Here is a 105,091-nt window from a genome sequence, read left to right on the forward strand (position 1 = left end):
TCATCAACTTCACAAATTAGAGTGATGTTTGCTCTATCGAAAGGTATTGAGGTTACTTGCCTTGGCGAGAGTTTTTTAAAGTGCTCAATACTGTGTTGTATGCGACATTCAATACTCGGGCGGTCTCTCTAACACCAGAGCTATTCATTGCCATATCTACAATCTTTTCTTTTACATCTGGCTTGCGGGCTTCGTAAACGTAATCGAGTTGAAAGCTCTTTCGACAGTCGAGACACCTGAAACGAGGAAAGCCAGAATGCCCCTTTCCATGCTTACGGACGGGTTCAGTTTTATTGCAGAAGCGACATTGAACTTGAATGGTAGCCATGAGTTAAAAACAATCAAAAATCAGGTGGCTATATTAACACATATCCACCGATTTGAGTCTCGACCCCAATTTGAAGTTGCATTAATTGGTGGGTATCACTGAAAAGACAATGCCATCTTTTGGTAAGCCATGAAACAGGAACCTGTTTTTTGCTAATGCTTCCATTTTAGCACCGCATGCCAACGCCAGTTGCTGACTTGGGAGGTTGTCCGGGTCACACACAATTTCTAGACGAGTTAATTCAAGCTTGCTGAAACAGAACTCAATTAGTGCATCCAACGCTTCTTTAGCATAGCCTTTACGCTGCTTTGCATCACTCATCCAATACCCTAAACTTGCCATGTTAAAGGTATGATAAAACTCGTTGACGGCGACCATTCCAATCAGTTGATCACTTTCCTTTAAATAAATCCCAAAACCTAATGCTTGTACTTTTACCCAGTTCAATCTTGTTGCGATCAAAAAGCGCTGCGCTTCATCAAGAGTAAAATGTGGGTGGCACCAGTCAATCCACTGATGAAGAGTTGGAGAGTGAGATACACAATCAGCTAACGATTGTGCTTCATCAACGGTGATCAGTTTCAGTTCGAGACGCTGTGTGATGATCTGAAAATCGGGACTCATAGCCAAAGTTCCAAGATAAAAAAACGCCCGAGTTCGGGCGTTATGAAGGAGAATTATTGTTCGACTCGACGGACTTGGATGATTATCCCCATTAATGGGTGATCTAGATAATGGGTTTCATTACTGCGCATACGACGCTTTTGGTCCATCCGATAGCTTTTCAAAAACTCTTCGATTTCTAACGTTGGCGAAACAGACTCTAAGTTGCCCACTTGTACTGCTGCATTTTTATCTTCTGGCGCGACATCAAGCTCTAAAGGAGAATCCTGTAGCGTTACCTCTCTCACACTAGGTTCTTTTAAGTCAATAGTCGTTTCTGCATAAAGATAATGTTGCACGTAGATCTGTAGTTTACCATCGAGTTCATAAAGTGGTTTGGCAATACTTTGCTCGACAACGCCATTGACTGGTGAATCTTCCTGCACGGACACTTTTTCACTACCATCAACATTAAATTTGGTTGAGTAATCTTTACCAGCTTGGATATGGAAAACGGGTGCTGAATTTCTACCTTGGTCACCTTGTCGCCAAGCGGTATGCAGCAGTACTTCAAAACCTGCGTGATTTTTCAATTTTTGCACTTGGTCATTCAATTGGTAATCTGAGAAAGGCAGCATTTTCACGCCTTTTTCTTGGCGATAGCTTTGGTCACTAAAGCTACCCGCACGCTCAACATTGATCTCAGGCAGAGAGTTAGGCCATGACTCGCTCACTTTCTCTGCATCAACCGCGCGCTTAAAAATGATCACTTCTATATCAAATTGTCTCGCCGCCAAACTTGGCATGGAGACAAGCAAGAGTAATAGGGGGATCAGTTTTTTCATCATAGCTCCATCATTTAGGTGCAAAGTTCAGTATAAAAGATTGGCCTTTTATACTCTTGGCATTAGGTTTTGTTGGAATTCACTGAGCATACTTGCCACAAACTGAATTCGTTCGCGTCTATCGACTAATGGTACAGCAAACTTAAACTTAGTGGGTCCTTCCATTGCAAATTTTTTCGGCTGAGATTGCAGTAGTTTAACTAAAAACATCGGGTTTATGTCAGCATCTGGATAGAACTCGATATAACCGCCTTTGTCATGCGCTTCTATTTTTTTGACTTTTAACACGGCAGCATCAATTTTAAGTTCAGCCACTGAAAGCAAGTTATTGGCAGCATCTGGTAGTTTACCGAAGCGGTCAATCAATTCCACTTTCAACTCAGCTAGCTCATCTCGGCTACTGACACTGGCGATCTGTTTGTACATGGATAGGCGAGTATTGACATCGGGAATGTAGTCGTCAGGAAGTAGGGCTGGCAGACGCATTTCGACTTCGGTTTGCTCACGAAGTAAGTCCTCAAGCGCTGGTTCTTTACCTTCTTTCAGTGCTTCTACCGCTTGCTCTAACATTTCCATGTAGAGCGTAAAACCAATCGACTGGATCTGACCGCTTTGTTCGTCACCTAACAGTTCACCTGCGCCACGAATTTCCAAGTCATGAGTCGCAAGCGTAAAGCCAGCACCTAGGTCTTCGAGTGAGGCAATCGCTTCTAAACGTTTAATTGCATCTTTTGTCATTGCTTTCGGGTGTGGTGTAAGCAAATATGCATAAGCTTGATGATGAGAACGTCCAACACGACCACGAAGTTGGTGTAACTGAGCGAGACCGAGATTATCGGCTCTATCCATAATGATGGTATTAGCGGTTGGTACATCAATACCAGTTTCAATGATGGTGGTACACACTAATAAGTTAAAGCGTTGGTGATAAAAGTCATTCATCACTTTTTCGAGTTCTCGTTCGCGCATTTGTCCATGAGCAATGGTGATGCGAGCCTCGGGGACCAGTTTTTCTAAGTCTGCGGCTACTTTTTCAATGGTCTCAACTTGATTGTGTAGGAAGTAGACTTGACCGCCACGCATGATTTCACGCAGTACAGCTTCACGTATTGTGCTGTCATCGCTTTGTCGAACAAAGGTTTTAATCGCTAAACGTCGAGCGGGTGGTGTCGCAATGATGGAGAGATCTCGCATACCGCTCATCGCCATGTTTAACGTGCGAGGTATCGGTGTGGCGGTAAGCGTGAGGATATCAACATCGGCTCGCATTGCTTTGACTTTCTCTTTTTGTCTCACCCCAAAGCGGTGCTCTTCATCGACAACCAGTAAGCCGAGGTCTTTAAACTTCAGCTCACTCGATAACAATTTATGTGTACCGACTAAAATGTCTACTTTACCTTCTGCGACATCAAGTAGAATTTGCTTTTGCTCCTTGACGGATTTAAAGCGAGAGAGTACTTCGACTCGGATCGGTAAGTTAGCAAAACGGTCACGGAAGTTTTCAAAATGCTGTTGGGCCAGCAAGGTTGTCGGGACTAATACTGCGACCTGTTTACTGTTGTCGGTACATACGAACGCTGCGCGCATTGCTACTTCGGTTTTACCAAAACCAACATCCCCACAAACTAGACGGTCCATGGCTTTCTTCTGACACATATCGGAGAGAACCGCATTGATCGCCATGTTTTGGTCTTCGGTTTCTTCAAATGGGAAGCCCGCTTTAAATGTTGCGTATTGCCCGCGATCCAACGCGAATTTGTAACCCGGTTTGAGTTCTCGCTTGGCATAAACATCAAGCAACTCTGCCGCGACATCGCGCACTTTTTCCGCTGCTTTTCGCCTTGCCTTGGTCCATGCTTCACCGCCCAGTTTATGCAGTGGTGCACTATCTTCAGCGCCACCGGAGTAGCGGCTGATAAGATTTAAAGAGGCAACAGGTACGTACAGTTTGGCATCATTTTGGTATTCAAGAGTGACGAATTCAGTCACCATGCCGCCAGCTTCAAGGGTTTGTAGCCCCAAATAGCGACCGATGCCGTGATCAATATGCACAACGGGCTGGCCGGGTTTTAGCTCTGCTAGGTTACGAATAACTGCGTCACTGTTGGTGACTTTACGGTCTTTCTTACGGCGAAGAATGACTCGATCGCCCAATAAATCGCTTTCGCAAATTAAGGCAAGTTTGGCGTCATCATAGATGAAACCGTGTTCAGCTGCGCCGAGCACTAAACAAATTTTCTCTTTCGCAGTACATGCTTCTTGAAAGCTGGATTTTTCAACTGGGCGAAGTTTAATGCGTTGTAACAGTTCTAATAATGCTTCTCGGCGACCCTCGGATTCGACAGAAAAAACGATTTTTCCATTAAACGTTTCACTAAATTGGCGAATGGCCGCCAGTGGTTCTTTGTTTTTATGTTGAACCGCTACTTCAGGTAAGGTCGACACTGGTAGGTTGATGCGACCAGGCTTTTCTGCAATAGGGCCTGTACTCAGTTGTACTTGAGCAACTCCTTTAAATAAGCTGAATAATTCGTCTTTTTTGAGCCACAGTTCGTTGGGGGGCAGCAATGGACGTAATGGGTCAATTTTGCGTTGATCATAGCGATACTCAACGTCAGTCAAAAAATGATCGATGGCCTCTTCGATATTGCCTATGGTGATCAATTGGCTTTGTGGGTCAATATAATCAAATAAGGTTTCTGTGTGCTCAAAGAAAAGTGGTTGCCAATATTCAATGCCGGCAGGCCAAGTTCCCTTAGTGACTTGCATATATACCGATTCGGGCTCACGGCGGGCATCAAAGCGTTGACGCCAGCGGATGCGGAAATCCTCAATGGCACCTTCGGTGGTAGGAAATTCATGTGCGGGTAGTAGACGAATTTCCTCGATTTCTTCAATTGAGCGTTGGTTCTCTGGGTCGAAAGTTCGAATCGTATCGATTTCATCATCAAAAAAATCGATACGATAAGGATCATGACTGCCCATAGGGAATAGGTCGAGAATGGAACCACGACTGGCATACTCACCAGGGCCAAAGACTTGATCGACATGTCTATAGCCGGAATTCTCTAATTGAATACGTAATTTTTCTAACGAAAACTGGTCACCGGTTTTGACCATCAAGGTATGCTGGAGCAAAAACTCACGAGGCGTTTGACGCTGTAACAGAGTACTGACCGGAACGATGGTGATACCTGTTTTCAAGCTGGGCAGTTGATAAAGCCTTGCTATACGGTCAGAAATAATTTCTTGGTGTGGAGAAAAATTGTCATAGGGCAGTGTTTCCCAATCAGGAAATAAAGCGACTTCGGCTTGGCTAAATTGTTCAATTTCTTGCAACAGTTTTAGCGCCGTTTGCGGGTCGGGCACGGCCAATAAAGTATGGCTTGGGTGCTGGTTAGCAAGCTCGGCGATTGCTAGAGCTAAGCTAGCGCCTTGTAAGTTGCCAATGTGTTTTTTGTCTCCAGCACCTGTTGGTTTAACCAGAGAAAGTATCGATTGTGTAGTCATGATAACGCTTATGGTTTATTTCGCTCTAAGGAGCGTTGGCGTAGCAATTTCTGCTGTTGGTAAAGTGCCGCTTTAATTAACAAGTCTTGATCGGTATCTCGTAGCAGATCGTACTTCATCGTGATGAGATATTGTTCGTGTTCTAATCGACAATCTGTGACCGAACTATAGCAATAAATGGCGGCAGGTGGATGGTCCAAAAACAGTTTAACTCTTGCTTTGCTGCCGATATTTAATGGGGCCGTGGTCATAAATGAAAACTGACTGGCACCAAAGGTTGTCGTGGTGAAGCGAGTTGCTGGGTTGTCTTGCTGAGACAACATAAAGGTGAGCAACAAATTTAGCTTTGAATTCTGAGTTTCAAGTAATTGAATGACGTTCTTGAAATCGTTGTTTTTTAGCTCTAAGCGAGCGCTTTCATTGAGCTGGTCAAGATGGCTAAATTCGCTCGCCACAATAAATGGCGCAGGAATCTCGGCTTCAAAAATAGGCTGAGGAGGTAGCGAAAATGTGTCATCTAAAGGTTCAATATTGGTGGTTAATCCATAATGAACGGTAAAAAATTCTTGGTTGGTCATATAGGCTTCCTTCTCATCGCTCTGTTGATTATCGTCATACCGGCGAACTAATCAAGGTATGTCCTTGTTATCGGGTTGAATTAACACATTATTGGCAAATTAATGCTACAACCTTGAATCGTTTATCGTTACAGTATCGAGTATCACTTTTAGGCGGTTTTCCATATGTTTCATCCAATTTCGACGTTTATCGGCTTACGCTATTTACGTGGGCGTTCCGGCGATAGGTTCAGTCGATTTGTCTCTTATATGTCCACAGCTGGGATCACGATTGGAGTGATGTCATTAGTGACGGTGCTCTCAGTCATGAATGGTTTTGAATCTCAACTCAAAAGCCGGATTTTAGGCGTGCTGCCACAAGCAGTGGTTTCACAGCAAGGCGATAAAACGGCTTTAACCTCAGCGGCCCCCGATTTCATCAATAAACTATCAACTGCAAGACCAGTAGAACCGATTGTTCGCAGTGAGGCGGTGATTCAAAGTACTTCCCAGCTTGCGGCTGGTCTGTTGATTGGCATAGAACCAAACCAAGATGATCCGATAAAAGCGTATTTAATTGCCGGTAAAGTGGATAAGCTCAAGCAAGGTGATTATCAAGTTTTTCTTGGTCATACCCTCGCGCGCTCTTTGAACGTGTCGCTAGGCGATAAGGTACGCTTGATGGTGACCAGTGCCAGCCAGTTTACGCCATTGGGACGTATTCCTGCGCAGCGTAATTTTACCGTTGCAGGGATATTTAATACTGGCTCTGATGTTGATGGGCAGTTAATGCTAACCCACATTCAAGATGCGGCACGCTTGCTGCGTTTACCTGCCAATACGGTTTCTGGTTGGCGACTATTTTTTGATGATCCTTTCGTTGTGGCTGATTTATCAAATGCTCCATTACCTACAGGTTGGGAGTGGAGCGATTGGCGCGATCAGCGAGGCGAGTTGTTTCAAGCTGTACGCATGGAAAAAAACATGATGGGCTTAATGCTTGGGCTGATCATCGGTGTGGCTGCATTTAACATTATTTCAGCGTTGATCATGGTGGTGATGGAAAAACAAGCCGAAGTGGCAATACTCAAAACTCAAGGCATGAGTGATAAGCAGATACTCGCCATTTTTATGGTGCAAGGTGCCAGTAGTGGTGTAATTGGTGCTCTTGCTGGTGGACTACTGGGGGTGTTACTGGCCAAGAACCTCAATGCGTTACTTGAAACTCTGGGGGTTGCTCTGTTTTCAGTCGGTGGAACACTGCCTGTCGAAATTAATCCTATACAAATATTGGTGGTGGTCATTTTAGCCATCGGTTTAAGTCTATTGGCTACGCTTTTCCCTTCCTATCGCGCGTCATCCGTAAAACCCGCAGAGGCTTTAAGATATGAATAACCTTTTACAATGTCACAATGTCTGCAAAACCTACCAAGAAGGTGAGCTACAAACTCAAGTGTTAAAAGGGGTTAGCTTCAATATTCAAGCGGGAGAGTTAGTGTCAATTATTGGGACTTCTGGCTCAGGGAAAAGTACTTTATTACATATTCTTGGAGCGTTGGATGATGCTTCGCAAGGTTCGGTGTCATTTCTTGGGCAGGATTTATCGGCGCTAAGTTCGAACAAACAAGCCAAGATTCGTAACCAACATTTAGGTTTTGTGTATCAGTTTCATCACCTGCTTGCTGACTTTACTGCTCTAGAAAATGTAGCTATGCCTTTATTGATTGGTGGTCAGAAAACCTCTATAGCGAAACAAGCAGCCAAGGCGTTGCTCGAAAAAGTCGGTTTAGGGCATCGACTCTCTCATCGTCCTTCTGAATTATCTGGAGGAGAACGCCAACGTGTTGCAATTGCTCGTGCATTGGTTAATCAGCCTGATTTAGTATTGGCTGACGAACCGACAGGGAATCTTGATCATAAAACAGCATTATCGATTTATGATTTGATGCGCCAAATGAACCAAGAATTTGGTACGGCATTCTTAGTTGTCACGCATGATAGTGAGCTTGCTGAAAAAATGGACAGAAAGATGCACATGCAAGATGGCTTATTGATTGATGTGGAGGAGTCGTAAGTGCTGCCTTCTCTCTCTTTATTGATCGGCCGCCGTTTTAGCCGCGCTAAGCAACGCAACAAGATGGTGTCATTTATCTCACTTTCCTCAACTATTGGTATTGCGGTTGGGGTGGCGGTAATCATTATTGGTTTGTCAGCAATGAATGGCTTTGAGCGAGAGTTACAAAACCGCGTGTTATCGGTGATCTCGCATGGTGAATTTGAAGGTGTACAAAAACCAATAACTCAGTGGCAATTGTTGATCAAAAAAGCCGTTCAACACCCTCAAGTTGAAGCGGGGGCGCCTTATGTCAAATTTACCGCCTTGGCGGAAAAAGGGCAGCAGTTAAAGGCGATAGAAGTACGAGGCATTGATCCACAAATGGAGCGAGCGGTATCAAGTTTGTCACAATTTGTCTCTAATGGAGCATGGCAGCAGTTCAAGGCCGGACAGCAGCAAGTTATTCTAGGGAAAGGCGTAGCAGATAAGTTAGGGGCTAAAGTCGGTGACTATGTCACGTTAATGATTCCATCTCCTAATGCTTCAAGTAAAGTTCAGGCCCCTAAACGGGTTCGCGTCAAGGTATCAGGGTTGCTTGAACTTAATGGGCAAATTGACCATAGCCTTGCCCTTATTCCATTAGAAGATGCTCAGTCCTACGCGAAGTTGGGTAGTGGCGTGACCGGGGTGTCCATTAAGGTTTCACAAGTATTAAATGCCACGCAGATCGTCAGAGAAGTGGGCAGCACGTTAAATGAATATGTTTATTTACGTAGTTGGCAGCAAAAATTTGGCTTTCTATATCGAGATATTCAATTGGTCAGAACCATTATGTATTTGGTGATGGTGCTAGTGATTGGTGTTGCAAGCTTTAATATTGTGTCCACCTTAATGATGGCCGTTAAAGACAGAGCTGCAGAAATAGCGATTTTGCGAACTATGGGGGCAACGGATGGTTTGGTTAAACGTATTTTTGTTTGGCAGGGCGTTTTTTCTGGGGTGTTAGGTAGCGTGGTTGGTGGCATGGTCGGTGTGCTTGTTGCCTTAAATTTAACTTCACTAATCAAAGGATTGGAGTCATTGATCGGCCATCAATTTTTGTCTGGTGATATTTATTTTGTTGATTTTCTTCCATCTCAAGTCAGCATGATGGATGTTGCGCTTGTTTCGTCTACGGCCATTGTTTTGAGTTTGCTTGCGACTTGGTACCCTGCCTCGCGGGCAAGCAAATTAAACCCTGCATCGGTTCTTAGTGCCAAGTAAAAAGAAGTTAGGATGAGCTTATTTATTACGATAGTTCTATACCCTTCTGACTTGAAGTTGCAGCGGTGTTGGCTACGTTCGCTTACCCTAATCACATAGTTTATCTATGCTCATGGGGATGAACTCACTTGTCGCCTACCTGTAACTTCAAGTGGTTTGGGCATACCATCCAAACCAATAAAAAAGGACCGATAAGGTCCTTTTTCAGTTTTCAACGACATGTTTTTGCAACATGAGTGCTTGGTTGCTCAAAAGTAGCGAAGATAAACTAACGAGTTTGGCGCTTTTGCCAACTTCTTACGACAGAATATCGCCATAAACCACGGATACCAAAGTAGCCAATAATCGAAGACAGGACGCCACAAATTAGGCAGCCCAAAACGAACGGAGGCCCAATAGTGTGCATTTGCTGCACGATGAAGTGCCATGAAAGCTCAAAGTGGAAAGGTTGTGGCGGTACGTGCATAACCCATGCGCCCAGTTTATACGCGAAATAAAACAGCACGGGCATAGTGATAGGGTTACTTATCCAGACTAGTGCCACGGCCAATGGAAGGTTGACACCACATGCAATGGCAAGGCCTGCTGACATAATCATTTGACTAGGAAGTGGAACAAACGCCATGAATAAACCTACGGCAAAAGCCCCCGCCGCCGAACGACGGTTAAGGCACCATAAATTGGGGTTGTACAGTACATTGCCAAAAACTTTTAGTGCTTTCTGACGCTTGATTAATTCATGGTCAGGCATAAAACGTTTTATGAATTTTCTTGGCATTAAAAAATGACTCTCATATCGAATTATTGGACGCTGGCTTCGTTCTCGCTAACCATTATCTCCGCTTCCTATTGGCCATTAATGCCAGACTGGAAATGGGCAATTCCTTTCATTCTCACTTTTATACTCTCTACGGGGTCTAAAAAGCTACGATTATTATCGGGAATTTCTGTAGCACTGCTAGTCATTTTTACTAACGGAAACTTACTGCACGAGCAATCAAATACTATTTTTCAGGCAGGGCCGAATATTATCATAAATGCCGAAGTTGACAGTCTTTTTAGACAAATAAGTTACGGTTATGAGGGTACAGTTTCGATTAGATCAATGAGTGGCCAAGTTTTGAGCGCATTCCTACAGCCTAAAGTTCGTTTGGTTGCCCCCTTACCTTTAATGATAGGCGATAAAGTACAATTTTCCGTGATGGTTAAACCTGTCTTCGGGCGTTTAAATGAAGCCGGATTTGATCTTGAATCTTATTATCTTAGTCAAGGTATTGTGGCTCGAGCAAGTGTGATTGCTAATACATCGTACTATGTCGAATCCTTATCTGGTCTGCGTATGGAGTGGTATCAGCAAATTAGAGCATGGTTAGAAAATGCGCCTAACCAAGGCATTTTATTGGCTTTAACATTTGGTGAAAGAGGTGATATATCAGCGTCTCAGTGGCAAGCGTTGAGAGACAGTGGATTAATTCACCTAATTGCTATTTCCGGTTTGCATATCGGTATTGCGTTTGGTTTTGGCTACAGTCTTGGTCTATTTTTGATGCGATTGCACTGTCGCATGCTATGGGCTCCTTTCGTGATAGGGAGTTTGTGTGCTTTGTTTTATGCTTGGCTTGCAGGGTTTACTATACCGACACAGCGCGCATTGGTGATGTGCTTACTTAACGTAGCGATAGTCGCGTTCAATGTGCGAATCAATACACTGCAAAGATTGCTGATTACTTTGTCTGTTGTGCTATTTATTGATCCATTTGCCAGTTTATCTAGCAGCTTCTGGATGTCATTTGCGGCCATCAGTGTCGTTTTTTATCAATTATCTTTGCCCACTAAACCTCGGCCTTTATTGCTACGTTTGGTAGTGATGCAAGTCGGGCTAATTTTCTGTATGTCTCCGGTCACGGCTTATTTTTTTGGTGGCGTCAGTGTCAGTGCGGCGCTCTATAACTTGCTTTTTATCCCTTGGTTCAGTTTTGTGGTTGTGCCTGCCATATTTGTTGCATTGTTCTTTACTGCACTTGGCGCTGATTTTGCGGCGACATTGTGGCTTTGGTTAAGTAAGCTTCTTGTTCCGGTTGACTGGTTTACTTCTTTCGCTGGTGTAAGTTGGATAACGATTTCTTCAGATACGCTTACGTTGCTTTGTGCTTTATTGGTCATATTGATCTTTTCACCGCTGATGTCCGTTTTTACTCGAGGGATCAGTTGTCTAATAATGATCGCTTACTGGGTGAACATCCCACCCCCTTCAGCTTGGAAAGTTGATGTGCTAGACGTTGGTCATGGTTTAGCTGTGCTGATTGAAAAGGGTGGGCATTATGTACTTTATGATACGGGATCGAGTTGGCAAGGTGGGGATCATATTCAGTCTACGGTAAGTCCTATTCTCACAAAACGCGGTGTCGAGCAATTAGATGGTTTGATTTTAAGCCATATGGATAACGACCACGCAGGTGGCCGAACGGAAGTTGAACGTGTCTGGCAACCAAGTTGGAAACGAGCAAGTCAATCATTGCTTGATTATCAGCGTTGTGTTGCTGGTGAAACCTGGCAATGGCAGCAGCTCAATTTTGCTGTGGTTTGGCCGCCAAACCTCGCTAAGCGAGCCTATAATCCACATTCGTGCGTTGTTCGTGTTTTTGACCAAAACACGGGTTTTTCAGTACTGCTACCCGGTGATGTTGATGCTATTAGTGAATGGTTACTGGCGCGCACTAGCGAAGATTTACACAGTACGGTGATGCTCGTACCCCACCATGGCAGCCGAACATCATCTATTGACGCATTGATAAAAAAAGTACAACCCGAGCTCGTGATTGCTTCATTAGCAAAAGGCAACCGCTGGCAATTGCCTTCGCCAATGGTTGTCGAACGGTATCGAAAAAACGGAGCTCAATGGCTAGATACTGGTGATGCGGGACAAATCAGCATCACTATTATTGATGAGCAATACTATGTAAATAGTTTACGTTTATCTCACTCACAGCCATGGTATAGGCAGATGCTACGTAACAAGGTAGAATGAGCGTAATTTTTTCATAAGAACAAAGCACTTCTATGTCACAACATACTGACGAAACTACTTGGCAAACGTTTAAACGACTCTGGACTTATATCCGCCTCTATAAATCAGGTTTGGCTGTTGCTGTAGTGGCATTGATAATCAACGCAGTTTCAGATACTTACATGGTTTCTTTGTTAAAACCGTTGCTTGATGATGGTTTTGGTAATGCTGAATCAGACTTTCTGCGAATTTTGCCCTTTATTATTTTAGGGATGATGGCGATACGAGGTCTGAGTGGGTTTGTTTCGTCTTATTGCTTAAGCTGGGTGTCGGGCAATGTTGTAATGCAAATGCGCCGCAAGATTTTCAACCAGTTTATGCATATGCCTGTTAGCTTCTTTGATAAAGAGTCTACGGGAGGGTTGCTGTCTCGAATTACTTATGATTCAGAACAGGTAGCAGGAGCTACCAGCCGCGCTTTAGTTAGTATTGTACGAGAAGGTGCAAGTATTATTGGCCTGTTAACTTTAATGTTTTGGAATAGTTGGCAGTTATCATTGGTACTTATTGTTGTTGCTCCAGTAGTTGCAATGGGAATTAGCGTCGTTTCTAAACGTTTTCGCAAGATTTCTAAGGGTATGCAAACCACTATGGGACATGTCACGTCGTCTGCAGAACAGATGCTGAAAGGGCATAAAGTCGTGCTTAGTTACGGTGGTCAGAAAGTAGAGAGTAAACGCTTTGACAATGTTAGTAACAGCATGCGTCAGCAAACAATGAAGCTTGTAGCTGCGCAGTCTATTGCGGATCCTATCATTCAAATGATTGCCTCTTTAGCTTTAGTGACAGTGCTCTTTTTGGCCAGCGTTGATTCGATTCGTGCTGACTTAACACCTGGCACTTTTACGGTCGTATTCTCTGCGATGTTTGGTTTAATGCGCCCACTAAAAGCCTTAACCAGTGTGACTTCTGATTTCCAACGTGGTATGGCAGCAAGCCAAACGCTGTTTGCTCTTATTGATTTAGAAACTGAACGTGATAGCGGCACATTTGAAACCGATAAAGTGCGTGGTGATATCAAGGTTGAAGATGTAACGTTTACCTATCAAGGTAACGAAAAACCTGCATTATCGAATGTCAATTTCACTGTCCCTGCCGGTAAAACCATTGCTTTAGTTGGACGTTCAGGTTCAGGGAAAAGTACCATCGCGAGCTTGTTTACTCGCTTCTATGATGTGGATTCTGGTGCTATTTATCTTGATGAACATGATATTCGAGATTATAAACTGAAGAATTTACGTACCCACTTTGCGCTCGTTTCGCAAAATGTTCATCTATTCAATGACACAATTGCCAATAATATCGCTTATGCCGCGGAAGGTGAGTATAGCCGTGAACAAATTGAACATGCTGCGAAGTTAGCGCATGCCATGGAGTTTGTTCAGACTATGCCTAATGGTTTGGATACCATGATTGGTGAAAATGGTGCGAGTTTGTCAGGTGGTCAAAGACAGCGTATTGCCATTGCGCGCGCACTGCTACGTGATGCACCAGTACTGATTTTAGACGAGGCGACATCGGCGTTGGATACTGAATCAGAACGAGCAATTCAGGCAGCATTAGAAGAGTTACAAAAAAATAAAACCGTACTGGTGATTGCCCACCGCCTTTCTACTATTGAAGAAGCCGACGAAATTTTGGTGGTTGATGACGGTGAGATCATTGAGCGGGGTCATCATGCAGAATTGATTGCTAAAGATGGTGCTTATGCACAGTTACACCGAATTCAATTTGGTGACTAAGTGGTGATTGAGAAAATCTGGTTTGAAAATCATCCATTAAAATATCTATTGTGGCCATTGTTATGGCCGCTCAGTTTGCTTTTTGGTGTGATCAGTCAGTCACGCAAGCAGGCGTTTACACTTGGAAAGAAAGAGAGCTTTCGTGCTCCAGTCCCAGTGGTTGTAGTCGGCAATATTACTGCTGGTGGGAATGGAAAAACACCGGTGGTGATTTGGCTAGTAGAAGCTTTACAAAAACAAGGTTTTAAGCCGGGCGTTGTTTCTCGGGGGTATGGTGGGAAGTCGCCATTTTATCCTCTTGTCCTCAATGACAACACGCCTACAGCTCATAGTGGTGATGAACCAAAGCTGATTTATCGTCGAACTGGGGCTCCGGTTGCTGTAGCCCCAATTCGCTCCGATGCCGTAAAGGCCTTGCTGCCATTAGGTGTTGATGTGATTATCACTGACGATGGGCTTCAGCATTATGCTCTGCAACGTGATATTGAGTTTGTCGTTGTGGACGGAGTGCGCCGTTTTGGTAATCAGCAGCTTATCCCGCTTGGGCCATTAAGAGAACCTGTCACTCGTTTAACCGACGTTGATTTTATTGTAACAAATGGTGGTCAGGCACAACGTGGTGAGATTGCGATGCATTTATCCCCAAGCTTAGCTGTCAATCTTGTTAGTGGTGAGAAAGTTCCTGTAAGCCAACTTGAAGATCTCGTCGCTTTTGCGGGGATCGGTCATCCCCCTCGTTTTTTTGATACTTTAGATAAATTAGGAGCAAAACCTATCGTCGCTCAAGGTTTTGCGGATCACCAAGACTTTAAACCGTCAGAGTTAGCGGCGCTTGCAAAAAAAGGTGCAAACGTCATTATGACTGAAAAAGATGCTGTTAAATGCGCGGGATTTGCCAAAGAAAATTGGTGGTATCTTCCGGTTTCTGCTCAATTTGACGCACAAGATGAACAGCGTATTTTGGATAAAATAATAGAGGTAATGAAGCCATATGGATCACCGTCTGCTTGAAATCGTTGCTTGCCCTGTATGCAAAGGGAAGCTGATTTATGATAAAGAAAATCAAGAGCTTATTTGTAAGCTTGATCGCTTAGCTTACCCGATCAAAGAAGGCATTCCAGTGCTTCTTGAACCGGAAGCTCGCAGCATGACGATGGAAGAGGGACGATAATGTCGTTCACGGTTGTCATTCCTGCACGTTATCAATCGACTCGTTTACCGGGAAAACCACTGGCTGATATTGGTGGTAAACCGATGATTGAGTGGGTTTATGAACAAGCAAAACAAGCCGGAGCCGATCGTGTGGTTGTTGCAACCGACGATGTGCGTGTAGAACAAGCGGTACAAGCTTTTGGCGGCGAGGTGTGTATGACGTCACCGAACCATGAATCAGGCACGGAACGTTTGGCTGAAGTGGTTAAACTGATGGGCATCGCCGATGATCACATCATCGTCAATGTACAAGGTGACGAACCTCTTATCCCACCAAGTATCATTCAGCAGGTTGCGCATAATTTAGCGAATAGCACAGCACCGATGGCGACTCTGGCCGTCGAAATTGCCGATGAAGCTGAAGTGTTTAATCCCAATGCAGTCAAAGTCATCACTGATAAAGAGGGCTACGCACTCTATTTTAGCCGTGCAACGATTCCTTGGGATCGCGACAACTTTGCTTTTGCTCAAAAACAGATTATGCAGCCATTGCTTCGCCATATTGGCATTTATGCTTATCGAGCTGGTTTCATTAATACTTATATTAATTGGCAACCAAGCATGCTTGAGAAAATAGAATGTTTAGAGCAGCTACGTGTGCTTTGGTATGGTGAAAAGATTCATGTTGATGTGGCAAAAGAATCACCACCAGCAGGGGTTGATACACCGGAAGACTTAGAGTTGGTTCGCGTCATTGTGAGCCAGAGGTAGAAAAAGGAGCAAGTTGCTCCTTTTTTGTGTCTGCTATTAGCTATCGTCCCGATGGCTAGTTAAGTTTAATTCGTGACATAGTTTGATCTTTCATAATAAAGTGGTGGTAGAGTGCTGCTGCTATATGACCCCCAATAACCGTTAACACCAAAATTTGCATCACTTCGCCATGAGCCGCCTTCCCTATATCGTAAAGCCATTCGTTTTTATCAATGATTGATGGAATAGCGTCACCAGCTATTGTGAGTTCTCGTCCTTTACCGGCAAAGCGTAGATAACCACTAACTGGCACCAACAAAGTGATCAAATAAAGAATGACGTGCACAGCGCGGAGCAGCGTTTTCATAATACCATCGTCATAGACAGGGACAGGAGCCTGTGTAGCGAATTTTACCGCTAAGCGAGCAAGAGTGAGCGCAAATACACTTACCCCAAACCACGCATGTAAATTAAGCCAAAATACGCGCATTTCGCTACCTTTGTCGGCAACGGAACGTAGTGAGTCACTTAAAAATAGCGAAGCAAACAGTAAAGCAATCATCCAGTGGATTACGATGATGATTTTGTTGTATTTCATAAAAACATCCATATAAAAGTTAGTGTCTTTATTTAAGTAAAATCATGATGAACTAAATGTGAACGACATTGTAATAAATTATTACTTTTCTCTGGGTGAGTGACTTGGGAGATGGCTGAAAAGTAAAAGCGTACAGAGCATAAGGTTTCTGTACGCTTTTAATATAACGATTGGAGATGGCTAGATTCGGGTATCGTAATCTCCGCGTTGAGGGCAAGTGGTCAGAATTTCTCTGCGTCCTGTTTCTTTTACTTCTTCTAAAATGACATCAAATCCCCACAAACGGTAAAGATGTTTCATGACTTCTTCATAGCTTGGGTCTAGTGGAATACGCTCATGAGGGACATGTTGAAGAGTGAGCGAACGGTCACCTCGTACATCAACATTAAATACTTGGATGTTCGGTTCTAAATTACTCAGGTTGTACTGTGCAGCAAGCTTTTCTCGTATTGCGTGATATCCCGAGTCATTATGAATGGCGCTCACTTCAATAAAATTTTTTCTGTCATCATCTAACACAGCAAATAGTTTGAAATCGCGCATTAACTTCGGTGATAAATATTGGCTGATAAAGCTTTCGTCTTTAAAGTTTTGCATCGCAAAATGAACGGCATCTAGCCAATCTGTTCCTGCCAGTTCAGGAAACCACTCTTTATCTTCGTCTGTGGGTTCTTCACAAATACGTTTAATATCGCGAAACATAGCAAACCCGAGAGCATAAGGGTTTATACCACTGAAATATGGGCTGTTGTAGGAAGGTTGAGCGACAACGCTAGTGTGACTGTGAAGAAACTCGAGAATAAATTTCTCAGAGACCAAACCTTCGTCATAGAGATGATTTAAAATAGTGTAATGCCAGAACGTTGCCCAACCTTCGTTCATCACTTGAGTTTGTTTTTGCGGATAAAAGTACTGACTTATCTTACGCACAATTCGTACGATTTCACGCTGCCAAGGTTCGAGTAACGGTGCGTGTTTTTCAATGAAGTAAAGAATATTTTCTTGAGGCTCGCTAGGAAATCGAACTTTAAAGTCTTCTTCTTTGGTTTTCGCTTTAGGAACGGTTCGCCAGAGTTCATTAACTTGCGATTGCAAATAGGCTTCACGCTCTTCTTGTCGCACTTTTTCTTCAGCAATGGATATTTTTTCTGGACGTTTATAGCGGTCGACTCCGTAGTTCATTAATGCATGGCAAGAGTCTACGAGAGACTCGACTTCTGACACGCCGTATTTCTCTTCACATTGTGTGATGTAGTTTTTCGCAAATAGCAGATAGTCGATAATAGAGCTGGCATCCGTCCAGGTTTGAAACAGATAGTTACCTTTGAAGAAAGAGTTATGTCCATAACAAGCGTGCGCCATAACTAATGCTTGCATGGTGACAGTATTTTCTTCCATAAGGTAGGCGATACATGGGTCGGAGTTAATTACAATTTCATACGCTAGACCCATTTGACCATGCTTGTAGCCTTGCTCGGTTTGAATGAATTTTTTACCAAACGACCAGTGGTTGTAGTTGATCGGCATACCAATACTTGAGTAGGCATCCATCATCTGTTCTGAGGTGATCACCTCGATTTGGTTAGGGTAGGTATCTAGCCGATAGAACTCAGCGACACGGCGAATTTCTGTGTGGTACTGTTCTAAAATTTCAAATGTCCAGTCGGGCCCATCTAGTAGCATTTTGTTTTTATGCTTGGCCGCCCCTTTAGTTTTTGTCGTCATTAGCACGCCTCCCTAAGCTGTTTCCTTTTGGAATAGCTCCCTAAACACAGGAAATATGTCATCCACGGTGCGAATATTTTTAATGGCAAAATTGCCAAATGATGGCTGTAATTTTTCGTATTCGTGCCACAAGGTTTGATGTGAGCGACGAGTAATTTCGATATAGGCGTAATACTGGCAACAAGGCAGTAGTTGAGTTGTGAGTAATTCCTTACAACGTGGTGAATCGTCTGCCCAGTTGTCGCCGTCTGATGCTTGCGCTGCATAAATATTCCATTCCCCTAGTGGGTAACGCTGCTCAATAATTTCATTCATCAATTTGAGTGCACTAGAAACAATGGTACCGCCCGTTTCTTGCGAGTAGAAGAACTCATGTTCGTCGACTTCTTTTGCTTGAGTGTGATGGCGGATAAAGACTACTTCCACATTCTCATAGGTACGAGTGAGGAATAGGTATAACAGTACGTAAAAACGTTTTGCTATGTCTTTCGTAGCCTGATCCATTGACCCTGAAACATCCATCAAGCAAAACATTACCGCTTGGCTTGATGGAACCGGACGCTTTTCATAGTTTTTGAATCGTAAATCGAAGGTGTCAATAAACGGGACACTTTCGATTTTTTTCCGCAGTTCCTCTATTTCTTGTTTGAGTCTTTTTTCCTCTAACATTTGTGCGGGTTCGGTATGTTGAATACGTAATAACTCATCTTCGAGCTCTGTCATCAAACGGCGTTTGCCCGCTGTCATTGCGGTGCGCCGAGCTAGAGATTGTTGTAGTGAGCGGACAATGGCGATATTGGAAGCTGACCCTGCCGTTTTGTAACCAGACCGGTGCATTTTCCATTCAGTAATCTTGTTGATTTGATTCTTTTCTAAGTTGGGTAGTTCAAGGTCTTCAAACAAAATATCGAGATATTCGTCTTTTGATATTTGGAAAATAAATTCATCTTGACCTTCACCGCTGTCACTTGCATCTCCTTCGCCTGAACCTCCTCCTTGAGCACCACCTTTTGGACGTTCAATTTTATCTCCAGTGATAAATTGATCATTACCTGGGTGGACTCGTTCTCTTAAGCCGCCTTTGCCTTGATGAAAGACTGGCTCTTTAATATCGTGATTAGGTATTGATACGTCTTCGCCTGATTCCGTATTGGTAATGGAACGGCGATTGACAGCATCTGCAACAGATTCTTTGATCTGCTCTTTATGACGGCGTAAAAAGCGTTGTCGATTGACCGCACTTTTGTTTTTACCGTTCAATCTTCTGTCGATGAATTGCGCCATGAGTATCCCCTTGAAAACATCTCCCGTATGTTAACCATAGAACTTATGGTTAACATACAGTTACGGATTTGGGCCTGCTGAAGTTAAGAGGACTTACGTACGCGTAAATACCATTCAGACAACAGCCTTACTTGTTTCTCCGTGTAACCTTTTTCCATCATACGAGCGACAAAATCATCGTGTTTTTTCTGATCATCTGAAGACGTTTTGGTATTAAAGGAGATCACAGGAAGCAGTTCCTCTGTATTGGAGAACATTTTTTTCTCAATAACCGTGCGCAATTTTTCGTAGCTTGTCCAAACTGGGTTCTTACCATTGTTGTTGGCTTTCGCACGCAGTACAAAGTTTACGATTTCATTACGGAAATCTTTGGGGTTACTGATACCGGCTGTTTTTTCGATTTTCTCTAGTTCATTGTTGAGAGAGGAACGGTCAAATAACTGACCTGTTTCTGGATCTCGGTATTCTTGATCTTGAATCCAGAAGTCGGCATAGGTGACGTAACGGTCAAAGATATTTTGTCCATACTCAGAATAGGATTCTAAATAGGCGGTTTGAATTTCTTTGCCAATAAACTCGACATAACGTGGGACTAAGTAGCCTTTTAAAAACTCGAGGTAACGTTCAGCGGTTTCTTGTGGAAACTGTTCTCGTTCAATTTGCTGTTCAATGACGTAGAACAAATGCACAGGGTTAGCGGCCACTTCCGTTTGGTCAAAGTTAAATACGCGCGATAAAATTTTGAACGCAAAACGAGTTGATAGTCCTGACATGCCTTCGTCGACACCCGCATAGTCACGGTATTCTTGATAGCTTTTCGCTTTAGGATCAGTATCTTTGAGCGTTTCTCCATCATAAACTCGCATTTTAGAAAATAGAGAAGAATTCTCTGGTACTTTTAAGCGAGATAAAATACTGAACTGACTCAAGAGATCTAGTGTGCTTGGTGAACAAGGAGCCTTGGATAGTTCGCTGTGTTCGAGCAGTTTTTGGTAGATCTTAACTTCTTCTGAAACGCGCAAGCAATAAGGTACTTTCACAATATATACACGGTCGAGGAAGGCTTCATTGTTCTTGTTGTTTCTAAATGTTTGCCATTCAGATTCATTTGAGTGAGCGAGGATCATGCCATCGAATGGCAATGCAGATAGACCTTCCGTACCGTTATAGTTACCCTCTTGGGTTGCGGTTAATAGTGGGTGTAGCACCTTCAACGGTGCTTTGAACATTTCTACAAACTCCATGACACCCTGGTTGGCTTTACATAACGCGCCAGAGTAGCTGTAGGCGTCGGGGTCATCCTGCGAGAAATGTTCCAATTTTCGGATATCAACTTTACCGACGAGCGATGAAATATCTTGGTTGTTTTCATCTCCAGGTTCAGTTTTGGCAACGGCTATTTGGTCTAGAATCGATGGCTTTACTTTAACCACTTTGAATTTGGAAATATCGCCACCAAATTCATGCAGACGTTTCGCTGCCCACGGTGACATGATTGAACGCAGATAACGTTTTTCGATGCCATATTCCTGTTTGAGAAGTTCGCCATCTTCGTTGACATCAAACAAGCAGAATGGATGGTCGTTGACAGGGCTGCGTGCGCCATCAGCAGATAAAACATAGATAGGCATTTGTTGGATTAAAACTTTCAGCTTTTCTGCAAGTGAAGATTTACCACCGCCAACAGGGCCAAGTAAATAGAGAATCTGTTTACGTTCTTCTAAACCTTGAGCGGCATGTTTTAAGTAAGAGACAATCTGCTCGATGGCTTCTTCCATGCCGTAAAAATCTTCAAAAGTTTTGTAGCGTGAAATGACTCGGTTTGAAAAAATACGACTAAGACGTGGGTGCTTAGCTGTATCAATTAGTTCTGGTTCACCTATCGCCATTAAGAGACGTTCAGCAGCATTGGCATAAGCACTTTTATCTTCTTTACATAGTGCTAGAAACTCTTGCAGTGAAAGCTCTTCATCCTTGGCTGCCTCGTAGCGTGCCTGAAAGTGGTCAAAAATACTCATAATGAATTCCCCTCTGAAAACTGTCTAACTGACAACACCGCTTAAAAACACAATTCCTTTACCACATAAGGTTAGTTCTACTTTGGCAATTTTGCTTAACAATTATGTATTTATTTATAATTCGTGATGTAAATAGCGAGTCTGAGGCCAAGATATTTACTTCATGAATATCAAAGGCTCTATGCATAAGACGAACGTTAGATTTAATTGTTGGAAGGGGTAAATACGCAAAAAGGCGCATTTATGCGCCTTTAAAATAAAACTTTTGGTGAGCCTTAAGCGTTGAAGATCTGCTTAAACTCAGCGGCTGATAGATGATATTGACGTGGGCAGTTACGCCAAGTTGTTAACATACGACGATATTTATCGAGCATTGGCATCTGGCTATTGAAATGGTGATCAGCTTTATCGAACTGCGTATACAAACCTTCAGAATCAACTAGGAAGCGTACGTAATGAACTAGTTGAGCTTCTCTTGCGATATCGAAACCTAAGAACTGAAGGCGACGTTGATCGACCTCTTTTCCATCGCAATCTGCAAGCATCTTGTGTGACTCTTGCATGGCATGATACATCTCCAAGATATCAATAACTTCGCGACATTCAGCTTCGGTCAGACAACCAAATTCTTTGTTTAGCTCTCTCATTTGTAATTCGTAGCCGCGTTCAATAATGGTTTGCAGACGTTTGTATTTATTCGCGTTGTTGGGATCCATCTGCGACATCAAAAAATATTGGTTTGAAAGAATCAAGCGTTGAGCATTGGTCATTTCCATGGAGTTGGCCTCACTAAATTTAATGTTTTATTTTGATGGACTAAGGTTAACAGGAATTATCGATAATGAAACATGATCTCAACACGGATTCAATATGGTTAGTGTAAAAGATAACCATTTTTTACTCACTTTTATGTAAGTGATTATAGATATAAGCACGGTCTGAAAATACTCTTAACCACTCTGGTTTAAATACGGATAGGATGGCCAGTGACATGCCATTTAACAGCCCCTCTGGAAAGGCTAATAGTGGAACAAAGATGAGATAATTGTCCTTGATGACTTGCCAGTCATAGTGGCCCAACATCAATTGATAAGCGGTATTTATGGCAAGATGTAGGCTTCCTGTCATGGCTCCATTAAAAAAACCTGCGATAAAAATGAAGACAAAAATGTTGCGTGGAAAGTAGTGATAGCTCAAGGCAAATATGCTGTAACTGAGCAAAATTGGGATTAGGGATGATAGCAGCAGGTATTCGGGAATATCGAAGAAAGCTAATTTTCCAACAACCGCGAGAGCAAATGTCACCGGAATTGTCATGATAAAGGCGCATCGCCAACCATACATCATGGTTAATGTTGTTAGGCCTAGAAAGTGAATATGCAGCCCGTCTTTGATACCGGCTTGTGCAGACCACAAAAGAAATAGAGCAAAAATCACAAAATAAGTAAGGTGCTGAAAAGATTTGTCTGAAAGAAATTTCGGGCCAAATACATGCTGTACATCATAGATGGCTGTTAAACTTGCAGTCAGTACGATCAATAGCGTTGCTAATTCTTCTAGCTGCAAAATAAACTTCCTATAAAAATACCAGCATTAAGCTGGTATTTTTTACGAAATAACGGTGATTTTAAATCAATATTTTACGTTTGAGTGATACAGCTCAAGGATCGATACGATTTTATCCATGGTTTCTTTCGAAGGTGGATTCACTCCCTCAAGTGGGTATTCCAGACCCATGGCTTCCCACTTATGAGCGCCAAGTTTGTGATAAGGTAGCAGCTCAATTTTTTCAATGTTATCCATATCTTTAATGAAATCACCCAACATATGAGCGGCTTCATCATCATCGGTGTAGCCTGGAACAATGACGTAGCGAAGCCAGGTTTTTTTGCCAATAGTGTGCAAGTAGCGAGCAAAGTCAAGGGTCCGTCTATTGGATACACCAATGAAGTCGTGGTGTATCTCATCTTTCATGTGTTTGATATCCAACATCACTAGGTCGGTAGCATCAAGTACTTCGTCAATAACATCGGTATGTTTGCGAATATAGCCATTGGTATCAAGGCATGTATGAATGCTTTCCGCTTGCGCAGCTCTAAATAAATCTCTGACGAATTCCGGCTGAAGCATGGCTTCACCACCTGAACAGGTGATACCGCCACCAGAGGCATTCATAAAGTTGCGATAAGATTTTGCTTCGTTGATGATCTCTTCGACGGAGACTTCTTTGCCGCCATGCGTATCCCATGTATCACGGTTATGGCAATACATACAGCGCATTAAGCAACCCTGCATAAAAACAATGAAGCGGATTCCGGGGCCATCGACAGTGCCACAAGATTCGAAGGAATGAATACGACCAGTTGTTGACATGAGCTCATCTCGAATAGGTAATTTAACCACTATTTTATTACAAATAGTGGGGATTAAATAGAGCCAGCGAGAAATGTGGACTTGAAAATAGTTCTATAGTTGAAAAACATCGCTCCTAACTCTGCATTCTGTTATAGAATTGTTATGAATAATATTTTTATAACAATAACTTTAATAGACCTTATGGTTGAATTTAACGCCGCGCTGTTAGTAAGGAATGCCTTATGGGTACGCTTAATTTTTCTCAAAAACAAAAAATAACGTTATTTATCGTTATATTATGCATCGGATTTCTTTCGCTCGGATTTTATACTTCGCAAAGCTTGTCTGCTATGAATGAGCAGAATCAACGTAGTAGTGAGATAGCATCGGGTTCTCTAAAAATCTACAGCACTCAAGCTAGTTTGCTATCTCTTGCTTCTGAGCTTAACGATTTGAATGGTAATCAAGTCTCATCTGCGCTCGAAAAACTGAATCAACTACTGAAAGATGTGGAGAGTAATGCCCGTTTTCTAGAGTTATCAAAATTACGCCAAGAAGGCACCTTGTTAAAGGGAGCGGTAACTCAATTTGATGCCGCTTTACGTCCTTGGTTAGAGTTGAAGTCTGAGCTAGGATTTAATGTCGACGAGGGTAAGCTCGGTGAGTTGAAGCGTTTAGCAGCGACTATTGAGAAAAAAATCGAAGAAACCGGCATGGTGACTATTAACTCTGATTTTCAGGTGATGGTCAAAGCACAACAAAACTACCTACTACAGCCTAATGAGCAGAATTTAAAGTTATTCAATCGCTCCATGGCTGGGTTCAAAAATGTCTCGAACTCATATGCCATGCTTGATCTTTACGAACAAGAATTAGACCAGTTCAAAGATACTTTTTTACGTGTTAGTCAGCTTTCTCAACAGGTTGGGGTGATGGAAGGTAATCTTATCTTGAGCGAAAACCAAGCGAAAAAGGTCATCCAAGATATATCAACTAAATTAGCCTCATTAAGTCTTCAATATCAGCAATCGGCTCGTAAATCGGCAGCCCAAACCCAGTGGTCGGTGCTGGGGGCTTGCGCAGTTTTGGCTGTTTTGACTATCTCTATTTTTGTCACGTTGAATCTTTCATTGACTCGTTCATTAACTCAAACCATTCAAGTATTGAAAAGCATTTCTCAAGGTGATTTGTCGCAACGGATGCTGGTTACAACAAACTCTAAGGATGAATTTAATCAACTGGCGATAGCCATTAATCAAAGTTGCGAGAATCTTGGGCAATTAGTTAGCGGTGTTCAGCAAAACAGTGATGCGCTATCGGATAACGCTGCTGAGCTCAACATGGGCTTAGATAACTTAGCCAATAATCAATCAGATGTAATAGAGCAAACTCAGCTATTGGCGTCTGCCACAGAAGAAGTGAGTGTGACTACCCAGGAAGTCTCGAACTCATTAGAGTTTGTTGCTGATATTAGTAAATCGTCGATGCAAACGGCAGAAGAAGGGGGGCAGGTTATTTCTGCCGCTATTAATTCGTTAAAAGATGTAGGGCAAATTTTGAGTGCAGCCGCAGGACATATTCATCAATTAGAAGAAGCTTCTGCTAAAGTTGATTCGGTGACGGATATTATTAATGGAATTGCTGAGCAAACCAATTTGTTGGCACTTAACGCTGCTATCGAAGCAGCAAGAGCTGGTGAACAAGGCCGTGGTTTTGCCGTAGTGGCTGATGAAGTGAGAAGTTTAGCGGTAAGAACGGTTGACGCAGTTGCTGAAATTTCAGATACGATTGAAACAATGAAAAAAGAAAGTTCAGAAGTGATCAACTATATCAGCCAATCAGAGCAATCTATGTTGAGTGGTCAAGAGAAAGGCAATGCCGCGATACAGGCTATTTCACAAATCACCCAAAAAGCGGATGACGCGGCTCACCAAACAGAAGCAATCTTTGCTTCTATTCGCGAACTGGCCACGACGAGTCATTCCATGGCCGATAGTATGACTCAAATATCTAGCGCGATGAAATCACTTGAGGAAAATAATGAGCAGCTCAGAGCAACGAGTCAAATTGTTGATAAACGCTCTAGCAGCTTAAATGCAGACTGCCAGAGGTTTACAATCTAACCGATCAGAAGAAGGCAAAAAATGAAAGGCTGCCCACACCGTGGATGGAATTTTTGTCTTCTTCGTATTCAGAGGTATTTGCAGTAAAAGACAAACTGGCACCAAAGTGTTTTATGTACCATGCAGCGCCCGCGACTGCTGTTGCCTGGACATGCTCTACATTGACTTGGTAGTACTGTGGGTCATATTCTAGGCCATTTAGAGGTCTATCCCCTTCAATAGTCACATCATTAAAACGGTATCGGCCTTCGAGTCCTGCAAACAAAAACCATCCAGAATTTGAAGCGCCTATCATCCCTGAATAAAAAGGGTTTTCTGCATTAATTTGTGCACTACCAAAATTGTTAGCAAGGTCTGCCCCCCAACGCATCATAAAACCAGTGGATACATCACTGCGAAAATTACCAACATTGGCTTCTGAAACATTTGAAAACTCCAGTTCCGTGCCGAAGTAGCTGCGATAGCGTGCCAGTTTGAAATGCGAAAGGTATCCAACACTGCCAGCGACTTGATCTTCGACTTGATATGCCCAGCCATTAGGATCATCGGATTTAGTGATCCCATGAACTATTTTCTGAGCCTTTTCGGAAAGAGAAGACTCGCCTGTTGTACCGAGGGTGAGATTAAACCGAGATGCTTGTTGAGGATGCAGACTGATGTAATTGAATTCAGCATAAAGAAAACCAGCATAGGGGCGTTCATTCGGTTCTGGTTTTTCGAGAGTGATATCTGAAGGTGTCCACATTTTGTTAGCGATGCTGATTTCCCACTTATCCAGAGAAGAGGCGCCCCATGCAGATAGGCTGAGCGGCTTTGCCCACCAATAAGGTGTAATGGATCCAGAGGTATAGGTTAAAAATAAGCCATTGGTGTAGTCGCGATCGACGCCAAATACACCGTCGTTATCTATGTTTAGAGAGAGTGTAGAGTTTTGCGACGCGAAAGCTGAAGCACTCAGCAAAGCTAAAGGTAATATGTAAAATAACTTCATACAAATACTGTCGAATGGAGATTAAGCTAAATACTACAGGAAAAAGAACGAATTAAGTGGATAAACCTAGGATAGAAGAGGCATAAATGTGCAGAAGGTTACATTTATATAAAATAGGTTGAATTGTGCCATTGGTTGGTCGTTATAAATAAAAACCCCACTCAATGAGTGGGGTTTAAACTATCTAGCTATTTAATCAGCTGAATTATAGAGATTCAGTGAAAGTACGTGCGATTACGTCGGCTTGTTGCTCAGCAGTTAGCGAGTTAAAGCGAACAGCGTAACCTGATACACGGATAGTTAGCTGAGGGTACTTCTCTGGGTGCTTAACAGCGTCTTCTAGAGTTTCGCGGTTAAGAACGTTCACATTTAGGTGTTGACCACCTTCAATGCCAGCTTCATGGTGGAAGTAACCATCCATTAGACCTGCAAGGTTAGCACGTTGGCTGCTTTCTTCTTTGCCCAGCGCATTTGGAACGATAGAGAAGGTGTAAGAGATACCATCTTGAGCATCAGCAAACGGTAGTTTCGCTACTGAAGTCAATGATGCTACAGCACCTTTTTCATCACGACCGTGCATTGGGTTTGCACCCGGTGCAAATGGAGTACCAGCGCGGCGACCATCAGGAGTGTTACCTGTTTTCTTACCGTATACCACGTTTGAAGTGATAGTAAGGATAGATTGCGTTGGGATTGCATTACGGTATGTATTCAGTTTACGGATTTTGCCCATAAATACGCTAACAAGTTCACAAGCGATGTCATCAACGCGAGGATCGTTGTTACCAAATTTAGGGTAATCGCCTTCGATTTCAAAATCGATGGCTAGACCGTCTTCATCACGAATTGGTTTAACTTTTGCGTATTTAATTGCTGAAAGTGAGTCAGCTGCAACAGATAGACCCGCAATACCACATGCCATAGTACGAATAACATCGCGGTCATGTAGAGCCATTAGTGAAGCTTCGTAGCTGTATTTGTCGTGCATAAAGTGAATGCTGTTTAGTGCAGTCACGTATTGTTTTGCCAACCAGTCCATGAAGTGGTCCATCTTGTCCCACAATTCGTTGTAGTCAAGATATTCGCCAGCAATCTTGTCCATCTTAGGACCAACTTGGATTTTAAGCTTCTCATCAATACCGCCATTGATGGTGTAAAGCATAGTTTTAGCAAGGTTAGCACGAGCACCGAAGAACTGCATTTGCTTACCAACAACCATTGGCGATACACAACAAGCAATTGCGTAGTCATCAGAGTTCATGTCTGGGCGCATTAGATCGTCGTTTTCGTACTGGATAGAAGAAGTATCGATAGATACTTTTGCACAGAAACGTTTGAAGCCGTCAGGTAGTTGCTCAGACCAAAGAACAGTGATGTTTGGCTCTGGAGAAGGACCCATAGTGTATAGGCTGTTTAGGAAACGGAAGTTAGAACGCGTAACAAGCGTACGACCGTCAAGACCCATACCACCCATAGATTCTGTTGCCCAGATTGGGTCACCAGAGAATAGTTCATCATATTCAGGAGTACGTAGGAAACGAACCATACGTAGCTTCATTACGAAGTGGTCGATCATTTCTTGAGCTTGTGCTTCAGTAATTTTGCCTGCAGCAATATCGCGCTCGATGTAGATATCTAGGAAAGTTGAAGTACGACCTAGAGACATTGCAGCACCATTTTGAGACTTAACTGCTGCTAGGTAGCCGAAGTAAGTCCACTGAATAGCTTCTTGTGCAGTTTGTGCTGGCTCAGAAATATCAAAACCATATTTAGCAGCCATTTTTTTGATTTGGCCAAGCGCACGGTGTTGCTCTGCAATTTCTTCACGAAGTTGCATGGTCATTTGAAGATCTTCACCATTCTCAAATTTCTCTTGAAGAGAAGTAAATTGAGCTAGTTTATCTTTCATTAGACGGTCGATACCGTATAGCGCAACGCGACGGTAGTCACCGATGATACGACCACGACCGTATGCATCTGGAAGACCAGTTAGAACACCAGACTTACGACATGCTAGGATATCAGGAGTGTAGATATCGAAAACACCAGCATTGTGTGTTTTGCGGTATTCTGTATAGATTTTTGAAACCATTGGATCAAGTTCGCGATCGTATGCTTTACAAGAACCTTCAACCATGCGGATACCACCATTAGGGATGATAGCGCGCTTAAGTGGTTTTTCAGTTTGTAGACCGACGATAGTTTCAAGATCTTTTTCGATGTAGCCTGCATCGTGAGCAGTGATGGTAGAGATAACAGAAGTGTCGAAATCAACAGGAGCGTGAGTTGAGTTCTCAATTTTAATACCTTCCATTACTTTAGCCCAAAGCTTGTTAGTTGCTTCAGTACCTTCAGAAACTAGGAAAGATTCATCGCCTTCATACGGCGTATAGTTCTTTTGAATGAAATCACGAACGTTAACTTCATTTTGCCACTCACCTGCAGCAAAACCTTCCCAAGCTTTAGCAAATTGCTCTGCCATGACATACCTACCTTTTTAGTAGAAAAAACACATACTGTCTTCACTGTTGAGCCAGTTATCCCCGAAGGGAGCAGTACACTTATTAATAACAATATCTATATACATACTATTCAATCATCTGAATATAGATATTGTGATTTCGTAACTTGTTTACAATAGTAAACTAAAATTTTTTTGCAAAACTTAAACTAAATCAATAAAACTTAAAAAATTAAAATAAAGTTTGGGTAGTGCTTTTGACACTACCCAAATCAGTATTAGTTTATTATAGCCAAGCTTTCAGACCATATTGACTTTCTAACATACCGACAGCAAGCATAGCAACCAAGCAGATGATAAACACCCCGACAGGGATGATAATTTTATCGGCAAACGATAGTCGAGACGCACGCTCTTTATCACCGATAAGGCCGTTGTTATCTAGGAACATTGTTAACGCCCAAGCAAGCACTGGGTTGGTGACGATAGAAGCAAAGATACAGATACCAGCCGCCTGTGAATCTTTTGTGTCACGAACCATTTGCATACCGGCTTCTAGAAGCGGTAGAGATACACCTACTAAAAGAGCAACACGCATTACTGGTGGCCATACCGCAACATCCATAGGGAACCCAAGTACTGCGACAATGATACACAGTGAACCGAGTAAAATCGCTCCTGCTGGGATAGGGCGTTTAGCAATCGCAGCAGGGATCATGTAAGTACCCCAAGAAGAAGTGATGTTACCACCACCAACTGCAGTACCAACCATTTGACGTACAGAACACATAGTCATTGTGTCATCAACGTCCATTAATACTTTTTCAGTCTTTTTCGGGTAGTTAAGTTCTTGGAAAATACGGTGACCTAAGAAATCTGGTGACCACATTGCTACGGCTAAAATCGCAAAAGGAAGAGAAGCAATGAAGTGTTCAAGGTTTGGTAAACCTAGCATCCAACCTTCAGAGGTTGAACCCCACCAGTACGCAGGATTTAGATTTGGTAGGCCCATTTGAGTTTCAAATTTGATATCGAAGCCTGCGCCAAGTACTAAAGCGATAGCCAAACCAGTAAACGCACAAACAGGAATCGCTAACCAACGTTTGTTAACTTTTGCTAGGTATGCGTAAATACCAACGGTAATACCGAGAACGATAAGACCAACGTAACCCATACTGCCAGCAGCGACATCCGCAGATTGCAGACCTGTAGCCCAATCTTGGATAGAACTAATTTGGCTCATGGTACCAGTTAAACCAAGGAATATAAGTAAGCCACCCGCCGTACCTTCCGAGGTAAGGTTGACCAGTTTTGAACCCCCTTTCAAAAAGCTCAAAATCAAGCCGAAAACACCGATCAAAATTGCTAGAGCAAGTGGGTGAGCACCCGCCAATGCAATCGTACCGATGAGTGGGATCATTGGGCCGTGGTTACCGGCAAGGTTTGCGCGTGGATTTAAGAAACCAGAAGAAATGATACAGAAAAGGAGTGCTGGAATAAGCATTTCCACACGAGCGACTTCAATAGCAAACTCTTTGCCAAGGTTTACGTGGTCCCATGCCTCGGTTAGACCTTGAGCCCAAGACATCATTACTGCTGAGTACATCGCGATAATGCCGATAGTACCTGCAAGCGCAGGAACAAGATCTTCGAGTTCAAAACGGAAATCACGACCAGGAAGGTTTAGACCAAAGCGGCGTGGTTTCATGATTTGTAGTTCATGATCTAAATAATCTGAACGGCTTGCAAACTCAGATGCTGGTCGGTGTAGCTCACGATAGCTTTTGCTCTCGATATCCGAATCAGAGTGAGTATTTTTCACTGCGTCTGACATAGATTCCTCATATTTTAAAAAGTTAGTAATTCGTAATGAATCGCTAGTAATTCGCACGTTGCGGTAACGCTTTAATTGAATATGCTGCACATTTTGTACGTGCTTGAACAGTATCAACTAAAAAAGAAATTTGGTCATTTTTATGGCCTTATCTTTGTTGGCGAGTTTAACGTGCTTAATCTACAGCGTGATTGATCTTGATCACTTTACGAATAATTGTGAAAGAAAACTACGTCAACCCAATAAAAACGGGCGCTTAGCACAAAAAACCATGAAAGATTTTTTCAGATTGTGATGTTGTATAAATTAATAGTCATGGAATTCTGTAACAAAACTTTATGTGTCTGTATGTATACTTTATAGATAGAGAGAATGCTTTTCTTTACGGAATTGTTAATGAAACACATTGCCCGTTAACTCTTTGCTGTGTCATTTATATGCGCCATATGAAGAAGTATTGGCTAAAATATGAATATATAGTCACATAATATAACTAAATATCCCTTGTTTGCAGGTTAATAATTTGTTGCATGTTTCTGGTGTGAATGCTAGTTTGTATCGAAAACAAGAGTTGGAATACTCTAGCAGTGGAAAATACAGGGAGTTAAGCGCATGAATGATGTACCCGCGCTGAATATTAAAGAACTGCACAAAACTTTTGGGCAAAACGAAGTACTTAAAGGCATATCACTAGAAGCTCATAAAGGCGATGTTATTTCGATAATTGGTTCTTCAGGTTCCGGTAAGAGTACCTTTCTCCGATGCATCAACTTACTCGAGACACCAACGTCTGGAGAGATTTGGGTGGATGGTGAACTCATTCAGATGAAGAAAAATCGTCAAGGAGAATCTTCTCCAGCTAATGAAAAGCAAGTACAGCGAATTCGTTCTCGATTAGCGATGGTTTTTCAAGGATTCAACCTTTGGTCTCATATGACAGTTTTAGAAAATGTCATTGAAGCACCTGTTCATGTCCTTGGTGTGCCTAAAGCTCAAGCTTTAGAAAATGCAGAGTTACTACTCAAAAAAGTAGGTTTGTATGAGCGCAAAGACTATTATCCAGGACACTTATCAGGTGGTCAGCAGCAACGTGCGGCAATTGCAAGAGCACTTGCTGTTGAGCCAGAAGTTATGCTGTTTGACGAACCAACATCAGCCTTAGATCCTGAACTGGTTGGTGAGGTATTAGGGGTTATGAGAGACTTGGCAGAAGAAGGTCGTACTATGTTGGTTGTTACGCATGAAATGGCTTTTGCACGTGATGTCTCCAACCATGTGATGTTCCTACATCAAGGACGAGTTGAAGAACAGGGCAACCCAGCGAAATTGTTCACGGCTCCTGAGTCTGAAAGACTCAAGCAATTTATTTCTTCAATCTATTAGCTAGTATGGTCACTTTTGTGGCTGTTACTTTTACCGCCACAATTAATTAAAGCAACACAACATTATCAAAAAAGTAACATTTCAATCACAGGAGTATGGAAATGAAAAAGTGGTTATTAGTTGCAGCTGTTGCTGCTAGCGCAATGACGGGTATGGCTCAAGCGAAAGAATGGAAAACGGTTCGCTTTGGTATCGAGGGTGCTTATCCTCCATTTAGTTGGACAGAAGCAGACGGCTCTTTGAAAGGGTTTGATGTGGATATGGCTAATGCCTTATGTCAAGAGATGCAAGTCGAATGTAAGATTGTGCCACAAGATTGGGATGGGATTATTCCGTCACTGCTTGCTCGTAAATACGACGCTATCATTGCGGCAATGTCCATTACTGAAGATCGTAAGAAAAAGGTCGATTTTACTGGTAAATACGCGCAAATCCCTAACAAGTTTATTGCGAAGAAAGGTGCAAACCTCGACTTTTCTAAAGAAGGTTTAAAAGGCGTTAAAATTGGTGTGCAACGTGCAACTACACACGATAAATATCTAACAGATAACTACGGTGATGCGGTTGAAATTGTTCGTTATGGTTCATTTGATGAAGCCTACCTTGACCTAGCTAACGGCCGTATTGCAGCTGTATTGGGTGATGCTTCTGCATTAGAAGAAGGCGTGATCAATAAAGCGGGTGGCGAGGCGTATGAATTTGTTGGCCCATCACTCACTGACGCTAAGTGGTTTGGTGATGGAATGGGTATTGCGGTTCGTAAACAAGACAAAGAATTGACCAAAAAACTTGATGCGGCAATCCAATCTTTACGTGACAAAGGCGTTTACAGCACAATTGCAGCTAAATACTTTAACTATGATGTTTATGGTGAATAAGCGATAGCTTTTTCTTCACCAATTCCTAGCTGCTGGCGCCTAGTTCCAGAAGTACCCAGCAGCTAGATTCCTCAGGGACTAGGAACGAATTATGTTGGATTTACAAGGATATGAAGGCTCGATATTTAAAGGGGCGGTATTAACCATAGAAGTGGCCGTTCTATCTTTGATATTGGCAGTGATACTTGGCATGCTCGGAGCGTTGGCAAAGCTTGCACCATATCGTTGGGCAAGGGCGATCGCGACTCTGTATACGACGATTATTCGTGGTATCCCCGACCTCGTATTGATGATGCTTATTTTCTTTGGTGGTCAAATTCTGTTGAATAATAGTCTTTATTCAATTAACGAGTGGTTAAACAATTGGTTTATGGCAAGCGACCCAAGCCATGAATGGACTTCTTACCTACCAGACTACATTGATGTCAGCCCGTTCGTCGCAGGGATACTGACAATCGGTTTTATTTTCGGTGCCTATATGGCTGAAACCTTCCGCGGTGCAATTATGGCGGTTGATAAAGGCGAGTTAGAAGCAGCTAAAGCGTATGGTATGAGTTCTATTTTGGCATTTAGACGCATTTTGCTACCTCAAATGGTCCGCCACGCCTTGCCAGGGTTTGGTAACAACTGGTTAGTTCTGCTAAAAACGACGGCGCTTGTTTCCATCATTGGATTGGAAGACATGGTCCGGGTCAGTTCATTAGCCGCTGGTTCGACGAAAATGCCGTTCACTTTTTATATGGCTGTCTCAGTGATATTCCTTTTCTTTACCAGTGTATCAACCGGCCTACTCAAACTGGTTGAACGTAAGTTCAGCATTCACACGAGGTAAATATGGACTTTTCCCTTATTACTCAAAGTCTGCCTATCTATTTTAGTGGGTTGTGGACAACGGTTTGGCTGGTAGCATTGTCATTGATTATTGGTTTGAGTGTAGCCATACCACTAGCCGTGGCTAGAAACAGCCATAATTACTTTATTAGTATGCCTGCTTGGGCTTATACCTACTTTTTCCGTGGAACACCTTTATTGGTTCAGCTTTATCTCATCTATTACGGCATGGATCAGTTCTTCCCAGTGAAGGATACCCTGTGGGAAAATGCATGGTTCTGTGCACTGGTGGCATTTATATTAAATACATCAGCTTATACCGCAGAAATTATCCGCGGTGCGATTAACGGTTTACCTAAAGGTGAAGTGGAAGCGGCAAAAGCATATGGCATGAGCACATGGAAAACGTACCGTCGAATCATTTTACCTAGTGCACTGCGCCGTGCTTTACCTGCCTACAGTAATGAAGTGGTATTCATGCTACATGGTTCTGCGGTAGCAGGTATTGTGACCATTATGGATTTGACTGGTGCTGCACGTTTGGTCAATTCGCGCTACTACGCGCCTTTTGAATCATTTCTTACGGCGGGGCTGTTTTATATGGGCCTTACGTTTATTATTTTGTTTTGTTTCAAGCAGGCAGAAAAACGCTTTTTGGCATATTTAAGACCGCTCAGTTAATTAAGGTTTAATGAATGAAAAAGAGCGCTTCGAGCGCTCTTTCTGATGGTGATTTAGGAAAAAGTAGACCAGATAGGGGCGTGGTCAGACGGTTTTTCAATGCCCCTTAGCTCATAATCAATGTCGGACTCTTGGCATTTGGCTGCTAAGCTCAAGGTGGCAAGAATCACATCGATACGCAGACCTCTATTATCATCAAAACCTCGAGAACGGTAATCAAACCATGAGAATTGGTCGTTAGTTTCTGGGTGCAATTGACGGAAGGTATCAATCAACCCCCAGTCTTTAAGTGTTTTTAACCATTCGCGCTCTTCCGGTTGAAAAGAACATTTGCCAGTTTTCAACCAACGCTTACGGTTTGGTTCACCAATACCTATGTCTAAATCAATAGGGCTGATATTAATATCGCCCATGACAATGATTTGCTCACTTGGAGAGTGATATTCCGTTAAATAACCCATTAAGTCTTGGTAAAACTGGCGCTTGTATGGGTATTTGGTTTCATGGGCAATATTGTCGCCTTGTGGGAAATAGCCGTTTAATATCGTTACTTTTTCACCTGAATTATCTTCAAATGTCGCGATGATCATTCGTTTTTGATGGTCTTCGTTATCGGTAGGAAAACCTTTTTGAACAGAAATTGGCTGCTTTTTGCATAACATAGCAACACCATAGTGCGCCTTCTGACCATAAAAATAAACGTGGTAGCCCATCGCTTCGACGTCTTCAATTGGAAAGGCTTCATCATGAACTTTGATCTCTTGAAGACCAATGACATCAGGTTGATGTTTATCGATGATAGCTTGTAGCTGATGCAAGCGAGCTCTCAACCCATTGATGTTAAAACTAATGACTTTCATTGCTGATCCTTTCGTTGGTCTGTTAAAGAAGATGTTACCATTTAGAAACGTGAGGACAAGATGAAAACCTAGTAAACAATAAATATGGTAAGCAGCTACTGAGTTCCCTATTGATATTTTTATAAACTTATAATTGATCTCTTGGGTTAATATGGTTAATTTGGTTGAACCATTCACTCTTTAAAAAATTAAGCTGATGCAAACATAGGGATGTTGTATGCGAACACTATCGGTCCAGTGGAAAATTACACTTTTGGCAGGCTTTTGCTTGTTGATTACTTCACTATCACTCATTGGTTTTTCGGTTTATAACGCCGTTAATAACCAATATATTATTAAGCAGCAAAGTTCCGACTCAGTGGCCACTAAGTCACAACAATTACTGCAAACACGTGCATTGCTCAATGCGACCGAAGTGTCAGAATACCTAAGTGAGGCGATGTTCAGAGCAGAAATGCTGGCAGCGAATGCCCTGTTTTTTAAAACCAATACCGAAGAGAACTTTGGCGAAAGTGAAGTACTACGTACGGCACTTGATGAAATGGTCCGTAAGTCAGTTGTGGGTTTCCCAAGTATTCAAGGGGCTTACCTTGTATTTAAACCCGATATGCTCGACGGGGAAGACGCAAACTATGAAAATGCGGCCTATGTAGGTTCAAATGAAATTGGTCGGTTTGCAGCCTATTGGTTAACGGCAGCCAATGGTGGAAATGTTGTTGCTAATGTATTAAGTGAACAAGCGTTAAAAGATGCGAAAGAGAGCGAACGATTTGCTTGTCCATTATCTGATGCCGAAACCTGCATTTCCTCACCAAGAATGATTCAAAATGACGATGGTTCCTTTCTCTCTTCTTCAATCTCTGTGCCTATTTTAATCGACGGCTTGCCGATAGGATTTTTTGGTATTGACCTAGCACTCACTCCATTAGTTGATATTGCTCTAGGTTCCGATCACAACCTTTTTGAAGGTAACGGCAAAGTGTTTATTACCAGCGCAGAAGGCTCGTTGATCGCGAGCGATGATTCATCGCTCACATTAGGTAAGTCATTATCGAGCGCTGTTTTGACGGTTCGGGAAATGCAAGAGTTTCGTGCTAGCCAAAAGGTGCAGGCGAAATGGAGTGATGATGGTCAATGGCTCATAGTTTTTGCTCCAATTAATGTCGCTAACCAAACATGGGGAGTGATATTTGAAATGCCTAAAGCGAGCGTATTGGCAGATGCGAGTCAACTCGATCAAATCATTACTCAGCAAGTAGAGAGAGGCATCCAAACTGAACTGCTGGTGGGTACTATTTTAGTGCTACTTGGTTTAGGTGTTATTGCGTTAAGTGCTGCGAAAATCGTAAAACCAATTAGAGAAGTAGCATTACGTTTACAAGATATTGGTTCAGGAGAAGGGGATTTAACTCAGCGTCTTGTGGTGACGTCACAAGATGAAATTGGTCAACTGGCAAACGGGTTTAATCAGTTCTTAGATAAATTGCAGTCGATCATTCAACAAGTGGTTGAAACGGCGAATCAAGTAGCGCAGACCACAGTTCAAGCACGTAACGCTGCTGTTCAAACACGAAGCAGTAGCGAGTCTCAGTTTAAAGAGATGGATTTAGTCGCCACCGCCTCTGAAGAGATGACGCAAACGGCCAGTCTTGTGGTACAAAATGCTGAAGCTGCGGTTAATGCGGCTTCTCAAGCCAATAGTTCTGCATTGATTGGTCAGGAGGTGATTCGTGCCTCTGAAGCTGAAATGCATAAGCTTGTGGTACGGATGAGCGATGCGGTTCCGGTAGTAGAAGAACTCGCACGCAACAATGCCAATATCACCGAAATTTTATCGGTCATTGAAGGTATTTCAGAGCAAACCAACTTGCTCGCTTTAAACGCGGCAATCGAAGCGGCTCGCGCTGGAGATCAGGGACGAGGCTTTGCAGTGGTTGCTGATGAAGTACGTAACTTAGCGCAACGTACTCAAGATTCGGTCGGAGAGATCCGCCAAGTTATCGAAAAGGTGCAGCAAGGTACGAAAGGGGTCGTCGAGGTTATCCAACAAGGTAATGAATTGGCAAATGGTACGGCTGAGCAAGTGCAGAAAGCAGTTGTCGAGTTAAGTACAGTTTTTGAGTCAATCTCTGCCATTAACGATATGAACAGCCAGATAGTGAAAGCGGCTGAAGAGCAGCAAGCGGTGTCAGGTGAGGTTAATCAAAACTTATCGAATATTCGTGATTTAAGTGCGCAAATACTCGAAAGAGCCGGTGAGTCAGAATCGGTCGGCTCTCAGATCAGTGCGCTTTCTGCTAAGCAGCAGCAATTGGTTGGGCAATTCAAAGTTTAGCGTTAAGCACATTAAGCTAAAAGGAGCGAGTTTTCGCTCCTCAATTTTTATTTGCTTTAATCTTACGCAATAAATCTTGTTGTACGATTTGCATGGCAGCTAGTGCTATCTCTGGCGCGATTTCATTGCTTTCAAGCAAATAAATGAGGTCAACGGCGAGCTTAACCTCTGCGGGGGCGGTGTCTAAAGCTGAGTCCATGTTATTGGTTTTTCTCTCTGAAGGTGATTTGTTTTTCAATTTTTGCTTTTGCTTCTTGGCAACGTTTAAGTCGTTGCTCGGCGGTTATCAATGCCTGTTGTGCTTGTTGCTGATTAAAGGCAGAGGTTTGTCGCAAACTAAGTTCTTTATCTCTGACCATATCCATCAAACGTCGCTCCCACTCTTGGTGCTGTGCAAGCTCTTGATATAAGGCATTAATTGGTTTTCGGTAGTAGCTACTATGCTTGGGTTCGCTTTTTCTAATCGATAGGGTAGAGATTTCTCTTTGTATCGCTGAAATTTGGGCTAGTAAACGTTCGGTCAGATATTCGGCGCGTTGGCTTGTTAAACGATTCGTTTCTTGCTCGCGCATGATGGAATCATAAGTCGACTGTGTTTCCAGCACACAAGGTACTAATAAATGAGCTTTGCAACGAAACAGTCGCTCATCGAATAGAACGTGGTGATGTTCACCGCGAGAACGGTCAACTTGCGCAGCCTGTTGTTTAAGCTCATCGATTAAGGTCTTAAGCTTTGAAAAATGATTCATAAGGTGACAAACCATGCGTCATAGGCGAGTTTAAGCGCGAGAACACTGACCACGCTAACAAATACAGGGCGAATAAATTTAGCCCCAAAGCGAATGGCGGAATGTGCGCCAACAAATGCTCCAGCCATTAAGCAAACCCCCATGGTTAGGCCTAAAACCCAATCGATATGGCCCAATATAGCAAAAGTCACCAATGAGGTAAGGTTACTGGTGAAATTCATCGCCTTTGCCAACCCAGAAGCAAGTAATATATTCAGTCGATACAAAGCCATTGAACTAACGGTCCAGAATGCCCCCGTCCCGGGGCCGGCAAGGCCGTCATAAAACCCTAGTGTTAAGCCTTGAATATATTGTTTCTTATGTAAAGTCGGGCAAGGTTGCGGGCTGACATTTTGCTTCGCATCTGGCGTTTTATGCCAAATCGTATAAACCGCTGCCGCCAAGATAATCAGTGGTAGCACTTTTTGTAGCCAATCGGTACTAATGGCATCAACCGCAAAGGTGCCAATAACCGCACCAATAAATGTCGCCACAAAGGCTCGTAGCCAGCAGCGAGGTTGGAATAGTTTTTTGCGGTAGTAGGTGAAAGCTGCGGTCGATGAAGCAAAGGTAGCGGCTAGCTTATTAGTACCCAATGCAATGTGTGGTGGTAGACCAATAGACAGCAATGCAGGTACGGTTAGCATGCCGCCCCCGCCTGCGATAGCATCAATAAACCCCGCCACAAAGGCGACGAGTGCTAATACAACCAACATGGTTGGTTCAACAAGTTCCATGAATAAAATAGGCCCTAAGTTATTGGATAAAAAGGCGCAACCTTGAAGCCTTAATTAATATTCGATATTTCGTTTAAAGGGTGGCAAAGAGTCGAGTAGTGACTTGCCATAGCGTTTGGATACAATGCGTCGGTCAAGAATGACGATTCTACCAGAATCTCTTTCTTTACGCAGCAATCTCCCCGCTGCTTGAATCAGCTTTTTGCTGGCCTCTGGCACGGTAATTTGCATAAAAGAGTTTCCTCCCCGCTTTTCAATATATTCTGCATGTGCTTGCTCGACTGGCGAAGTCGGAACAGCAAAAGGTATTTTAGTGATCACCAAGTTTTCTAGCAGTTCCCCTGGTAAGTCCAAACCTTCCGAAAAGCTACTCGTCCCAAATAACACACTTGTTTTTGCACACTGCACTAGCATTTTATGTTTATTTAGAATTTCTGAGCGCGATGAATCGCCTTGTATTTGTAAGGCCCAGCCTTTTTTTACAAAATCGGCTGCCAGTTTTTCTGCTACTTCACGCATTTGCCAATAAGAGGCAAACAATACCAAGTTAGCTTTACCATCGGTAATAAATTCCGGTAAACGTTCGACAAGATAATCAGTAAATTCTTTGGCCTGCGGCTCGACACGCATAGTAGGGATCAACAACTCAGCTTGACCTTGGTAGTTAAAAGGAGATGCTAATGCCAAAAAGCGTGTGCCGTCTTCAGCTTTTTCGCTGACCCCCGCTTGTATGCAGAAGTAGCTAAATGAATTGAGTGCTCGCATCGTCGCTGAGACTAAAATAGCGCCTATGCAACGGCTCCAAATTTGCTTATCCAGTTGCCAACCGATTTCAAGGGGCGAAACACTAACAACAAAGTCACCGTCTCGTTCTGGGTGTAGCTCTAGCCAGCGAGCTAAGGGGGCTCCTTTTTCTCGTTGAGGTTCAGCCATTAATGCCCAAACTTGTGCCAAGTTATCTAATCTTTGACTATAAAAACCGAGTTCAGTCAATGCTGGCTCGGCAATTCTGGCGGCTAGCTCGCCTTCCTTTACGCGCTCTCCAATAAGGTCCGCTATTTTTGCGAGCGATTGATTCGCTTTTTGTGAGAGTTTTTTTAGATCTTTTGATTCGGTTTCAAGCCATTGTGGAAGTTCACCGTGCTCGAATCGATAGCGTTTTTCTACAAATTGTTCAGGAACAAACTGTTTCGCGAGTTGGTTTAAGCTTGGGATCAACTGTTGAATGGATTCTTGTAGCTCGTTTCTAAAACGAGCCACTCGTCTTTCTTCTGCCAAACTAGCAAACTTGGTGACCGACTGGTTGAGCTTTTCCAACCAACTTGCTGCCCCTTTTAAACTGGCCGATGCCGATGCATGGTCACGGGCCACGTGAGGCAGGTGATGCGCTTCATCAAAAATATAAATAGTATTTTCAGGCTCGGGCAGAATAACGCCACCTCCTAGATCAGCATCAGCCATCACTAAACTGTGGTTTGCGATGATGACATCAGCTTTATCGAGCTCTGAGCGGGCTTTTTGAAAAGGGCAATCCCTGTGACCTGGGAAACTACCATTACAACTATGCTTATCGCTAACAATTAAACGCCACAGTTCATCTTTTATCGCCTTTGGCCATGAATCTCTATCGCCATCCCATTTACCTTTGGTCAATCTGTCGTACATCGTGGCTAAAAGATCGATATCTTTTTTCTGCGGTTTGGTTTCGAAAAGCGCAATTTGGCTTTCATCTGCGCCACATGCTACCGCCAGTTTTTCAGCGCAGCAGTAACGTTGTCGACCTTTTGCCAAAATAAAAGAAAATTCGCGGTCAGTAATACGGCGAAATAGAGGTAAGTCTTTACTAACCAACTGTTCTTGTAGTGCAACAGTTGCCGTTGAGATCACAACTTTTCTATTGTTTAACACCGCAACAGGGATGGCCGCCATTAAATAAGAGAGTGATTTACCAATACCAGTACCAGCTTCCGCAACCAAAATACGATTTGATTTGTGATATGAACCACAAAGTGTCTTAGCGATTTCTGCGACTAGAAAGTTTTGGCCACGACGAGGAATGAAATTTTCCAATTGAAATTGCAGTTTTTGATAACTGGTGCGAATGGATTGTTGGATTTTGGTAGTAAGCATAATGGGACCTAAATTGCGGAAATTCGATGGTAGCACACTTTGCTAAAGTATACGCAGTTCACGAAATCGTATGCTTTTCAATTAAATCTAGACCTTCTTCACAAAAAAAAACTGAACCTTCCGGAACTTATATTTATTTTAGGTTGTGAAACATATAAAACTACGTCAGGGCTTTAATTGTGGTTTTTTGTTCTAAATAATGAGACAAAATACCACTTTATTGGTCAATAAATCTAATGATGAATTTTTATTATCATTTATATTTAGTGATGTTTATGGTTGTAGCTTACTCGTATTTTTATGAAAAACACGCTCAAGGCATTGTTTTTAAATGATTTTATAAAAAATTAGGCTTGTTTTTTAGGATATTTGACATAAAGGATAATCTTTTGCAATCTAGCTATCGAGATTTAATGGCGGTGACGAACTAAATTGAAATTTAGAAGTTGCCATCAAAAACAACATAAGGGAACCGGACAAGGAATTCCCACACTAAGAAAAGGCAGTGGATTATTATGAAAAAGACTCTATTAGCATTAGCAGTTATGGCTGCAGCTGGTTCAGCTCAAGCTGGCATCGAAGTTTACAATAACGAAGGTGTTACTGTTAACCTAAAAGGTGATATCGAAGTTGTTTATGTTCAAGCAATTGCTGAGAATTCTGAATTCAAACAAGAAATCCAAGATGCAGATTTTGGCTTTGATGTACGTTACGCTATTAACGATGATCTACAATTCGGTGGTTACTGGGAATTTGATGGTGCATCAAGTGATGTTACTAAAGGTACCAGCAAAACTGCTAACGTAGGTGATGCTTATGTCGCACTTTACTCTCAATCTATGGGTTCTATCAAAGTAGGCCGTACTTGTGGTGCTCTTGATGATGCAGGTGTAGGCTCAGATTACCAATTTGGTGCTGATTCATTCTTTAGCAACGGAAGTTCTTTCTGTAGCGATGAAATGATTCGTTATGATTTAGACAAAGGCATGTTCTACGGTACAATTGCTTATGCTCAAGATAAAAATGAGAACCTTAAAGCAGAAGTAAATGGTGTTAAAGATGTTTTAGCAATTGGTAAAGATGGTTCTTATATTGATGCTAAACTAGGTTTACGCGTTGCAGATTTTGATTTTACGGTATCTTATGGTGATGCAGATGCAGCTGCAATTAAAGCGGATGAGTCGCTATTAGCACTAGAAGCACGTTATGCAGGTATTGAAAATACTAACCTAGCTGTAGCTTATTATACCATTGATGGTGATATGGCTAACCCTGGAACTGACGTTAAACGTGATAATATCTATCTAACTGCTGATTATACGTTTGAGAAGTGGTTGTTTGCTGTTGGTTACAACATGGCGAGCACTGATGTGGTAAATTCTAAAGATGTTGACACTTGGTTTGTTAACGCTGGTTACGCATTAGCGCCAAACACAACAGCATACGTAGAAGTGGGTGGCAACGATGCTGACAACACTGACACTGGTGTAGCTCTTGGTGTTAAAGCAAGCTTCTAATCATAGAATATGATTCAAGTTTTCAAGGCCACCCTTCGGGGTGGCTTTTCTTTTTCCATCATATTATTCAAAAATATCCATCAAACTTTCAGCATTCTGTTTGCTTTGTTAAAGATAAAACAGCGTGTTAGTGGTATCTTGAGCAAAAGGATTAATTCAAGGAGTCAGTTTTTGTGAAAAAAATAAAAGTGCTTTCATTTGCTCTTACGGCATTGGCTTTTTCTGTCAATGCAGCAACGCTAATTCCAGCCAAAGGCGTTTCTATTTTGTATATCAATGGCCAAAATGCGCAGTCAAAGATTGGTAAAAATGAAATACAGTCAGGCACCAATCAGCTTATCGTTCGCATGGATAAAATCCTAGGTAAGGGTAGCAATGGTTCGGTGTTTACTTCAGACCCTTATGTGTTGACCTTTGAGGTTAATGGCGATGAAGTGAAAGTAAACCATCCAATCGCTCGCAGTGTTGCAGAAGCCGAAATGGTATTTAAAAGTGAAAACCCACAGTGGCGCATAGAACAAGACAATCAACCGCTTGCTTATATGCAAGACCAATTACAAGGTAAGAAAGGTTTGCTTCCATTTATGGGGCTTGATGGATTAGTCGCTGATTACAACAAAGCTCAAGGTATTAACTTTGTTGATGGTGTGCTAATGACGACAGCGCCTGCTGTTACAGTGGCAAGTGCTAGCTCGGTAGAGACTAAACCGCTAGAGCAAGTAAGCAGTGAACAAGCTAGTTCTTATATAAATGCAGAGAGCCAAAATTTAGAACAACTCAAAGCGTGGTATTTAAAATCATCCTCGCAAGAACGCAAAACGTTCCGTAAGTGGATGATCGACCAAGAATAATCGTCCTCAATCATTAAAACGCCAAACTAGAGAGTTTGGCGTTTTATCTTTTAAGCACAACATTTTTTAAATTTTTTGCCGCTGCCACATCGGCACGGGTCATTTCTGCCAATTTTGCTTTGCTGGTATTGCTCAGGAAATTGACCATCGATATAAAACCAAAGGCCATTGTGTTTGATAAAACGAGAACGCTCTTCTAAGCAAAATTGCTGGTTATCTTGCTCAAAGTAAGCTTTAAAATGGACAAAACCTTCATCGGCATGGCTGCCTGATTTTGCTTCAACAACCTTCAAACCACACCAGTTACTATTTATCGACTGTTCGATTTCAGTGCGCTGGCGTTCTGCATGACAGTTAGGGTGGTAAGTTGTGATAACAAAATCGACTAAACCAAGTACATGTGCACTGTAACGTGCGCGCATTAGTTGCTCGGGGTGAATGGCTAAGGAGTGGTCGCCATGAATGGGCTTACAGCATTTTTCATAACTGGCGGCATTGCCGCAGTAACAGGTTGTCATTTCAATCTCTACAATTGGGCTTACACAATGCAGAAGTGTAGAGATTAACAAGTGAAGTGTCTAGAACATGCCTCGATTGAGAGCATACAACCTGATTATGCGCTGGCTGTACATAACTCTGTTGCCCATTTAACCGCTTCATCATAGCAAGCAGCAATATCTTCATCGCTCAATTGTAGCTGCTGTGCAATTTGAGTAACAGTATCCCACTGTGCGTGTTCATAAGCTTTTGTGAGGTTAAGAAGTTGGCCTAACACACCTTCACCTTGAGTAAGCGCTAACTTGACCTCTTCTTCAATCGGTATCTCGTCTATTATGCTTTCGAGTGATTGATCAAGTAGGCTATCTAGTAGCGAAAACATACCGGTCAAAAAGCCTGCACCGGGCGCTAAGGTCAATTTAGCTTTTACTGCAATGAGTTCACAATAACGTGCTCGTTGAATAGATAAACCATAAAGATGGTCAGGTTTTGACTCTTGGGTAGAAGCTATCGCGACTAAAGAAACAAACTTACGTAAACGTTGCTCTCCGAGGTACACCAAAGCTTGCTTAAATGAATGTATTTTTGCACACACCATTGCCGATGAATTAACAAAGGTTAAAAGCTTATATGACAGTGTTACATCAATAGCGACCAAACTTTCGATGGCTGAATAGTCGAGCTCCTCTTTTGCTATTTCTTTAAATAGCTGAACGACGGTCAGAAACGAGGGCTCTAGTGCTTTACGCTGTAGTAATTCTGGCTTGCTAAAGAAATAGCCTTGAAAGTATTTAAAACCAGCAAATTTTGCCTGTTCAAATTCTTGGTATGTTTCTACCTTTTCCGCTAGGAATGCAATTTTAGTTGCGCCTAACTTCTTAATAAAAAGTTTCGCCTTTTCAATCGGTATTACTCGAATATCAAATTTTATAATAGAAACATAAGGGAAGAAGGGTAGCCATTCTTTGCGCGGAACAAAATCATCTAACGCAATCTGGTAGCCTAAATGGGCAATTTTTTTGATCGCTTCTAGTAATTCTGCAGTGGGTTCGCAGTCCTCTAACACTTCCACAACTAGGCTATTTACTGGAAAGAGTGTAGGGATTTGATTGATGAGACTTTGGTAAGGAAAATTAACAAACCCTAAGCGATTACCGAGGGTCTCGTAATGGGTCGATAAAAAATGGTCAGACAACAAACGACTGGTCGCTAGCTCAGGGTCAATATCCGGAAATGTATTTTTTGGCCCATCCCTAAAAAGTAATTCATAACCTATAGTTTGACGATCACTATTTAGTATTGGTTGCCTAGCAACATACGAATATTTCAATGCGAGACTCTTTTGGTTATTGATGATTACAACAGTAGCGAGTATAACTGAAATTGTAACTTTTAATTGCAACAATAACGCTACAAGATGTGACGAATTTCTAACTATCTGATTTAAACTGTCGGGTTTCAAGTTTAAAGCCATTATCAGCATAGACTAAGACTGAGCCTTGAGTATGCCAGTCACCAAGCACAATCCGCGTTGTTTCTTTATTTAATTGTTTTGTGTGATGAATGTCAGGTCGATGGGTATGGCCGTGGATCATTAAATCGACATTATGCTTACGCAACACATAATCGACCTCTGAAAGCGTAACATCCATAATATCAAGTGATTTCATTTGTTTATCACTATTAATGTCAGATTGAACTTTGCCAACAATACGCATTTTTAACGAAAAAGGTAATCGGTTGAAAATCCACTGTAACCAAGGTTGGTGTACTTTCTTGCGATACTGTTGGTATTTTATGTCTTGAGTGCACAAGGTGTCACCATGCAATACCACCGCTTTTGTGCCATACAGGTTGATAACGTGCTCTTCATCGAGAAGGATAATGCCCGTTTCTTTTGCAAAACGCTTCCCGAGTAAAAAATCTCGATTACCTTGAGTAAAATAACAAGGGATGCCTCGACCTGTAAGACGGCTAAATTCAGCTTTTATTTGATCCGCAAAAGGGGAGTCATCATCATCGCCAATCCAAAATTCGAATAGATCACCAAGCACGTACAATGCATCGGCATAAATCGCTTCTTCGCGCATAAAACGTACAAAACAGTCGGTGATATCGTGGCGAAAAGGGCTAAGGTGTAAATCAGAAATAAATAGTGTATGCATAATTAAAATTAAGGAGCGCCAAGCGCTCCTTCTACCGTTACTCTTCGATGGTCGTGCTAGTGATGAATACTTCTTCTAGCGGTACATCTTGGTGCATACCCATAGAGCCAGTGCTAACGCCTTTAATCTTATTTACGATGTCCATGCCTTCGATTACTTCGCCAAATACACAGTAACCCCAACCATCTAAGCTTTCTGAGCGGAAGTCCAAGAAGGTGTTGTTGTTCACGTTAATAAAAAATTGAGAACTTGCCGAATGCGGTTCCATGGTACGAGCCATTGCTAGCGTACCGATTTTGTTGCTCAAGCCGTTATTCGCTTCATTTTTAATTGAAGCGCGAGTTGCTTTCTCTTTAAGGCCTGAGGTCATGCCACCGCCTTGGATCATGAAACCATCGATAACACGGTGAAATAGGGTGTTATCGTAAAAACCGTCACGGCAGTACTGTAGAAAGTTTGCGCTTGTCTCTGGTGCTTTTTCTTCATTAAGTTGAATTTTAATATCACCAAAATTCGTGTGAAGGATGATCATGATGGTTACCTTATATCTATTTTTATTGAAGCACGGATTTTAACTGAACTTTCGACACATTCAAATCAACAAATCTGTTTGTTGTTGGGAATAATCGTCGAGATTAAGGATGACCTAACTAGGAGAGAGTTGTTATACTGTGAAACTGTTTTAGTTCAAACCGTTATTAGATAGAGATCATGCTGAAAATATATAACTCACTCACAAGGCAAAAAGAGGAATTTAAACCCATCAATGCTAACAAAGTTGGCATGTATGTCTGTGGAGTCACCATATACGATCTCTGTCATATTGGTCATGGTCGTACCTTTGTTTCTTTTGATGTGGTTTCACGTTACTTGCGCTATTTAGGTTATGACTTAACGTTTGTACGTAATATTACTGACATTGATGACAAGATCATCAAACGTGCGGCAGAAAATGATGAATCTTGTGAGTCACTTACAGAGCGTTTAATCGCTGATATGCATGCCGACTTCGATGCACTGAATATGAAGCGCCCTGATGTTGAACCAAGAGCAACGGGCTACATTCAAGAAATTATTGAACTGGTTGAACGTTTGGTCGAACAAGGCTTTGCTTATGTCGCAGATAATGGCGATGTAATGTTCGAAGTTAGCAAGTTTGATGAATATGGTAAGTTATCGAAACAAGATTTAGATCAGCTGCAAGCTGGTGCTCGTGTTGATGTTGAATTAGCAAAACGTAGTCCACTGGATTTTGTGCTGTGGAAAATGTCTAAACCAGGCGAGCCAACATGGCAATCGCCATGGGGAGATGGTCGTCCTGGATGGCATATTGAATGTTCTGCAATGAACTCGGCGATTTTGGGTAATCATTTTGATATTCATGGTGGTGGCTCTGACCTTCAGTTTCCGCACCACGAAAACGAGATCGCTCAATCATGCTGCGCACACGATACTACTTATGTGAACACATGGATGCACAGCGGTATGGTGATGGTTGACCGCGAGAAAATGTCTAAATCACTCGGCAATTTCTTCACCATTCGTGATGTTTTGGCTCATTATGACCCTGAAACGGTTCGTTATTTCTTGATGTCTGGCCACTACCGCAGTCAACTCAACTACAGTGAAGAGAACTTGAAACAAGCGCGAGCGTCATTAGAACGCCTATATACCGCGTTAAGAGGCCTTGACCTTTCAGTCGCTGTTGCTGGTGGTGATGAGTATGTTAGCCGCTTCGCTACTGCGATGAATGATGACTTTAATACGCCTGAGGCTTATTCAGTGTTGTTCGATATGGCACGCGATATCAACAAGCTAAAAACGGAAGATCTTCATCAAGCAAGCCAACTAGGTACATTAATGCGTGAGTTGGCTGACGTAATAGGTATTTTGCATCAAGACCCTGAGGTTTTCCTTAAAGGGGATGCCGGTGATGATGAACAAGCGGCTGAGATCGAAGCCTTGATCAAATTACGTAACGACTCTCGTGCAGCTAAAGATTGGGCAAACGCAGACTTAGCGCGCGATAAACTCAATGAATTGGGAGTCATCCTTGAAGATGGGCCAAGTGGTACAACGTGGCGTCGTAAATAATTACGTTCGTTAATGTATTGAAAATGGGCTTAAACTTCGTAAGTTAAGCCCATTTTTATTGTTAGTAGTAGCAAGCGTTGTTTACGAAAAAAGGTATTCATGTCAATTATTTTGGGGATAGACCCAGGTTCGCGTATTACGGGCTATGGAGTGATTCAACAGCAAGGTCGCTACCTATACTATTTAGGTAGTGGTTGTATCCGTACCTCTGAAAAACAACTTCCCGGACGTTTAAAACAAATTTATGCTGGCGTCAGTGAGATCATCACTCAGTTTCAACCTGATGTATTCGCTATTGAGCAAGTCTTTATGGCAAAAAACGCAGATTCAGCTCTTAAACTAGGGCAAGCCAGAGGAAGCGCCATTGTTGCCGCGGTGAATGCCGATCTACCTGTCTATGAATATGCCGCAAGGCTTATTAAGCAAGCGGTCGTTGGCACGGGTGGGGCAGATAAATCTCAAGTCCAACACATGGTTCAACATATGCTGAAATTATCAGCGAAGCCGCAAGCGGATGCGGCCGATGCGCTTGGGGTTGCTATCTGTCATGCCAATACTAATAAAACGCTGATAGCATTAGCAGGCCAAGCAACTAGCGCTAAAAAAGGCCGTTATCGCTGATAACTCAGTGCATTCCGGGGTGGTTTTTCTACTGGCTATCCATCCAGTTATTTATTATTATCTCAGTTCATTAACCCTATTCTCAAAGGAATTTCCTGTGATTGGACGTCTTCGCGGCATTCTAATTGAAAAACAGCCCCCCGAGTTACTGATTGAAGTTGCTGGTATCGGCTATGAAGTTCAAATGCCCATGAGTTGCTTCTACGAATTGCCTCAAGTCGGTGATGAAGCGATCATCTATACTCATTTTGTCGTACGTGAAGATGCACAACTTTTGTATGGATTTAACACAGTGAAAGAACGTGCTTTATTTAGAGAAGTTATTAAAGCCAATGGCGTAGGACCTAAATTGGGTTTAGGAATACTTTCGGGTATGACGGCGAGCCAGTTTGTTGCTTGTGTTGAACGTGAAGATATATCCACATTAGTGAAATTGCCTGGGGTCGGTAAGAAAACGGCAGAACGTTTAGTTGTTGAAATGAAAGACCGTCTTAAAGGCTGGGGAGCGGAAGATCTTTTCACACCGGCAAGCGATGCTGCACCAATGGATGTCCACCGCCCAGAATCTGTGACTCAAAATGCAGAAGAAGAGGCGGTTAGCGCGCTACTTTCTTTGGGATATAAGCCACAACAAGCTTCGAAGGTTGTTTCACAAGTGGCCAAGCCTGATATGACAAGTGAAGCGTTGATTAAAGAAGCCTTGAGAGCAATGGTATGATTGAAGCTGATCGCTTGATTGCTCCAAATAGCCCTATCCCAAAAGACGAAGAAATTATTGATCGCGCAATACGTCCTAAAAGACTGGCGGATTATCGTGGCCAAGACCACGTGCGTGATCAAATGGAAATTTTCATCAAAGCTGCACAATTGCGCAGTGAAGCATTAGATCACCTATTAATTTTTGGCCCTCCAGGTCTTGGTAAAACTACATTAGCTAATATTGTGGCAAACGAGATGGAAGTGAATATTCGTACTACCTCGGGTCCAGTGTTAGAGAAAGCGGGTGATTTAGCGGCTTTGTTGACCAATCTTGAAGAGAACGATGTACTATTCATTGATGAAATCCATCGCTTGAGTCCTATGGTTGAGGAAGTATTGTATCCGGCAATGGAAGACTACCAACTCGACATCATGATCGGTGAAGGCCCGGCTGCACGCTCCATAAAAATCGATCTCCCTCCTTTTACTTTGATCGGCGCGACAACGCGGGCCGGTTCACTCACTTCACCGTTGCGCGACCGTTTTGGCATTGTTCAGCGACTTGAGTACTACAACATTGCAGATTTACAACATATTGTTCAACGAAGCGCCGATTGTTTAGGGTTATCAATGGAATCTGAGGGGGCGCTTGAAGTTGCAAGACGTGCTCGTGGCACGCCTCGTATCGCTAACCGTTTGCTAAGACGTGTTCGTGACTATGCTGAAGTCAAAGGCAATGGTCACATCTGTGTCGATACGGCTGACAAAGCCCTGAATATGCTGGATGTGGATAGCCAAGGTTTTGACTATATGGATCGTAAGCTGCTTCTTGCAATCATTGATAAATTCGGTGGGGGTCCCGTAGGCCTAGATAACCTAGCCGCTGCAATCGGTGAGGAAAAAGATACGATTGAAGATGTACTTGAACCCTTTCTTATTCAGCAAGGCTATTTACAGCGGACACCGAGAGGACGCATTGCAACTGATCGCGCTTATCTACATTTCGGAATTGAGAAATAAGTTTACAATTTTGGTTTCTTTTTGTTTTCGAAGGCAAAATTGTGACTTAAATAGCATTTATCAAATCCCATATTTCTTTCAAGAGTTAATATACGTACCAAATTGTTAATTCATTATTGCTATTTTCTTATGGTATTTACCTAAAAATTACAACATATGTGACATTTGATTGATCCAGATCAGGTTGTTTGTTTTGTGTGCAGGTGTGTATTGTAAAAATTGATGTAAATCAAGGCTTTTTTCTCCTATAAATTTTTTGAAACAATCACTGTTTAGCAGTAATATTAGTTCTAGCTATATTAGCTGACGCTTAACAATTAACTAACCATAACGATACATGCTTGCAACAAATCAATGTTATTTTTCAACACCTACTGAGTTTGTTTAATATTAGATGATTTGTTTTTGCAATGTATGTCAAAAGTGTCATTCAGCCGGCACAAAGGAGTTACCATGATTGACGTAGTTGATCTATCGCGGTTGCAGTTTGCACTCACAGCGATGTATCACTTCCTGTTCGTTCCATTGACTCTAGGTATGGCTTTTCTTTTAGCCATCATGGAATCTTTGTATGTAATGACCGATAAGCAAATCTATAAGGACATGACAAAGTTCTGGGGTAAGCTTTTTGGTATTAACTTCGCTCTAGGTGTGGCCACCGGCCTTACGATGGAGTTTCAGTTTGGTACGAACTGGTCGTACTATTCCCACTATGTAGGTGACATTTTTGGCGCCCCTCTTGCAATTGAAGCTCTTGTAGCCTTCTTCTTGGAATCAACCTTTGTTGGTTTGTTCTTTTTCGGGTGGGATAGACTTTCAAAACGTCAACACTTAGCCGTGACTTGGTTGGTTGCACTGGGCTCTAACTTCTCCGCGCTTTGGATTCTGATTGCGAACGGATGGATGCAAAACCCTGTTGGTGCTGAATTCAACTTCGAAACTATGCGCATGGAAATGGTGAGCTTTGCGGAAGTTGTATTTAACCCTGTTGCACAGGTGAAATTTGTTCACACGGTTGCTTCTGGTTACACCACGGGTGCAATGTTCATTCTAGGCATCAGTTCTTACTACCTATTAAAAGGTCGTGATGTTGCGTTTGCTCGTCGTTCATTTGCTATCGCAGCCTCATTTGGTATGGCGGCTATCTTGTCTGTTATCGTGCTTGGTGATGAATCAGGTTACGAAGTAGGCGAAGTGCAAAAAGTGAAACTCGCTGCTATTGAAGCTGAGTGGCACACTGAACCTGCGCCAGCGGCTTTCACTTTATTTGGTTTACCAAATCAAGACGAAATGCACACCGACTATGCGATTAAAATTCCTTATGTGATGGGTATTATCGCCACCCGTTCGCTTGATACGGAAGTCACTGGCTTACGTGACTTACGCGATGAACACGTTGATCGCATCCGTAATGGTATGTATGCCTATGAGCTACTTGAAAAGCTGCGTGCGGGTGAAAAATCTCAAGCGAATATGGATGCGTTTGATGAAGTGAAAGGTGACTTGGGTTACGGCTTACTTCTTAAGCGTTATACCGACAAAGTGACTGACGCGACTGAAGAGCAAATCCAAGCGGCCGCCGATGATTCAATTCCGACTGTGTGGCCTCTATTCTGGTCATTCCGCCTGATGGTCGGTGTTGGTTTTGTGATGTTGTTTGTGTTTGGTGCGGCATTTGTTCAAACATGTCGTCAAAAAATCGAACAAAAACAATGGGTACTTAAAGCGGCGCTGTTCAGTATTCCGCTACCGTGGATTGCGATTGAAGCGGGTTGGTTTGTTGCTGAATATGGCCGTCAGCCATGGGCTGTTGGTGAAATATTACCGACTAATATCGCTGCTTCAGCGCTAACTCTTGGCGAATTATGGACTTCACTGTTTGCTATTCTTGCACTTTACACAGTGTTCTTGATTGCCGAAGTCTACCTGATGGTGAAATTTGCTCGTAAAGGGCCTAGCAGCCTAAAAACTGGCCGTTACCATTTTGAGCAAAATGCAAACTCTGTTGAAGACAAAGTTAGCCGCCAAGTAGAAGCATAGGCAGGGAGATACGATTATGTTTGATTACGAAATTCTGCGACTAATCTGGTGGGTGCTTATTGGCGTGCTGCTTGTTGGTTTTGCGATTACCGATGGTTTTGATATGGGCGTTGGCGCTCTTGTACCAATTATCGGTAAAAATGATAGCGAACGCCGAGTAATGATTAATTCTATTGCTCCGCACTGGGATGGTAACCAAGTTTGGCTTATCACTGCTGGTGGTGCGCTATTTGCAGCTTGGCCTTTGGTTTATGCAACATCATTCTCTGGGTTCTACTTAGCGATGATCGTAACCCTAGCAGCGTTATGGTTGCGTCCGATTGGTTTGGACTACCGTTCAAAAATTGAAGATCCAAAATGGCGCAGCACTTGGGATATTTGTATTTCAATCAGTGGTTTTGTTCCGCCAATTATCTTTGGTGTAGCGTTTGGTAACCTACTTCAAGGTGTACCATTCCAATTGAATGATTTCTTGATGCCGACATACCATGGTTCATTCTTTGGTTTGTTGAACCCATTCGCACTACTTTGTGGCTTGGTTAGCTTATTCATGATTGTGCTACAAGGTGCAACGTGGTTACAGATGAAAACGACCGATTCAGTTCATGTGCGCGCACGCAATGTTGCACAGCTGATGGGCTTGCTGGTTGTGGTTACTTTTGTCGCCGCAGGCTTTTGGATTCAGAATATCGATGGCTATGTGATTACAAGTGTGATTGACACTAGCGCAGCATCGAATCCTTTAAACAAAGAAGTGATTCGTGAAGCTGGCGCATGGATGGCTAATTTTGAAGCTTATCCATTGTTGTGGGCTGCGCCTGCTTTAGGTGTTGTGATGCCATTAATTGCCGTGCTGGCTTCTCGCTTTGAAAAAGGTGGTATTGCCTTCTTGGCTTCTAGTTTGGCGAATGCGGGTGTTATTTTCACCGCTGGTTTTGCTATGTTCCCGTTCATTATGCCTTCAAGCTTAGTACCAAGTAATAGCTTGACGATGTGGGATTCGACTTCAAGTGAGCTAACACTGAACTTGATGACTGCAGTAGCTTTTGTGATGGTTCCTATCATCCTGGGTTATACGACATGGACTTACTACAAGATGTTTGGTCGTCTTGACAGCAAGTTCATCGAAGAAAACAAAAACTCACTTTACTAAGGAGCGATAGATATGTGGTATTTCGCATGGATTCTAGGTGTACTGCTAGCTTGTGCATTTGGTATCATCAACGCTCTTTGGTTAGAGCATACAGAAATGATGGACAAAGACAGTGAGTAAACTTGCTTTGCAAGTGACTCAGCTTCATCAGCTAACTGACAAGACCTCATTAAGGGTCTTGTCATTGGTGTTAGGCTTTTATCATGTTGCGATGGTGATGTGGGACCCGGAACAATATTCTCATAGTATTGGTGGGTTCAACGCCATTATCAGCCCCTTGCTGATTTGGGCATTGTGCTCAAGCATGGTGTTTGGGGTTGGCTTTAAGCCTCGTAAATGGGTTTGGCAACTGTTGTTTAGCCCTTATATCTCTCTTTCAATATTAACCTACCTAACGGTTGTTAGGCTGGTTTGATAGATGCACTTCCAATTTGAAGCTTTAGCTGCAAGTGGGAAGAGGATAGCAGAGCAGATATTACTTATGTCTAGGCATTGATTCAGTGCCGATTAAATATCCACATTAGTGCTGTCTCTTTGAGGCAGCACTAATTTTTTGTATCCATTCTAAGAAAAGTCTATTCAATCCTTGTACTAACAATAACGAGTTGCGTTATAGTAACGAACTCAATCTGTATATGTATTGGAATGTTTGTGCAAAATACAGCCTCGGGCTTTCAATGGCCTGTAACCATTTATTATGAAGATACTGATGCCGGTGGTGTCGTGTATCATTCAAACTATCTTAAGTTCTTTGAACGTGCGAGAACCGAACTGCTCCGCTCTATTGGTGTCTCTCAGCATACTCTTCTTACTCAGAATATTGGTTTTGTCGTCAGACATATCGACATCGATTTTCTACGAGGGGCTCGTTTAGATGATATGCTGAATGTTGTAACGAACATTTCTGAGCTGAAAAAAGCTTCTCTGACATTCTGTCAAGAGCTTGTCAATCCTGAAGGTAAAGTGTTGTGTAAAGCCATGGTTAAGGTAGCATGTGTCGACAATCAGAGCATGAGGCCCAAGGCGATGCCTCAATCAATAATTTTGGAGTTAACACCTAGTGACCGCTGATATTTCAATTTTTGATCTGTTTTTGCAAGCTAGCATATTAGTAAAAATGGTGATGCTTATCCTTTTAGGTATGTCTATTGTCTCATGGGCGATGATCATCAAGCGCAGCAAAATTCTTTCTCAAGCAGAGAAACGTGCAGATTCGTTTGAAGATAAGTTTTGGTCTGGAACTGATTTATCTTTAATTTACCAAGATGTGAAAAAGCGCAAAGATGAAATTTCAGGTACTGAAGAAATTTTTTATTCAGGTTTCACTGAATTTGCGCGTTTACGTAAAACCAATGCAGCCTCACCAGACTTCATCATGGAAGGAACTGGCCGAGCGATGCGTGTTGCTGTTGCGCGCGAAGTGGATGAATTGGAAACTAGCTTGCCATTTTTAGCCACCGTTGGCTCTATCAGCCCATACATTGGCCTTTTTGGTACGGTATGGGGGATTATGCACTCATTCATTGCGTTAGGTGAAGTCAAGCAGGCGACACTTGCTATGGTTGCCCCAGGTATCGCTGAAGCTCTGATCGCAACCGCTATGGGCCTATTTGCTGCAATACCAGCGGTGATGGCTTACAACCGATTAAGCAATAAAGTGAGCAAGTTAGAGCATAACTACGCGACATTTTCAGAAGAGTTTCACAGTATTCTTCATCGCCAAGCTATGGCGGGTAGGGAATAAACCATGGTGGGTTATCAGCGTAAAAAACGCAAATTGACCGCAGAAATTAATGTTGTGCCATACATCGACGTGATGTTGGTGTTACTGATTATTTTTATGGTGACCTCGCCATTTGTGACACAGGGTGTCGATGTCGAGCTACCTAAAACCTCTGCTGCAAAGCCAGCATCCGAACTTGCTGGGGATAGCGATAGCAGCTTTATTATCGTAGAGATAGATAAAGAAGGTAATTTAGGGCTTAGCGTCAATGATGAAGAGGTTCAAAGAGGCTTGTCATTGCAGGATGTTATTGTTCGAGTCAAAGCTGAACTCTCACTAAAACCAAACTCACCTGTTGCTGTGGGCGGTGATGCAGCAACGCCCTATGCGGAAGTCGTACTAGTTTTAGATGAATTGAGTCGCGCAGGTATTCCGAAAGTGGGTCTACTAACCGATATAAAGGGATAGTTCGTACTGTTCATGAAAGATAATAAGTCCAAAAACAACGACTACAAAAAGCCAATCATCATTTCCACTATTTTGCATGTGGTTCTGATCGTTGTTTTGTTGTGGGGCACTGATTTCACATTATCGAAACCTGAACCAACGGGACAAATGGTGCAGGCTGTTGTGATTGATCCTCAATTGGTTCAAAAGCAAGCTCAGCAAATTCGTAGTCAACGTGAAGCCGCAGCGAAAAAAGAGCAAGACCGACTCGATAAATTACGTCGAGAAAGTGAACAATTGGAAAAAAATCGCAAGGCAGAAGAAGAGCGGATTAGAAAGCTCAAAGAGCAGCAAGCGAAAGAAGCAAAAGCGGCGAGAGAAGCAGAAAAACAGCGCGTTCAAAAAGAGCAAGAGCGTAAACTTGAAGAAGAGCGAGTACGCAAAGAAAAGGAACGAGCTGCTAAAGCCGAAATAGAACGAAAAACCAAAGAAGAGGCGGTCAAGAAGGCCGAGCAAGAACGCCTAGCGAAGCAGGCCGCAATTGCACAAGCGGAACAAGAACGTATAGCGAAAGAAAAAGCGGCCGCTGAAGCTAAAGAGAAAGCGCGCAAAGAACGTGAAGCGGCAGAGCGAGCTGAGAAGGAGCGTATAGCTAAAGAGAAGGCCGCTAAAGAGGCTCAAGAAAAAGCCCTCAAAGAAAAGGCACGTCTAGAACGCCTAGAGCGTGAACGTAAAGAGCAAGAAGCGGCTTTAAATAGTATTTTTTCAGGTTTAGAAACGGAGACCGAGCAAAATAGCTCAGCACGTTCTCAATTTGTAATGAGTGAAGCGCAACGCTATGGAGCAATATACACCCAGCTTATCCAGCAAAACTTACTACTAGAAGATAGTTTTAAAGGTAAACAGTGCAAGGTGAATTTACGCCTAATTCCAACAGGAACAGGGGCGATTGTTGGTAACTTAAATATTGTTGATGGAGACTCACGATTGTGCGCTGCAACAAAGCGTGCAGTTGCCCAAGTAGGGACGTTTCCATTACCAGAAGATGATCCCGATGTAGTCGATAAATTGAAGAACATTAATTTAACTGTAGAACCAGAGTAAATAAGGAAGAGCTTGTGTTAAAGCGATTGATGTTAGGATGCTTACTTGTACTGACAAGTAGTATACAGTTTGCTAACGCAGCATTGGAGCTTGTTATTACCGATGGTGTTAACTCGGCAAGACCAATTGCGATAGTACCGTTTAAGTGGGAAGGTAAAACAAAACTTCCTCAAGATATTTCAGGAGTTATCGCTTCTGATCTACAACGCAGTGGTAAATTTAGCCCTGTTGCAACCAGTAAAATGCCGCAAACCCCATACAGCGAAACAGATATCAAATTCGATGCTTGGAGCCGCATTGGGGTGGATGCACTACTGACTGGCCACATTACGCAAAATGCGGATGGTCAGTACGTCATTAACTATCAGTTAGTTGATGTAGTGCGCGGTCAATTGACCCAAGGTCAAAGCAAAGCTCTGAGCAATGACGGGCAGCTAGTACTTTCTAAAGATCATGTGCTATTTAATAAAGTTGCGACAGTTCCTGCGAACCGCATGCGCGAGTACGCGCATAGAATTTCAGATCTTGTTTATGAAGAGTTAACTGGCGATAAAGGTGCATTTTTAACGCGTATCGCTTACGTTGTAGTCAACGATAAAGAGCAGTACCCTTATCAGCTAAGGGTTGCTGATTATGATGGCTATAACGAGCGATTGGTTTTACGTTCTAAGCAACCTCTAATGTCTCCTGCATGGTCACCAGACGGCAAGCAATTAGCCTATGTCAGTTTTCAAAATGGCCAAGCAGAAATATTCTTAATGAATATCTACACTGGCGAACGAGAAAAAATTACGTCTTATCCTCGTCATAATGGCGCTCCAAGGTTCTCACCTGATGGTAAGAGTTTAGCTCTTGTGCTTTCAAAAACCGGCAGTTTACAGGTTTACACTTTGGATCTGGCTACTCGTAAACTGAAACCAATAACGAGTGGCAGATCAAATAATACGGAACCATTCTGGCATCCTGATGGTAAATCTCTAATATTTACTTCGGATCGGGGTGGTAAACCACAGATATATCAAGTAAATTTGACCAATGGTTCGACCAACCGTATTACGTGGCAAGGCAGCCAAAATTTAGGTGGTCAAATTACGCCTGATGGTCGATTCTTGGTGATGGTGAATCGAAGTAATTCTGGTTTTAATCTGGCAAAACAAGACTTGGAAACAGGTTCAGTGCAAATTCTTACCAAGACTTTGCTCGATGAGTCTCCAAGTATTGCACCCAATGGCGGCATGGTCATATACAGCTCAATTTATAACCAAACGAATGTACTTTCGATGGTGTCTATAGATGGGCGTTTCAAAGCTAGATTACCGGCAACAAATGGGCGCGTTAGAGCTCCTGCGTGGTCACCGTTTTTATAGCAAGTAAGTAATAAAAAGTAAGGAAAATAAGATGCAACTTAACAAAGTTCTTAAATGGCTACTAATTGCGCTACCAGTACTTGCAGTAACTGCATGTAGTTCAAGCGATGAAGCAACTAACGCTTCTGGTTCTGAAACTAACCAGTCTACTTCAGGTTCAGCAAACAACGTTGATACAACGGTTGTTTCCCCGATCGATGAGAATGCACAACTTTCTGAACAAGAGTTAAAAGAACAAGCTCTTCGTGAAACTCAAACCATCTATTTCGCATTCGATAACGCGACAATTGCTGGCGACTACGAAGACATGTTAGCTGCACATGCGGCTTATCTAAGCAAAAACCCAGCGATGCAAGTAACTATCGAAGGTCATGCTGATGAGCGTGGTACTCCTGAGTACAACATCGCACTAGGCGAGCGTCGTGCACAAGCTGTTGCTAAATACTTGCAAGCGCTAGGTGTTCAAGCTGAGCAAATCACTATTGTCAGCTACGGCGAAGAAAAACCGCTTCTTCTAGGTCAATCTGAAGATGTATACGCGAAGAACCGCCGCGCTGTTCTAGTGTACTAATTGAGGATTGCCTCATGTTCAGTAACTTAAAGCGCATTGTTACGCTTACGTTACTGGCAAGTGCAGCGAGCGCTACGCTCGCTGCACCAGCTCCAGTATCTGACCTCAGCAATAGTTCTTCTTCTAGCGCCACTCGCGCTCAAAACTCTTCGTCTGAAACGGATGTGCAGCGTCTTGAACGCTTGCTTGAAAACCGCAACCGTGTGCAGTTGAAAATGCAGCAACAGCTTGACGATATGACCTTAGAAATAAGTGAATTACGTGGGCAGCTTGAGCGCAATAGCTATGATATGCAGCAAATGCTAGAGCGCCAACGTGAATTGTTCATTGAACTAGACCGTGTTCGTAGTGAAATGAAAACTACGGGTAGTGCACCTCCTACTACATCGCCTGATGCGGCAGTGGAAGGTACATTCAGCAACAATGTGGACGAACAAACATCGTATCAGAATGCAGTTGATTTGATTCTGAAGAAGCGTGACTACAGCGGTGCCATTGCGGCGTTCCAACAGTTCCAAAAAGATTATCCTGATTCAAACTTTGCCTCTAATACATATTATTGGTTAGGACAACTTTATTTTGCTAAAAAGCAAGACAAGGAAGCAGCGCAAAGCTTTGTAGCCGTGCTCACCTATAGCGAATCCAATAAACGTGCAGACGCATTGGTGAAGTTAGGTGATATTGCTAAACGTAACAATAATTTAGCCCAAGCGAACAAGTATTATCAACAAGTCATTGATGAATACCCGACCAGTGCTTCGGCAAATGTTGCCAAAGAGAATTTGAATTAATAATAAGAGGTCGTGAAGGCCTCTTTTTTTGCTTATTGTTACAAGAATCACTTTTGATTCACACTTAGGTTCGGGTGTACAATGCTCGAATTCTTGGAAGTTGCATAGAGCAAGAGCAATGAGCCACATTTTAGACACCATTGAAACTGTATATCCTTTTCCACCTAAACCTATTACTTTGACGGTTGAAGAAAAGCAAACTTATACCGCTAGCATTAAACAGTTATTAAAAGAAAAAGATGCAGTGCTAATTGCACACTATTATACCGATCCTGAAATTCAAGCATTGGCAGAAGAAACGGGGGGATTTGTCGGTGATTCATTAGAAATGGCGAAATTTGGCAACCGTCACCCAGCAAGTACGCTAATCATTGCTGGTGTTCGTTTTATGGGAGAATCAGCGAAAATTTTAACCCCAGAAAAACGCATTCTAATGCCAACACTAAAGGCTGAATGTTCTCTTGATTTGGGTTGTCCTGCTGATAAATTTACTGAGTTCTGCGATGCTCATCCTGATCATACCGTCGTGGTTTATGCCAATACATCAGCTGCTGTAAAAGCAAGAGCGGATTGGGTGGTGACATCGAGTATTGCTCTTGAAATTGTAGAACACCTAGACACAGAAGATAAGCCGATAATCTGGGGACCAGACCGCCATTTGGGGTCATACATTGCTAATAAAACTGGTGCAGAGATGCTACTTTGGCAAGGCGAATGCGTGGTCCACGATGAATTCTCCGCAGACGCTTTACGCAAAATGAAATCTCTATATCCTGATGCGGCCGTATTGGTGCACCCAGAGTCGCCAGCCAGCGTGGTTGAATTAGCGGATGCTGTCGGTTCGACAAGCCAATTGATCAAAGCGGCAAAATCTCTTCCTCAGCAAAAGATGATAGTAGCAACGGATAAAGGCATTTTCTTTAAAATGCAGCAGTTAGTGCCCGAGAAAGAGCTTATTGAAGCACCAACCGCAGGAGCAGGGGCGACTTGTCGCAGTTGTGCGCATTGCCCTTGGATGGCAATGAATGGCCTTAAAGCTATTGAAGCTGCGCTCAAAGAAGGTGGCGATGATCACGAAATTTTTGTCGATGAAGCACTGCGATTAAAATCACTGATCCCACTTAATCGCATGTTAGATTTCGCTGAACAGTTAAACCTTCAAGTTAAAGGTAATGCTTAGTCTTAACTTGAAGCAATACAAAAAAGGCTCCAAGGAGCCTTTTTATGTGAGTACCATTAACGAAGTTAATTAAAGCTACCGTTATTGGTTTTCAGTTAACTGTACGCCGCGTTGGGTTAAGCCGCACAGCATTACAGGTATTGCATTGTAGATCTCTTCAAATTGATCTAACCCTTGTAGGCCTTGTTCAGCAAGCGTTACTAATGATGTTTCTGGGTCATACAGCATGCTTAAAGACAGTAGTACGCCACCAAGTAGTGCATTGTCTTGGCTATCTTCAGGCATCAAGGTTTCCCAGTCGTCTCGTGCCAGTTGCCAACCTTGTAAAAACCCTTCACAGAAATCACGGACGTCATCCGTAACAATTTCTTCTTCATCTAAGGAACAGCCTTCTGGCCATGCCCAATTGGCGTTCAATAAAGCAGGGCGATATAAGTTCCATATATCAATAACAAGCTGAAAATACGTTTCTAGCTGTTCACCATCTGTAAAAGGTGCAACTTCTTCACCTCCCCACAAGAAGGGTAACCATTCTTCAGGAGGTAGAGTATTTGGAGCAGAAGCCATTGCTGTCACAAAACCACGTGTTTTCGCTTCGTTTAATAGCTTATCTTCTAATTCAAGTTGCGATAGGAGTGTTTGTAAGGTCAAAACAAAGTCCATAAGTTGTTAGATAATTAGCAGTATCTTAACTCTAAATAGTCGTTGTATGCCAATTTAACAAAAGTTATTGCGGTAAAGGCTTGTTTCATACAATCAATATCTTGCATGGCAGGATTCTTCACTATAATTTGTACAAAAGAAAAAGTTCAAAGGCTTATGAAAGTACGTAGCTCACTTAGAAAGAAAAGCATCACCGCATTGGCGTTTTATCTTTGTTTTTTTATTGCAACCATCGGAACGATTACTTACTGGGTTGTCGAATCTCCTTTGCGTGCTGAACTCAAACAAAATTTAGATCTACGTGCTGAAATATTGTCTGCACAAATTAGAGAACCACTAAATAATTCAATAGGCATACTGCAAAGTGTCGTCAGCATTGGACAGTCTGCAAACGGCCAAGCAGAGCAAGACCGTCTGCTACATTCACTGTTCTCGATACTCGATAATATCGTTGTGAGTGGCGGGCTATGGCCAAAACCTTATAGTGTCGATCCCGCTCAACAATATAGTAGCCTGTTTTATAACCGAGCATCTGATGGTCAAGTCGACAAGTTACTCTCTTGGAATAATCCCACAGTGAGCGGGTACGATAAAGAGACATGGTATACCGAGGTAAAAGGGCAGCCATTAGGAAGTGTGGCGTGGTCACAAGTTTACATTGATTCTTATACCCATATTCAAATGATCACCGCTTCTTCGCCATACTATGTCAACGGAGAGTTCGCTGGTGTCGCTACTGTTGATATCTCGTTACATGGCTTAACTAAGCTTCTTGCTGCTCAAGCAGAACGATATGATCTCGGTGTGTCGCTCAGTGATTCTGATGGCTCCATCATCTCTGAACATAACTTCAACATTCGCAATGGAGCATATATCAGTCGTTTTGATTTTGGTGATTTTCAATGGCAAGTTGACGTGATAAACGCTAACCGTTTAGTGAATGATGAGGTTTATGAGCTGGTCACTAATGTAGAAGCGCGTATTTTTCCCTTTCTTTTAGCCTGTGTAATGATTGGTTATTACTTATTAAACAAATATTTGATTACACCAATCGTCGTTATTGCGAAAAAGGTTGCTGACTCAAAAGAAGGTGGCATTATCGAGATACCTTACCGCAGTAATGATGAAATACGGCAGTTAGTTGATACTTTTAATCAGAAAACGGTCTACCTTGAAGCGGAAAAGGTGAAAGCTCAAGCATCAACCCGAGCTAAAAGCGCATTTTTAGCGACGTTGTCTCATGAAATTCGAACCCCAATGAATGGTGTACTCGGAACAGCGCAAATATTATTGAAAACTCAACTTTCGGCTCAACAACGACAAAACTTGAATAGTTTGTATGAGTCAGGTGAGCATATGATGACCTTATTGAATGAGATCCTTGATTTTTCAAAGATCGAGCAAGGTCATTTAGAACTCGATAATAGTCGTTTCCCACTTGATTCATTGATTGGCAGTATCAAAAGTGTCTATCACACCTTGTGTAATGAAAAAGGGCTTCAATTTAATATCCATAACGAGGTAGCGAGCGATCGCTGGTACTTCTCGGATAAAGCGAGACTGAGACAAATCTTATTTAACTTACTGAACAACGCCGTTAAATTCACATCAAGTGGTTTCATTGATGTCTACTTAAAAGAAGAGTGGGTCAATGAGCAACTCTATTTATCTATTCGTGTTAGAGACTCTGGGATTGGTATTGCTAAAGAAGCGCAAGAAAAGATATTTCGACCCTTTGAACAAGCTGAATCGTCAACCACAAGGCGCTTTGGTGGTACAGGTTTAGGGCTGGCAATTGTCAAACAGATAACAGAGCTTATGAACGGTAATATAACGGTAGCGAGTGAAGTCGGTATCGGTAGTAGTTTTCATGTCATGCTCGCTATTGAAGAGGCTTCGGCTGCTCCAACTGAAGTGAAAAATCATCGTAAACTTGACTATCAAGGCCTTAAAGCATTAATCGTCGAAGATAATCGAACGAATTCGATCATCATTGAGACTTTTATGAAAAATAAGGGTTTTATTTGCCGCTGTGTTGAAAATGGTGAACTGGGCGTACAGGCACTCACTGAAGAGCGATTCGATCTTGTTTTAATGGATAACCATATGCCAGTAATGGATGGCATCGAAGCCATTTCTTGTATCAGGTCTCTATCAGAAAATAGTCATAATGTATTAATTTTTGGTTGTACCGCTGATGTATTCAAAGAAACTCGAGAGCGAATGCTAGCAGCGGGTGCAGACTATATTATCGCGAAGCCAGTTCATGAAAATGAACTTGATGACGCACTTTATCAATACGCTGAAAAGCTGTACCAATTTCAGCCAAAATCCTCAATGCAGATGGCTGTTGGTTTGATAGAAGAGTCACTGGTTACTTTTCATATGGCGATTGAAAATCAAGAAATTGAGTTGGCATTAACCACCGTCAAAAAGTTAGCTGCGCACGTTTGCGTTGCTGAGTCATCGCCATTACATGATGCTTTGCAGAGTATCCAAATTAGCTTAGAAAACGATAAGCTACCCAATACACAACAAGTGGATTTCTTAACCGTTTTACTTGCTGATTTTTGTAATTAACTTACTAATAAGTGACTAAAATATCGTTTAATTTAACATTTTTTTAAAAATTAGCGTTAGATTCTAGTTTTAATTTCAAAACTGGTTATAAATTTACCTAACTCAATTAAAATTGGAGATTAAATCTGCGATTTATATGTTCTAATTGCCTTATCGGCTGGTCTTTTGCTATGACCTAGTTTTATGTGTTGCCTGTGGGTGATTTTTGTAGATATATATGTTGTTGAGGAAGGTAATGAAAGTTCGTGGCCCATTTTGTATTCGTCATGCTGCTGCTGACACATTTGCAATGGTCGTTTTTTGCTTTGTTTCTGGGATGATCATTGAGATTTTTATCTCTGGGATGACTTTTGAACAATCGTTAGCATCTCGAACATTATCGATTCCTGTCAACATTGCTATCGCATGGCCTTATGGCGTGTTTCGAGATTTCGTTTTACGTTTAGGGCGGAAGTGGTCGAATTCAAACCTAATGAAGAGTATTTCAGATTTAATTGCATTCGTTTTGTTCCAATCACCTGTTTATGCGGCCATTCTTTTGGTTGTTGGGGCATCAACAGAACAAATTATTACGGCTGTTTCAAGTAACGCTATCGTTTCATGTGGAATGGGTGTGTTATATGGTTATTTCTTGGATATGTGCCGCCGCTGGTTCCGTGTGCCAGGCTATTACCAAAGTATGTAACTGCATGTTTAGTACGCAGCTATTGTCGTTGATTTCAACTAATAAGCTAATAAGTAACCAAACGCGCTGATAGTGTGGATTTTTTTAAGATTTTGGCTTGACCTGCCTCTCCATAATCATTAAATTAGCGCCTCGTTGACTGATACAGTTAACACGATCAAATACGGTGAGTTGTCCGAGTGGCTTAAGGAGCACGCCTGGAAAGTGTGTATACGGCAACGTATCGAGAGTTCGAATCTCTTGCTCACCGCCACATTCAAGTTTAAAGACGTCTCAGGACGTCTTTTTTCTTATCTAAAATTTATCAAAATCAATGAGTTACGGTTTCGTAGCGTTCCATAAAGTGTCGTAAAAGCGCTTGTCTAGAGTAATACTTAAAGTAATACCCAGTATTCCTACTTGATGCTAGTATTACTTTTGAGCACTAAATCAGGTATTACTTTGTTGTCATTTTCTCTATCAATTCGATCTTTAACTTGATGTAAGTTAAGCAGTTATCGATCAAAAGTAATACCTAGATTTTTCGAAAATTGAGCTTTGTTCAGGTATTACTTGAGGGATCAAAATGGCGAATAATCTCACGGCTAGGCAAGTCCAAACGGCAAAGCCCAAAGATAAGCTCTACCGATTATCTGATGGCGGCAATCTCTACTTCTGTGTGCGTACAAGCAATTCACGATCTTGGCAGTTTCGTTATAAACGACCTGGCCAGGACAAAATCACTTATCTTTCCTTTGGTACTTATCCAGACATGTCCTTGGCAGAAGCGCGAGAGAAAGCGCTAGAAGCTCGAAAGATGCTTGCGGATGGTATTGATCCTCAGTTGGCCAAAGAAGAGCAAAAAGCCAAAGTTATTGTTGAGCAAAATGCGACGTTCAAGTTTGTTGCTGAGCAGTGGAAGGCTACGAAAGAAGGGCAGATAAAAGAGAAGACTCTCAATGGTAACTGGCGCAAGCTCGAACTCTACGCTTTTCCAAAGCTTGGCACCATTCCAGTAAGTAAGATCACGGCGCCAATTGCTATAGCTGCTTTACGGCCAACTGAGTCACAGGGTCTACTTGAAACAGTTAAACGTACTGCGCAGTTAATGAATGAGATCATGAATTATGCTGTAAACAGCGGAGTGATTCATTCTAATCCATTATCTGGTATCCGTGATGTGTTCAAGAAGCACAAAGTAGTGCACATGAAAGCGCTACAGCCTCATGAGATACATGAGCTTATTCGCACGGTAGCAACTGCCAATATTCAGCATGTGACGCGCTTTTTGATTGAATGGCAGCTTCATACTATGGTTCGCCCTAATGAAGCGTCAGGCGCTCGCTGGGAAGAAATAGATATGGCAAACCAGCTATGGATTATCCCGAAAGAGCGCATGAAAATGAACCGTGAACATGTAGTTCCACTTACGACGCAAACTCTTGCAATTCTTGAAGCGATCAAGCCAATTAGCGGACATCGAGACTATATATTTCCTTCGAGCCGCAATCCTAAGGTCCCCACTGATTCCGAGACCGCCAACAAAGCGCTTGGCAGAATGGGCTTTAAAGATAGAACGACGGCTCACGGTCTGAGGGCACTTGCTAGTACCACACTCAATGAAAAAGGGTTTGATGCTGATGTGATTGAAGCTGCGCTGGCTCACACCGATAAAAACCAAATACGCAAAGCCTACAACAGAACAGACTACCTCGACTCTCGGCGACAACTCATGTCCTGGTGGAGTGGGCATATCGAGAAATCAAGTTATGGAAGTTACAGTGTTACAGGTTCACGTCATTTAAGCCAGGTTATCTGATTTATGGCCGTAATATACGGCCACTTGCTATCGTTCAAAATTTTTACAGGCATATGTTATCTATGTGGTATTCACAAACAGAAGAGGTATGTATGCCTAAATCAACTATCCGTTTGATCCGTCTAAATGAAGTGCTTGGCATGACTGGCTTATCACGTTCTTGTATGTACCGCTTTATCGAAGCAAACCAGTTTCCGGCGCAAGTTCCGCTTGGTGGACGTGCTGTTGCTTGGGTAGAGAGTGAGGTGCAAGAGTGGATTCAGCAGCGTGTTAACGCTAGATATTACTATGCTGAGTTATGATTTATTTGAGGGCTCTTTTGCCCTCATTGAATATTAATCAGAGAATCTACAGAGAATCATCGCCCTCATTGAAAGCTTCCCAAGAGGAATTGACCAGTCTTTCAATTACATCAATCATGCTTGTTTCATGGAAATCGGCAACTTCTTGAAGTCTTTTTTTTGTTTTATCTTTCATTAAGAAGCTAACGCTAACTTTATTCTCATTTTCAGCTTTTTTCCTGAATTTGTGCTGGCTCCATGCACGCTTGAACCGTTCGTATAACTTAGCTTGTTCTCGTTCACAGAAGCATAAAGAATGAAAAATACCTTCTATGATAGGGACGTAATTTTTCTCAGTAATTAAGTTTAAAGGGAGGTTCTCGTACTCTTCTAAAATCAATTTGTTTTCTGATATGTATTCAACAGCCCATCTCGCTTGCTCTTTGTTGCCATTTTTTAACCATTTGAAATTGAAGTGTTTTTTTGACAAAAAGTAACCATCTTTCAAAATTCTTATTAGCGACTTTATTTTTTCAGGGTCTTCATTTATTGAAAGTATGGATGTTCTTAATTTTGCCTTTAAAGATGTCATGTCAGAGCATTGCATGATGTCATCTGATAATGCGTAGGATAGCTCATATTCTATCGATAAACGCATAAGCATAAATACCAGTATTGATTTGTCATCCGAATCTAAAAAATCAATGCAATCCTCGCCAATTATGCCCTCTATAATTCTGCTAATTCTTGATATTGCAACGCTGCTATTGCTAGACCTTAATGGTGATCTCTTAGCTAACCCTTCTTCAATGAGATCAGATAATCGTTTTCGATTTAAAGAGATTTTATCTTCAGGGATTTCGAAGAAACCTTCTTGATTCCCCCTGATTATTATTTGTTCAAGTGATGTTTGAGATAATTTCTTTAAGTAACTCTTAAGTGTTTCTTCGTTTGGCTGATTCATTTTTTCTACTTAGTAGTTTTTTGATAGTTACAAAGTAGCATTGTTGGTGAATCTTTGTATCATTTTAGTAGTTAATATTTGTTCTTAACCTAGAATTTATCTTAGTGTAAGCGCAATTTTTTGATACTAATCGCACTATTTTCCTTAGAACTTAACTTCAGAGTTATCAGTTTTGAACTGATTGGCCGGTAACTTACACCACTACGCTCATCTGAAATGTTTTGCTAGGTCTAGCTTTGAAGTGGGCAAGGAACAAGTCTTTCCTTATCCAAAGTTAAGATAGGGGATTGCGGTTATGGTTAATATACCTCCATGGTGAGGTGAGATTATTTTTAACAACCATCCACCTTTCTATACCGAACCAACCAGAGGTATAGAAAATGAAAACATTGAAAAAGAAAGTCACTCATAATGATGAGTTCAATGGCCTACCTGTTTTGAAACAGAAAGAAGGGCTGTTAGTTGATTATCTACAAAGGATTTATGACACGCTGGATTTAGCTTTGGATGATCATCCTAGAACGATGGCGGTCAGAGTCGATTTGCGATTACCGCTTTTAATGGTGATGGAAGAATCCAATTTGATGAAAAACTTCATTGCTTCGTTGGATGCGCAAATACAGGCTGATTTAAGAAGGAAAGAGAGAGCAGGAAAGCCGAAGCGGAAATGTCGATTAAGATATGTATGGGTGAAGGAAAAAGATAAAGCGTTACATCATCACTATCACCTTGTTCTGCTGTTTAACAAGGATGTATATAACAGCCTGGGGTCATTCTCTAACCGAAACAACCTATCTCACAAAATTAAAACGGCATGGTGTCGGGCATTAGATACTGATCTTGATGATGGCTGTCGTCTAGTGCACTTTCCTGACAATTGTGTATACCACATCGATGTAAATAGCCTTAGGTCTTCTTCTGTTCTTGACGAGCTATTTCGTCGTCTCAGTTACTTTGCCAAAGTACGCACCAAGCAATTTGGTACTGGAAACAGAAATTTTGGTAGCTCAATAAAATAAAAAAAGAGAGGGGATACATCCCCTCTCGACTCGTTATGATTAGTTAGCAGGCACTATGGGCAGCTCTTCACACATACCTATATGAGCCACGTCCACTAGAGTATCTAGAGAGTCACCACACTGCGTTTGGTGAGTGCCGTTAGGGTAAGTGGTACGTACAATCCAGATACCTTTGTCGTTCACGTCCGTGATAACGTTTTTCTCAGCTGTGTTGACAACTGATGTACGAGTCCAACGTGATGCACTGTAAGATTCAGTTGAGTCCAGTGAGTAGTTCCAAGTCGAGAACTGGTCCAGTACTGTTGGGTCTGTTATGTTAGAATACAAACCATCGTTGATTAGATCATCGATAACAGCATCGTCACCAAAGTCAAAACCCCACATACCAGCTTGTAGTAACACATTGCCGTCTTTCAATTCACGAATGACGTTAGCGTAAGGTACGCTAGAAGAGTACACGAGTGGATCTGCACATGCAGTATGGTCGTCAACTAGAACAGAAGCTGATACAGAGAATGTAACGGTGTCGTTACCGTAGTCTTTTGAGTTCTGTACGTAATCATTAGTTAGACCACAACCGTATTTGCTGATTTCTGGTAGGTAGTCGATTAGGTCATCAGTATATTTTTGCACTGCGCCTTCTTCGGCTTTGATTTTGTTACGGTAAACGATGAGACGGCCTACAGTTTCTAAGTCAGCAGATACTTCAAATACACGTAGAGAATGTGTGTCGGCATCAAACACGCGTTCTTCACGATACCACTTAGTGAAATTACCTGCGTCGTCTTTCTCAACGTAGTACTCAACTGTAGCTTTCCAGGCGTTAGGGTTCGCATCGACTAGAGCTGAAGTTTCAGCGTAGCCTTTTGCTAGACCGCTGGTTAGAAGCTGGGCTAGTTGATGCTGCTCGGTGTTACCAGAAGCGATGAAGTCTGCGTATAGCTCGTTAGCAGGAATGTTGTAGCGGTTACCCAACTCGTATTCCTTCTCAGCGACTAGACGTACAACTTTGTTTTGCGCTTCAGTATTAGCAGCCAACTCTTTACAGTTTCTTACACCACTTTGTAATAGGTCTGTTTCAACAGCTGACCAAATCACTGTAGTGAATGGAGTAGTAGCAAATACATCTTCGCCGACGTTCTCAGATGAGAATGAGGGCGGAAAGGTTAAACGATAAGGTTTATCAACTAACCCATAATCGCTATCGTATGCACCAGCAGGTACATCGACGATAATCGGCGAGTACTCTTTACAGATTAAGTCATCTTCTTCAATCACAAAATCGAAGCGTCCGTTTTGGTCAGTAATATCACGTGGTTCGTTCTCGTCCATTACACCATTGAAGTTGTAGTCGAGGAATGCAGTTGCACCTTCAACATAACCATCAATCGCCAGTCCGCTAACTTTGGCAGGCGTACTTGGATTAGTACTACCTCCGTTACTACCGCCACCACATGCGGCTAGTAGTAATAACCCAGATATACCCATGGTCGATTTTATCGTTGTGTGTTTCATTATGTGAGTTCCTTCTTAGAGAGGGGAATGTTGCTAAGTGAAAAATTGTTGGGGTAGTGATAAGCAAAAGTGGTTAGATACGCCGACAAAACCTCATCGATGAGGACTGCGTGAAAGATGTTTTGATATTGGTATGCAAGGTAAAGATGACCCTGCTCCACGATAAATCCCAGTGGATTGATATACAGACTCTGAGGTACGTTTATGAGTGATAACCTAACTTCACGTTGGTAAAACACGGCAGTACATAAGGTTTCAAAAACCATACTGCTAGTTTCCTTGATGCAAGAAGCGACAGGCTGTCGAATATCGATCAGTTTGCGCTTAGTGCTTAGAGTGCTAAAAGGTGCGAAAGCACTATCTACCATGAGATGGTAAGAACGTGGTAAGAGCGTTTTCAAGTAGGCTTCAGCCCACAGAAAAATCATGTGTTCACGGGGACCTAAGGCCAGTTTTGAATTCGCTGTACGGCGGTAACCATAAGGCTTGCTTGTCGCATCTTGTTCAACATCAAAGTAAGTCAATAAGCAATCAAGGCCGCGCTGGATAGTACGTTTGCTTCGGGTGATCCCTTTATCGCTAAGGGCAAGTTGCAGTTCACGTGCTGTTATTTTCCGTATTGTGGGGATTAATGAATAAATCTCGAATATCAATTCGAGGTGCTCGGCACTTCGTCGATTTGTACTAATAGACATAGGACCACCAAATTTTAAGCACACTTATCTAGCCCCAAAACATGAATGTTTGGAGAGAGCGCGGGAAAAATGGGAGGACTGGTGGCCACACAGTCCTAGTTAGGGTTACTTCTTAAAGTTCACTACAAGCTTGTCAGCCAGTGGATACTTAGCGATTTCATAGTCGGGGTTTAACGTCGCAACTTTATGAGCTGCGATGGCGGCGGCTGACGCTAAACCAAAGATGACCGCTGGGCCTGAGGCTAGAGCCGCTGCCATGGTGGCAGAGCGTCCTGCGGTATACACACGGCACGAAAGGCCTTGTTTTTCTATTAGTCGCTCTACCTTCTTCACCGTTTGGTTGAAATTTTTCACATTCGTTAAAGTGAATGATTCATGGCGACGAATAAGGTCATTTAGAGATTGTTCATCTACGTGATGTAATACGTTGCTTTTACTCATTTGCTTTATCCTCGATCCGCACGTAGAGCACGGTGCTGTTAATTGTTGAAAGAATACGGACGAGTGAGACAGATAATGTCTCACTCAATTTTATTGGTATGGTTTTGTGAATTGACACGCATATTGCTTGTGCCATGAAGTTAAAGGTCATTCCTCACGTCACGAATATCGCTGAGATAGTAGCCACGCTGGATGAGCTCAAAGCTTGCCAAGAGGCAGCGTAAATGCAGGGTGGGGTGATGCTTTGTTTCTTCAAATAAATCGTGGTCACTGAGTTCTGTCATTTCAGCTTTGACCTTTTGAAAGTGGGCACTGAGATGGTGATAGCCTGCGAGGGCGGCTTTCAGTAGGGCCTTTAAGATCTTCTCGCGTAGCGGAGAAAAGGTGGTCATAACGTGTCCTTATGGTTCAGGGCACAGTGATGCGAGCGTACTTCATTTTTCACATCACATCCTTATCTGATGAGAGACAAGCACGTTGCGTTGTCAAAATAGAAAAGGAACAAACAATGAAAAATGAATCATGCGCGTTGTATATCGCAGTCACAGCGTCCAGTGTAGGTGGCGGAATTGGTTTGGTGGTGTATGACAAAGCTGGTGAGTTAATGGACCGACAATGTTTACCTATGCAGGGTTCCACCAGTAATACTGAGCTAGAGTTGATAGCGCTGGTGGAGTGTATGCAGTATGCAAGGGATGGCGATGTTATCTATACCAGCAGCGATTTCTGTGCTCGTGGGTTTAACGAGTGGATTGATACCTGGAAGAAAAAAGGCTGGCGAAAGTCGGATAAAAAACCAGTGACTAATCGTGACTTATGGCAACAAGTCGATGTGCTTCGAGCTGAGAAATACGTTGAAGTGAACAGAGCAACTGCAAGCAGCCATCCTGCTTTGACAGAAGCGTATAACATGGCAAAACAAGCACTTGGCAAATTGTAGACGAGTTTGCTTAAGCTCAGATTTTAGAACGTGCTCAGCCCTTGTGTCACAAGGGTTTGGCTCTCTCTCAAAGACGAGTGCTTGCAATAAAATAGGCCGATATAATGTCCTAAATGGGGCGCTATATCGGCTTTATTTTTTGTCTGTCCATCACGGTTAAACACTGGGTTTTACCTTCGACTTTACGTGATCTGTCAAGTCATCAATCCATGGTGTTAATGCATTGTAGTTAGTTGCAAAGTAACTCAGGGAAGTTCATTGCGGTGCGACGGAAACCTGGTCATAAGCTTCCATATCGGCGTATGCAAGAAAGTTACTTTCCCATAACTGGTAAAGCTCTACCGCAGAGCGGTTCCCTTTGATAGGTCCCCAGCCGCAATACTGTGCGTAAAAGGACTGATCGCGAAAATCAAAATCTAAGCAGCGTTCAATCTCAGGAAAGTAGTTCCCTACATAAGCAAAGTCAGTGATGTATTCAATGTTCCAGCGGCCATCTCTTGATTGGCCTAGAGCGATTTCTACAGGATGAAAACCGCCATCTTCTGCGTTGTATGAACTGTCACGAAAGTTAAAGACAAGATAAGTGCTGGTGGCAATATGCTCCTCATCTGCGAGCTTCTCGATAAGACTTTTACTCAGAAGAGAATGGAGTGATTTTGAAACAGGCAAGCTTGAAGTATTAAACAAAATATCAGACATGATGATGCCTCCTACAAAGGTAAGATTAAAGTGAACAGTAAAGGATTTAACGGATTTGGCTTAACTGGATATCGCTGAATGCTCGGCGATTTATGTGTCGCTCTAGTGCTGTGCACCAGGTGTTGAAAAGATCTAAAACAGCAGGCTGAGAGAGATCAGCAGTGCCAGCATCGGGCTGATAGCACCAATGGTTACGTAAATGAAAGTACAGCTCGACATCAAGGGATTGGGCACTATCGCTTTGATAAGAAAAACTGGCTATAAACGCCAAGGACCAAGGCGCTCGATCATTGTCTCTGCTTAATTGTATTTCGACTGGGTGTAAGCCCATTCTGGATTGATAGTATGTCGGATCTCTAAAGTTGAATACTAAGCGCTTTGCATCATCAGGAACCTTGAAACGCGTCAAAAGGTTATCCATCGTTTCACAAAAACTGATTGGCAGCCGGATACCTCTGTAATCATCAATGATCATAGCAACCCCCTCTCAGCAAATGAGACGCAACTGTCTCCCACAACGAAATGGTCAAGCACTCGAATGTCCACCAGCGAGAGTGCTTCTTTTAAACGCTCAGTGATCCGTTTGTCCGATTGTGATGGTTCAGGATAGCCGGAAGGATGGTTATGGGCGAAGATCACCGCAGCGGCGTTAACGTGCAGCGCTTCTTTCACGACTTCGCGAGGATAAACGCTTGTGGAATCAACCGTGCCACGAAACAGCTCTTTAAACTCAATCAAGCGGTGCTGATTGTCTAAGAACATGACCGCGAAAACTTCATGTTCATACCCTGCCAATTTGAAGCGTAAGTAATCTGAGGTTGCCGCGGGACTTGAAAACGCATCACCACGAACATAACGATCTTTGAGTATTTCAGCGGCTTCTTCGAGCACTCGGTGCTCATATTCTTTTTGAGGTAACAAACTACCGTAACGGGGAAGTTGGGACATATTTAGGCTTCCTGTATCTGTCATGGAATGGATTCACAGAGATGACATATACCTGAAGAATTTTTGATTATACGTACTCTACGCCGATGCCACTTTTTTTTACCGAACCTGCTTATCCCATGAGGACCACAGCCATAGGAGGACGTCCCATGAGATTTCTAAAGCTAAAAGAAGTAATGGAAAAAACAGCATTAAGCCGTTCAGCGATTTACCGAAAAATGAATGATGGTGAGTTTCCAAAATCCATCAGTTTGGGGGATAGGGCCGTGGCTTGGGTGGAAAGTGAGGTCGATGAGTGGATGGAGGAGTGCTTACAACAACGATGAATTTTGAAATACAGGAAGGTCCCCAAGAATAAATAACAATTTAAAAATATTCTCTCCAATCACCTCGCCGATTTTTATAGTCCTGATTACTAAGATGTAACTGTTTTAATCAACCAGGAGCTATACCATGACGGAATCTAAGAAACCTTTAACTCAAACTGATGTTCGCCGCATACAGTCAGCCACAGCAAAAGCCAATGGAGGCAAAATCCCAAAAGGCAGCTTTGCGGCCAAAGCTCAGAGTGTCGTAGATAAGCGTTCTAAATAACTAATTTTGGCATAGGGTCGGTTTGCGGCCCTATAAAGGAGTTTATATGCGAAGAATGAGCAAAGATAAGGATATCAATAATTTTGTACGTTCATTAATGAAATTGAGCTGCTGGACCGCTATCCGTGGTACCAAACATATTGCATTGTTATCGCCTTTAGGTAAACGTATAACCATACCTTCCACTCCCAGTGACCGACGGGCTTACATTAACTTCAAGAAAGACATTCTAAGGATAATCAGCAATGAAGCTGCTTCACAAAAATCGAGCTAAGCCGTATCCCACTATTCAGTGTTTACTTCGCGAAGTCGCTATTGCATTTGACGTAAAAACAGCTAGTGACGAAGATGACAGCAGGCGTGCTGCGAAGCAACTTGATGATAGCTGCAAAGTAGAAGAGCTGAGCATCGACAAGTATCATGCAATTCTATCGTTCAATATTCTGAACCCAATAAGACAAAAGTTTGATGATGAGATATCAGCGAGAGTTGAAAACTTTTTGGTTAACTTACTCAAACGTTACGCTCATTGGATGAAAAACTATCCATTGGATTGTCTTTCTGTTGAGCAGGCGAATGAACTGTTTGAGCGCACGCGGTTTTTTGAAAATCTTGTACTTAGTTGCTTTTTGAATGAAGAGGAAGCTGGACAAGCTCTCAGTCTGCCAAATGACATAGAGCTAACCTTATTCAATCCGGACATGCTTCCATTACTTCAAAGCTGTTTTGATGATAAGGACATGAAAGACCGGCTACGAACGTGGTGGAATGGAACTGAACTTCCTTCTTTTCGTTTTGTGATGAGTATGGATAGCGCAGCTGATCACGCCTTATCGGACGAATCATGGAGAATGATCAAGTGGGGTATCATTAGCTCGCGTTTTGTTCGTTATATACAATCAAGTTCGACGTTTACGAACGTATCATTTTCACATGCAAAAGCCTTTCTGGACGCTAACAGGAATCGTAGTAAAAATTATCATGAGTTCTGCGAACAGATCAGTTCATTGAAACAGTGGTACGAGGCAGTCAGTCATACTTCAAAGTCTGTGACCCACAAGAACGAGTTTGAAAAGCGGTTAACAAACTTGGAGCTGGTGATTGATGGGCTTCCTAGCAAGATAGAAGCGTACCATCATCTACTTTGGTACAAAGCCAGGCATTCGATTTGGTCTGGGGAGCTAACCGAAGCGAACGAGTACTATCAGCAAGCGTATACAGCGGCTTTGTATCGGGATCATTCAAATGCAGCGCTAGGGGAGATCATCAAAGAGTCGTTGTTGGTCGCCGCTCATCAAACTAGGCCAGATTTAGTTTTTCTCAAAAGATTAAAAACAGCACAGGTCTACTTTTTTAATGAACTGATGCCAGCGAAGTACCAAGCAGAAGATTCAGGAAAATACCTGGTTCTAGCTAACAACGAAGTGGAGGCTTATCGCACTGAATTTAAGCGTTACTTCCCTGATGAACTTTGTTATCCAGGAATTAAATGGTCGGAATACAAGCAAAAAGTCGGTCATATCCTAGAAGAGATTGACTCTTCTGATCAGCTTGACTCTAAACGTCAGAAAATTGAAATTGGTCTTGATGGGGGAGCTAAGCGAAAGACAACACCACTTATCTATGCTTGTTTAAATAACGACGTTGAGGAAGTTGAAAAGCTGCTTAAATTGAATGCGAGTGTTAATGCTCTTTCTGAAGTGGGAGAGTCCCCGCTTTTGATTGCTTTAGCGAATCTTGATTTTAGTGAGCCGACGTCGCCACTTGACGACTCAATTTTCAATCTTGTCTCAGAGCATGCGCACAGTGAGAAAACTCTAAATACAGTCTCTACACGAAAAATGAACTTCCCTTTGTTTGCAGCGGTTGAGAGTGGTCGTCCAGATATCGTGAAAAAGGTGCTATCGATGAGCAAGGATATCACTATCGATCTGAAGGGAAGTATTGAATATCAAACGTCGCTGTATGCTTGTTTGGGTAAGCTGGCAATGATTAAGAATCCGAGCAAGTTCAAGGAAAGTCTTATGTCGATGCCAAGTGAAGAGGCAGTGAATCAGCTTAGGCCTCTATTCGCAGGGACGAGCTCACCATTTAATGCTGAGTTAAGTTCTCATTTGAGTGCTCAACAACAGGACCAAAGATTCCTCGCGATGATGGACGCTCTATTTGAATATATGACGGAACGCTTCCCCAAACCTTCTTCTATGCGCCAGATTGCTCGAATCCTATTAAATGCTGGTGCCAATCCAAATATTGAAGTGGTAAAAAATGGTATGCGTTATACGCCGCTGATGCTGGCTGCGGAGCTCAACGAGTTACAATTGTTCAAAAAAATGATCGAACAGGGTGGAGACTGGAAGAAAACTTATACGGTACCGGTTGGTAGATCTTTTCCTAAAAGAGCCATTGATTGCTTGGATATTGCGGAATACTTCAAGTCCTATGATGTTGTGCGTTATGTACAAAAGAACCTAACCGATTAAGCTACATCGCTTTTCCTGTTTAATAGCTAGTGCATATACTTACTAGCATCGGTAGTTTAGGAATAAGTGAACCAGTTATGAAAATCGGAAAGTTAGTACAGGCACTCCTACCTAAGATACTAGAGTATTGCGAGAAAAAAAGTCACAACGAGTTCGCGCGCCTTTGTGATGCAGAATACTCCAAGCACAATTTTAACCTCAACTTTCCTTTTTTGGTTCCAATCAGTAGCCTTCCTTCGGATTTATCCAAACGATATTGGACCAAAGTTTACTTGGTGCGTGGGAAAACTGTTCGTGCATGTAGTCAGTGGTTTGAAAAAGACGCGGTTTACTTTACTAAGTACTTAAAACGGATCGGCATCGATTATGACCAATCTCAGTTGGAGAGTGAGTTACTTGAATCAAGAACGACACCCTCGCGCAAGCTATCAGCACCAACCGCCAGAGCCAATAGCCGCTACCGTGGTAATGCGATAGGCAATGCTCAAAACCTATTAGTGCGAAATATCCTTAGTAACCTTGGGACAGAGCAGTTTTCTGAAGAAGATTGGCAGGCAACCAAAGCCTACTTCAACCATCAATGTGCTTATTGTGGAGAGTCAAAGGAACTGGCGATTGAGCACGCAATCCCTATTAATAAGGTTTACCTAGGAGAGCATCGTCTTGGGAACTTAGTACCTAGCTGTAGAGAATGTCATAGCGCAAAGGCAAGCAAAGATTTTCGTGAGTTCCTAGAAGGGTGTGATGACAAGATTAAGGCAATTGAAGCCTATATGGACGAGAAAAACTACGTACCTCTTGAGAACAACGATCAGGTGTCACTGATCCTAGAAATGGCCTATCGAGAGGTTGGCACAGTGGCTGAGCGATATATCACAATTATCAACGAGCTATTTGTATCGGAAGACGATGAGCAGCACCGATAATACCTACCGATTTAAGCAAATTTAGATTTGAGGAGCCCGATGATGTCTTTGCAAAATAGAGTAAGCCCATGTGGAGAACTACTGACTGATGATGCTCGAGGTTCGTGGCTCGGGAATAGAGGGATTCTTCACAATGAAAAGAAAGAAATTATACGCTCTTGGAAGCATAAAAATTGGGTGCTTTGTGAACTGAGTTATAAAGATCGAAGGCGTGAGGTTTTTAGCCGCAATAGCTACTCCGAACTGTTTTTTCTTGATGAGGCTACCGGGTTGGCGGCAGGGCATAGACCTTGCGCCTCGTGCAGAAGGCAAAGATTTAATGAGTTTAAACAAGCGTGGAATGCAGCTCAGCTAAGTGAGTCGAAAGTGGACAAAATAGATAAAATCCTTCATCAAGATAGAGCGGTAAGGGGAGGTAAAAAAGTTACGTATACCGATATGCTTTCGAATTTACCTGATGGAGTGTTCATCGAGCAAGAAGGAAAGCCTTGGCTCGTTTGGAACAATGAACTGCATGAATGGCGCCCAGATGGTTATAGGGCTCGAACAGAGATATGCGGTGATTTGAATGTTACGGTTCTAACGCCAAAATGTATGGTTGATATCATAAATGCAGGGTTTATCCCACAGGTTGACGAGTCAGTTGCGAGCTAGTTCTGGTTGATAAGCGGATAAACAGCCTCACCCCAAATCTTGTCTGCTGAGTCCATCATGATTTCAATAATACTCGGAACCAGTTTTTCTAGAATACCGCAGCAGTCTTTGATCTGCTGCCTATTTGCCGAGCTCAAGTAAGTAGCTCCGCCATGGATTAGCTGGTTGCGTAGGGTGTATAGGCGAGAAAACAGTATAGATAGGACTTTCGCCGTATCATTTTGACTCAGTGCTTTGTTAGCGGCGACTTTGGCTTTGCTGCGTTCGCTCTTCCAGGTATCTTCATTAATTCTGCCTGCATGATAATCCCAATATGCCTGGAGGATAAATTCGTTATCCAAGATCACTCGAATAGTGTTGGAATACTCTTCCCAAACTAAATTGTGTAATTGCTCTCGCTGATCACAAGTGATGAGTTTTTCTAAGAACTTGCCATAAAGGCCTTGCTCGCCGAATTGTTGCCGTTGTTCAAATTCTTGCGCATAAGCGGAGTTGAAAGCGATCCACAGGAAAATAAACTTAGAGTCATCATCGTCACAAAGTTCTGACTTATTCAGCCAACTCAAAGCACGATGTACACGTAGGCTAAGATTCTGGGGATAGCTATCTCGTTCCGCTCTTTGACGCTGTTTTAATTCTTGGTAGGTTCGCATGCGGTCACCCAAAACATATCGCTAATGTTCTGTTAGTATATAAGCAGTTTTATGCTTATAAATTGACCTGTTATGCAATTTCGGCAATTAGAATATCAGGTACTGTTTTAGTTCCTCAAAGTTCGCCACAATGATTTGCTGACCTTTAGGATTTGAATCCAGTACATTAATATCGATATTATAGGCATCGAGAACATAGCGAACCAACGCAGCATTGGTTGGTATTGTGAGTGTACCTTTTTCCATACCGTAATCATGTTCAACGACATTGGCTTGAACTTCTGTAAGTCGTGGGTCAGGTTTTAAATCAACTGTGAGGGGAGTATTCCATAACTCGTCATGCTCACTTCCTTTTACTCTTTTGGCCTCAAGCATTGGAATACCTCTTATGCGACTGAGCACAAAATCACGATAATCATTCGCATGCTCACAATAGGCCCGAACATGCCAGCGTAGAGGTGTGCAAACGAGGGTATGTGGAGAGATGATCCGTTCAACTTCAATACCGTCTTTGAGTGATGTGTAGCTTATGTCGACACGTTTGTTCTCTCTAATAGCTTGGACTAAAGGACGCAAGGCTTGTGGTGATATATTGCGAGTAACAGGGCGGATCATGGCAACATTTTCAAAACCCATATCGAGTTCTTTAAATGTGATGGTCATATCTTCACTTCTCGAAAGAATGTGCAAATATTCATCAGCATGACCCTTTGTTACTTGTGGGCTAAAGCTATCACTGGGCTTGTAGCCTTTCAGCTGTTTATCATAAACAAGGTTTCCTGGAGCGATATCGGCTAGATAGGTGTTGATGTCTTTCGAAGCTTGCTGTCTGCCAATACCAAAACTTTGGATTAAGTGATTGGTGGTTAGCCTTCCTTCCCATACCGCAATAATCTCAATCATTCTGTATCGAAAAAGCAGATCCCATCGAATTGGCCATTTACTCATTTTAGACTCCTGTCTAGTTATTCGACATGTTTATGTACTCAGTATTTACCTGTCGCTAATGAAGTCATATTATTTTTAGGTCAAAGATTCGTCAAGAACTATAGGGGAGAAAGCTATGAGCGAGATCCATATTACGCGCGCAGTAGATAAGAATACAAAAGCGTCAGTATCAATAGAGTCCGTTGAAAGTGGTCTGCAAGACAATATCGTTTGTGCGTGTTGTGGTGCAAAGCTAATTGCGAACAAAGGGAAGAAAAGGGCTTGGTATTTCTCTCACTATTTTGACGAAGCGTGCATATTGGCATATGAAACGCAACTACATCTAACAGCAAAAGAATACTTCGCTAAGGTCGGAAAAATACCGCTTCCTCTTGATATTGGTTGGGTGACGCCTGATGCTTGTTCGGAGCTTAATATTTCAGGGGTCCAGGTTGAAGTCTACATGGATGGGCGTAGGCCTGATTTAGTTGTTGAAGTTGGAAGTGAGCAGTATTGGGTTGAAATTGCCAACAAGCATAAATGTGAAGCGGATAAAATTTGGGATTGTCGAACTAACGGTAAGAACGTGATTGAGATTGATGTTTCTGATTGTGGACAATTAGATCAATTTGATTCGTTAGATAAGTGTCTGATTAGACTGCAATCACTTAACCCTTGTAATGATTATCTTGATGTAATTGCTAGTAACACTGCAACCAAACATGAAACAGTTAGAAAGCAGTTTGAAGCATTAAGGCGTTCTCAAAAGCAATTACAAAAAGAAGAAAAACAGCAAGAAAAAGCAGTGAAAACTCTTGAGGAACGCATAGAAGATCAACAGAAGAAGTACGAAGAACGACTAGAAAAAATGAGATTTCGTGAAAGTGCTCAGGATGAAATTTTAGCTGAGCTTGAAAGAGCCATAGGTACACATGAGACTCTTCTTCATGAAGTCAAAATGCGAAAAGAAAATCTTGAAAATGAGATGGATGAGAAAGTCGACTTAAGGCTTGCTGAACTTGATGAGTTGAATGAAGTGGCACTAGCAGTTCTTAAACGTACATTGGGCGAAGAATGGTTGCAGGAGAAGGAGCTACGACGTGAACGATTTGAACAGGAGCTAGCGGATGATTTTCGACGAAGATTCCAGAATGAATTAGATGAAATGGAATCAAGAAAGCAGGCTCATGAGAAGCTCACTAGCGAACTACGAGCATTAGAACATGAAAAGTCATTTTTACGTGATGAGGTGGACGCTCTAGTCGTCAATAAAAAACTGGTGCAAGAGCAGCAAGCTAAGCAAATAGAAGCTCAACTTTGTCCACTTATCGCACAAAGAAATGCGTTGTTTGATGAAGTTACGCGATTAACATCTATGGTTGAGGAAAAGCTGGTTGAGCATGATCTTATTGATACGTACGGAAACAATATTGAGGAGGTTAAAGAGTTTTGTTTAGCACGCACAGACTACCGGCAAACACTCCATCAGCGGGTGCAAGAATTTAAAGCTATTGAACGTCAATGCAATGCGTTACGAGCTGAATATGAAGAAAAATGTGTTCAATTAGATGTGATAATTAAGTTAGCTAATGAGTATGTGGCTGCGTTTAAGAATGGTTTTGATGTGCTGCAGAAAAAGGAGTTGTTAGCGCTCCTTCCTCCAAAGCTAGTATCAAGAATTCAGACTCGTTTAATTATGTTGTCAAGAAACGCTCAAGAAGAGTTAGATGACTATGAGCGGTTAAAATCAAATGTGTAGATGAAACACTCGCATACTTAAATCGGTTCTGATCACCGTGATAGCATTTTAGTAAGGCTTTTCAACTACTCTGCAATCATTATTGTTTATATAGTTGTATTTAATGTGATCCCTGTTAGGATATTATGGTTCTCTTATTCATGTTGATGAGTATCATAGACTTAGCATGTTTTTAGGATGATCTTAATGGAACTCTCCCCAGTATTGGAAAAATTAAAAGCCTTTGTGTATGCCGAACATCGGGCGGGTATGGAGAAGCTTTTAGAAATTTGGGAAAAACCGCTCAAAGATAAATTATACAAAGGTGAAACTCAGCAGATTAATTCTGTTAAGTCCCTTGGTAATGGTCAACTAGAAGTCACTCTTGGTAAGAATGAATCGAAATTTCGTGAAGGAGACATGGTATGCCTCCATTTGGGTGAAGCTCATATCGAACGGGTCATATCACAAGCAACAATTGAGGCTGAAGATGATGGTAAATGGCTACTTCGAGCTAAATTTGATCAAACAAAAATAACGAAATTGCAGAGTGATTGCTTTGCTGATCCTGATGGAATGGACTTAACATCGTTTTACGATAAAGCCTTGGAGGATGTCGCGACCTCGGCTATCGGTCGAAATACGCTATTGCCCCTACTAGCGCATAGTTTAAATACTGATCTTGTTGATGAAGATCGGTTTGATGATGCGGCAGATTACGCGCAAGAGTGTGGTTTAAATGACAAACAATGTGAAGCGGCGGCCTATGGGGTGGCATCACGTTATCTAGCATGTATTCAAGGGCCCCCAGGCACCGGGAAAACCAAGGTTATCAGTTTAATCGCCAAATTACTTGTAGAAGCGGGTGAGCGCGTTTTGCTCACCTCTCATACTCACATGGCAATTAATAATGCTCTTAATAAAATAGTGGATGAAAACGTACCTGTTATTAAGGTATGCGCCCATGGTGGGAATAAAGGTCTAAATTCAAAAGTAAAATCTTACGAGTCAGGTGATAAATGGCAAGAGATACCTGAAGGTGGGTACGTTATTGGTGCAACGCCATTTGCTACGTGTACTGAGCGCCTAGAGAGATTTGAATTCGATACTGTCATTTTTGATGAAGCAAGCCAAATAACATTACCGCTTGCCTTAATGGCGATGCGCAAAGGAAAACGATATGTGTTTGTTGGTGATCACAAGCAATTACCGCCAGTTATTTTGTCTCAATCTGTTTTAGCTGAAGGGTCTGCCTTTTCTGAATTTATTGCTGCTAATAATGAATTTTCCATTATGTTGGATTTCACTTACCGAATGTCACCAGCACTTACCGACTGGCCAAGTAAAACGTATTACAAAGGTGATCTTGTTTCTAAACGCTCGGCAGACAAATCAACGTTTAGACTTCCCAACGTTCCACTCAAATACAGCCAAATTCTTTCGAGTGAAGAGCCTTTTGTCTTTATTCGCACGCCGGGTATCAACAAACGAAGCTCAAATAGAGACGAAGCAGAGTTAGTTGCAGATATTGCTTATAGCGCGGTTGAATCAGGATTAGATGCAGAAGAAATTGGCATTGTGACGCCGTACCGTGCCCATGCTAAAGCGATAAAAAGTTGTTTGTCTGACAAGCTCGGAATTTTTTCATCGAAGTCGATTGTTACTGATACGGTTGAAAGGATGCAGGGGCAAGAAAGAGAGATGATTATCATCTCAATGTGCTCATCAGACCCCCAATATATTACAGCGATCGCTGATTTCTTTTTTCAGTCCGAACGTCTCAATGTTGCCATTACTCGCCCACAAACCAAGTTGATTCTCATTGGTCCCGAAATATCAGAATCATTTGCCTTGGGTATTGAGGAAGAGAGAGCTCGAAAGAGTGCTCTGGAGTATCGCTCTTTAATAAAACACAGCTGTAGAGTGGAGGTTTAGTCATGGCACATATAGAGACAATTACAGGTCTTGATCGCAAGGTAAGACGCCATTTCAAAAAAGTATTTGCTCAATTGGGCGATGATTTTTTTATTCGTGAGCCTCTAGACGATGCTTTAAAAGTGGCGCCCTGTATTGTTGAAGGGCCTTGTAATAGCTGGCTCTTTATCGGGTCGCATTCGCAGGCGCCAAGCCTAGTAGATGTTCAAATATTGCGTCGATTCAATGAGTTGCTGGTTGAGCGAGATTGTGCTCCAGTCCAATATCTCGCTGTGGTAGAAAATTTAGATTCGAACCACTCTCATTTGCCTGATTATGTTCAAGTTATTAGCCAAGCTGATTTTTATGCTAGTGGTGAACAAATCATCATCGACAAGCTGGTAGAGCTTTCAGCTGAGCATTTTGCCAGCATAAAAAAGAAGCTATTCCCAGAGTCTGTTATCCCGACACAGTGCAGTACGCGTAAGCAGCATTTAGTGAGTGATAACTCAGCAAGGTTATTGCCTTTTTTCCTTGATTATGACCAAGAATTAGCGACTCGGTTAGATATTATGGAGTCGGTAGATCAGGATGAAGAGCAGCAGGATGAGTTCTCGGTTCGTTTGATTAATGGTGTTGCCGGAAGTGGTAAAACGCTCATTCTAATTAATCGAGCAATCCTCTATTGCAAAAAATATCCTGAAAAAAAGGTGCGGCTGATTATCCATAATAACCCGGTGGTTGAAGATATTAAGCTGAAGTTTAAAACATGGTTAGGCGGAGAGCCTGCCAACCTTGAAATACAGACATTTCACTCCTTCGCGTGGCAGCAATACAGAGCAAAATTTAGATATGTAAGCGCCTTGTTCAAAGAGCAAGATGTTGAAGCCGCAAAGAAGAAAATTCTCAGTGATGCCAATACTTGCTATACAGAATTGTCGCTGAAAGACAGTCAAATTTGGGATGAACTTGAGTATATCAATGACTACCTGATCAAAGATAAGGATGAGTATCTAGAATATGACCGACAAGGTAGAGGATTCGCATTGCAGAAAAGCCAAAGGGAACATGTTTGGCAATTGTACGAAATTCTAGTGGAAAAGCTCTCAGATCCTAAGGGTTATCTTCCCCATATTTATATTAAAGAACTCGCATTATCTACTAAAGCGTTGCCGAGTTTCGATCATTTCATGATTGATGAAGCGCAGTTTTTTTCGCCATCTTGGCTTGAGGTTATTAAAAGATCGCTTGTGCCCGGAGGAAGCATTTTCATGTGTGCCGATCCCAATCAAGGCTTTCTAAAACGACGATTAAGTTGGAAAAGCGTCGGGTTGAATGTTCGTGGTAGAACTAAACGTTTGAACCATTCATACCGAACGACCTATGAAATTATGACCGCAGCAAATGCACTTTTGGAAGAGTTGGACGTTAGCCCTGAAGACTACGTTAAGCCCGATTTTGACCAAATGGCGCGGGGAAGTAAGCCCCATATTATCTATTCAAGAAGCCCGCAAGATGAGAATGCTCGCTTCTTAAATGAGATTGAAGCTTTAGTGAAGTCACAAGAAGTACCACTGCATCAAATTATGGTGGTTTGCAGCCGTCACTATAACCCGTGGAGTTTGAAAAAAGAGATTGAAAGTAGAACAGGCTATAACACCGTTGTGAATTACAACGATAAAAAAGATCTCGAAACCGCCGTGGGCAGCAGAATCAAAATCATGACGGTGAATAGTTGTACGGGCATGGAAGCTTCAACAACATTCGTGTTGGGAGCTGGGCATATCATTAATCAGGCTAAGCATATTGATTTCAGCGAATCAGAGCGCGAGGAAGCGCTGCAAGAATCGTTGCGTAAGCTCTATGTTGCCATGACGAGGGCGGGCCAAAAGCTGGTGGTATTCAGTACCGAAGTATTTCCGGATTCAGTGATACCCCACGTGGAATGCACTGGCGAGCTCTCAATGGCATAAATTAATTGGCAAAAGTGATTCGCTATCAAATGCAAAACCATGCATTTGCGATACAATACTGCGCATTAAATCTTGCCCTTATGTTGACTCATTATCAGCGGCATAAGGGCAAGTCCAATCTCAGAATAAGTAGTATCAAAAATGGCTAAAGCACCCGCTAACAAAAAAGCGACTAAAGGTTTTGAAGAAACCCTTTGGGATACCGCCAACCAACTGCGTGGCAGCGTTGAATCCTCCGAATACAAACACGTTGTGTTGAGCCTTGTTTTCCTGAAGTTTATCAGCGATAAGTTTGAAAAACGTCGTAAAAAAATGCTGGATGATGGGCAAGAAGCCTTCGTTGAGATGAAGGAGTTCTACCAGCAAGACAACATCTTCTATCTAGCAGAAGAGGCGCGTTGGTCGTTTGTTAAGGTGCGCGCTAAGCAAGATGACATCGCTGTTATCATTGATACGGCGCTGTCTACCATCGAAAAGAACAACCCAAGCCTTGCAGGCGCACTGCCAGATAACTACTTCTCACGCATGAATCTTGAAGTGAAAAAGCTCGCGTCACTGATTGATACTATTGAGAACATCGACACGCTAGCCAATCAATGCGACATGAGCGAGGAAGATCTCGTTGGTCGTGTTTACGAATACTTCTTAGGTAAGTTTGCCGCAAACGAAGGTAAAGGCGGTGGTGAATTCTATACGCCGAAGTCGTTGGTTACGTTATTGGCAGAAATGCTTGAGCCTTACCAAGGTAAAATCTATGACCCAGCTTGTGGCTCGGGCGGTATGTTCGTTCAGTCCTTGAAGTTCATCAAACAACATGAAGGTCGCACCAAAGACATCGCGATTTATGGGCAAGAGCTTACAGCAACGACGTACAAACTGGCGAAGATGAACTTAGCCATTCGTGGTTTAGCGGGTAATTTGGGTGAGCGCCCAGCCGATACGTTTTTTGCTGATCAACACAAAGATCTTAAAGCCGATTTCATCATGGCAAACCCGCCCTTTAACCTCAAAGATTGGCGCAGTGATGCAGAGCTAACCGATGATCCTCGTTTCTCGGGCTACCGCACGCCACCAACGGGTAATGCCAACTACGGTTGGATTTTACACATGCTCTCTAAGCTAAGCGAAACTGGTACCGCAGGTTTTGTCTTAGCTAACGGTTCGATGAGTTCAAATACCTCGGGTGAGGGTGAGATCCGCCAGCAGCTTATTGAGAACGATCGCGTAGAGTGCATGATTGCTCTGCCGGGGCAATTGTTCTACACCACGCAAATTCCGGTCTGTGTTTGGTTTATCACCAAAGATAAAACCGAAAACACGGTAAAAGGCTACCGCAACCGCGAAAAAGAAACCCTCTTCATTGATGCGCGTGCTATGGGCACCATGATTAGCCGCACCAATAAAGAGCTGACTAAAGCCGATATCGCACAAATTGCCGATACCTACCATGCATGGCGCAGTGATGAAGCGGAACTTAAAGCCCGCGTTGCGCGTGGTGAGTGCAAGGTTGAACAATATCAAGATCAAGCAGGTTTTAGTAAATCAGCCACTATTGACGACATTAAAGCGCACGACTACGTATTAACACCGGGGCGTTATGTTGGCGCCGCTGACGTAGAAGATGACGGCATTCCGTTTGAAATCAAGATGCGTGAACTTTCGCAAACCTTATATAACCAAATGAACCAAGCACAAGCGTTAGATAAAGTGATTCGCCACAATTTGGAGGCGTTGGGTTATGGGGAGTAACTTTTTCTCAACCACAATTGGAGAGCAGGTTACTCTTCAAAGAGGGTTCGATATAACCAAGAAGGAGCAACAGGAAGGGAATGTCCCAGTAGTTTCTTCAGGAGGAATATCAAGTTATCACAATGTATCAAAAGTTGCAGCGCCGGGAGTAGTGCTCGGTCGAAAGGGAACTTTAGGAACTGTCTATTTTATGGATGAGGACTTTTGGCCTCATGATACATCACTTTGGGTCAAAGATTTCAAAGGGAATAATCCACATTACGTGTACTATTTTTTTAAAGGAATGTCTGCGGAATTGAAAAAAATGGATGTAGGCGCTGCCAATCCTGCACTTAACCGCAATCATGTTCATCTGTTAAAAACTGAGTGGCCTTGCAGAGAGATTCAAGACAAAATAGTCTCTATTGGAGCGGCATTAGATAAAAAAATCACCCTCAACAACCAAACTAACCAAACTTTAGAAGCTATGGCGCAAGCGATCTTTAAATCTTGGTTTGTCGATTTTGATCCAGTCAAAGCCAAAATGAATGGCGAGCAACCAGCCGGAATGGATGCGGTAACTGCCTCGCTTTTCCCAGAAAAGCTCGTTGAGTCTGAGTTGGGTTTGATTCCTGATGGATGGGAAGTATTGCCATCCGAAAAGGTTGCGACTGTTGCTATAGGTAAAACGCCGCCACGCAAAGAACCTCAATGGTTTTCAGAAGACAGTAAAGATGTTACTTGGATTTCCATCAGAGATATGGGCAATTCAGGGACGTTTGCGCTTTATTCTTCGGAGTATCTAACGCAAGAAGCTGTCGATAAGTTTAATGTTAAGGTTATCCCAGACAACACTTTGATTCTTAGCTTTAAATTGACTGTCGGTCGTGTAGCTATTACTCATGGTGAAATGACGACCAATGAAGCTATTGCTCATTACAAATTGAGTGATAACGCTCGGGTTTCAACGAATTATTTATATTCTTACATGAAGCAGTTTAACTTCGAGTCATTGGGTAGCACGTCATCAATAGCAAAAGCTGTTAACTCTAAGATTATCAAAGCTCTTCCTGTGATAGTGCCATCGAAAGAGATCCTAGGTAGTTACGATAGTCTAGTTAAACCTTTATTCGACAAAATAAAGTCGAATCAAATGGAAAACAAGAACCTAGAAGATCTTCGTGACACGCTTCTTCCTAAATTGCTTTCGGGCGAAATCGAGTTAAGCAACTTGCAAGTTGAACAAGCAAAAGTGCTGGTGGAATAACACAGTTAGTCGATCTATCGAAATTTTGTCCCTCTGAGCCAACAAACAACAGGTTATAAGAGGGACAACCCCATTTCTGTTGTGCTAGGAACGGATACCTTATATGAGCTTAACGTTTACAGAAGCTAAATTAGAACAAGCCATTATTGAATTGCTCGGTGAGCAAGGTTACCCCCATTTTATTGGTAGTGACCTTGGCGCCAGAGGCGAAGGGAAAGACGATAAAACGCAAGTGTTGATCTTAGATGATCTGCGCGCTTTCTTGGCTCAGCAATATCAGGCGGATGACATCACAGACAATGAGATTGACACCATCATACGGATGTTGACGAGTTTGCCTGCCAGCGATTTGTATCACAGCAATAAAACCTTTTGCCAATGGCTCACTAATGGCTTCTTACTGAAACGGGAAGATCGCTCAAAGAAAGATCTCTATATCGAGCTAATAGACACCAAACATTTGGCGCAAGCGCTAAGGTTGATGTTTATCCCTTTGCTGGAAGATAAAACCCAACCAAAAGAAGCGAAAGTAGCGGAAGAAAACATCCGCTATCTAGAGCCAGTCGATAGCAACATCTATAAAATCGTCAACCAGTTAGAGATAGAGGGCGTTACGCCGGAGAACGGAGCACAACTTCGAATCCCGGATGGCATTCTCTATATCAATGGGCTGCCATTGGTGGTGTTTGAATTCAAAAGTGCGGTTCGAGAAGAAGATGCCACCATCTATGATGCATGGAAGCAAATCTGTAAACGGTATCGCCGCGACATTCCAAAACTGTTTGTTTACAACGCCCTTTGTATTATCAGTGATGGGGTGAACAACAAAATGGGCAACCTGTTTGCGCCCTATGAGTTCTTCTACGCTTGGCGCAAAGTCACGGGTAATGAATCGACCGAGAAAGAGGGCATCAACTCTCTCTACACTATGATTGAAGGCTTGTTTAATAAAACACGTCTGCTCGATGTGGTGAAGAACTTTGTCTTCTTTCCTGATACCTCAAAAAAAGAAACCAAAGTCTGTTGCCGTTATCCTCAGTACTATGCGGCGCGCAAGCTATACTACAACATTGACAAAGAGCGTAAGCCATACGGTAGTGGTAAAGGGGGAACCTACTTTGGTGCCACTGGTTGTGGTAAAAGCTTTACCATGCAGTTTCTTGCTCGTCTTTTGATGAAGAGTATCGAGTTTGAAAGTCCAACGATTGTGCTTATTACCGATCGCAACGATCTTGATGACCAACTCTCTAAACAGTTTTGTAATGCCTCTGATTACATTGGCGATGAGATGGTTGTTTCCGTTAAGAGTAGGCAAGAACTAAGAGACAAGCTGCGCGGCATTAAAAGTGGCGGGGTGTTTTTAACCACTATTCATAAGTTTACAGAAGATATCGAACTGCTTTCTGAGCGTAACAACATCATCTGTATTTCCGATGAGGCGCACCGCTCTCAAGTGAACCTCGATAAAAAAGTGATCATGAAGTACGAAAATGGTATCGCCGTTGACGTTCGTGAAACCTATGGCTTTGCCAAGTATCTACATGATTCTCTGCCGAGTGCAACGTATGTGGGTTTTACCGGCACGCCGATTGACGCTACCTTGGATGTGTTTGGTCACTGTGTTGATAGTTACACCATGACAGAAGCGGTGAATGATGGAATCACAGTTCGTATAGTTTATGAAGGGCGTGCTGCAAAAGTCATTTTAGATAACAGTAAGTTAGAAGAGATTGAGAAATACTATCAACAATGTGCTGAAGCTGGGGCAAGTGAGCACCAAATCGAAGAGAGCAAAAAAGCCTCTGCTAATATGAATGCTATATTGGGCGATCCTGACCGGATTGAGGTATTAGCAAAAGATTTTGTTGAGCACTATGAAACGCGAGTAGCTGAAGGTTCGACCATTAAAGGCAAGGCGATGTTTGTTTGCGCTAGCCGAGAGATTGCCTTTGAATTTTATAAAGAGGTAAAAAGTTTTCGTCCAGAATGGTTCGAGGAAAAACTCGCCATTGATGGGGTAGAGCTGACTAAAAAAGATAAAGAAGAGCTCATTCCTCTCGCAATGGTACAGATGGTGATGACGCGCGGCAAGGACGATGACGAAGAACAATATCGTTTGCTGGGCAGCAAAGAGCACCGTAAAGATCTGGATAAACAGTTTAAGAACCCTAAGTCTAATTTCAAAATTGCCATCGTTGTAGATATGTGGCTCACCGGTTTTGATGTACCAGAGCTTGACACCATCTATATTGATAAACCGCTGCAAAAACATAACCTGATCCAAACCATCTCGCGTGTTAACCGTAAGTTTGAGGGTAAGGATAAGGGCTTAGTCGTCGACTACATTGGCATCAAAACACGTATGAACCAAGCGTTAGCGATATATTCCAAAGCGGACGAAAGCAACTTTGAAGATGTACGTTTGTCTGTGATTGAAGTGAAGAATCACCTCGATCTATTGAGGCAGATGTTCCATAAATTCGACAGTACAGGTTATTTCAAAGGCGAGGTTCGCCACCAGCTTGAGTGTTTGAACCAAGCGGCGGAATTTATTCTTCAAACCAAGAAGAGTGAAAACCGCTTTATGGGTTTGGTTAAGCGCTTAAAAGCAGCGTATGACGTTTGTTGTGGTAGTGAGCTGTTATCACAAACCGAACGTGACCATATCCATTTCTATATCGCAGTGCGTTCTATCATCTTTAAACTCACCCGAGGCGATGCGCCAGATACGGCACAAATGAATAAACGTGTTCGTGAGTTAGTGGCAGAAGCATTGCGCGCTGACGGTGTGGAAGAGATTTTTACCATTGGTGAAGATAAAGCCGAAGCGATAGACATCTTTGACGAAGACTACTTGGCACGAATCAATAAGATTAAGCTGCCAAACACCAAAATTCAGCTACTGCAAAAGCTGCTAGATAAAGCCATCAGTGATTTTAAAAAGGTGAACCAACTGCAAGGGGTTAACTTCTCTAAACGTTTTCAAGCGCTGGTGGAGCAATATAACGAGCGCCGTGAGAACGATGTCTTGAACGGTGAAGAATTCGATTCCTTTTCACAAGAGATGACCGATATCATTTTTGACATTGTTAAGGAAATGGGTTCGTTTGAGGCATTAGGTATTGACGTAGAAGAGAAGGCGTTTCTCGATATCTTGTCGCACATGCGCAAGAAATACGACTTCGCCTACGATGATGACAAGATGCTCGATCTAGCGAAAGAGATGAAAGTGATCGTCGATGACGTTGCCCAATACCCAGACTGGGCAGGGCGTGGTGATATTAAAGCCAAGCTAAAAGTAGATTTGATTCTGCTTCTACACAAGTACGGCTTCCCACCAGTCGCCAATGATGATGTTTACAAAGGCGTGCTAGAGCAGGCCGAGAACTATAAGAAGAATGGTTAGTAGGGGTCATGGTTATGGAAGATACGAAATTGACAATTGATGAAGCTATCTCTCTGATTGAAAAGGATGGATATCGCGATAGTGACTTTAATCACTTCGTCGAGATAAAAGGGAAGCAGTATCCATGTAAGGCCCTCTATCGCACAATTTTAAATGACCAAAATGCTCGTTTCCATACGGATGCAGCCCAGCGATATTTTAGAAATAAAGGGTACAAGCTGGTTAATAAAGATCCTATAAACTCGCTTCCTGTAATTTGGAAAGTCTCACATGGCTATAATGAAATCTCTGAAGAGGCTTCACTTTGGTTAGATCAAAATAGTTATATTACCGTTCATCGTGACACGGCAAAAAGTCAGGGAACAAGGTTCATCAAGGAGGTTCAAATTGGTGATATTGTCAGTTTATCTCGAAGTGGTTACTTGAAGGCTCTTGTTCGAGTTAAAAGCGATGTCGTTTCTGATGATTCTTCACCATTAGGTGAGGAATGGTCACTGCGTAGGTACGAGTTAGTTAAAATGTTGCCTGAACTAAAAAAGTACACAGGACTGAATAAAGGTTGGGCACCAAGTTACAACAACACCCTAGGAAAGGTTTATACACAAAAGCAAGATGTGGCCCTGTTTACAAAAAACATATTGGAGCCGTACTACTCGATGAGTTTGAATGATCTGCTTGGAAAGGACGATTCTGATGGAGAGATTCGAGTGATAGGTAATATCAACAATCAAAGTATTAATTCACCACTGAACCAAATCCTCTACGGGCCACCAGGAACAGGCAAGACTTATCATACTATCGAAGCGGCGGTAAAAGCTGCTGAACCAGAAGGGTATGCAAAGCTTGGTATTGATTCAACGCTGGGAGCGACGGAAGAGCAGCGCAAGCAACTGACTACAATCTACAAAGCACTCAGTGATTCGGGGCGCATTCGTTTTGTAACCTTCCATCAAAGTTATGGGTATGAAGAGTTTGTTGAGGGGTTAAGTGCGAAAACAGAAAATGAACAAATTTCCTACTATGAAAAAGACGGTGTTTTTAAAAAAATTGTAGTTGATGCTAAAAAATACATAGAAACAAAGACTACCGAAGAAAAGCAGGATTTCGATACTTTGTGGAATCGTTTTATGGATAACCTCTCTCTGGCTGAGAGTGGTGTAAAAGTCGATACGATTCGCACCTTCTTTATGGTTACGGATGTTGATAATAACACCATTCGCTTTGAAAAAGATAAGGGTGACTCAACACACTCTATGAGCATTAAAACGTTGAAAGCAGTCTTTAACGATGAACGTGAAATTAAAGGCGGTTTGAATCCATATTATTCGGCATTGATAAAGCATTTAAAGTCACTGGCTCAAGCATGCAATGAAGTGAAAACAAATCGCCAAAACTATGTATTGGTGATTGATGAGATCAACCGTGGCAATATTTCAAAAATATTTGGTGAGTTGATTACGTTGATTGAACCGTCTAAGCGCAAAGGGGCGAATGAAGAAATAGAATTGATTCTGCCTTGTTCTGGGGATAGCTTCTCGATACCTGATAACCTTTACATCATCGGTACTATGAATACTGCTGACCGTTCGTTGGCGATGATGGACACCGCACTGCGTCGTCGTTTTGATTTTAAAGAGATGATGCCCAATCCAACTTTATTCAATCAGGTAAAAATCGAGTGGCAAGACGTGAGTATCGATCTTGAGCAACTGCTGGCCATGCTTAACCAGCGTATCGAAGCTTTGTATGACCGCGAGCATACGCTTGGCCATGCGTTTTTATTCCCTGCCTATAGCGCTGCGACAGCGGGTGATCATGAAAAGGCGTTCGAACTATTAAAACTTGCATTTAAGAATAAAATCATCCCATTGCTACAAGAGTATTTTCATGATGATTGGAGCAAAATTGCCTTAGTGTTGGGTGATAACCAAAAGCTGAACGCAGAAGGTAAAACAGCCACTGATTATCAGTTTGTTACTCAGCAAACGATTGACCACTTATCGCTATTTGGTGCCCGTTACGAGCCAGATAATTTTGGCGCAGATGAATACCGCTTTAAGCTGGCAGACGAGAATCACTATGTATGGAATTGTGCATTGGCGTATGTGGCAATCTACGAGCCGCAAATACTTAAGCGCTCTGTTGTTGAGAGTGAAGCTGAACCCATGACTATTCCAGCATAACGATGAAAATGCCGAAACAGATTGCGCTGTTTGAATTTGCACACCTTGTGAGCCAAGAGAGTGAGGTTAGCCGCATTCCCTATTGGGTAGAGGTAATTTCACCCTTGGCGTTTTCTTACCTAAAAGCGATGGCGCTGAGTGATGACAAGCCAAATCGCTTGTTTCGGTTATGCCGTAAGAATGGCGCCGAAGCGCTACAAGTGCAAAACTACGCAGGGGTGATTGCTACACCGGATGGTACACAAGTTGAGATACTGCCCAAATTAGTGAAAGTTTTAAACTGCGAAGAAGAAAGTGTGCAAGGGTCACCTGATCGTCAGCGCAGTGAGCAAGCAAGGCATTCGCTTTTGGTTATGCTGCGCGCTCTAAAAGGCTTCTCGCATATTCAAACTTCCAGTGCTGATATTCGCCAGCAAAAAATGCCTTTACTTGAGGTATTTATCAGCCAGTTTTTGGCTTCGGTGAATGTATTGGTGAAAAAAGGTCTGCGTAGTGATTATCTGTGCCAAGAAGATAACCTTCAGTTTCTCAAAGGTAAGCTAAATACTACTCAGCAAATGCGTAAAAACATCATCAATAAACATAAGTTCTATTGTGAATATGATGAGTTTTTATTAGATAGGCCAGCTAACCGTTTATTACATTCCGCTTTAAATAAACTGCGTTCAATTAGCCGCAACGCGGGTAATCAAAAACAGTTGCAAGAGCTTTGCTTTGTGTTGGATGAAGTGCCGTTAAGCACTAACTATAAAAGCGATTTTACGCAATTGCGTTTAGACAGAGGAATGAGCCACTATCAAACGCCTCTGGCTTGGGCAAAGCTGATTTTAGAGGGTTTCTCTCCGCAAACGATGCGCGGCGATCATCGCGCTATATCACTACTATTCCCGATGGAAAAGGTGTTTGAGGATTATGTTGCGAAGGTATTAGCTAAGCAGCTTAAACCTGAATTAAGCCTTAAGACACAAGCTCAGAGTAAACATCTGGTCACACATAATGATTCAGCGTGGTTTAAATTAAAACCGGATTTGCTTATTGAGAAAGCGGGTGAGGTGATTTCAGTATTAGATACTAAGTGGAAGCTAATTGATCCAACCAAAGCCAACGGTACGGATAAATACGGGCTTTCGCAAAGTGATTTTTATCAGATGTTCGCTTACGGCAATCATTATTTTGATCAAGCCGTTACGAAGAGGTATATGTTTTTAATTTACCCCGCTCACGCAGGGTTTAAACAAGCAATTGAGCATAGTTTTGACTTTTCCACGCAAGCCGGGAATCCGCTGACATTGTGGGTGGTTCCGTTTGTTATTGGGGAGGGAGAGGGCTGTGGTGTTCAGTGGCCTAAGCTGATAAATCCACAATGGGATCGGACGGAGTAAATTGGGAAGCTGTTGCCTAAAATAAGAGTTGTGAACCAATTAGAGTGCTTATTTTAAACTACGCACGATATTTATAAGTTTAGAGCGGGCATTTTGGGTGCTAAATTAGCATTTTGTTGCATAATGTAGTCTAAATCATTGTTCAGTTCTGAATTTTCCAATACTCTTGACCATAACTTATTCAAAGATATCAATGGTAGCTAAGACGCTAAATTTGATTGTTGATAATAAAAAAGCGAGTTTCTATTTTTAGTAACTCGCTTTTTAATACCGATTTATTGGATGTATTCAAATGAAAGATAGCCTGAACCTCTCTAGTTTATGGCCAGACCTTAGTAGCCTAAATGTATTTCCTCCTCAAACACCTGAGCAATTGAGTGCTTTGTTTGTGGTTATTTTATGGGGTGTAGCACTATTTTTCTTAATTTGGTCAGTTGCCGCATTTTTTCGCGCAAGACAACGAGTAGTTTGGCTTAACAAATCTTTGGATGATGCGGAGAAGTCGACTCTGTCAGATGTTCGAAACGATTTAATATCTAGAGCTGAACAAAAAAAAGATTCAGTAGGGCACTTATGGCTCGAGTTTGATGAAACACTGCTCGAAGTAAAAGGTGCTGATGATGTTGTTCGATTGCATAACACATTTGATGCTGACTACTTCTTTAACAGTTCTAGTTTAGCTGGTGGTAGCACTGAAAACCGAATGATTGCGGCAGTTCCTGGTTTTTTAACGGCTCTGGGTGTTATTGGTACCTTTGTCGGTTTACAGCTAGGACTTTCAGATCTAAATATTGCGGGTAACGTTGATGTCAATGAGATGAAAAACGGTGTTGCTGGAGTTATAAATGGTGCAAAAATCGCATTTATGACATCGGTTTGGGGCGTCTTACTCAGTGTTGCATTCAACTTCATTGAGAAAATTCTTGAGCAAGTAATTAGAAAGCAAATTAAGTCTTTGCAAAACCGTATTGACAGGATGTTCCCTCGATTAAGTGCGGAATATCAACTGCAATCTATTGCAAATGACAGTCAGCAATCTCGAGAAAGCCTGCAAGGACTTGCTGAGAAAATTGGCGAGAAAATGCAGGAGTCATTAGTTCAAGCAACACAGGGTATTCAACAAGGCCTTGAGAGTAGTTTGGAAAAAATCATGGCCCCGGCTATCAATAAACTTGTTGATGAAACGTCAGACGGCAACCAAAAAGCGCTTGAAAGCGTTCTTCAATCGTTCATGGACGGTTTTGGCCAACAAGGTGAACAGCAACGTGTCGCGATGGACTCCGCGTCTCAAAATGTAAATAAGACGCTAGAATCAATGAGTACTTCGATGGCTGCTTTCGTCAATAAATTGGAAGTTCAGCAAAACGCATCGTCAGAGAGAGAGAAAGAACTGATCTCAACTATTTCAGTTCAAGTTTCTGAGCTAGTTACTCAGGGTAATGAGCAGAAGCGTATTCTAACCGAGTTCGTGGAAAAACAAGTCTCCGAGTTAGGTGAACAGCTTACTAAAAGAGAATCAGCTGCTTCTGAGCGTGAAAAGAAATTGGCTTCCTCAATGGAAAGCACGATTAAAGATTTAGTAGAAAATGTTTCAGCACAAAGCCAAGTGTTGACCGATTTTGTTCAGAATCAAGTTGGACAACTTACCCAAACGTTCTCTGAACGTGATGGGATGGCAAGTCAGATGGAAAAAGAGCGTAATGATATATTTGTAAATCAAACGCAGGCGATGAAAGCCGGAACGGATGAGCTTCTAGCTCAAGTGAAAGCCGCGACTGAATCGCAACAAACCTCATCTAATAATATTATTGAGCAAGGTAAACAATTACAAAACAGCATTGATTCATCTGTTTCGGCATCCGCTCGAGCTACGGAGAGTATGCAGCTGTCTGCGAATGAGTTACGAGCTGCGGCTGATAGTATGAATGTGTTCGGTTCAAACATTAAAGAGGCGGGCAACAAACTATCTGGTGCTGTTACCGAAGCGGTCAATAGTACGAAAGACCTCGCGGAGCAAAACCAGCTAGGAGTAGTTAAAATTCAATCTCTGAGAGGGCAGTTGCTGGAGGATACAAACAAGTTTAGTGCGATTGCAGATCAGATAAATAATATGCTGAATAGTGCCGAACAGTCGTTTAGCACGCTTCGCATAAACCAGAATGAGTTCCTTACGGAACAAAAAGGTAACCTTAACGAACTCACTTCAGAAATGAAGCGCAATGTAAAAGAGTTAACGGAGCAAATGGCTCAACTGCTCGAAGAATATGCAGAACAGGCCAACGGACAAACCGCCGAGCACCTCAAAGTTTGGGCGAACAGTAGTACACAGTATGCAGAAAGCATGAATACAGCTGTTCGAGCTATTTCTAGTGTTGTCGATGAAATTCAAGATAAAGTGAGCCAACATGCGTAGAGGTATTCGTTCGCATCCCCAAAACTCAGTAGATGAAGAAAATCCCTACTGGGTTTCATTTTCTGATCTAATGTCTGCTTTGCTCGTTATTTTTATACTTGCAGCTGTTGCTCTGATAATTGAATTAACTCAAAAAACCAATGATGTCGAAGCTGGTATCGAAGAGCTTAAGCAAGCTGAGTTAGCAAGAAAGAATATAATTTATGATGTTCGAGACGAATTGGCTAAAAGAAACGTCATTGTTGAAATTGCTGATAATGATACGGTAATTCGGATCCCCGAGAGTACACTGACTTTTGCATCAGGTAAATCATCAATTCCGAACGATGCAACCATACAGCAAGCAGTTAAGGACATAGGTGTTGTTCTTCATTCTGCAATTCAGAAGAAAGAGCGATTTCAATATCTCGATACCGTATTTATTGAAGGTCATACTGATAGCGATGGTATCCATTACAGAGGAAAAGGGAACTGGGGCTTATCAACTGATCGAGCAATATCTGTCTGGAATGTCTGGCAAAATGAACTCAGTTTAACGCCTAAACTCGGTGATTTAGAAAACGCATATCATGCAAAGCTATTTTCGGTTAGTGGTTATGCGGCTACAAGACGAGCCAATCTACAAGAGTCGAATCAGCAAGAAAAGAGTCAGAATAGGCGTATTGATATTCGATTTACAGTGAAGAAGCCATCTATTGCTGAGCTCGAGAGGATTGTTGGACAGTGAGTTTAAACATAAAAAAGCTCAAGGTTAGTTTGCCAGCTAATCCTTTTGGTCAAGCAATCAAGGACTTTGCACATCTATCGAATCAGCTAGAGGTGCTTTCTAAGAGTGCCGGTATTGAAAACAATAAGTTCCGAACTGCATATGGAGAAGTATGTAATGCGCTTGCCTCTAAGAAAAGAGTTGAGGACGTTATAGATAGCTCTGTACACGTTCGCGCCTTAGCTCTCTCGCTACATACGGATGCCAAGAAAAATGTCAGCTTTACGCGCCGATTACTTAATAAGATTACAGAAATTGTAAAAAAACCAAGCTCTTTAGTCATAGAGTCGTTTTATCAGCATTTCTTATCAGAGTATGACCGACTGGCAGACTTGGAAGCTACAGCAGACTGGTTGTTGGAGGCTAAAAGGCTGCGAGGCAATGATGAGCAGTTTGATGAAAATATATTGTCAACCAATGGCCCCAAGTGGCTTGCGGAAAGGGCTATTCAAAATAATGTCGATTTTGATCATTTAATTGCGGATATGAAGCTGGAACGTTATGCAAATGGCAGATATTTAACGGCGGCTAAAGGCATCTACTATATTGAACAGTTAAACACCATACCATTAGGCCAAGATCATCCTCTCCTAGAGGAGGTTCAAAAAACGGCGGTTTTTGATTCTCGATATGACTCTGAAAGTTTGTTAGGGCATCAAATTCTTAGAATTTTGATTGGCCGATCGATAGGTGCTCACATCAGTGAGCCTTGGATGAATGTGATCTTAGCGATTGGCGGTGACCCACGAGTACCAAGTTCAAATCCAAGATACATTAAGTGGTGGAAGGGTTTAGAACCAAATCTGATTCAAGCTGTTCGCGGATGGTTATCAAAACTAGATTTGAAGTTGTTTTTGGAAGCGTTGGAAGATTATTCATACTCTTCAGCTAATTACGAGCTACAGAGAATGTACCCATCTAGGAAAAGTTTCTTAGAGGGGATGTTTGATGCAGGGGTTATTTCAAATACTCGGCTTTATTTGAGTCAGGATGCAGCAAGGTATTTGAAGAGAAACTATGACCCTAAGCACTTACCCAATTTCTCGACTGTTAAAGATGGTGATAAATCCATAATTTATGTGCAAATGAATGGTGCGCACATGGTAGAGGGAAGCCACAGTTGTTACTTGTGGCTGTACAAGCATTTAGATTCGTCAGTATGCGTATTTAATTATGACATTGTTAGGCCTACGTATTCTCAGCTAACCAGCGGGATCAATAATCAGATGACACGATTATCGTCGGGAGCCGTGGCAAAAATAACGCATTCTCCAATTGGCTATTCATGGCAACGAAAAGCACTTACAGCACTTAGAGGGCTAGGTATTAAATTGACGCCCAAAGATGTGCTTTCAAATGAAGATTATATTGATTTTAAACAACGTTATGGGGTGCGAGAATGGAGTTAACCTCTTTAATCAGCAAGTTCTTTTCTGGTTTAGATAAGTCCTCTCAATTTGAGTTAGTCTGTGATGATAGCCTTGATTTTACTACTTCCAAGAAGAACCTAGAGAAAATTAAAACTGGTAAAGCTGATGAGTGGATAACGGCGCAGTATGTTGCACTTAAAATGCTTGAAGAGCAGGGGGATGTAAGCTCATTTCCAGATGGCTTTATTATGCCTGCCGATACAGCTGTCAGGCTCGATTCTGAGTTGAGGGATTTGTTTAGTTTGCCTCCGGTTTGGCAGGGAACTATTGATGCTAATATTCAAGGAAAAGCTAGTACACCTACCTTTAAAATTGACCTTTCGGTAACAACCAAACAGGGTCGAACAACGCTTAATTACACTGTGGATGGACCTTTCATTCGGTTTAGTCAAAATCAGCAGTATCTGTTAACGCCCGAGCAGCTTATGGTCTTTAACGCACATAAAGCCCATGGAATGTCTGCTCGGTCTGAATACGATAACTTACTTTACCTACACTCTTTACAAGAGGCTCAAAAGAGTGGTTGTAAGTTGAATCTAAAGCACTTTGAAAAGCTAAGAATTCTGACACCAAATAAAATTACAGTAGAAGCAGAACTGAATTCTCAAGGCGAGCTGATATTGACGCCAAACATGGGGCAAAGTGCGAGCCATGAGTCGATTCAAAAGGTTTTGGGGCAGTTGCAAAGCGACAACGCCGTTACTCTGAAAGTGGGTGATGAAATAGTCTTGTTTTCTGAAGAAAAGCTAATGGCTGTAAAAGAAGTTATTAGCAACAGGGTAATTCCCCAACAGCAAGTTAAAGCGTTCTTGGAAAACCCTACAGCCTATATTGATGCGAGCTTAGTCGATCTTGATTTAGGTTTTTCTATCAGAGTTCATGGTGCGACAGTTTTTAAACACGCTTATTTTGGAGAAACGGACGAGTCAGGCATAGATTGGTTCGGAGCCTCCTCTTCATCTGATGTGATTAATCCAATATCTAAGCTGGCTGATAGAATTCGCGATAAAACAACTCTTGAGGACGTAACTAAGAAGATTGAAGATGCTCAACAAACCGGAGCAACGGTTTTAGATTATGAAGGAAAATCATACGATATCAGTGAGCCTGTAGCTGTCGAGAAAGTTCTAAAAGAAATAGGTCACAAGATATCTAACCCTGATACAGATCTTTCTAGCCACGGAGAGGAAGAAGACGCCGAGACTGAATCAGAAAGCGCAGAAATACATGTTGTCGATATTGATCTAAATGATGAAGAGTTGTCTGAAAATTCTCCTAAAGTTGAACAACTGATTTCTGATATTTCCTGGGATGGTGAGTTAAATTGGGAAAACCACAAGCGGACACCTTTTCCACATCAGGATATTGGTGTTCGTTGGATTTTAGGCGTTGAGCAAAAAACCTTATCAGACTCGAAAATTAGTGGAGCTTTGCTTGCTGATGACATGGGGTTAGGTAAGACTTTTATGGCCCTCTCTGCGATCGAACATATTTATCAACGACAGAAAATTAGTGGTGAAACGAAGAAACCTGCGCTGATAGTCGCTCCTTTGAGTTTATTGGAAAACTGGAAGGATGAGGTAGATAAAACCTTTAAACACTCACCATTCAAAGATGTGGTTATTTTGCAATCAGCCGCTGAGTTAAATGACTATCGCATGGGTGGCGTGGAGATTCGAAGCCAGAGCACATCTGATGATTGTTTAGAACCCAAGTATTCTTTGAAAGTAGGGAAACACTTTGGTCCAGGCCGTTTAGATCTACCAGAGCGATTGGTTATCACTACTTATCAAACCTTGCGCGATTACCAGTTCTCCATGTGTTTGATTGATTGGGGGATTGTGGTTTTCGATGAAGCCCAGAATGTTAAAAACCCAAATGCACTTCAAACTCGTGCAGCGAAGGGTCTAAAAGCTGATTTCAAACTAGTGGCTACGGGGACGCCTGTAGAAAACAGCTTAGCCGATTTTTGGTGTTTAATGGATACAGCTTGCCCAGGCCATCTGGGTAGCTATCAAGAGTTTCGTGCTCGGTATATCTCACCAATTCTTAAAGCTGCCGGTGATGAAGTTGAAGAAATAAGAGCTAGGCTTGGAAGAGAACTTCGCATAGCGGTCGGGGCATTGATGTTGAGACGCGTTAAAGAGGACAACCTTAAAGGGTTACCTATAAAACATATGTATGCTGGCGGAGATTTTGAAAACTGGAAGTACTTAGAAGAACTTAAGTCGATAATGGTTGGCTACCAGAGAGATGTTTACGAAGGGACTATTAGTAATCAACTCGAGAATAAAGAGAGCCACGCACTTACCACTTTGATGAGGCTAAGAGATAGTTCGTTACATCCTAGGTTAAGTGATGGAGGTCGCCTTGATATTCCAAAAAATGCAAAATCAGCTAGGGCTTTATACGGAGAATCAGGAAAACTAGTTTCCTTACTTGAGACTTTAGATCGAGTACGAAGTAAACATGAAAAGTGCATTATTTTTGCGGTTAACAAACGACTGCAAAGCTTCTTAAGCGTGACTTTGGGACAGATCTATAACTTAGGTCCGCTTTCAGTAATTAATGGTGATGCGAAAGCCGTAGCAAAGCGTAAATCTGCCCCAACTCGAAAATCAATGATTTCAGACTTTGAAGCAAAAGAAGGCTTTAATTTAATTGTAATGTCTCCAGTCGCGGCTGGTGTCGGTTTAACTGTGGTCGGTGCGAATCATGTGGTTCATTTAGAGCGGCACTGGAACCCGGCTAAAGAAGCTCAAGCGACGGATAGGGTTTATCGTATCGGGCAAGAAAAAGATGTACATATCTATATCCCGCTTTTACATCATCCCGAATTTGAATCGTTTGACGTAAATCTACATAGGCTACTTACCCAAAAAACGTTGCTGAAGGATGCTGTTGTTACACCAGAAGATGTGGTTCCACAGCCAGCAGGTGTTGGGGGAGTAGTTTCTGGTGATTTGATTGATAAACGTATTACAGCGGCAGAACTTGATAAGTTAAGTTGGCAGCAGTTTGAAGCGTTATGTGTAGAATTGCTGGCAAAGAGTACCGATAGTGAAAGCGCGTGGCTTACGAATAGTGGTGCTGATCATGGTGCTGATGGTGTGTTGTTGAGTAAGGGTGGCAATATTCTAGTACAGGCTAAGTTTACGCAACGACAATATGATGGTTATAAAGGAATTCAGGAGATTCACTCTGCGAAACCTATTTATGAATCAGCAATGAAGACATCTTTTGAACGGTTGATCTTTATGACAAATTCGCCTTCTTTAGCTAAGAGAACTAGTGGAATAGCAGAGACATGTGGGGTCGAAATTCTAGAAAGAACAACGTTGATCTGTTACCTAGAAGAATATGAGGTGACCTTTAAAGAAATCTTGTCTAGGCTGGGTAAAGAGCGGCTGAAAGTGTAGGAAGTTAGGGATTTTTCCTAAGTAATACCCATGGTAATACTTTTTCCATGTCGACATATTTAAATCTTTTAATATTAATGAGTTGACTATCTAGGTGTGCTGTCTTGCTCCCGCCAAATTCAAGTTTAAAGACGTCTCAGGACGTCTTTTTTCTTTGTATCGAGAAAACCCCCAGCTAGGCTGGGGGTTCCGTAAAGCTTACAGCTATAAGTCAGTTATATAACCCCTTTCAATTTGATAAAAACGTCTTGTGGTCTGGCAACTGCAAGAGTCAATTAAGA

91 protein-coding genes, 1 tRNA gene and 1 pseudogene are annotated in these 105,091 nt (G+C 42.3%); 57 read left to right on the top strand and 36 right to left on the bottom strand.

Annotated features, from left to right (window positions below; genetic code table 11):
* The 5 genes and pseudogenes from AACW06_RS07685 to AACW06_RS07705 form a co-directional block, all read right to left on the bottom strand.
* Positions 1-328 (bottom strand): annotated as a pseudogene (locus tag AACW06_RS07685) (IS1 family transposase); the annotation flags it as partial.
* An 81-nt stretch (positions 329-409) separates the two neighbouring features.
* Positions 410-952, bottom strand: coding sequence for a GNAT family N-acetyltransferase (locus tag AACW06_RS07690; protein ID WP_192074625.1), 543 nt, complete (start codon positions 950-952; stop codon positions 410-412).
* Positions 953-1,005: 53 nt separating this feature from the next.
* Positions 1,006-1,776 carry a peptidoglycan binding protein CsiV gene (locus AACW06_RS07695; RefSeq protein ID WP_192074687.1) on the bottom strand — a complete coding sequence of 257 codons (771 nt, stop codon included), beginning with the start codon at positions 1,774-1,776 and terminating at the stop codon, positions 1,006-1,008.
* Between the two features lie 48 nt (positions 1,777-1,824).
* Positions 1,825-5,286 carry a transcription-repair coupling factor gene (gene mfd / locus AACW06_RS07700; RefSeq protein ID WP_192074626.1) on the bottom strand — a complete coding sequence of 1,154 codons (3,462 nt, stop codon included), beginning with the start codon at positions 5,284-5,286 and terminating at the stop codon, positions 1,825-1,827.
* Between the two features lie 8 nt (positions 5,287-5,294).
* Positions 5,295-5,864 carry a PilZ domain-containing protein gene (locus AACW06_RS07705; RefSeq protein WP_192074627.1) on the bottom strand — a complete coding sequence of 190 codons (570 nt, stop codon included), beginning with the start codon at positions 5,862-5,864 and terminating at the stop codon, positions 5,295-5,297.
* Positions 5,865-6,029: 165 nt separating this feature from the next.
* Here AACW06_RS07705 and lolC point away from each other — a divergent pair, with 165 nt between their 5' ends.
* The 3 genes from lolC to lolE are packed head-to-tail and all read left to right on the top strand — an operon-like array spanning position 6,030 to position 9,162.
* Positions 6,030-7,238: a lipoprotein-releasing ABC transporter permease subunit LolC gene (gene lolC / locus AACW06_RS07710; protein ID WP_192074628.1), complete on the top strand. Its 1,209-nt coding sequence runs from the start codon at positions 6,030-6,032 to the stop codon at positions 7,236-7,238.
* The gene (lolD, locus tag AACW06_RS07715) at positions 7,231-7,917 is read left to right on the top strand and encodes a lipoprotein-releasing ABC transporter ATP-binding protein LolD (protein WP_176246629.1); all 687 of its coding nucleotides are present in this window, start codon (positions 7,231-7,233) and stop codon (positions 7,915-7,917) included. The genes lolC and lolD overlap by 8 nt, the downstream gene beginning before the upstream one ends.
* Entirely contained in the window at positions 7,918-9,162 is a 1,245-nt protein-coding gene (lolE, locus tag AACW06_RS07720; protein WP_192074629.1) for a lipoprotein-releasing ABC transporter permease subunit LolE, read from the top strand.
* Positions 9,163-9,430: 268 nt separating this feature from the next.
* Here the strand turns inward: lolE and AACW06_RS07725 are convergent, their stop codons facing one another.
* The gene (locus tag AACW06_RS07725) at positions 9,431-9,940 is read right to left on the bottom strand and encodes a DUF2062 domain-containing protein (protein ID WP_172533430.1); all 510 of its coding nucleotides are present in this window, start codon (positions 9,938-9,940) and stop codon (positions 9,431-9,433) included.
* Positions 9,941-9,946: 6 nt separating this feature from the next.
* Between AACW06_RS07725 and AACW06_RS07730 the strand changes: the two genes are divergently transcribed.
* The 5 genes from AACW06_RS07730 to kdsB are packed head-to-tail and all read left to right on the top strand — an operon-like array spanning position 9,947 to position 15,894.
* Complete coding sequence (locus AACW06_RS07730) at positions 9,947-12,190, top strand: DNA internalization-related competence protein ComEC/Rec2 (protein ID WP_192074630.1); 2,244 nt, start codon at positions 9,947-9,949, stop codon at positions 12,188-12,190.
* A 32-nt stretch (positions 12,191-12,222) separates the two neighbouring features.
* On the top strand, positions 12,223-13,971 hold the full coding sequence (gene msbA / locus AACW06_RS07735) for a lipid A ABC transporter ATP-binding protein/permease MsbA (protein ID WP_192074631.1): 1,749 nt from the start codon (positions 12,223-12,225) through the stop codon (positions 13,969-13,971).
* Between the two features lie 3 nt (positions 13,972-13,974).
* Positions 13,975-14,982 carry a tetraacyldisaccharide 4'-kinase gene (lpxK, locus tag AACW06_RS07740; RefSeq protein WP_192074632.1) on the top strand — a complete coding sequence of 336 codons (1,008 nt, stop codon included), beginning with the start codon at positions 13,975-13,977 and terminating at the stop codon, positions 14,980-14,982.
* Entirely contained in the window at positions 14,963-15,142 is a 180-nt protein-coding gene (locus tag AACW06_RS07745; RefSeq protein ID WP_192074633.1) for a Trm112 family protein, read from the top strand. Before lpxK ends, AACW06_RS07745 begins: the two co-directional genes overlap by 20 nt.
* Positions 15,142-15,894: a 3-deoxy-manno-octulosonate cytidylyltransferase gene (gene kdsB / locus AACW06_RS07750; protein ID WP_192074634.1), complete on the top strand. Its 753-nt coding sequence runs from the start codon at positions 15,142-15,144 to the stop codon at positions 15,892-15,894. Before AACW06_RS07745 ends, kdsB begins: the two co-directional genes overlap by 1 nt.
* A 55-nt stretch (positions 15,895-15,949) precedes the next feature.
* Here the strand turns inward: kdsB and AACW06_RS07755 are convergent, their stop codons facing one another.
* The 7 genes from AACW06_RS07755 to pflA all read right to left on the bottom strand — a co-directional run bounded on the left by AACW06_RS07755 (position 15,950) and on the right by pflA (position 23,871).
* Positions 15,950-16,471 carry a cytochrome b gene (locus AACW06_RS07755; RefSeq protein WP_192074635.1) on the bottom strand — a complete coding sequence of 174 codons (522 nt, stop codon included), beginning with the start codon at positions 16,469-16,471 and terminating at the stop codon, positions 15,950-15,952.
* 180 nt (positions 16,472-16,651) lie between these two features.
* Positions 16,652-18,196 (bottom strand): SpoVR family protein, encoded by a 1,545-nt coding sequence (locus AACW06_RS07760; RefSeq protein ID WP_192074636.1) that lies wholly within the window; start codon positions 18,194-18,196, stop codon positions 16,652-16,654.
* Between the two features lie 12 nt (positions 18,197-18,208).
* Complete coding sequence (locus AACW06_RS07765) at positions 18,209-19,480, bottom strand: YeaH/YhbH family protein (RefSeq protein ID WP_192074637.1); 1,272 nt, start codon at positions 19,478-19,480, stop codon at positions 18,209-18,211.
* An 83-nt stretch (positions 19,481-19,563) separates the two neighbouring features.
* Positions 19,564-21,498 (bottom strand): PrkA family serine protein kinase, encoded by a 1,935-nt coding sequence (locus tag AACW06_RS07770; protein ID WP_192074638.1) that lies wholly within the window; start codon positions 21,496-21,498, stop codon positions 19,564-19,566.
* 275 nt (positions 21,499-21,773) lie between these two features.
* Positions 21,774-22,274, bottom strand: a complete 501-nt coding sequence (locus AACW06_RS07775; RefSeq protein ID WP_168522655.1) for a YfbU family protein — start codon at positions 22,272-22,274, stop codon at positions 21,774-21,776.
* Positions 22,275-22,395: 121 nt separating this feature from the next.
* Positions 22,396-23,037: an energy-coupling factor ABC transporter permease gene (locus AACW06_RS07780; protein WP_238336660.1), complete on the bottom strand. Its 642-nt coding sequence runs from the start codon at positions 23,035-23,037 to the stop codon at positions 22,396-22,398.
* Positions 23,038-23,130: 93 nt separating this feature from the next.
* Positions 23,131-23,871 (bottom strand): pyruvate formate lyase 1-activating protein, encoded by a 741-nt coding sequence (gene pflA, locus AACW06_RS07785; protein WP_192074640.1) that lies wholly within the window; start codon positions 23,869-23,871, stop codon positions 23,131-23,133.
* Between the two features lie 224 nt (positions 23,872-24,095).
* On the opposite strand from pflA, the gene AACW06_RS07790 reads away from it, so the two are divergent.
* On the top strand, positions 24,096-25,976 hold the full coding sequence (locus AACW06_RS07790) for a methyl-accepting chemotaxis protein (protein ID WP_192074641.1): 1,881 nt from the start codon (positions 24,096-24,098) through the stop codon (positions 25,974-25,976).
* Positions 25,977-25,980: 4 nt separating this feature from the next.
* Here the strand turns inward: AACW06_RS07790 and AACW06_RS07795 are convergent, their stop codons facing one another.
* The 3 genes from AACW06_RS07795 to AACW06_RS07805 form a co-directional block, all read right to left on the bottom strand.
* On the bottom strand, positions 25,981-26,967 hold the full coding sequence (locus AACW06_RS07795) for a lipid A deacylase LpxR family protein (protein WP_192074642.1): 987 nt from the start codon (positions 26,965-26,967) through the stop codon (positions 25,981-25,983).
* A gap of 205 nt (positions 26,968-27,172) precedes the next feature.
* Positions 27,173-29,449, bottom strand: a complete 2,277-nt coding sequence (gene pflB / locus AACW06_RS07800; protein ID WP_168522647.1) for a formate C-acetyltransferase — start codon at positions 29,447-29,449, stop codon at positions 27,173-27,175.
* A gap of 265 nt (positions 29,450-29,714) precedes the next feature.
* On the bottom strand, positions 29,715-31,262 hold the full coding sequence (locus tag AACW06_RS07805; protein ID WP_192074643.1) for a DUF3360 family protein: 1,548 nt from the start codon (positions 31,260-31,262) through the stop codon (positions 29,715-29,717).
* Between the two features lie 612 nt (positions 31,263-31,874).
* Here AACW06_RS07805 and AACW06_RS07810 point away from each other — a divergent pair.
* The 4 genes from AACW06_RS07810 to AACW06_RS07825 all read left to right on the top strand — a co-directional run bounded on the left by AACW06_RS07810 (position 31,875) and on the right by AACW06_RS07825 (position 35,035).
* Positions 31,875-32,645: an ABC transporter ATP-binding protein gene (locus AACW06_RS07810; RefSeq protein ID WP_053310076.1), complete on the top strand. Its 771-nt coding sequence runs from the start codon at positions 31,875-31,877 to the stop codon at positions 32,643-32,645.
* Between the two features lie 101 nt (positions 32,646-32,746).
* A complete protein-coding gene (locus tag AACW06_RS07815) occupies positions 32,747-33,523 on the top strand; it encodes an ABC transporter substrate-binding protein (RefSeq protein ID WP_192074644.1) in 777 nt (258 codons plus the stop codon).
* A gap of 91 nt (positions 33,524-33,614) precedes the next feature.
* Positions 33,615-34,355 carry an ABC transporter permease gene (locus tag AACW06_RS07820; protein WP_192074645.1) on the top strand — a complete coding sequence of 247 codons (741 nt, stop codon included), beginning with the start codon at positions 33,615-33,617 and terminating at the stop codon, positions 34,353-34,355.
* A gap of 2 nt (positions 34,356-34,357) precedes the next feature.
* The gene (locus AACW06_RS07825; protein ID WP_053310073.1) at positions 34,358-35,035 is read left to right on the top strand and encodes an ABC transporter permease; all 678 of its coding nucleotides are present in this window, start codon (positions 34,358-34,360) and stop codon (positions 35,033-35,035) included.
* Positions 35,036-35,088: 53 nt separating this feature from the next.
* Here AACW06_RS07825 and xthA read toward each other — a convergent pair whose 3' ends face one another.
* Positions 35,089-35,895, bottom strand: a complete 807-nt coding sequence (xthA, locus tag AACW06_RS07830) for an exodeoxyribonuclease III (protein WP_192074646.1) — start codon at positions 35,893-35,895, stop codon at positions 35,089-35,091.
* A gap of 217 nt (positions 35,896-36,112) precedes the next feature.
* On the opposite strand from xthA, the gene AACW06_RS07835 reads away from it, so the two are divergent.
* Positions 36,113-38,230 (top strand): methyl-accepting chemotaxis protein, encoded by a 2,118-nt coding sequence (locus AACW06_RS07835; protein WP_192074647.1) that lies wholly within the window; start codon positions 36,113-36,115, stop codon positions 38,228-38,230.
* Positions 38,231-38,270: 40 nt separating this feature from the next.
* On the opposite strand, the gene rsmS is transcribed toward AACW06_RS07835, so the two are convergent.
* From rsmS to dinG, 4 genes are read right to left on the bottom strand one after another with little or no spacing between them, the layout of a single operon-like run.
* Complete coding sequence (gene rsmS / locus AACW06_RS07840; protein WP_192074648.1) at positions 38,271-38,429, bottom strand: pleiotropic regulatory protein RsmS; 159 nt, start codon at positions 38,427-38,429, stop codon at positions 38,271-38,273.
* Position 38,430: 1 nt separating this feature from the next.
* On the bottom strand, positions 38,431-38,979 hold the full coding sequence (locus AACW06_RS07845; protein WP_053310069.1) for a primosomal replication protein: 549 nt from the start codon (positions 38,977-38,979) through the stop codon (positions 38,431-38,433).
* The gene (locus tag AACW06_RS07850; RefSeq protein ID WP_192074649.1) at positions 38,976-39,755 is read right to left on the bottom strand and encodes a sulfite exporter TauE/SafE family protein; all 780 of its coding nucleotides are present in this window, start codon (positions 39,753-39,755) and stop codon (positions 38,976-38,978) included. The genes AACW06_RS07845 and AACW06_RS07850 overlap by 4 nt, the downstream gene beginning before the upstream one ends.
* A gap of 54 nt (positions 39,756-39,809) precedes the next feature.
* A complete protein-coding gene (dinG, locus tag AACW06_RS07855; protein ID WP_192074650.1) occupies positions 39,810-41,885 on the bottom strand; it encodes an ATP-dependent DNA helicase DinG in 2,076 nt (691 codons plus the stop codon).
* Between the two features lie 515 nt (positions 41,886-42,400).
* Here dinG and AACW06_RS07860 point away from each other — a divergent pair.
* Positions 42,401-43,402 (top strand): porin, encoded by a 1,002-nt coding sequence (locus AACW06_RS07860; protein WP_176246235.1) that lies wholly within the window; start codon positions 42,401-42,403, stop codon positions 43,400-43,402.
* Positions 43,403-43,575: 173 nt separating this feature from the next.
* Positions 43,576-44,253 carry a DUF2057 family protein gene (locus tag AACW06_RS07865; RefSeq protein WP_192074651.1) on the top strand — a complete coding sequence of 226 codons (678 nt, stop codon included), beginning with the start codon at positions 43,576-43,578 and terminating at the stop codon, positions 44,251-44,253.
* A 50-nt stretch (positions 44,254-44,303) separates the two neighbouring features.
* Here AACW06_RS07865 and AACW06_RS07870 read toward each other — a convergent pair whose 3' ends face one another.
* The 4 genes from AACW06_RS07870 to AACW06_RS07885 form a co-directional block, all read right to left on the bottom strand.
* Positions 44,304-44,771 (bottom strand): YchJ family metal-binding protein, encoded by a 468-nt coding sequence (locus tag AACW06_RS07870; protein ID WP_176246237.1) that lies wholly within the window; start codon positions 44,769-44,771, stop codon positions 44,304-44,306.
* A gap of 95 nt (positions 44,772-44,866) precedes the next feature.
* The gene (locus AACW06_RS07875; RefSeq protein ID WP_192074652.1) at positions 44,867-46,081 is read right to left on the bottom strand and encodes an EAL and HDOD domain-containing protein; all 1,215 of its coding nucleotides are present in this window, start codon (positions 46,079-46,081) and stop codon (positions 44,867-44,869) included.
* A gap of 100 nt (positions 46,082-46,181) precedes the next feature.
* Complete coding sequence (gene lpxH, locus AACW06_RS07880; RefSeq protein WP_192074653.1) at positions 46,182-46,916, bottom strand: UDP-2,3-diacylglucosamine diphosphatase; 735 nt, start codon at positions 46,914-46,916, stop codon at positions 46,182-46,184.
* 37 nt (positions 46,917-46,953) lie between these two features.
* A complete protein-coding gene (locus AACW06_RS07885; protein WP_053310062.1) occupies positions 46,954-47,448 on the bottom strand; it encodes a peptidylprolyl isomerase in 495 nt (164 codons plus the stop codon).
* A 179-nt stretch (positions 47,449-47,627) separates the two neighbouring features.
* On the opposite strand from AACW06_RS07885, the gene cysS reads away from it, so the two are divergent.
* From cysS to nadA, 16 genes are all read left to right on the top strand, one after another.
* Positions 47,628-49,010, top strand: coding sequence for a cysteine--tRNA ligase (gene cysS, locus AACW06_RS07890; protein WP_192074654.1), 1,383 nt, complete (start codon positions 47,628-47,630; stop codon positions 49,008-49,010).
* A gap of 99 nt (positions 49,011-49,109) precedes the next feature.
* Complete coding sequence (gene ruvC, locus AACW06_RS07895; protein WP_192074655.1) at positions 49,110-49,631, top strand: crossover junction endodeoxyribonuclease RuvC; 522 nt, start codon at positions 49,110-49,112, stop codon at positions 49,629-49,631.
* A gap of 97 nt (positions 49,632-49,728) precedes the next feature.
* The gene (gene ruvA, locus AACW06_RS07900) at positions 49,729-50,349 is read left to right on the top strand and encodes a Holliday junction branch migration protein RuvA (RefSeq protein ID WP_192074656.1); all 621 of its coding nucleotides are present in this window, start codon (positions 49,729-49,731) and stop codon (positions 50,347-50,349) included.
* A complete protein-coding gene (ruvB, locus tag AACW06_RS07905; protein ID WP_192074657.1) occupies positions 50,346-51,350 on the top strand; it encodes a Holliday junction branch migration DNA helicase RuvB in 1,005 nt (334 codons plus the stop codon). The genes ruvA and ruvB overlap by 4 nt, the downstream gene beginning before the upstream one ends.
* A gap of 453 nt (positions 51,351-51,803) precedes the next feature.
* The gene (gene cydA / locus AACW06_RS07910; protein WP_192074658.1) at positions 51,804-53,390 is read left to right on the top strand and encodes a cytochrome ubiquinol oxidase subunit I; all 1,587 of its coding nucleotides are present in this window, start codon (positions 51,804-51,806) and stop codon (positions 53,388-53,390) included.
* Positions 53,391-53,406: 16 nt separating this feature from the next.
* The gene (cydB, locus tag AACW06_RS07915) at positions 53,407-54,543 is read left to right on the top strand and encodes a cytochrome d ubiquinol oxidase subunit II (protein WP_192074659.1); all 1,137 of its coding nucleotides are present in this window, start codon (positions 53,407-53,409) and stop codon (positions 54,541-54,543) included.
* 12 nt (positions 54,544-54,555) lie between these two features.
* Positions 54,556-54,663 (top strand): cytochrome bd-I oxidase subunit CydX, encoded by a 108-nt coding sequence (cydX, locus tag AACW06_RS07920; protein WP_000270285.1) that lies wholly within the window; start codon positions 54,556-54,558, stop codon positions 54,661-54,663.
* Positions 54,656-54,958 carry a cyd operon protein YbgE gene (gene ybgE / locus AACW06_RS07925; RefSeq protein ID WP_176246243.1) on the top strand — a complete coding sequence of 101 codons (303 nt, stop codon included), beginning with the start codon at positions 54,656-54,658 and terminating at the stop codon, positions 54,956-54,958. Before cydX ends, ybgE begins: the two co-directional genes overlap by 8 nt.
* 230 nt (positions 54,959-55,188) lie before the next feature.
* Entirely contained in the window at positions 55,189-55,614 is a 426-nt protein-coding gene (gene ybgC, locus AACW06_RS07930; RefSeq protein WP_192074660.1) for a tol-pal system-associated acyl-CoA thioesterase, read from the top strand.
* Positions 55,604-56,287, top strand: coding sequence for a protein TolQ (gene tolQ, locus AACW06_RS07935; RefSeq protein ID WP_192074661.1), 684 nt, complete (start codon positions 55,604-55,606; stop codon positions 56,285-56,287). The genes ybgC and tolQ overlap by 11 nt, the downstream gene beginning before the upstream one ends.
* 3 nt (positions 56,288-56,290) lie before the next feature.
* Complete coding sequence (gene tolR, locus AACW06_RS07940; protein ID WP_053310052.1) at positions 56,291-56,734, top strand: protein TolR; 444 nt, start codon at positions 56,291-56,293, stop codon at positions 56,732-56,734.
* Between the two features lie 12 nt (positions 56,735-56,746).
* On the top strand, positions 56,747-57,817 hold the full coding sequence (gene tolA, locus AACW06_RS07945) for a cell envelope integrity protein TolA (protein WP_192074662.1): 1,071 nt from the start codon (positions 56,747-56,749) through the stop codon (positions 57,815-57,817).
* A 29-nt stretch (positions 57,818-57,846) separates the two neighbouring features.
* Entirely contained in the window at positions 57,847-59,184 is a 1,338-nt protein-coding gene (gene tolB / locus AACW06_RS07950; RefSeq protein WP_202884000.1) for a Tol-Pal system beta propeller repeat protein TolB, read from the top strand.
* A 31-nt stretch (positions 59,185-59,215) separates the two neighbouring features.
* The gene (gene pal, locus AACW06_RS07955; RefSeq protein ID WP_192074664.1) at positions 59,216-59,755 is read left to right on the top strand and encodes a peptidoglycan-associated lipoprotein Pal; all 540 of its coding nucleotides are present in this window, start codon (positions 59,216-59,218) and stop codon (positions 59,753-59,755) included.
* 14 nt (positions 59,756-59,769) lie between these two features.
* A complete protein-coding gene (gene ybgF / locus AACW06_RS07960; protein WP_192074665.1) occupies positions 59,770-60,546 on the top strand; it encodes a tol-pal system protein YbgF in 777 nt (258 codons plus the stop codon).
* A gap of 118 nt (positions 60,547-60,664) precedes the next feature.
* Positions 60,665-61,726 (top strand): quinolinate synthase NadA, encoded by a 1,062-nt coding sequence (gene nadA / locus AACW06_RS07965; protein ID WP_192074666.1) that lies wholly within the window; start codon positions 60,665-60,667, stop codon positions 61,724-61,726.
* Positions 61,727-61,807: 81 nt separating this feature from the next.
* Here nadA and AACW06_RS07970 read toward each other — a convergent pair whose 3' ends face one another.
* Entirely contained in the window at positions 61,808-62,389 is a 582-nt protein-coding gene (locus AACW06_RS07970; protein ID WP_443263092.1) for a UPF0149 family protein, read from the bottom strand.
* A gap of 156 nt (positions 62,390-62,545) precedes the next feature.
* Between AACW06_RS07970 and AACW06_RS07975 the strand changes: the two genes are divergently transcribed.
* The 5 genes from AACW06_RS07975 (at position 62,546) to AACW06_RS07995 (ending at position 67,754) form a co-directional block, all read left to right on the top strand.
* Entirely contained in the window at positions 62,546-64,969 is a 2,424-nt protein-coding gene (locus tag AACW06_RS07975; protein ID WP_192074668.1) for a hybrid sensor histidine kinase/response regulator, read from the top strand.
* Positions 64,970-65,204: 235 nt separating this feature from the next.
* Positions 65,205-65,654 carry an L-alanine exporter AlaE gene (locus AACW06_RS07980; RefSeq protein ID WP_192074669.1) on the top strand — a complete coding sequence of 150 codons (450 nt, stop codon included), beginning with the start codon at positions 65,205-65,207 and terminating at the stop codon, positions 65,652-65,654.
* A 165-nt stretch (positions 65,655-65,819) separates the two neighbouring features.
* Positions 65,820-65,907, top strand: a tRNA-Ser gene (locus AACW06_RS07985).
* A gap of 312 nt (positions 65,908-66,219) precedes the next feature.
* Positions 66,220-67,452 carry a tyrosine-type recombinase/integrase gene (locus AACW06_RS07990; protein ID WP_192074670.1) on the top strand — a complete coding sequence of 411 codons (1,233 nt, stop codon included), beginning with the start codon at positions 66,220-66,222 and terminating at the stop codon, positions 67,450-67,452.
* A 92-nt stretch (positions 67,453-67,544) separates the two neighbouring features.
* Positions 67,545-67,754, top strand: coding sequence for a helix-turn-helix transcriptional regulator (locus tag AACW06_RS07995; RefSeq protein WP_192074671.1), 210 nt, complete (start codon positions 67,545-67,547; stop codon positions 67,752-67,754).
* A 46-nt stretch (positions 67,755-67,800) separates the two neighbouring features.
* On the opposite strand, the gene AACW06_RS08000 is transcribed toward AACW06_RS07995, so the two are convergent.
* Positions 67,801-68,697 (bottom strand): hypothetical protein, encoded by an 897-nt coding sequence (locus AACW06_RS08000; RefSeq protein ID WP_192074672.1) that lies wholly within the window; start codon positions 68,695-68,697, stop codon positions 67,801-67,803.
* 380 nt (positions 68,698-69,077) lie between these two features.
* Between AACW06_RS08000 and AACW06_RS08005 the strand changes: the two genes are divergently transcribed.
* Positions 69,078-69,716: an inovirus Gp2 family protein gene (locus AACW06_RS08005; RefSeq protein WP_088732629.1), complete on the top strand. Its 639-nt coding sequence runs from the start codon at positions 69,078-69,080 to the stop codon at positions 69,714-69,716.
* A 39-nt stretch (positions 69,717-69,755) separates the two neighbouring features.
* Here the strand turns inward: AACW06_RS08005 and AACW06_RS08010 are convergent, their stop codons facing one another.
* The 4 genes from AACW06_RS08010 to AACW06_RS08025 all read right to left on the bottom strand — a co-directional run bounded on the left by AACW06_RS08010 (position 69,756) and on the right by AACW06_RS08025 (position 72,759).
* Positions 69,756-71,231, bottom strand: coding sequence for a hypothetical protein (locus tag AACW06_RS08010; RefSeq protein WP_192074673.1), 1,476 nt, complete (start codon positions 71,229-71,231; stop codon positions 69,756-69,758).
* Entirely contained in the window at positions 71,231-71,926 is a 696-nt protein-coding gene (locus AACW06_RS08015) for a hypothetical protein (RefSeq protein ID WP_192074674.1), read from the bottom strand. The genes AACW06_RS08010 and AACW06_RS08015 overlap by 1 nt, the downstream gene beginning before the upstream one ends.
* A gap of 105 nt (positions 71,927-72,031) precedes the next feature.
* Entirely contained in the window at positions 72,032-72,367 is a 336-nt protein-coding gene (locus tag AACW06_RS08020) for a hypothetical protein (protein ID WP_039554195.1), read from the bottom strand.
* 140 nt (positions 72,368-72,507) lie between these two features.
* The gene (locus tag AACW06_RS08025; RefSeq protein WP_006712693.1) at positions 72,508-72,759 is read right to left on the bottom strand and encodes a hypothetical protein; all 252 of its coding nucleotides are present in this window, start codon (positions 72,757-72,759) and stop codon (positions 72,508-72,510) included.
* 29 nt (positions 72,760-72,788) lie between these two features.
* Here AACW06_RS08025 and AACW06_RS08030 point away from each other — a divergent pair, with 29 nt between their 5' ends.
* Positions 72,789-73,307 carry a ribonuclease HI gene (locus AACW06_RS08030; RefSeq protein WP_176312367.1) on the top strand — a complete coding sequence of 173 codons (519 nt, stop codon included), beginning with the start codon at positions 72,789-72,791 and terminating at the stop codon, positions 73,305-73,307.
* Positions 73,308-73,562: 255 nt separating this feature from the next.
* Here AACW06_RS08030 and AACW06_RS08035 read toward each other — a convergent pair whose 3' ends face one another.
* Genes AACW06_RS08035 through radC form a run of 3 tightly spaced genes read right to left on the bottom strand, consistent with a single transcriptional unit; the run spans position 73,563 to position 74,954 of the window.
* Positions 73,563-74,006, bottom strand: coding sequence for a DUF2787 domain-containing protein (locus AACW06_RS08035; RefSeq protein WP_176312362.1), 444 nt, complete (start codon positions 74,004-74,006; stop codon positions 73,563-73,565).
* 46 nt (positions 74,007-74,052) lie between these two features.
* Positions 74,053-74,481 carry a DUF2787 family protein gene (locus AACW06_RS08040; RefSeq protein WP_176312361.1) on the bottom strand — a complete coding sequence of 143 codons (429 nt, stop codon included), beginning with the start codon at positions 74,479-74,481 and terminating at the stop codon, positions 74,053-74,055.
* A complete protein-coding gene (radC, locus tag AACW06_RS08045) occupies positions 74,478-74,954 on the bottom strand; it encodes a RadC family protein (protein WP_176312360.1) in 477 nt (158 codons plus the stop codon). Before radC ends, AACW06_RS08040 begins: the two co-directional genes overlap by 4 nt.
* A gap of 149 nt (positions 74,955-75,103) precedes the next feature.
* Between radC and AACW06_RS08050 the strand changes: the two genes are divergently transcribed.
* The 6 genes from AACW06_RS08050 to AACW06_RS08075 all read left to right on the top strand — a co-directional run bounded on the left by AACW06_RS08050 (position 75,104) and on the right by AACW06_RS08075 (position 79,611).
* Positions 75,104-75,280 (top strand): AlpA family transcriptional regulator, encoded by a 177-nt coding sequence (locus tag AACW06_RS08050; protein ID WP_176312359.1) that lies wholly within the window; start codon positions 75,104-75,106, stop codon positions 75,278-75,280.
* A gap of 127 nt (positions 75,281-75,407) precedes the next feature.
* The gene (locus AACW06_RS08055; protein ID WP_082957075.1) at positions 75,408-75,548 is read left to right on the top strand and encodes a hypothetical protein; all 141 of its coding nucleotides are present in this window, start codon (positions 75,408-75,410) and stop codon (positions 75,546-75,548) included.
* A gap of 55 nt (positions 75,549-75,603) precedes the next feature.
* Complete coding sequence (locus AACW06_RS08060; protein WP_274694195.1) at positions 75,604-75,822, top strand: hypothetical protein; 219 nt, start codon at positions 75,604-75,606, stop codon at positions 75,820-75,822.
* A gap of 259 nt (positions 75,823-76,081) precedes the next feature.
* Positions 76,082-78,031 carry an ankyrin repeat domain-containing protein gene (locus AACW06_RS08065; protein ID WP_192074675.1) on the top strand — a complete coding sequence of 650 codons (1,950 nt, stop codon included), beginning with the start codon at positions 76,082-76,084 and terminating at the stop codon, positions 78,029-78,031.
* A gap of 77 nt (positions 78,032-78,108) precedes the next feature.
* Positions 78,109-78,957: an HNH endonuclease gene (locus tag AACW06_RS08070; protein ID WP_192074676.1), complete on the top strand. Its 849-nt coding sequence runs from the start codon at positions 78,109-78,111 to the stop codon at positions 78,955-78,957.
* A gap of 39 nt (positions 78,958-78,996) precedes the next feature.
* Entirely contained in the window at positions 78,997-79,611 is a 615-nt protein-coding gene (locus tag AACW06_RS08075) for a hypothetical protein (protein WP_238336657.1), read from the top strand.
* Here the strand turns inward: AACW06_RS08075 and AACW06_RS08080 are convergent.
* Both AACW06_RS08080 and AACW06_RS08085 read right to left on the bottom strand, forming a co-directional pair.
* Positions 79,608-80,264, bottom strand: a complete 657-nt coding sequence (locus AACW06_RS08080) for a HEPN domain-containing protein (RefSeq protein ID WP_176312355.1) — start codon at positions 80,262-80,264, stop codon at positions 79,608-79,610. The genes AACW06_RS08075 and AACW06_RS08080 overlap by 4 nt on opposite strands.
* 87 nt (positions 80,265-80,351) lie before the next feature.
* Entirely contained in the window at positions 80,352-81,212 is an 861-nt protein-coding gene (locus AACW06_RS08085; protein WP_176312354.1) for a helix-turn-helix transcriptional regulator, read from the bottom strand.
* 298 nt (positions 81,213-81,510) lie between these two features.
* Here AACW06_RS08085 and AACW06_RS08090 point away from each other — a divergent pair, with 298 nt between their 5' ends.
* The 12 genes from AACW06_RS08090 (at position 81,511) to AACW06_RS08145 (ending at position 104,810) form a co-directional block, all read left to right on the top strand.
* Positions 81,511-82,950 carry a hypothetical protein gene (locus tag AACW06_RS08090; protein WP_238336658.1) on the top strand — a complete coding sequence of 480 codons (1,440 nt, stop codon included), beginning with the start codon at positions 81,511-81,513 and terminating at the stop codon, positions 82,948-82,950.
* Positions 82,951-83,136: 186 nt separating this feature from the next.
* A complete protein-coding gene (locus AACW06_RS08095; protein WP_100752971.1) occupies positions 83,137-84,864 on the top strand; it encodes a DEAD/DEAH box helicase in 1,728 nt (575 codons plus the stop codon).
* 2 nt (positions 84,865-84,866) lie between these two features.
* Entirely contained in the window at positions 84,867-86,816 is a 1,950-nt protein-coding gene (locus tag AACW06_RS08100; RefSeq protein ID WP_192074678.1) for a 3'-5' exonuclease, read from the top strand.
* Between the two features lie 141 nt (positions 86,817-86,957).
* Positions 86,958-88,565 (top strand): class I SAM-dependent DNA methyltransferase, encoded by a 1,608-nt coding sequence (locus tag AACW06_RS08105; RefSeq protein ID WP_192074679.1) that lies wholly within the window; start codon positions 86,958-86,960, stop codon positions 88,563-88,565.
* Complete coding sequence (locus tag AACW06_RS08110) at positions 88,555-89,811, top strand: restriction endonuclease subunit S (protein ID WP_192074680.1); 1,257 nt, start codon at positions 88,555-88,557, stop codon at positions 89,809-89,811. The genes AACW06_RS08105 and AACW06_RS08110 overlap by 11 nt, the downstream gene beginning before the upstream one ends.
* Before the next feature lie 103 nt (positions 89,812-89,914).
* On the top strand, positions 89,915-93,217 hold the full coding sequence (locus AACW06_RS08115) for a type I restriction endonuclease subunit R (protein WP_192074681.1): 3,303 nt from the start codon (positions 89,915-89,917) through the stop codon (positions 93,215-93,217).
* A gap of 14 nt (positions 93,218-93,231) precedes the next feature.
* The gene (locus tag AACW06_RS08120; protein ID WP_192074682.1) at positions 93,232-95,400 is read left to right on the top strand and encodes an McrB family protein; all 2,169 of its coding nucleotides are present in this window, start codon (positions 93,232-93,234) and stop codon (positions 95,398-95,400) included.
* Between the two features lie 2 nt (positions 95,401-95,402).
* A complete protein-coding gene (locus tag AACW06_RS08125; protein ID WP_176312348.1) occupies positions 95,403-96,782 on the top strand; it encodes an McrC family protein in 1,380 nt (459 codons plus the stop codon).
* A 292-nt stretch (positions 96,783-97,074) separates the two neighbouring features.
* Complete coding sequence (zorA, locus tag AACW06_RS08130; RefSeq protein ID WP_192074683.1) at positions 97,075-99,195, top strand: anti-phage ZorAB system protein ZorA; 2,121 nt, start codon at positions 97,075-97,077, stop codon at positions 99,193-99,195.
* The gene (locus AACW06_RS08135; protein ID WP_192074684.1) at positions 99,188-99,922 is read left to right on the top strand and encodes an OmpA/MotB family protein; all 735 of its coding nucleotides are present in this window, start codon (positions 99,188-99,190) and stop codon (positions 99,920-99,922) included. The genes zorA and AACW06_RS08135 overlap by 8 nt, the downstream gene beginning before the upstream one ends.
* Entirely contained in the window at positions 99,919-101,370 is a 1,452-nt protein-coding gene (locus AACW06_RS08140) for an EH signature domain-containing protein (protein ID WP_192074685.1), read from the top strand. The genes AACW06_RS08135 and AACW06_RS08140 overlap by 4 nt, the downstream gene beginning before the upstream one ends.
* Complete coding sequence (locus AACW06_RS08145) at positions 101,361-104,810, top strand: SNF2-related protein (protein ID WP_192074686.1); 3,450 nt, start codon at positions 101,361-101,363, stop codon at positions 104,808-104,810. The genes AACW06_RS08140 and AACW06_RS08145 overlap by 10 nt, the downstream gene beginning before the upstream one ends.
* Positions 104,811-105,091: the final 281 nt, after the last annotated feature.

It is taken from the genome of Vibrio sp. S12_S33 (assembly GCF_963889785.1).
GTDB classification, from domain to species: Bacteria; Pseudomonadota; Gammaproteobacteria; order Enterobacterales; family Vibrionaceae; genus Vibrio; species Vibrio aestuarianus.

Coding starts and splice junctions, on each gene's coding strand:
- AACW06_RS07690 (WP_192074625.1), bottom strand. CDS start 952: ATGAGTCCCGATTTTCAGATCATCACACAGCGTCTCGAACTGAAACTG.
- AACW06_RS07695 (WP_192074687.1), bottom strand. CDS start 1,776: ATGAAAAAACTGATCCCCCTATTACTCTTGCTTGTCTCCATGCCAAGT.
- mfd (WP_192074626.1), bottom strand. CDS start 5,286: ATGACTACACAATCGATACTTTCTCTGGTTAAACCAACAGGTGCTGGA.
- AACW06_RS07705 (WP_192074627.1), bottom strand. CDS start 5,864: ATGACCAACCAAGAATTTTTTACCGTTCATTATGGATTAACCACCAAT.
- lolC (WP_192074628.1), top strand. CDS start 6,030: ATGTTTCATCCAATTTCGACGTTTATCGGCTTACGCTATTTACGTGGG.
- lolD (WP_176246629.1), top strand. CDS start 7,231: ATGAATAACCTTTTACAATGTCACAATGTCTGCAAAACCTACCAAGAA.
- AACW06_RS07725 (WP_172533430.1), bottom strand. CDS start 9,940: ATGCCAAGAAAATTCATAAAACGTTTTATGCCTGACCATGAATTAATC.
- AACW06_RS07730 (WP_192074630.1), top strand. CDS start 9,947: ATGACTCTCATATCGAATTATTGGACGCTGGCTTCGTTCTCGCTAACC.
- msbA (WP_192074631.1), top strand. CDS start 12,223: ATGTCACAACATACTGACGAAACTACTTGGCAAACGTTTAAACGACTC.
- AACW06_RS07745 (WP_192074633.1), top strand. CDS start 14,963: ATGGATCACCGTCTGCTTGAAATCGTTGCTTGCCCTGTATGCAAAGGG.
- kdsB (WP_192074634.1), top strand. CDS start 15,142: ATGTCGTTCACGGTTGTCATTCCTGCACGTTATCAATCGACTCGTTTA.
- AACW06_RS07755 (WP_192074635.1), bottom strand. CDS start 16,471: ATGAAATACAACAAAATCATCATCGTAATCCACTGGATGATTGCTTTA.
- AACW06_RS07760 (WP_192074636.1), bottom strand. CDS start 18,196: ATGACGACAAAAACTAAAGGGGCGGCCAAGCATAAAAACAAAATGCTA.
- AACW06_RS07765 (WP_192074637.1), bottom strand. CDS start 19,480: ATGGCGCAATTCATCGACAGAAGATTGAACGGTAAAAACAAAAGTGCG.
- AACW06_RS07770 (WP_192074638.1), bottom strand. CDS start 21,498: ATGAGTATTTTTGACCACTTTCAGGCACGCTACGAGGCAGCCAAGGAT.
- AACW06_RS07775 (WP_168522655.1), bottom strand. CDS start 22,274: ATGGAAATGACCAATGCTCAACGCTTGATTCTTTCAAACCAATATTTT.
- pflA (WP_192074640.1), bottom strand. CDS start 23,871: ATGTCAACAACTGGTCGTATTCATTCCTTCGAATCTTGTGGCACTGTC.
- AACW06_RS07790 (WP_192074641.1), top strand. CDS start 24,096: ATGGGTACGCTTAATTTTTCTCAAAAACAAAAAATAACGTTATTTATC.
- AACW06_RS07795 (WP_192074642.1), bottom strand. CDS start 26,967: ATGAAGTTATTTTACATATTACCTTTAGCTTTGCTGAGTGCTTCAGCT.
- pflB (WP_168522647.1), bottom strand. CDS start 29,449: ATGGCAGAGCAATTTGCTAAAGCTTGGGAAGGTTTTGCTGCAGGTGAG.
- AACW06_RS07805 (WP_192074643.1), bottom strand. CDS start 31,262: ATGTCAGACGCAGTGAAAAATACTCACTCTGATTCGGATATCGAGAGC.
- AACW06_RS07810 (WP_053310076.1), top strand. CDS start 31,875: ATGAATGATGTACCCGCGCTGAATATTAAAGAACTGCACAAAACTTTT.
- AACW06_RS07815 (WP_192074644.1), top strand. CDS start 32,747: ATGAAAAAGTGGTTATTAGTTGCAGCTGTTGCTGCTAGCGCAATGACG.
- AACW06_RS07820 (WP_192074645.1), top strand. CDS start 33,615: ATGTTGGATTTACAAGGATATGAAGGCTCGATATTTAAAGGGGCGGTA.
- AACW06_RS07825 (WP_053310073.1), top strand. CDS start 34,358: ATGGACTTTTCCCTTATTACTCAAAGTCTGCCTATCTATTTTAGTGGG.
- xthA (WP_192074646.1), bottom strand. CDS start 35,895: ATGAAAGTCATTAGTTTTAACATCAATGGGTTGAGAGCTCGCTTGCAT.
- AACW06_RS07835 (WP_192074647.1), top strand. CDS start 36,113: ATGCGAACACTATCGGTCCAGTGGAAAATTACACTTTTGGCAGGCTTT.
- rsmS (WP_192074648.1), bottom strand. CDS start 38,429: ATGGACTCAGCTTTAGACACCGCCCCCGCAGAGGTTAAGCTCGCCGTT.
- AACW06_RS07845 (WP_053310069.1), bottom strand. CDS start 38,979: ATGAATCATTTTTCAAAGCTTAAGACCTTAATCGATGAGCTTAAACAA.
- AACW06_RS07850 (WP_192074649.1), bottom strand. CDS start 39,755: ATGGAACTTGTTGAACCAACCATGTTGGTTGTATTAGCACTCGTCGCC.
- dinG (WP_192074650.1), bottom strand. CDS start 41,885: ATGCTTACTACCAAAATCCAACAATCCATTCGCACCAGTTATCAAAAA.
- AACW06_RS07860 (WP_176246235.1), top strand. CDS start 42,401: ATGAAAAAGACTCTATTAGCATTAGCAGTTATGGCTGCAGCTGGTTCA.
- AACW06_RS07870 (WP_176246237.1), bottom strand. CDS start 44,771: ATGACAACCTGTTACTGCGGCAATGCCGCCAGTTATGAAAAATGCTGT.
- lpxH (WP_192074653.1), bottom strand. CDS start 46,916: ATGCATACACTATTTATTTCTGATTTACACCTTAGCCCTTTTCGCCAC.
- AACW06_RS07885 (WP_053310062.1), bottom strand. CDS start 47,448: ATGATCATCCTTCACACGAATTTTGGTGATATTAAAATTCAACTTAAT.
- cysS (WP_192074654.1), top strand. CDS start 47,628: ATGCTGAAAATATATAACTCACTCACAAGGCAAAAAGAGGAATTTAAA.
- ruvC (WP_192074655.1), top strand. CDS start 49,110: ATGTCAATTATTTTGGGGATAGACCCAGGTTCGCGTATTACGGGCTAT.
- ruvB (WP_192074657.1), top strand. CDS start 50,346: ATGATTGAAGCTGATCGCTTGATTGCTCCAAATAGCCCTATCCCAAAA.
- cydA (WP_192074658.1), top strand. CDS start 51,804: ATGATTGACGTAGTTGATCTATCGCGGTTGCAGTTTGCACTCACAGCG.
- cydB (WP_192074659.1), top strand. CDS start 53,407: ATGTTTGATTACGAAATTCTGCGACTAATCTGGTGGGTGCTTATTGGC.
- cydX (WP_000270285.1), top strand. CDS start 54,556: ATGTGGTATTTCGCATGGATTCTAGGTGTACTGCTAGCTTGTGCATTT.
- ybgC (WP_192074660.1), top strand. CDS start 55,189: ATGTTTGTGCAAAATACAGCCTCGGGCTTTCAATGGCCTGTAACCATT.
- tolR (WP_053310052.1), top strand. CDS start 56,291: ATGGTGGGTTATCAGCGTAAAAAACGCAAATTGACCGCAGAAATTAAT.
- tolA (WP_192074662.1), top strand. CDS start 56,747: ATGAAAGATAATAAGTCCAAAAACAACGACTACAAAAAGCCAATCATC.
- tolB (WP_202884000.1), top strand. CDS start 57,847: ATGTTAGGATGCTTACTTGTACTGACAAGTAGTATACAGTTTGCTAAC.
- pal (WP_192074664.1), top strand. CDS start 59,216: ATGCAACTTAACAAAGTTCTTAAATGGCTACTAATTGCGCTACCAGTA.
- ybgF (WP_192074665.1), top strand. CDS start 59,770: ATGTTCAGTAACTTAAAGCGCATTGTTACGCTTACGTTACTGGCAAGT.
- nadA (WP_192074666.1), top strand. CDS start 60,665: ATGAGCCACATTTTAGACACCATTGAAACTGTATATCCTTTTCCACCT.
- AACW06_RS07970 (WP_443263092.1), bottom strand. CDS start 62,389: ATGGACTTTGTTTTGACCTTACAAACACTCCTATCGCAACTTGAATTA.
- AACW06_RS07975 (WP_192074668.1), top strand. CDS start 62,546: ATGAAAGTACGTAGCTCACTTAGAAAGAAAAGCATCACCGCATTGGCG.
- AACW06_RS07980 (WP_192074669.1), top strand. CDS start 65,205: ATGAAAGTTCGTGGCCCATTTTGTATTCGTCATGCTGCTGCTGACACA.
- AACW06_RS07990 (WP_192074670.1), top strand. CDS start 66,220: ATGGCGAATAATCTCACGGCTAGGCAAGTCCAAACGGCAAAGCCCAAA.
- AACW06_RS07995 (WP_192074671.1), top strand. CDS start 67,545: ATGCCTAAATCAACTATCCGTTTGATCCGTCTAAATGAAGTGCTTGGC.
- AACW06_RS08000 (WP_192074672.1), bottom strand. CDS start 68,697: ATGAATCAGCCAAACGAAGAAACACTTAAGAGTTACTTAAAGAAATTA.
- AACW06_RS08005 (WP_088732629.1), top strand. CDS start 69,078: ATGAAAACATTGAAAAAGAAAGTCACTCATAATGATGAGTTCAATGGC.
- AACW06_RS08010 (WP_192074673.1), bottom strand. CDS start 71,231: ATGAAACACACAACGATAAAATCGACCATGGGTATATCTGGGTTATTA.
- AACW06_RS08015 (WP_192074674.1), bottom strand. CDS start 71,926: ATGTCTATTAGTACAAATCGACGAAGTGCCGAGCACCTCGAATTGATA.
- AACW06_RS08020 (WP_039554195.1), bottom strand. CDS start 72,367: ATGAGTAAAAGCAACGTATTACATCACGTAGATGAACAATCTCTAAAT.
- AACW06_RS08025 (WP_006712693.1), bottom strand. CDS start 72,759: ATGACCACCTTTTCTCCGCTACGCGAGAAGATCTTAAAGGCCCTACTG.
- AACW06_RS08030 (WP_176312367.1), top strand. CDS start 72,789: ATGCGAGCGTACTTCATTTTTCACATCACATCCTTATCTGATGAGAGA.
- AACW06_RS08035 (WP_176312362.1), bottom strand. CDS start 74,006: ATGTCTGATATTTTGTTTAATACTTCAAGCTTGCCTGTTTCAAAATCA.
- AACW06_RS08040 (WP_176312361.1), bottom strand. CDS start 74,481: ATGATCATTGATGATTACAGAGGTATCCGGCTGCCAATCAGTTTTTGT.
- radC (WP_176312360.1), bottom strand. CDS start 74,954: ATGTCCCAACTTCCCCGTTACGGTAGTTTGTTACCTCAAAAAGAATAT.
- AACW06_RS08050 (WP_176312359.1), top strand. CDS start 75,104: ATGAGATTTCTAAAGCTAAAAGAAGTAATGGAAAAAACAGCATTAAGC.
- AACW06_RS08055 (WP_082957075.1), top strand. CDS start 75,408: ATGACGGAATCTAAGAAACCTTTAACTCAAACTGATGTTCGCCGCATA.
- AACW06_RS08060 (WP_274694195.1), top strand. CDS start 75,604: ATGAGCAAAGATAAGGATATCAATAATTTTGTACGTTCATTAATGAAA.
- AACW06_RS08065 (WP_192074675.1), top strand. CDS start 76,082: ATGAAAAACTATCCATTGGATTGTCTTTCTGTTGAGCAGGCGAATGAA.
- AACW06_RS08070 (WP_192074676.1), top strand. CDS start 78,109: ATGAAAATCGGAAAGTTAGTACAGGCACTCCTACCTAAGATACTAGAG.
- AACW06_RS08075 (WP_238336657.1), top strand. CDS start 78,997: ATGATGTCTTTGCAAAATAGAGTAAGCCCATGTGGAGAACTACTGACT.
- AACW06_RS08080 (WP_176312355.1), bottom strand. CDS start 80,264: ATGCGAACCTACCAAGAATTAAAACAGCGTCAAAGAGCGGAACGAGAT.
- AACW06_RS08085 (WP_176312354.1), bottom strand. CDS start 81,212: ATGAGTAAATGGCCAATTCGATGGGATCTGCTTTTTCGATACAGAATG.
- AACW06_RS08095 (WP_100752971.1), top strand. CDS start 83,137: ATGGAACTCTCCCCAGTATTGGAAAAATTAAAAGCCTTTGTGTATGCC.
- AACW06_RS08100 (WP_192074678.1), top strand. CDS start 84,867: ATGGCACATATAGAGACAATTACAGGTCTTGATCGCAAGGTAAGACGC.
- AACW06_RS08105 (WP_192074679.1), top strand. CDS start 86,958: ATGGCTAAAGCACCCGCTAACAAAAAAGCGACTAAAGGTTTTGAAGAA.
- AACW06_RS08110 (WP_192074680.1), top strand. CDS start 88,555: ATGGGGAGTAACTTTTTCTCAACCACAATTGGAGAGCAGGTTACTCTT.
- AACW06_RS08115 (WP_192074681.1), top strand. CDS start 89,915: ATGAGCTTAACGTTTACAGAAGCTAAATTAGAACAAGCCATTATTGAA.
- AACW06_RS08120 (WP_192074682.1), top strand. CDS start 93,232: ATGGAAGATACGAAATTGACAATTGATGAAGCTATCTCTCTGATTGAA.
- AACW06_RS08125 (WP_176312348.1), top strand. CDS start 95,403: ATGAAAATGCCGAAACAGATTGCGCTGTTTGAATTTGCACACCTTGTG.
- zorA (WP_192074683.1), top strand. CDS start 97,075: ATGAAAGATAGCCTGAACCTCTCTAGTTTATGGCCAGACCTTAGTAGC.
- AACW06_RS08135 (WP_192074684.1), top strand. CDS start 99,188: ATGCGTAGAGGTATTCGTTCGCATCCCCAAAACTCAGTAGATGAAGAA.
- AACW06_RS08145 (WP_192074686.1), top strand. CDS start 101,361: ATGGAGTTAACCTCTTTAATCAGCAAGTTCTTTTCTGGTTTAGATAAG.